This window comes from Agrobacterium sp. A3-95, from assembly GCF_053521785.1.
This window is the reverse complement of the sequence record NZ_JBNWDR010000007.1, coordinates 55,401-170,743: the sequence shown is the minus strand read 5'-3', so window position 1 is coordinate 170,743 and position 115,343 is coordinate 55,401. Positions and strand designations below refer to the sequence as shown.

Below are 115,343 nucleotides of genomic sequence, written 5' to 3'. Positions count from 1 at the left end.
CAGCCTCGCCATAAAGCTAGGTATTGGCGAACTGGTACACAACTAAAGATTTGGTAATTTAAGCCGCGCCGCGCGTGGAGGTTTCGGGTTGCAGGACCAACACGCTCAGCCACCAAGCCGCCGCTAGAGCGGGCGGCCGTTGTGGATCACACCGATATTGCCGATGAACCGGCTATTCCAAGTGGACATCAACCGCCCGACCAGCCCCTTGCATTGCCTATGGCGCGTGCAAAGCGAGCGTGATCCGCTTCTTCGACCGATCCGTCGGGTTTGAATATCTCGGCATCTTTTCGCATGGCGGTGACATCGATATCGCACAGTTCCGCGAGACCAAGCGCCGTCAACTCGCGCATGGCCGGAACGCAGATGGTCCGACCACTGGCAGCGGCCAGGAAACGGGCGAAATAGCGACTGTTCGACAGGCCGCCATCTATCGAAATCGTATCGCCGATGGGAACGAAAGTCTGCGCGGCTTCGATCAACCGAACCGTCAGCAAGGCAATGCCCTCAAGCAGGGCGCGCACCATTTCACTCCGCGCCGTTGCGTGGTCCATGCCGATGAAAAGCGGTACGGCCTGTCTATCCCAATATGGCGCGGCAAGGCCCGAAAATGCAGGCACGAACACCAGTCCACGACGAACGGCCGATGAACCCTCAAAACCGTCAAGCTCAGTATTGTCAACATAAAGGCCGATCTTTCGCGCCCATTCCAGCGCGGCACCGGCGTCATAAACCCCGCCTTCTATGGCGAAAATGGCCGCGCCGCCTTGCTTTTGCCAGCCAATGGTGGGCAGAAGCTCCCCCGACAACGGGCGTTCGTGACCAGCGATGGCCAACAGGAAGGCGCCCGTGCCGAAGGTTATCTTACAATCGCCCGGTTTGCGGCAACCGTGCCCATAAAGCGCCGCCTGCTGATCGACGATGGAAACGCGAATGGGCGTTCCCTCGATGGAACCGAAGCCGCCATTAACAGGACCGATTGCGGGCAGGCAATCCAGCGGCACCCCATGAAGAGCGCAGAGTTCCGGGCTCCAGGCACCGGTTGCCAGATCAAGCAGTCCCGTCCGCGAGGCCGTTGCAAGGTCGGTGCGGAAACAGCTTGCAAGCCGATCCAGAAAGAATGCGTCGGTGGTGCCCAGGCGCAACCGCCCTTCGGCTCTCGCCCGTGCCACCGCCGGATTGTGCCTTAACAACCACGACAGTTTGCTCGCCGAAAAATAGGGATCGAGGGGCAATCCGCAAATCTCTTTCGATCGTTCCGCAGCCGATTGGGGCAACGCGGCCAGGGCTTCGGCGGTGCGGGCATCCTGCCAGACGATGACCGGCGACAGCGCTTCCCCACTCTCGGCATCCCACGCCAGGCAACTCTCGCCCTGGTTGGCGATCGCGATCGCATCTACCGGCCCGGCATCGGCCAGTACCGCGCGGATGTTGCGCAACAGCTCTTCCGGATCATGCTCCACATGGCCGGGGTTTGGATAGAACTGTGCATGACGCAGGCTTGAGACGAGTTGCGCCGTGCCATCGTCGCTTATCACAAGGCATCGGGTCGACGTCGTTCCCTGATCGATCGCCGCTATGCGCATCAATTCGTCTCCTGAAAGTGAAAGGCAATCTGGGTCGCCTCAACTGCGGCGCGGGGAATGGGCACAAGCACACGGCGTTCCGGCAGCCACCGGCCGGACTTGCTCCACACTTCGGTTCCATCAAGATGAAGCGAAAGCCTGCCTTGAACACGTCTGATGAAGCGCAGCTGAAAATCGGGAAAAGCCGGCCGGTCAAGTCCCCCCGATCGCACCATAGTGGGTACCGCGAGTTTGAGCGGGTCGGCGAAAGCGATACGCACTGCCTTTGCGTTGCAGGGTTCGAAGGTGAGATCGTCGGCAACGGCAGCACCCACGCGGCGGCCTTCGCGAAACGACCAGCCACCCGTTTCCACGGCCCGCAATACGTTCCCCGTGGCGAAGAACATCGGGTTGGCCATCCGGCCGTCCTGATCGATCGTAGGGCCATCGCTGCCTGCCGCCACATCAACAGGGGATGCGTTCAGAAGCGTAGCCTCCGGCGTGAACCGCCCGGTGAGGAGAACACCATCGCACTTGACGGTGAGGATACGGCCATCTGCCAGCCGGATGTCGGCCTCCTCGACACGACCGCTCCCACGAATGTCCACAAGTGTTGCGCGGCAATGAAAAGGCACTCCGACCAATCGGGGAAACCACCGGAAAAGCGACCGCGCCAGCGGTTCCGGCTCAGGCTCGATCATCGCCACCGGCCGCGCGCCATGCGTCAGGCATGTGAGAAGCGCGGAAAAGGAAACCAGTTCCGAACCAAGGATAAGCGGCCGGCGAAAGGGCATGATGCCGTGAAAGGCGACATAGGATTGCAGCGTGCCGGTGGTGATCACTCCCACCGGCCGGTCGCCCGGCAGGAGCCGCGCTGAGCGTGGTTTTTCCCGCGCGCCGGTCGCCAGCACAATGCGCCGGGCCTTCAACGTCTCCACGCCGCGCGCAGACGTAACCAGCAGCGTACCGTCCTGTCCCAGTTCCACTACGGAATGACCGGTGCGGACATCAACGCCCGCATCCTGCGCATGCCGCTGCAGACGTCGCGCATAGGCCGGGCCGAAATAAACGCGTCCAAATTCGCGCATGCCGAAAGGCGAATGTGTGCAATGACGGGGTGCGCCGCCAAGGGCTGGCTCACGCTCGAGGATCGTCACACGCGCGACGCCGCGTGCTTTTAGCTCCAGCGCTGCCGCCACGCCCGCCGGGCCGCCGCCGACCACGATTACATCTGCATCCGGAACGTTTTCTTGCATCTGCTGAAAAGGCTTCCGGGAGCTCATTGATCGTCTCCCGGACGGACCGCAAGCGGTACAGCCAGACGGTCGCCCGTCATCGCGGCCAGCCGGGCGTTGCAGTAAAATCCCTGACAGCGCCCCATGCCGGCGCGGGTGCGCCGCCGCAGACCTCCGAAATCACCCGGCGGCACCGGGCTGGAAAATGTCGCCTCGATCTCACGGCGGGTGACAAGCTCGCAATGGCAGACGATTTCGCCATGATCAGCGCGCTGCCAGTCCCGCTCGCAGGTTTCGCTCAGGTTCGGCATCGTCACATGAGGCACTGCGGGCTGGGGCATGAAGCGCGTGCCGAAACTTTCGTGAAGCGCCAGAGCGTGCTGCGCCAGACCAAGTGCCGCACTGAGACCGGTGGATCGCACGCCGCCAAGCGTGATCGCGCGCCGGTCCGGCCGTGCGGAAATCCGGTAATGTTTCTTCTCGGAGGCCGGGCGCAAGCCGGCATAGATAGCGGTCACGGGAATGGAGGCGAGTGCCGGAACGATCTCCCTGCCACGCGTCAGCAACGCTTCCAGCGCCGCCGTGTCTACCGTCGCACGCTCGCGGTCATCCTGTTCTTCCGCCGTCGGGCCGATGAGAACGTTGCCGAAGGCGGTTGGACACACAACGATGCCCTTGGTGATTTCGGTGGGAACGGGCAGGACGATGCGCGGCACGTGCCGACGGGCGGCCTTGTCGAGAACGACGAATTGTCCCTTGCGAGGCTTGATGGTGAAGTCTGGGACAAGCCCCAGCCGCGCATCGACGATATCGCCGAACAGTCCGGCCGCATTGACAACGCTTGCCGCAAGGATCGGACCCGCCGTCGTCTCTATCCGCCACGCGCCATCAAACGCACCGGACAGGACTTCGACGTTGCGCACCAGCTGCGCGCCAAGCGCCACCGCTTGCGTAAGATAGCCCAGCGGCGCGGACCAGGGATCGATGACATGTTCACCCGGAACTTCGAGTGCTGCAACAAGACGGTCGGACAAGCCGGGCATGGATTCCCGGGCCTGCCGGGCCGTGAGCAGACCGAGCTCGGCAATGCCGTTGCGTCGCCCCTGCTCGGCGATCGCCTCCAGGCTTTGCGCCTCGTCGGGATTCCACGCACAGACCAACGCGCCGGTTTCAACGAGGCTAAGGCCCATCTGCCTGTAGATGGACAGATATTCTGCCCGACCCGCCTTCACCAATTCCAGCTCCAGACTGCCTTCGGGCGCATCGAAGCCGGTGTGGAGGATAGCGCTGTTGGCCTTCGATGCCCCGGAAAGAATATCGGACCCCTTCTCGACGATCACTACCTTCGCACCAGCCAGTGCGAAACGACGGGCAACCGCGCAACCGACCACCCCGGCACCGATGACGGCGACGTCGAATGCTGTGGAGAGGCTCTGGACCATGGGCTTGCCTTTATTTTCGTGGTTCGAAAGCGAAATAAACAGGCGCAACGGATCGAGCCGATGCACCTTGCCGGTTCGTGGCTATGAATGAGATCTGCTTTGTTTCTAGTCGAACAAAGCCGTCAGCGGCTTTTCGAATTCAACCAGCGTCACGCCACTTGTCTCCTGCTGGCACATGGCGCTGATCAGGGTCATGATCTTCCCCGCCGCTTCGACGGGCGGCACGCCACCATCACGAATATTGGAAATGCAGTTGCGTCGGGAATCCGGCAGCCCGGTCTCCGGCCTGAAGGTGACATAGGCGCCAAGACTGTCGGCTGCCGAAAGGCCCGGGCGCTCGCCAATCAGGATCACCGCCACCTTTGCGCCGAGGACGGCTCCCACATCATCCGCCAGCGCAACCCGTGCCTGCGTGGCAAGTGTGAGCGGCGCAACCGTCAATCCGTTGCTTGCAAGTAAATTAAGCAATGCCGTTGCCACCGGCACTGCATTCATCTCCACAGCCGTTGCGGAAAGCCCGTCGGCGATTACCAATGCGACATCGGCTCCCTTGGCCTGCCCGTCGAGCGCCAGACGGCCTTCGTCTGAAAGAGCACGGCCGAGATCGGGTCGGCGCAGGTAATCCGCACGGTCCTGCGCGCGGCTTGCGACATGCACGACATCCGCACCCGAAGCGCGCAAGTCACGCTCCATTTTTTCAATGTCCAGCGGACGCCACACTGCCTGGCGCGCCTGCGCATGATCCAACAGAAATGTCTGTACCGCGCGCGTGGGCGGGCTTGCACCCGTGCGGCCGAGCGCCACGCGTGCATCGGTTGCCACACGCAGGGCCTTGAGACGTTCCGGCGGGCTGGAGATGAGGGAGGGCCGGCGGTCACGCATCAGGCGGCGTCCCTTCCAAGAAAATCAAGTTCGCGAAGCCCGCGGTTCATCAGCGCAGGGTTCTCGATCATATGGCCGGCGGCATCCGTCACGCCCATATTCACAAGCCACTCCTCAAACTCCGGCGCAGGCCGACGCTTCAGCGTTTCGCGGGCATAGATTGAATCGTGATGGGAAAGCGTCTGGTAGTTCAGCATGACGTCGTCCGAGCCTGGCACGGTAATGACGAAGTTCACATCAGCGGCGCACAGCATGGTCAGCAGCACGTCCATGTCTTCCTGGTCGGCATCGGCGTGGTTGGTGTAGCAGACGTCGACACCCATTGGCAGGCCAAGCAGCTTTCCGCAGAAATGATCTTCAAGCCCGGCGCGAATGATCTGCTTGCCATTATAGAGATATTCCGGACCGATGAAGCCGACGACGGTATTCACCAGAAGCGGCGAGAATTCGCGCGCCACGGCATAGGCACGCGCCTCCATCGTTTGCTGATCGACACCAAAATGCGCATCGGCCGACAGGGCAGCCCCCTGCCCCGTCTCGAAATACATGAGGTCGCTGCCGATAGTTCCGCGCTTCAGCGACTGACCAGCCTCATGAGCCTCTCGCAGAACGGCAAGATCAATGCCGAAGCCCGCATTGGCCTTCTGGGAACCGGCAATCGACTGGAAAACCAGATCGACGGGTGCAGCGCGCTCCATCGCCTTGATAGCCGTCGTCACATGGCCAAGGCAGCAGGTCTGGGTTGGAATGTCCAGCCATTGCCGCAGATCGTCAAGCAACTGCACGACGCGGATATAGTCCGTCACAGCGCTGGTGGCCGGGTTAACACCGATCACCGCATCGCCGCTCCCCAGCAGCAACCCGTCAATGGCCGAGATGGCGATGCCACGGGAACTGTCAGTCGGATGATTGGGTTGGTTGCGGGTGGAAAGGCGGCCGGAAAGACCAATCGTGTTGCGAAAACGGGTCAAGACTTCCCGTTTGGCCGATACCGTCACGAGATCCTGCAGACGCATGATCTTGGAGACTGCCGCCACCATTTCCGGTGTCAGACCCCAACTTACCGCTTCAAGTTCCGCGTGCCCGACCTTGGAATTGAGCAGCCACTCGCGAAATTCACCAACCGTCAGAGAAGACACCGGCGCGAAGGCCAGTGCGTCGTGCTGGCGCGCGATCAGGGCCGAAATCTCGTCATCGTCCGAGGCGATCAATTCCTGTGCAACAAAGGTGGAAAGCGGCAGATCGGCCAGCGCCATCTGCGCCGCCAGTCTCTCCACCGGCCCTTCCGCCGCGATCCCGGCCAATTGGTCACCGGACCTTTCCGGCGTCGCCTTTGCCATCAGGGTTTTCAGATCGTCGAAACGATAGGTCGTGCCGGCTGCGATCTGTCGATAAGCCATTTTTCCGGCCCCTTACTTCACGAAAGTCTTCGTGAGGCCCACCGTGCGGTCCACGATCAGGACGACGGCAAGCGTGAGCACGATCAGAAGAACGGAGATGGCGGCAACAAGCGGATCAGCCTGGGTTTCGACATGCTGATACATGGCAACGGGAAGCGTCGTGATGCGCGGACCGGTGAGGAACAGCGAAATCACTGCTTCATCGAACGAGACGAGAAAGGAAAGCGCTGCCGTTGCAACGATGCCAGGCGCGATCATCGGCATGGTGACGCGGCGAAAGACGGTAAGAGGTGACGCCCCGAGCGTGGAGGCGGCCTCCTCGTAGATCAGCGGCAGGCCCGCAAGCGACGTGGTGAGTACACGCAGCGCATAGGGCAACACGATGATCAGATGCGCGATCACGAGACCCGTGAATGTGCCGAGCAGGCCCGCACCGGCAAAGACGATCAGGATCGCAAGGCCAAGAACGATAGTCGGCAGAAGAAGCGGCGCTGTGAAGAAGGCGAGCAATGTATCCGCGCCAATCACCCGCATCCGCACGATGGCATAGGAGGCGGGCAGCGCAATCAGCATGGACAGCACGGTAACGATGACCGCAAGGAGCGTGCTGGTGCCGAGGGCGCCGATCATCTTGGAATTGTGCATGAGATCCACATACCAGCGCAGGCTCCAGCCGGAGGGTGGGAAGGTCATGTAGCTGTCGGCCGAAAACGAGATCGGCACGACGAGCACCACGGGCGCAAGGAGGAAAAGGAACATGATGAAGGCGACAATTTTCAGCGCCAGCGGAGCGGGACGTTCTTCCATCTTCGATCTCCTTTACAGAATGGCCCGCAGAAGCCGGGAATAGAGCACCAGGGCGGCACCGAAAATCACGAGGATGATCATCGAAAGCGTAGCGGCGAGTGGCCAGTTGAGCGTCACGATGGCCTGATCATAGATTTCCGTTGCCAGAAGGAAGACGCGGCCACCGCCGAGTAGCTTGGGAGTGATAAACGAACTGACGGCCAGCACGAAGGAGAGCAGGCAACCCAGGGCCACGCCGGGCATGGTGAGCGGCACGATGATCCGCCAGAACACTTTCCAGGGCGATGCGCCGAGCGTTTCCGCAGCTTCCTCGACGCGAGGATCAAGCCTGCCGAAGCCAGCGAGGAGCGCCAGGATCATATAGGGCATCAGGATTTCGGTAAGCCCGATGACGACGCCGATCTTGTTGAACAGCAGACGCACCCCGCCTTGCGCACCCAGTGCGAAGAGGATGTTGTTGATGAGGCCGTCATCCGCCAGGATTGCGATCCAACCATAAGTGCGCACCACCGCCGAGGTGAGCAGCGGCGAAATGACCAGCACCAGCAAAAGCGTTTTCCAGCGACCCTGCGCCCGGTGAAGGTAGAGCGCGATGGGATAGGAGGCGAGCAGCGTGAGAACGGTGATCATAAGGCTGGTCAGGATGCTCTGACCAATCAGCTCGATATAAAAACCGTCGGTCAGTGTCGACGACCAGTTGTCGAGCGTATGGGCTTCCCCGAGACCGCCGCCGCCGAGGCTTTCGCGGAAGGAAAGCAGCAGCAGGTTGAAGACGGGCAACACGAAGGCCAGACCGTTGACCGCAATGATGGGTCCAAGAAGAAGGGTTGCGAGAAACACGATGGAAGAGGTACGGCCACCGGGAGCCGTGATCATGACCGCCGCCGTCATCGGTTTGCTCCGAAGACCAGAGTATCCTCCACGCGCCAGACGAGACTGACCGCGCTGCCTGCTGCGACCGGCGTTTCACCGCCGGACGTCGCGCGCTCCACGGACAGGGTCTGCCCGCCAGCGGCGATTTCGTAGTGGAGGATGTCGCCGGCATAATAGACATCGCGGACTTCGCCGGCGATGCGATTGACGGGCGCTCCGTCGAAATCGGGGACGGCGTCGCCAGCGACGGTCATGGCCATGCGATGCGGCCGTACCATCAGGTCGATCTTACCGCTGTGCGCACCGGGCGCTCGCAGCACCGCATCGCCAACCGTGATGCGGTCACCGGCGGCATTGCCGACCAGCCTATTGGTGCGACCGACGAAGGAGGCGACGAATGCAGTGGCCGGGCGCTCATAGAGATCGTGCGGCGTGCCAAGCTGTTCCAGGTGCCCGCCATTGAGCACAGCGACCTTGTCGCACATGCTGAGTGCCTCGACCTGATCATGCGTGACGAAGATGGAAGTGATGCCAAGCTGTTTCTGGATACGGCGAATCTCGGCGCGCATCTCGTCGCGCAGCTTTGCGTCGAGATTGGAAAGAGGTTCGTCAAACAAGAGAATGGACGGCTGGATGACGAGGGCGCGCGCCAGTGCGACGCGCTGCTGCTGGCCTCCGGAAAGCTGGGCGGGGCGACGGTCCTCGCGCCCTTCCAGACGCACCATGGCAATGGCCTCACGGGCACGGCGTTCCGCCTCGGCAGCAGGCACTTTGCGCATTTCAAGACCGAACATGACATTCTTGAGGACCGTCATGTGGGGGAAGAGCGCGTAGCTCTGAAAAACGAGGCCAATGTCACGCTTATAAGGCGCAAGTTTCGTCACGTCCTTGCCGTCGATCAGGATAGACCCCGAGGAGACAGGAGAGAGGCCTGCAATCATGCGCAGCGACGTCGACTTGCCGCAGCCGGAAGGACCGAGGAAGGCAACCAGTTCGCCCTTGGGAATCTCGAGATTGAGATTATCCACGGCGACGATTGTCTCGTAGCGCTTGGTCAGTGAACGAATCGAGAGGAATCCTGGCTGCATGGTATCTGAAGTTCCCATTCTGGCTTCTTGCCTTTCTCCAGAACATCTCCGACCCGCAGGGAATCGGAAATGCCTTGGCCCTTGATCTACGCAAGCGCGGCGAAAATTCGCTGCGCCGTTTCGCGGTGCCCCCCGATGCAGGCCTTGGGGGCCGCTCGGCATGCATGTCCGCGTCGGCTCCCACCTCTTCCGCCCCAGCGCCGACAGAGGAGATGATCCGAGGGTTTTGGTGTGCTGCTTCCGCGACTGCCATGGGAGCCGCGGAAGTCCTTTCTTTTTTTGCGCTCTGCGCAGAAGTCTCAACGGCTGAGGGGAATGACCTTGCGGCGCCAGTCCTGCGTAATCTGGTCACGGACCTTCGAGAGGCCAATCCAATCCACCGGGATGACCTTGTCCATCGCCTTGACGACCGTGCGCTCACTCACATCGGCAGAGACAGAGGACTTGGAATTGGTCGGCGCATAATACATGGCGGCGGTAAAGGCAGCCTGGGCTTCCGGGCTCAGCGCATAATCAACGAACTTGCGCGCAGCCTCGGATGACGGACCACCCTTGACGAGGTTGAGCGTGTTGATCTGGAGGATCGTGCCTTCCTTCGGAAGAACCACCTTCATCTTGCCTTTGGAACCGTCAGCATTCACCTGGCTGCGGGCGTTCCAGCCCACGCCTAGCGAAACCTGGCCGTTGACAACGTTCGGATAGACTTCCGGCTTCGGCTCCCAGGTCTGCACATTCGGAGCAACTTCAGCCATCGCATTGATGCCGGCATCGATGTTCTTGATGAAATCAGTGCCGCCATTCATATGGTCCATGATGATGGTGGTACCGATACCGACGATATCGGGGGCGCTCAGCATGGCGACTTTACCCTTGAGGGCGCTATCCTTCAGAGCGTTCCAGCTGTCGGGAGCCGTCTTGATGGCATCGGTATTGTAGATGAGCACGAGATTGTCGAACGTTACGCCAACCCCGGCCACGCCTTCGAAGCGGGCATTAGGATAGAGGTCGGCGACATTCTTGGTTACGCTTTCGTCGATCTTGTCAAACAGACCTTCGTCCGTACCTGTTTTGGCGACAGAGACATCCATCAGAGCGATATCGGACTGCGGCGCAGCCTTCTGGGCGCGCAGCGAGCCGAGCATTGCAGCAGAGCCCTGCTGCGGGAAATATTCGATCTTGATATCAGGGTTAGCCGCCATGAAAGGTTCGATGACCGCCTTGGTGTAACGCTCCTGGAAAAGGCCGCTATAGCCGAGGAACGTCACGGTCTGCTGGGCGTGCGCCGGCAGAGCGGCCGCGCCGAGCATGAGAATCCCACTCAGAAGTATTGTTTTCTTCATTGTCCTGTTCTCCTCTATTGTTATTTGGAGTGGCGGACTGATCCGCCACCCATAAGACGATGTCAGGCGCTCAGCTTGGCCTGAACGAGCTTGTTGGCGCCAGAAATGTCCGGCAATTTCTCACCGTTGCGCAGGCGCTCCAGAAGCACGAGTTCGGCTTCCTGCATGCCGATGGCGCGTTCAGCCATGGCTCGAGCCTGGCTTGGATGAAGAGCGACAACACCGCTTTCATCGCACAGGATCGCATCGCCCGGATTGATCACCTGGCCGCCGACGCTGATCGGAACGTTGATCGCGCCTTCGAGGCCGAGGATCTTGGTGGTGATGGGCGAAGGACCACGGCACCACATCGGCATGTCGACCTTGGCGAACTCCGAGAAGTCGGTCGCCGGGCCATCAACGACCCCGGCCTTAACGCCGGCCATCTTCATGGTGTTGGTGATGACACCGCCCCAGCAGGCGTGACGGGTATCGCCGCAACGGTCGATGAGGACGATATCCCCGGGACGCACGAACTGCGACAGATAGTGGAGCATGGTCGAATCCGCATTGGGGATGCGCAGCGTGACGGCAGTGCCTGCCACACGTTTGCCCGGAAGGACGGCGCGGATTTCAGGATCGACGAAGCCGGAGTGAAGCACGTGACCGATCGTTGCGACTTCGACCTTCTCAAGAAGCTCGATGATGTCGGCACCGATCTGTTCGGGCATGGGGTTGGCGATAAACATTGAGTCTTTCTCCGATCAGAGAACGTGGTGGTTCGCCACCGGTACGTTGGCGCGCACCTTGGCCGAATAGTCGAAGTCAAGGACGGCACCGGCCGTTCCAACGCTGTCGGAGCATTGGGCGACGATGTGGCCCCACGGATCGATGACCATGGAATGCCCCCAGCATGCCTTCTTGCCACCCGCATGGGTGCCGATCTGGCCGACGGCCAGAAAGTAGGTCTGGGTTTCGACGGCACGGGCGCGCGCCAGAACTTCCCAATGGTCCTTGCCTGTCATCAGGGTGAAGGCCGCTGGCAGAACGATGACGTCTGCACCCTTGTCCCGCAGGGCGCGAAACAGTTCAGGGAAGCGAATATCATAGCAGATGCCACAACCGACCGTCTTGTCGCCAACCTTGTAGATCACCACTTCTTCGCCACGGGCAACGGAGTCGGATTCGCGGTAGCTGATGCCGTTTGGCGTATCGACGTCGAACAGGTGCATCTTGCGGTAACGCGCGATCTGTTTGCCATCCGGCCCGAAAACGAGCGTCGAATTGTAAAAGCGATTGCCTTCCTTCTCGACGATGGAGCCGGCATGCAGCGTGATCGCGTGCTTCTTGGCCAGCCCCGAGAGCAGCGTGTAAATCTCGCCGTCAGGGAATTCCTCCCCGCTCTCATGCATCTCCTGGGGATTATCTCCAAGAAATGCGAAGTATTCCGGAAGAACAACAAGGTCAGGATTATCCGCCTTGACTGCCTTCTCAATAAGATCGGCAGCAACCTTAAGGTTTTCTGCCTTGTCATTCTGGGTATTCATTTGAACAAGTGAGACTTTCACGTTGCTCTCCTCTCATGTTGCGAGGAGAATTAAGAACGGGAACTGTTTTCATTACAAACGGAAAAACTCTATCGAAACCCATAAGGTAAGCTTATAGATTAATCATTTTGCGCTGCAGCGCAAAATTTAGGCGGCAGCCGTCATCCATTGCGTGGTGGTTTCACTGACGATTTCCGTCGCCATATCGGCAATGGCCCGGGCAATCGCGTTGTCGCCACGCTCCTGATAAACGGTGTGAAATGTGAGGGGCGGTACTGACGGACTAATGTCGAGAATACGCGCCTCACCGGATTTGATGATGCCGTCCACCAGCACACGCGGCAAAGCGCCCACCCCAACGGCCGCGGCCACAAGGCGGGTCATGATCGACAGCGAATTGGAATTATAGATGCGGCTGTCGGACAACCCGTGAGAATCGAGCAACGCGCGCAACGCCTGATGTGGCTGCGAGCCTGTCGAGAAGGTAAGTAACGGAAAATGCGCGATATCTTCGAGTGTGACGCCCGTTTCCGGCAGCGGCAATTCAACCGCGCCAACCCAACAGGACTCGAACGTACAGAGCGGTGAATTGTAGATATTTGCAGCCATGATCGGCCCCATGATGAAACCGACATCCACCTCACCGTTTTGAATGCGCTGGGATAGTTTCAGGCTGGTGTCGATGGTCAGATCCAGACTGACGCCGGGGTAACGTTCGTTCATGCGGCGGATGAGCAGCGGCAACCAAGCATAGACGATCGTGTCGGCAGCACCGATTCGCACTGTGCCTCTCAGCGCCTCCCGGCTACTCACGATCTGTCGGAACTCACCGGTCAGATTGACGATCTTTTCGGCATGCTGCAGCGCCAGACGACCAGCAGGTGTCAAGTTGACGCAGCGCACATCGCGCGTGAAAAGCACGACGCCAAGCTCCCTTTCGAGGGCGGCAATTCGGTTGGACACCGACGCCTGGGTGGTATTCAACCGTTCCGCGGCCGCCGAAAAGCTGTTCAGTCGTGCAGCCCAGAGGAAAGTTTCGAGAAATCGCGTATTCATGAGGTAAAATCTTCCCGCATGGCTCCGCGAGCCGGCACTAACGTCGCTGGCTCGTCTTGCCCTTGGTCCTTTGTGGTTCGAGTGCAAGTATGTCCGATGCACGCCCCCATAAGCAAGGGATCAACGCCCTGGCCCTGGCACCGCTTTTTCGCACCGGCTGGGGCTGGGAAAAGGGATGACGGTCACAAGGATGTTTCAAATGAGTGGCCTGTTTTGCACCAGCTGCTTCCCAAACCATTGAACGCAAACAGGGCTCTGCGTCTCCTCGGAGCCCTGTTTCTTTAAATCTTTGATTGTCGGGCCATCAGCGTTGCACCGGATCGCTGTGACGAACGACAGATCGGCGAGACCTAAATCCTCGTGCCGCGAATACAGGACACAGCCCGCCTTAAGTCTGCAGGCACCCCTCCCCCAAACCTCACGGCTTCGGGATGACAGTTGCGAGCTTGCGGAACGGCGACAGGATTTCGAGGCGGCTTGGCACGCCCTTGGCGATGCTGATAATCGATCCGGGACCGATCTTCACCGGGTCGGCTTCGGCCTGCGAATACATTGCCTCACCCTCAACGACGACAAAAGTTTCCTCGAGGTCACGACCCGGATAGTTGTAGATGCCGGGCTCGGCCTTCCAGACTGCGACGATCGTGCCATTTTCGATCTGGTCCTGCCATATCTGGCGACGATACGAACCACCTTCACGGCCTTCGGCGGGCATGGCCGGAACAAGATCCACGTCATCGGAAATGTTGAAAATCGGCATTGTCACGGGAATTCTCCTTGCTTTGTCAATGTTGGCGCGGACCTTGTGGCCGCGCCGGTTCAGGCATGGGGTGGCAGTTCCGCCCCAGCTAGTTTCGTGGATATGTTGTCGCGCAGCCGGTAGTAACGCAGCGCCATTGCGGGTGCGAAACCCATAAAGAAGGGAGCTGCCTTCAGTGGTTCCAGCTTCAGGGCAAGCTCGTTCTCCGGCTTGCCAAGCGCCCATTCCGAAAGAATGGAACCGAGCATCGAGCCGGTCGGCACACCACGGCCCGAAAGACCGGTCAAAGCCACAACGCCCGGCGCCAGACCATAAAACCGCGGTACGGTGCGATATTGCATATCGAGTTCGCCGAACCAGAAATACTCCCAGCGGATCTCTTCCCGGAGCTTTGGATGCAGCCATTTGAGCCGTTCGCTCATGACCTGTCTCGTATAGGCCATGTCGTGGCCGCGGCGTCCCATGGGAAACATCGATGCGACGATCCGGCCTTCGGCATTGTATTTGTAGACGTAGATATCGCCGCGACCATCATGAATGGTTGTGTTCTGCGGCAGGACGGTCCGGCGGGTCTCTTCGGACAAAATTTGCGTGGCGGCCACGAACACGCGTTGAATCTTGAACGTCCGATCCAGCTTGGGCCAACCACCCACCGTATAGGCGCCAGTGGTAAAGATCACTTTCGACGCGACCACTTCTCCGCGATCGGTCTTGACCTTCCAGCCTCCGGTTATGTCGCGTTCGCAACCCGTCACCGCCGAGCCGGTAAATATCTTTCCGCGCTCCTGGATGACAGCACGGCCGAGACCGCGGGCGTAACCGAGCGGATTGAGGTGACCTGCCTCTTCGTGCAGCCAGCCGCCGTCGAAACGCGGACTGCCGGTGACCGCTTCCACCTCGTCACGGTCGAGCAGCCGGGTTTTCGCGCCCACCGCATTATAGGTCTCGACCTTGCGCCTGATCTCATCCATGGCGCCCTTATGCGGTGCGCCCATCACATAACCGTTCTGTACCCATTCGCAGTCGATCTGATAGTCGCGGATCATGCTCGATACGCGGTCATTCGCCCGCGTCTGCCGTTCGATCAGCCGTTCCGCCCAGGGCTCACCCAGCATCCTGCGCAGCTCGGGCAGGCTATAATGGGTAAAGGTCGGGGTGCAATGTCCGGCATTGCGGCCCGAACCGCCGAAGCCGATTTCCTGCCGCTCCAGAAGCACGACATTGATGCCGGTTTTCGCCAACTCCAATGCGGTCGTCAGACCGGTATAACCCGCGCCGACGACGCAGACATCGGCCCGCACGCGACCCGAAAGAGGCTCCGTATGCGGTGCTGAAGCTGCGGTCGCATACCACAGTGTCACGTCAAAGGGTGAGAACGAAACCATCTACCGACACCCTCAGTTCAGGTCGCTGCGCGCATCGAGCGCATCACGAAGCCCATCACCGATGAAATTGAAGCTGGTGACGGCAAGCGTGATGGCGACGCCCGGCACGATGGCGAGCCAGGGCGCCTTGTCGAGATATTGCTGGGCTCCATTCAACATATTGCCCCAGCTCGGCAGCGGCGGCTGAATGCCATAACCGAGAAAGCTGATATAGGCTTCCAGAAGGATGGCACGCGCAACCGTCAGGGTCGCGGCAACGATGATGGGGCCGACAGCATTCGGCAGCAGTTCCCGGAACATGATCCAGCCATTGGGCAGGCCCAGCATACGGGCTGCCATGACGAAGTCGCGTTCGCGCAGAGACTGCACTTCCGCTTCAACCAGACGGGCAATTTCCATCCAGCTCGTGACGGCAATGATAACCGTGATCATGAACGGGCTCGGCTTGACGAAAGCAGCCAGAGCGAGAAGCAGGAAAATACTCGGGAAAGACAGAAAGGCATCGACGAAACGCATCAGTATCGCGCGGATGCGCCCGCCATAATAACCGGCAACGACACCGATGATGGTGCCGATCAGTGTCGACAGCACCATGGCGAAAAACCCGACCAGCAGTGAAATGCGGCCGGCATTGAAAAGGCGCGCGGCTATGTCGCGTCCGAGCGGATCGGTGCCGAAAATATGGTAACCGGTCATCGGCGGGGCAAAACGGGCGCGCAGATCGATGAACAATTCATCGTAAGGCAAGAGATAGGGCCCGACCACGCAGGCGAAAATCATGACGGTGATCATGATGAGGCCGAGCACAGCAAGCTTGTGGCGGGCGAAACGGCGCAGCGTGCGGTTCTGCCACCAGTGAAACCGCGGTGCGGCCTGCGAGGGATGGAGGGTTGCAGCGGACATGGTCTTTCCTTCGATTGAGTGCGGCGTTTCGTCGATCCGGCTCTATCCGAGCCGGATGCGGGGATCGACGAGAGCAACCATGAGGTCAGCGAGCAGGCTTCCGATGAGTACGAGGATTGCGGAAAACATCAGAAGCCCCATCACGACGGGGTAGTCGTGATAACCAAGGCTATCGAGGAACAGGCGGCCCATGCCGGGCCAGGTAAAGACCGTCTCCGTGACAAGCGCGCCGCCGAGAATCGTCGGGAGCTGGAGACCGGCAAGGGTAATCATTGGCAGAAGTGCATTGCCGACGACGTGTTTCATCAGAACCCGGCGCGGGGTCAGCCCCTTGGCGCGGGCGGTGCGGACAAAATCCTGATTGATGACGTCAAGCGTCGCAGTCCGCATGTAGCGGCTCCAGACGGCGATGTTGACGAGGGCAAGTACCAGGCTCGGCATGATCAGGTGAATTGCATAGTCATAAAAAGACTGATCGCCGATCGTATACATGTTGCCCGCCGGTAGCCATTTCAGCCTGAGCGCGAAAACATAGATGGCCACCAGCCCGAACCAGAAGGTGGGAATTGAAAGCGCCACCATGGCCCCGACCGTGGCGGTGTAATCGAACAGCGTGTAACGTTTGGTCGCCCCCTTGATACCGATCCAGGTGCCGACAAGGATGGATACGACGGTTGATGAGACCATCAACAGCAGGGTCGCAAACAAATGCCCGGAGATGATATCGAGAACCGGACGCTGGTCGCGATAGGATTTCCCCCAATCGCCTTGCAGCAGGCGCCAGGCCCATTCGAGATATTGCACCGGCAAGGGTCGATCAAGACCCATCTGGTGGGCGATGCGATCAAGCGCCTCCCGCGTCATGCCGGGCGTCAGGGCAAATTGCGACAATGGCCCGCCAGGCGCGAGGTTGAGGATGGCAAAACCGATGATCGAGACAAGCAGCAGAAGTACGAGGCTCTGCCATATCCGATGGAGAAGAAAGGTCAGCATGATGAGACTCCAGGTCGCATCGTGGAACTGGCTAGCAACCATCCACGAATAGCCGTCAGAGTGCCGGCTGCTTCAGAGCCGGCACTTCACATGGATCGGGCATAAAGCCCTGTCTGCGGCAGGCTTTACGCCAGACGCCAGGTCGCAACGTTCCAGGTATCGATGCGGTTATTGACGTTTGGCTTCACGTTTTCGACGCCCTGCTTGTGACCACGCACCGTTGCGTACTGGAACAGCGGCAACAGCGGCAGTTCCTTGCGCATGATCTCCTGGATCTTCAGGTAGACGGCCTTGCGCTCCTCCGGCACGAAGAGACTGCCGCCCTTGGCCAGAAGATCATCGACGTCCTTGTTGACGAACTGCCAGGTATTCTGGCCCGAGCCGCCTTTTGCAGCACTCGACGTCGAGCGGAAGAAGTCGGAGGTATCGGGATCCGGGCCGGTCAGGAAGTCGAGCCCGACGATAACCGAATCGAACTTCGACAGCATCCAGTAGTCACCCCACATGACAGCTGGCGGCAGGTTCGAAATGGTCATCTCCACGCCGATATCCTTGAAGGATTGCTGCATGTATTGCTGAACCTGTTCGCGGATGTGATTGCCCGCTGTCGTGGAGCAGGTGAAGGCGAGCTTCACGCCATCCTTGGCGCGAATGCCGTCCGCCCCGGGCGCCCAGCCCGCATCGTCGAGCAGCTTTTTAGCTTTCTCGATGGAATATTCATGCTTGGGAAGATCCGGATTGTAATAGAAAGACTGCTGCGGAACGTAGCTTTCGGTGGGTGTGGGCAAACCGTAATAAAGTGCCTCGATGATCGACTGTTTGTCGATCGCCGCATAAAGCGCCTCTCTTACCGCCGGCTCCTTGAACTGTGGACGTTCCATGTTGAACGAGAGGGATTCAATCGTCGAGCCCGGCACGACGTTGACCACCTTGCCGGCGAGTTCCTTGGCCTCGTCATAATGGTCGGGTGTGATCCATTGCAGGCCCACCACGTCTATGTCGCCGGTCTTGAACTGGGTGTACATCACATTCAGGTCGGGTACGTATTTGTAGACCAGACGCTCTATATGCGGGCCATCACCAAAATACTCGGTATTGGCGTCGAGCAGAATGTAGTCACCCGCAACCCGCTCCTTCCATTTGAATGCGCCCGTTCCGACCGGCGCGTTGTTATAGGCGGCGGTATTGCGGTCAGCTTCCGCACCTAGGAGGTGCTTCGGCGTAATAAATGTGGAAGCAAGGATCGAGGGATAGGGCGCGAATGGCTTTTCCATCTTCCAGGTAATTTCCGTCGGCGAAACCACGGTCAAATCCCTTACGAATTCGTGCCCGGTCTTGCGCCATGAACGGAAGTTGGGATCGACCAGAAGTTCAAGCGTGAACTTCACGTCTTCAGCGGTGAACGGCTTGCCGTCGTGCCATTTGACGTCGTCACGCAGCTTGACCTTCCAGTTGAGACCATCGGCGGAAATGCCGCCGTTTTCGACCGTCGGCACTTCGGCGGCGAGAGCTGCCACGAAGGCACCTTTCTCGTCGACATAAAACAGCGGGTCGAAGATGCTGAAATGGATGCCTTCGTCTACTTCAATATGCGGCATATGTGGATTGAACACGGTAGGCTCCTGCGAGAAGCCGACCGTGAGCTGGCCTTTGGCGGCCTTGTCCTGCGCCATGGCGCGGGAAAAACCCGGAAGACCGGAAAGGACGACGCCGGATGCGCCGAGCGCCAAAAGGCCGAGTGCCTGGCGGCGGGTGGTATTGATAAGCGGCTTGTTCTGGTCGGACATTTTTTAGTTCCCCTTGATCCGATGGTTGAACACGACGATTATTTTTGCTTCCGCCTCTTTGGGCGGTACTACTCCCATCAGCAGTTGCCTGCCTCATGCGTCAAAAGGATCGGCGGCACCTGACCGCCGGGCTTCTCATTTCAAAAGCCGCTGACCAGCTCGATCTTCGAGCCGTCGCTGAAGCGGCTGAAACGGAAATCGCGACGATCGACAATCGGATTGCGGCCTGTGACGATATCAGCCATGAGTTTTCCAGCCGCCGGGCCGATGCCGAAGCCATGGCCGGAAAAGCCGGTTGCAACATGAAAGCCCGGAATGGCGTCGATATTGTCGATGACCGGAATAGCGTCGGGCGTCACATCGATCATGCCCGCCCAGCGCTGCGAAATTTCGGCCTTTTCGAAAACGGGGAAGGCCTTCTTCAGCTTGGCAAAGGCGCCGTCCGTCATGTCCATCGCCGGAACGGGATCGAGCACGCGATTATATTCGAAGGGCGAAGCCTCATCGAGCGCCCAGCGGCGCGGAATGCGCCATTCATCGTAAAAGCGGCCAGTCAGGCGCAGGTCGAGCGAGCGCCACTCATGCCGCAGAGCCGGCAGGAATTTCAGTGCATAACGGAAAGATGCGGGCACGATGTCGACGATGTTTTGGAAGCCGTTCGCGATCGTATATCCGCCGTCGAGGCGCTTGCGGATCGCAAAACCGTTCGACCAGATTGCCTCTTCCGGGCCGCCTTCCAGCGGCTTTGTGCGCAGCACGGAATTCATGACCTTGAGCTGCGGCAGATCGAGACCGTTGTTGCCGAGAAACAGGCTGGACCACGCGCCACCCGCCATGACCGCCGCCTTGCAGGCAATTTCACCGCGCTCTGTCACGACACCAGACACCTTGCCGCCGGAAAGCTGCAGACCGCGCACGGCGCATTCGGTCAGGATGAAGACGCCGCGGTCGCGGGCAGCTTCCGCAATGGCAGGCGCGGCGCGCTGCGGCTCGGCCCGGCAATCACCGGCAGTATAGAGCGCACCGGCGACATCCATGTTGGAATGAGGATATTTCGCCTTGAATTCCTTTGCACTCAGCATGCGGCTTTCAATCTGGTAGCCTTCCAGATTGCGGTTCCAGCGTTCGTGCTCGGAAAATTCCTTTTCGTTTGCGCATGTAAAGACGATGCCGGAACGCTTGAAACCAGTCTCCCGCCCTGTACGACGATTGAGATCCGCCCAGATGCGCAGCGATTCTGCCATCAAGGGCACCTCGCGTGGGTCGCGGCGGGAAATGCGCACCCAGCCCCAGTTGCGGCTCGACTGCTCGTGGCCGATACCGCCCTTTTCGCAAAGCGCAACACGCAGCCCCTGATCGACGAGTTCAAGCGCGGTGGAGGTGCCGATAATGCCGCCGCCAATGACGACGACATCGACTTCTTTCGGCAATTCCGCATCGCCATGGACGGGAACGACATAAGGACCGGGCATGTCAAAAAAACTCCTCAAGCTGGCAATTGATGGCGAATTCGGCGACGGAAGCCTCATTCGGTAAGGACAGCAGCATGGCAATGATGCGGGCAAGATCGGCGGGCTGGGTCATTTGATCCGCCGGCCGTTCGGATAAGGCGGTCGCCATATCGGTCGCAACGAAACCGGGGCATACGGCTGTCGCGCGCACGCCGCTTTCGAAGCCCGCCTGTCGGATGGCATGCGCAAGCGCGACCGCCGCGAATTTGGAGAGAGAATAGCTACCGGCAGATGCGGACTTCACCCGCTTGCCAGAGAGGGAAGCGAGGATGATGACCCGGCCACGACCGCTCTCGCTCAACGCCTCCCAGGCGGCTTTAACCAGCCTTCTCGGTGCCTTGACGTTGACCGCAAGCATGGCGTCGATGTCTTCGTCATCTGCTTCGATCACTGTCTTCGGTATCATGATGCCGGCATTGGCCACGACAGCATCGATACGACCGAAATGCTGATGCGCTTCATCGGCCCAGCGCTTCTCCGCACTCGCATCATTTGCGTCATAATGGGCAAGATGGACCTGTCCCTCGTGACCCACAGCCCATTGCGGCAGCGACGGGCTGCGCATACCAAGCGATACCGACCAGCCTTCGCCAAGAAGAGTAGCAGCGATATGGTCGCCTATACCCCGACTTGCACCGGATATGAGAGCAACGCGTTTTGTCGTTCGTTCCATCATGCTAGCCCCACAATATGGCGGTAGGCGCGACGCAAAATGTCGATAACCTGCTTCTGCTCGTGTTCCGGGATGAAGCTGAAGAAATCGCGCGATTGCTGCGGAACGATCTCCCGGATTTTCGTTGCAAGCGCCGCTCCGGCTTCGGTGATGTAAAGCTCCTGGGCGCGGCTGTCCTCCTGCGACACTTCCCGGCGTATCAGATCGTGCGACACCATCTGGTCGATGATCCTGCCCATTGCAGACCGGTCCCGCATCGTCAGATGAGCTATCACTGAAGGACGGATACCCGGGTAGTCATCGACGAGCAGCAGGGTCGTGATCTTTCCAGTTCCCTTCGCCACATCCAGCCCGTCCAGCCGGGCATCGAGATCGCGCGATACGGCAAGGTTGATCGTGCGGATGTAAAAGCTCAGCGTGTCTTCAAGCACGTCGAGATTGATATCAGTTGGCGATGTCGGCGGGTTTTCAGTTGGTTTGGACATGGAGTTTCCGTTCGAATGGTCAAAGATCGACATTGGCGCACACGCTTTCCCGGCGTGCCGCAGTGCAGGTTTTCGGCCATGTCGTATGTCAGTTTCGTGACTGAATGAAAGGATAATTAGTAGACAAACGCAACTACTTTTTATTCCTGAAATCATATTTTTATTATTTAAATCATATATTTAAAAGGAAAACCTCTCGCGCCGCCGGATCCACGATAATCCGGCGGTGCAATCGGTCTTTGATGTCGCGCGATGCAAAGTCTGACGAGATGTCCGGCTCGTCAGACTTCGATGTTATGTGCCGACGGCAGTTGGCGCAGGTTCCCAGTCCGCACCGGGGATCGCAGCAACGAGTTTGCGGGTATAGGGATGGGCCGGCGACCGGAAGATTTTTGTCGGCGGCCCCTGTTCGACAACCGTTCCCTTGTGCATGACAAGCACATCGTCGCAAATCTGGCTTGCGACTCTCAAGTCGTGGGTGATGAAGATCATCGCAACCTTCATTTCAGCCTGCACCCGCGCCAGAAGCTCCAGAACCTGCGCCTGTATGGAAACGTCGAGAGCAGACACGGCTTCGTCGGCCACAAGGACGACCGGATCAAACATCAGTGCACGGGCAATGCCGATGCGCTGGCGTTGGCCGCCGGAGAATTCGTGCGGGTAACGGTCATAGGCCTGTTCATCCAGCCCCACGAGCTTCAGAATTCCCAGAGCCTTTATTCTCGCCTCATGCACAGCCATTCCGTGGGCAACGGGGCCGACCGTCAAGATCCTGCCGATCGTATGGCGGGGATTAAGCGACGCGAAAGGATCCTGAAAAATCATCTGGATATAGGGTCGCAACGATCGAAACGTCGTTTCGTCCATCGCTGCTATGTCACGGCCATCGAAGCATATTGAACCGCCATCCGCCTCCAGCAATTTCAGCAGGACACGCCCGAGCGAGGACTTGCCCGACCCGCTTTCACCAACGATACCAAGGGTCTGGCCCTTGTGAAGCTTGAAGCTGACACCATTGACTGCCTTGACGATACGGGCCTTGCGGAAAAACGAGCCGGAGCTGCGATATTCCTTCTCAAGATTTTCGACCTTGAGAACGACGGGGGCTTCTTCGCTGACTGAACGCTCAGTGCTCCGCATCCGCGGAACCGCAGCGACAAGTCGCTGGGTATAAGGGTGGACAGGATTGACCAGAACCTGGTCCGCCCTTCCCTGCTCCACAAGATATCCCTTCTCCATCACCACGACGCGATCGGCAATTTCGGCAACGACGCCGAAATCGTGGGTGATGAACATGACGCTCATGTTCTTGCGCTTCTGTATCTTGCGGATGAGCTCAAGGATCTGCGCCTGGGTGGTAACGTCGAGAGCGGTTGTTGGCTCATCGGCAATCAGGACATCCGGGTCGAGTGCCAGTGCCATGGCGATCATGACCCGCTGGCGTTGTCCGCCAGACAGACGGAATGGATATTGCAGCCGCATCAGAGGCGGGTCGGGAAGACCGACTTCTTCAAGTAGATCCAGAACCTTGGTCTTGCGGGTTTCAGGCGTTCCATAGCCATGCGCTTCAAGCACTTCGGCGATCTGATCCCCGATTGTCATCAGCGGATTGAGCGCGGAGAGCGGATCCTGGAAAATGATTGAGACCGCCTGACCACGCAGCGGCCGGATTTTATCTTCCCTGGCCGCAAGTATGTCCATTCCCTTGAAATGGATTTCGCCGGAGCTGACTTTTATCACGGGCGACAACAGCCCCATGATCGTGCTGGCAGTGACGGATTTGCCGGACCCGGATTCACCGATAATGCACAGGATTTCACCTGCGTGGAGGTCGAAAGAGATATTCTTGACCGCGTGGGTGCGCTCCATTCCCGGCGGAAGATCCACCGTGAGATTGCGAACGGACAGCACCACGTCGGCTGACGTGGTTGGATGCGACATAAGTTCCCCTTGTTTTTTTGTAACTTTGTTCGCTTTGGCCGACGCTTCATACGTCGGAAACAATATGGTGGACTATGTCTACTATATTGTCCAGTGAGTGGCGGCAGCTGAGACGGTCGAACCGGCACCGCGTTGGCGCTGCCCAGCATTCTTGACCTTTATGATCTGCAAAATGCCAGGCTGTCCCGTTTGATGTTTGGTCAGGAGCGGACCCGGCGTTTTGCGTTTTGGGACAAGTTCTCCAACTGTCCCGCTAGCGCCCACTTGCGGAGCAACTTTCGCGTGCTTAAAAGGCGTGCAGTTTCAAATCGCGTCGGAGAGGACCAATTTCGTGGAACAGGTAAATACCCAAACCGGTAAGGGCCGGACCAAAGCTTTATGGGCGGCGGTTGCGATTATTGCTGTTGCTGCTGCAGGCGTCATCGGGGGTAAGGCCTTCTACGAAGCAAAGGTCAGCGAACTCGTTGCTCGCACTGGCGCAACTGCCCGTTCCGTTGAGGTTGATTTCCTCGGGCAGATTCATATTCGCGAACTGGCCTTGCCGCTTGCCGATGGCAAGAACATCCGGATTGCAGCTATCGATGGACGTCCAAAATTTCCTTTCCTGGATGGCGCACTGGAGCTGAACGACATTAATGTTGACGTGCCAACCGGCAAGATCTCGATGGCGCATGCGCGTGTCGAGAATGCCGCGTTCAACAAACCGGATGCGGCTGAAGTATCCGGAGACGGAAATGCCAACTCTCTGCCTAAGCGCATAGAGCGCTTTGCAGCAGAGCGTATTTCCACGCCTGAGATGACATTCACGCAGTCCATCGCCACCACCGAGCAGAAGACTGTTTACAAGAACGTAGCCTTCTCGGACATCGCCAAAGGCCGGGTCGCCCGATATTCCATCGACAATGCCAGCTACGACATCCAGATGGATCTACCGGACAGCACTGGCGCGATGAAAAAGAAGCACTTGGTCGTATCGACCGGCGCCATAGCCGGGCAGGACTTCGATGCCGCTTACCTCGCAAGGCTCTATACGGAAAAAGCGGGTCCCGAAGATAAGGACGCAAAGCTTCTCTATGGTCCGCTCTCCGTCAGCAAAATCTCGTTCTCAGACGGAGACGGTCATTTCACCTACGATGAAATACGCAGCGACGGCTTCAGCGCCCGCATGCCGGCCGAGCCGCTTCTGGAAACGATGAACGCGCTTTCGGCGGCCAAAAATACCGACGAGCTTTCACCTCAGGAACGCCAGGCAATTTTCGCCAAGGCCCTGTCCATTCTCGATATGATTGGCAAGAGCAACATGCAGTTGCTCGGGTTCAAGGCCGACGCGCCTGATGAAAGCGAAGGGGCTGCCGGCAAAAGGGTCAAGGTCGGCATTGATCGTATCGATATGCAGATGGACAGCCGTAAGCTCGACTTCGGCCTGAATGGCATGTCGATCGGAAATGGCGTCGACACGATCGAAGTCGCCGAGGCAAGCCTCAAGGGCTTTGACTGGAGTTCCACAATCGAGAGTCTCTCCAAAATCGTCGGGCTTGACGACAAGCAGATCGAGACTTTCCCGTTTAATCACCTGATACCGGAACTGGGCACCGTCCGCGTCGGAGGCATCAATGTTGACGTCGCCGCCCCGGAACAGACAGACGACGAGACTGGTGAAAAGACGGAGGGCGTGCCTGAGCGCATCAAGTTCACGCTCAGGAATTTCGAGATGGGTCTGACAAAGCCCTTCAACGGCATACCCACAGATATCGTGATCAGGCAGGATGACCTTTCTCTTCCGATCCCGGAAGATTCGACCGAGGAAGTTTTTGTCGAAGCCCGCAAACTGGGTTTCGAGGCGCTCGCCCTGTCTTATGCCCTTGCCGCCGGCTGGGATGAACCGAACAAGAACCTGGTGATCCGGGAAATCTCCATGCGCGGCAAGGATATTGGCAGCGTCAATTTTTCCGGTCTGGCGAGCGGGTTCACGGAGGAGTTCTTCTCCTTCGACACCAATCGTACCCAGGCCGCCCTCCTGGGGCTCGCGGGTCGCGAGGTAAAGCTGACGATCAAGGACGAAGGCATGATGGCCAAGGCTATCAAGCTGTATGCTCTGCAAAACGACATGACCGAGGATCAAGTGCGCGGTGTTCTGACACTCGTGGCAAGCGCGGGGTTGCAGCAGATCGCAGCTGAACAGCCCAAACTCAAGAGTGCGGTGGACGCGTTGCTTCGCTTCATCAACAACCCAGGTACTCTTACGGTTACCGCCCGCTCCACTGGACCAAACGGTCTTGGTCTTTTTGATCTGGTTGCAGCGTCTGAAAACCCGATGCTTCTTCTCGACAAGGTCGATATCCAGGCGACGGCCGAGTAAGTCGTCCGACCGCACCCCCAAACGGTTCAAGCTCCGGTTCTCGGAGCTTGAACACACCGGGCGCGGAGCTTCTAGCAAAGCTTAGATGCGCCGCGCCTTGATCGTGTTCATGACAAAGCTGGTCTCGATGGTGTCGACGCATTTCAGCTTCGCGATCTTCTCTTTGATGAAGCGCTCGTAGTCCTCGAGCCCACCGCACATGACCTTGAGCATGTAGTCCCTCGAACCCGTGACGAGGTGACATTCCAGAACCTCGTCCCAGTCCAGAACGGCCGCCTCGAACATCTGGATTTCGTCATCGTGCTGGCGACTGAGGCGGATGGATGCAAGCGCGGTCATCGTCCATCCCTCGATTGCCGGATCAACGATCGCGGAATAACCTTTGATCAACCCCGTCTCTTCCAGCCGTCGCAGCCTCCGCAGACATGCAGATGCCGACAAGCCGACTCGCTCAGCAAGTTCGTTGTTGGTGATCCTTGCGTCGGCAGACAGCTCCTTGACTATCCGCCGGTCGATTGGATCTGCAATTTTTTGCGACATAGAGCACAATTCTCCGCAATATATTGCTTCATCAGACATATCCACGCTTCAGAATGCAAGGTATTTTGGCTTGATTGGATGTAAGCTGCGGACAGTTCAACGTCTGTTGAGGAGGACCTTCCGCAAATGACCGCACCGCATCCGTCTAAAACCCATATCGGCAACCACGCTCTCCATCCTGAAACCCAGATGCTCAATTACGGCTACGATCCGGAATTGTCGGAAGGAGCGGTGAAGCCGCCTGTGTTTCTGACCTCGACCTTCGTCTTCAAGTCGGCGGAGGACGGTCGCGACTTCTTCGACTATGTCTCCGGCCGCAAGGAGCCGCCCGCAGGCAGAGGTGCAGGCCTCGTCTATTCGCGTTTCAACCATCCCAATAGCGAGATCGTCGAGGACCGCCTTGCCGTTTACGAACGCACCGAGAGTTGTGCGCTCTTCTCGTCCGGCATGTCCGCCATTTCGACGACGCTTTTCGCTTTTGTCCGGCCCGGCGACACCGTACTCCATTCCCAGCCTTTGTACGGCGGCACTGAGACGCTGCTGGCAAAGACCTTCCACAATTTCGGCGTTTCGGCGGTGGGTTTCGCCGACGGTGTCAGCGAGGCCTCGGTGATATCCGCCGCAGAGGCTGCGATGGCGAAAGGCAGGGTGTCCGTCATCCTCATCGAGACCCCCGCCAACCCGACCAACAGTATTGTCGATATCGCTATGATCAGCCGCGTTGCCGACGTGATCGGCCAGAAGCAGGGGCACAGGCCAATCATCGCGTGCGACAACACACTCCTCGGTCCGGTGTTCCAGCGGCCAATCGAGCACGGTGCCGATATCTCGCTCTATTCACTGACAAAATACGTTGGCGGGCACTCCGACCTCATTGCCGGAGCAGCGCTCGGTCGCAAGGATGTCATGAAGCAGGTAAAGGCATTACGCGGAGCGATAGGCACCCAGCTCGACCCGCATTCGTGCTGGATGCTCGGGCGCTCGCTTGAGACGCTACAAATCCGCATGGAGCGGGCAAATAGCAATGCCGAGGTGGTGGCCGAATTCCTGAAGGCGCATCCCAAGGTCGAGAAAATCCATTATCTGCCGTTTCACGATCCGGCGTCCCCGGTTGGCAAGGTGTTTGCACATCAATGCACCGGTGCGGGATCGACCTTCTCGTTTGACATTGCGGGCGGGCAGGCAGCGTCTTTCAAATTCCTCAACGCTCTCACGATATTCAAACTCGCGGTCAGCCTTGGCGGTACGGAATCTCTCGCCTCCCATCCTGCAACGATGACGCATTCGGGTGTTCCGGCCGATATCCGCCAGCGCATTGGTGTGCTTGATTCCACGATCCGGCTGTCAATCGGCATCGAACATCCCGACGATCTGGTCGCCGACCTGACCCTCTCTCTGGATGCTGCCTGATGAAGAGGCAAATGCCGCTCCTCACCGACTGCAATACGTATGGGTTTTCCAGTACATACGAAACGCGGAAACCAACGTAGTGCAGGAAGGCGATAAGGGGAGCGGCGTTACCTTCCGCTACGAGTGGAGACGGTCCCGAACCGGCAATATGATACAGAAGCGGCGAATGACGGGTTGAGATGGCGTCGGGCAAAGGGTATCAGGTGCCTCAATTCCAGGCGGACCTCCCGCAAGCAACAAGGCTTATCCTGACATGATCCCGGATTTTCTCGTCACCCATTCCGGTGGCTTCCATGCCGACGAACTGCTGTCCAGCGTCATCCTGACCCGACTTTTCCCGCAGGCCCGCATCGTCCGCAGCCGGGCGCCGGAATGGATCACCCCCGGCGTGGACCGCATCATCTACGATGTCGGCGGCGCCTATGACGCGACAAGCAGGATATTCGATCACCATCAGCGCGGCGCGCCGCTGAGGGATGACGGTCAGCCATATAGTTCATTCGGACTGATCTGGAAGCATTTCGGCCGGGACTATCTTGCCGCCTTCGGCATCCCCGATGAACATGTCGAAACCGTCCATACCTCTTTCGATGGCAGCTTTGTGCTGCCGGTCGATCTGGTCGACAATGGTGCGGTCAGCCCGTCCGTCGCCGGGCCGCTGGTTGCGCTGACGCTGCCTGTCCTGCTGGAAACTCTGAAACCTGTTTTTGACGAGACCGACCCCGAAGCCGATGATCGCAGTTTCCACGCGGCGCTCGTCATTGCCCGCAGCTTCGTCGAGGCGAAAATAGCCAAAAGCGCTGCGAAACTGCGCGCCGAGGCGCTTGTAATGCAGGCTATCGTCGATGCCGGTAAAGGTCATATTCTGGAATTGCCGATGGGTATGCCGTTTCGGCCCGCCATTGTGAAGGCGGGCGCCGACAATCTGCTGTTTGTCGTTCACCCGCGTGACAAGGACTGGTGTCTGACCGGTATCCGTCGCGCAGATGAAGGCTTTGAACTGCGGGCAGACCTGCCTGCGGCATGGGCTGGCCTTACAAATGGCGATCTGGAAGCCGTTTGCGGCATTGAAGGCGCGAGTTTCTGCCACAACGGCCGGTTTATTGCTGCCGCCAAAACCCGTGATGCCGCCCTCGCCATGGCAGAACTGGCTGTGAAAGAGGCGATCTTGCCTGCTCCCGTAGCCTAGTTCATTGAACAATGGCACATGAGTAGGAGATTGCCCGGAAGGCGGGCCGGCGAAGCATATCAAAGGATATGCCCGCTAATGTCCTTCGGCCCGCATCCCTGGACTCTCCTCCTCCACGCCCAACCGGGAACACCGTGTTCGTTCCCGATAATCTACGGAGCCGTCACTTTGTCGGCGACCGCAGTACTATTTGGCAGCAGGAGAAGGACTGCGATGGCGCATAGCGTCGTTACCGCGGCAAGCCACCAGCAAAGTGTCGAAAACGCAGTCTGATAGGCATCCCGCAACAGGTCGTCCCCGATGTGGGACGATATTGCCGCTGCACCCGCCAGGTCGCCCACTGCCAGACGCTGACCTGTCTGATTCAAGAGGGGCGTAGACATAGGCGTCAGCCGTCCCAGGGATGCCGAGGTCAATGCCGACAGGGCGGCGCTGACGACTGCAAGCGCGATGCCCTCACCGGCGACCCGCACGGTACTGAATATGCCGGTCGCCATTCCCGCACGCTCCACCGGCACGACGCCAACGGACAAGCCATCCATCAGGCCCCATGGCAGGCCGGCGCCCACCCCGATGACGAGCATGGGCAGAACGATCATGGCTCCATCCTCTGCAGTGAAGCCGGCAAGCCAGACGAGGCCAGAGGCGGCGATCAGCAGGCCGATGCCGCAGAGCATGCCCGGCGAAACATGACGCGCCAACATCGTCGCGACTATAGGCACCACCAGCATCGGAGCCGACAGTCCCAACATGATGAACCCCGCCCCGATTGCTCCTTGTTGCTCGATACCGATGAGGCGCAACGGGATGATAACAAGAAGAACAACGAAACAGGCGCAGGTGGCGATTGGCAATAGCTGCACCCCCACGAACCGCGGATAACGGAATAGCGATAAGTCCAGCATCGGTCGCGCTGCCCGCATTTCGATCAAGACGAAGGCTGCAAGCGAAAACGCAAATCCTGTGCTGAAAGCGATGATACCGTTAGACCTGAGAACAGGCAGCTCGATCATCGCAACGGTGAAGAGGGTGAGCGTGAGGGTAAAGCTTGCAGCGCCCAGCCAGTCGAGTTCCGCCGCATTGGGATCCCTCGTTTCACGCATCCGTGGCGGGCCGAGGATCAGGGCAAGGAGGCCGATCAGGCCGCCGGCAAGGAATATTGCCCGCCATCCGACCGTTTCGATCATCAATCCCGTCAGCAGCGGACCAGATGCAAGACCGACGCCGAAGGTCGTTCCAAGCAACCCAAAGGCGCGCGTCCTAGCGTGGCCGTCGAATTCCTGCGCAAGTGCGGCCGTCCCTCCGGCCAGGGCAGCGGCGGCGCCCACGCCTTGACCGGCACGTAGCAGATCGATGATCCACACCGAAGGCGCAAATCCAAGCGCAAAGGAGAAGCCGGTAAACAGCGCAAGGCCGATCAAGAACACCCGCCTTCTGCCATATCGATCGGCCAGCGCGCCTGCCGCCATCAGAAGACTTCCGAAAGCCAGCATGAAGGCATTGGTGATCCAGGTGAGGGATGCAGGCGATCCCCCGAGGTCCTGCCCGATCGCCGGCGTGGCAACCGCACCGGCGGAGAAGTTCAAAGGAAGGGTCAAGGCGGCAAGACACACCGCCACCAATACCGAATTCCGGCTGGCTGAGGCTCTATGAGGGGCGTCGTTCATGCGAACTCCAATCGTGAAATGGCATCGCGACACCAAGGTCGCGTATCGGCATCCATTCTCATCAGACGACATGAATTCGACAATCGGCCTCACGGGCCTTTCATTGCGGATTGAAATTCTCTAATCAGTGACAATGGATAAGTTGAGCGAGATCGATGCCTTCGTCCGGGTTGCCGAAAGGCTGAATTTTGCCAAGGCCGGGCAGAGCCTGGGACTTTCACCTTCTGCTGTCGGAAAGAGCGTTGCCCGACTGGAGGCATCTCTGGGCGTACGGCTGTTCAATCGCACCACCCGGCAGGTCTCCCTGACCAATGAAGGGGCAATGCTGTTTGAGCGGTATCGGTCCATCCTCACCGATCTGCGCGACGCACATGAAGCAGTCACGGACAATCTGGCCCTGCCCCGCGGCAGTCTGCGCGTGACGCTTCCGACAATCGGATACCGCTTTCTGCTGCCGATCGTGCCTGAATTTCGCCGGCGTTATCCCGATATCGATCTGGAACTCGACTTTAACGACAGGCGCGTCGATCTGATCGAGGGCGGCTTTGATGCTGCAATCCGCAGTGGCGAGCTTGATGATTCCAGCCTGATAGCGCGGCGTCTTGGTCCATTCCGCTTCATTTTATGCGCGTCGCCGGACTATTTTCAACGAATGGGCACGCCCCGGCACCCCAGCCATTTGCCAGAGCATGATGCATTGCGCTTCCGCTTTCCGACCTCCGGCAGGTTTCAGGAATGGCTGCTGGAAAACGGCGACAACCCCCTTTCGAGCATGCGTATCGCCCTCACCTGCGGTAATATGGAGGCGATACGGGCGGCGGCGATTGACGGGATGGGGCTCGCTTACATGCCTGAATTCCTGGCGACGGACGCCATCAGGGATGGCCTGCTCGAGACGGTCCTGAACGAGCATCTCGCCGCACCAGGCCAGTTTTCAATTGTCTGGCCATCAGCCCGCTTCATGGCGCCGCGGCTGCGCGCCTTCATCGATTTTGCGATCGAAAAGCTCTTTGTCGAAACCTGACTGGAGTATCTGCGCATGACAGATGCTGGCGGGCTTATGCGCGCCGGTGGAGTTCGTCCATTGAAGCCATCGGCGGAATAGTACGGTGCATTTCTTGACCAATAAGACAGTGGTGGGTAAATAAAGGATGCTGATGAGGAGTTTATGACCATGGACAAAGATCGCCGATAATCCGGACTTACGTCGATCACAGCGCAGTCTTTTCAAAACGACGCGTTGGCTAGCTCAGCATTTGCATCAAAGGAACATTCATGCCCAGACTTTCTGGAAAGACCGCACTCGTGACCGGCGCGGCGCGCGGAATCGGTGCGGCTATCGCCCAAGCGTTTGCTGACGAGGGGGCACAGGTCATCGTTACCGATATAGACGTGGATGGCGGCTTGTTGACCGCAGGCTCAATCGGCGGGAGGTTTGTCCGTCTCGACGTCGCATGCGAGGCAGACTGGGCGAAAATTGCCAGTCAATTTCCCAAGATCGACGTCGTCGTCAACAATGCGGGAATAACAGGCTTTGAAGGACCATTCGAAGGAGCCCCGCCAGCCCATGATCCAGAAAATGCCCAACTTGCTGATTGGCACAAGGTCCATGCGGTCAACCTGGATGGCACCTTTCTGGGCTGCCGTTATGCAATCCGCGCCATGCGAGCAAATGGTGCGGGGTCGATTATCAACATTTCCTCACGCTCAGGGCTTGTCGGAATTCCAATGGCAGCGGCCTACGCCTCATCCAAGGCCGCCATCCGCAACCACACCAAGAGCGTGGCCCTTTATTGCGCCGGTCAGGGCCTGAACATCCGGTGCAATTCAATTCACCCTGCGGCCGTGATGACACCGATGTGGGAGCCGATGTTGGGAAATGGCCCAGATCGCAAAGATCGTGAAGCCGCGCTGGTCAAAGAAACGCCCATGCAACGCTTTGGCAGAGCCGAGGAGGTAGCCGCACTCGCAGTCCTGCTCGCATCTGACGAGGCAACTTATATGACTGGGGCCGAACTGAACATCGATGGCGGCATTCTTGCAGGATCAGCCGCAGCACCGGGAAGCTAGAATAACGGGCTATGGGATGACCGAACCTTTTTGGTTCATTGCACCCATTATGATGGAAGATAGTAAAGGTCGAACTTCCACCGACCAGTTCTGTGGCACCCCCGGCAAACGCGTCAAAACCTTGGATCATTTGGGAAGAGTTCGGCCCAAATGACTGATGACGGCAATTGGCGCAAACCGATCAATCTATGCGTTGAAGATCGTCGCTAAAAACTCAAGACGCACCCAGACGGAAAAGGCCCTCCCGGTTCGGAGAGGGCCTGTTTTCATTACCATCGATAGTCGCGACGGTCTCGCCATTCGCGATGTTCGCGCCAATCTCTGCGCTCGCGCCATTCTCTGCGGGCCTGACGTTCACGCCACTCCCTGCGGGCTTCCCAGCGATCACGTCTGTCCCAGCCGCGCTCATATCTCGGCGGTCCATTGGGCCGGCAATATCCGCGCGGCGATAGATGAAAGCCGCGTCCGCAAGCATAGTCCACACTTTGAACGTTGGATGCCAGGGGTGCGGCCGGTTGACCGACAGGCATCGCGTTCGCGCCACTGCCGAACAGGGCACCGAGAATTATTCCAGCGCTTAAAATCATCTTACGCATTTCATCTCCCTCCTTCCGGGATGGAGGGATTTAGCGCCCTTGCCGGTGAACTGTGGCTGAATGAATCTTGATGTTTTCGTGGCAAAAACTCCACAATTGTGGCAGATACCGGCTTCGCGTTCCGACCGCTGCGAAAGGGTGAAGAGGTGTCAAGGCGGCGCGGCTCACTACCCCGCCCCAGTCAATGCAGACCTGTTATTCTTTTATGTGCCAGTGGTTTGAAGGGGCGCGATGTATCCCCTCCGGTTGCAGTCCCGCGGTTTTCGTCATAGTCCTCAAGCGAATGAGGAGACGGTGATTGAACCCCAATCTGGACACAAAGCCCGAACCAAAGCCAAAGAGCAAACGCCTCATCTGGCCTTGGGTGCTGTTGGCCGTTCTAACGCTTGCAACCTTTCTCGCGCTTGCGGGCATCTATATTTACAGGGAGCTGACATCGACAGCCGAGGATCTGGCTCGAACCTGGCGCGACCTCGTGCAATTGTTCTGGCTGATAATGCCGGACCGTCAGCCCTAGTCTTGGGTAACAGAAAGGCGCTAGTGGCAAAGCCTGAGCGCGGCATGGAATCCCAAAAAAATTGAAGAGTTTGCGGCGGCGGTGTATCGGATCGCAAACTCTGTTTTTGGGAACCTGAATGCAACCGTCTTTTAGATTGCCGCCGCTGGAGGCGCTTGTTGTTTTTGAGGCAGCGTCCCGTTTGGGCAGCTTCTCCCGCGCGGGAAACGAGCTGGGCCTGACGCAGAGCGCCGTCAGCCGGCAGATCGGCAAGCTGGAAGCGTTCATTGGCTCCAAGCTTTTCGAGCGCGTGCCGACCGGCGTGCGACTGACGACTATCGGCGAAAACTACTCGATCGATATATCGCGGCTGATCCTCGATATCGCAAGTGTCACGGACGGAGTCCGCTCGTGGACCGGCGCCAGCCAGATCACCATCGCCTGCTCTCGCGGGATTGCGGATCAATGGTTCATGCCTCGCCTGCAGAAACTGAAACGCGATATTCCCGGCATCGAATTGCGGGTGCGGGTAACTGACGATGTGGCACATCTGCGTCTGGATGAATTCGACCTGGCTATTTTCTATCGCAAGGAAAGACCGATTGGCGTCTGGCTATCGGAACTCGGCCAGGAGGAGGTCGTCCCCGTTTCTGCCCGAGGCATGACCAATCTTATGGAGCAGAGGGCACCGGTTTTGATCTCCATCGAAGATTCGATGCGGGAATGGCAGGATTGGAGCGACTGGTGGCGCTCGTCACACCTGTTGCCGCCACAGGATGCAATCCAGTGGAAACTCGGAGACTATGGCCTCTGCGTCGCGGCGGCATCGCAGGGGCTTGGTGCAACGCTTGGGTGGACCTGGCTCATCCGCGACCAACTGGACAGCGGAGCGCTCGTTCCTGTGCATTCCCATGCCATGCGCTCGGAAGGCAAATTTTACCTGATGCGACCGGCAGATCGCCACCAGCGTAAAATTGTGCGCGAGGTTTCCGATTGGCTGATTGCAGACAACCATAAAACCGCGCGCTGAAACCCGTCATGCCTGCGCAGGAGGTGTCTTGCGGCGCCGGTCCAGGAGGAACCGCGCGTAGCCGATGATGGTGAACAGCAGCCAGGCGACCTGTGAAATCAGCGAGCCGAGGTTGAAATTCCATATCAGCGAGTAGATCAGAAACACGCCACCCAGAACGTTTAAGAGAGTGTAGCGCCAGTCTTCTATCGTCAGAAGTCGTAGCTGCAACAGGGCATAGGCGAAGAGATAAAAAAACGCTCCTGCAAGGCCGACAAGATCCGCTAGCCCCATTTGTATCCACTCCATAAACACGCCCGCCCGGCGAGCGCCTGCTACACCGGACCCGCTCCGGCGCATCCCTTTACTCCGCTTCGCAGATAACCGGATGCGCTCAGATTTCATGACCCCATGCGCAAAAATCATACCCCCCTGCGCGCATCGGTATCTAGTGCCGAACCGTCGAGTACGATACGCCACTGCCAGCCGCGCCTCGTCCGGCCCCGATAAAAAACAGGGAACCCAAACATGACATCCTCCCCCTTTTCCTTCTCGCTCGACCGGCGGCATTTTCTTGCCGGCGCGGCCAGCCTCGCGGCGCTTTCTGCCGGTTTCATCACAGACGCCAGTGCGCAAGGCGCGGACACACCGAAGAAGGGTGGCGTTTTGAAATTGGGTATCGGCGGCGGCAGCACCACGGATAACCTCGATCCCCGCATCCTGAAAGACTGGGTGCCGGTCAATCAGGCCTTCATGATCATGAACGGCCTTGTCGAGATCGATGCCAGCAATCACGCTGTGCCTGAATTGTTCGAAAGCTGGGAAGCGCAGCCCGGCGCCGTGGAGTGGGTCTTCAAGCTGCGTCAGGGTGTCACCTTCCACAACGGCAAGACCCTGACGGTGGAAGACGTCATCTACTCCATCAACCTGCACCGTGGCGAAACCACCTCTGCGGCACGCTCGGTCGCGTCTGCGCTCAAGAGCGTCGACAAGCTTTCCGACACCGAGGTCAAGATCGTCCTCGAAAGCGGCAATGCCGACCTTCCTTACATCCTGTCCGACTACCATTTCCTCGTTGTGCCCGAAGGCTGGACGGATTTCAGCAAACCTGTCGGCACCGGGCCGTTCGTGTTCGAAAGCTACGATCCGGGCGTTCGTTCGCGCTTTACCCGTAATCCGAATTACTGGAAGCCGAATGCCGCTCACGTTGACGCCGTGGAAGTCATCGTCATCAACGATATCGCCGCACGCACCAATGCCATGATGTCGGGTCAGGTCCATGCGATCAACCAACTCGACTTCAAGACAGTAGACCTGCTGCGCCGTAACCCCAACCTCAACATCGTCCAATCGGCTGGCGGCCAGCACTTCACATTCCTGATGGATTGCACGCAGGCGCCATACAAGGACAACAATATCCGCCTTGCCATCAAGCACGCCATCGACCGCGAGCAGCTTTTGAAAACCGCGCTGCGTGGCTACGGCCGCATCGGGAACGATCATCCGATCCCGAGTTCTGACCGCTTTTATGCCGCGGATCTGGCGCAGCGTCCCTACGACCCCGAGAAGGCGAAGTTTTATCTGAAGCAGGCTGGCCTCGATACGCTCAAGGTAGAGATTTCCGCTTCCGACGCCGCCTTCTCCGGCGCTGTGGATGCAGCGGCGATTTTCCGCACGAGTGCGGCCAAGGGCGGCATCGATGTTTCTATCAAGCGCGAACCCGCCGATGGCTACTGGGACAACGTCTGGATGAAAGCTCCATTCTGCATGTCATACTGGGGCGGACGCCCGACAGCAGACCAGATGCTGACCATCGCTTACCAGTCCACCTCGGCGCAAAATGATACGCACTGGAAGAACGAAAACTTCGACAGGAAACTCATTGAGGCGCGTGCACTTCTCGATGATGCGAAGCGCAAGGAAATCTATGCCGAGCTTCAGGCGCTCATCTCCAATGAGGGCGGCGCCATGATCCCGATGTTCGGAGATTATCTGGATGCGACATCCAAGAAACTGAAGGGCGTGACCACGCATCCGATGTTCAACTTCATGGGTGCCCGTCTCGCTGAAAAGGTCTGGTTGGACGCATAATGACTAAGCTTATCCTGAAGCGCATTGCTTTGGGTATTTTGACGCTTCTGCTGGTGTCGGCGCTTATTTTCGCCGGCACTCAGCTTCTTCCCGGAGATGTGGCGTCAGCAATACTCGGACAGAATGCGACGCCTGAATCTCTCGCAGTGCTGCGCGCCGATCTCGGTCTGGAGCAGCCCCTTCTGCAACGTTATCTTTCCTGGCTCGGCGGTTTCGTAACCGGCGACCTTGGAAATTCGCTGGCAAACCACCAGCCTGTCGCAGCTCTCTTATGGCCGCGGTTCTGGAACACCATGGCGCTGGCGCTGTATGCCGCCGTCGTGTCCGTTCCGGTTGCCGTACTTCTGGGTCTGTTCAGTGCCATCTGGCGCGGCAGCCTGTTCGATCGGGCTGTCAACATCGTTGCGCTGGGCTTTGTTTCCCTTCCGGAATATTTTCTGGGCCTGTTGCTGATCCTTTTCGTGTCCGTGCAGTACAATCTTTTGCCGAGCCTAGCCGACACTTATCCGGGCATGGGCTTTGCGGATTGGCTGAAAGCCACCACGCTTCCTGCTCTGACGCTGGTTCTGGTTACTGTGGCGCAGATGCTGCGCATGACCCGTACCGCCGTTCTTGCGGTGATGGATCAGGCCTATGTCGAAACAGCCTATCTCAAGGGATTGCGGACCAAACGCGTGGTTCTTCGCCACGCGCTTCCCAACGCCGCGGCCCCGATCGTCAACGTCGTATCGTTCAACATCGCCTATCTCATCACCGGTGTGGTTCTGGTAGAGGCCGTGTTCAACTATAACGGCCTTGGCCGTTTCATGGTCGATGCCGTTTCGAAGCGGGACCTTCCGCTGCTACAGGCAGCAGCCCTCGTTTTCGGCGCAACCTACGTCATTCTAAACATCATTGCCGATGTGTCGGCAATTGCGCTTAACCCGCGCCTGAGGCATCCGCGATGAAAATGCTCCGCACCATCACTCCAACCGCATGGGTCGGTCTTTTCATCATTTCGGTCAACATCGTCCTGTTCGCAGCCGGTCCGCATATCGCGCCTTTCGGGCAGGAGGAGATCGTCGGTTCGCCTTTCGATCCGCCTTCGGCAATGCACTGGTTTGGCCTTGATCAGAACGGACGCGATATGCTGTCGCGCCTTTTGGCCGGTGCGCAAATCTCCATCGGCGTTTCGCTGGCGGCGTCCCTGCTCTCCTTCACAATCGGCATCACGCTTGGTTTCATCGCGGCCATCTTTGGCGGCTGGCTCGATATGGTTCTTTCGCGCATCGTCGACACTGTCATGTGTATTCCAGTGCTGATCTCGGCTCTTGTCGTGCTGCAGGCGCTAGGCTCGTCCATCCCCGTGCTGATAGTGACCATTGCGCTTCTGGATTCCACCCGCGTCTTCCGTCTGGCGCGCATTGTCGCCCAGGGCGTGAATGTGCTGGAATATGCCGAGACCGCGCGCCTGCGCGGAGAAGGCCTGATCTGGCTGGTGTTCAGGGAGATACTGCCCAATGCCCTGCCGCCGCTCATTGCGGAATTCGGCTTGCGTTTCTGCTTCACCTTTCTGTTCGTGGCCGGTCTGTCCTTTCTCGGGCTTGGCGTTCAGCCGCCTTTCGCAGACTGGGGCGGCATGGTGAAGGACAACCAGCAGGCCATTCTTTACGGTCTCTACGCACCGCTATATCCGGCCGCTGCCATCGCCGTTCTCACCATCGGCGTCAATCTCGTCGTGGACTGGCTGCTGGCTGGCCGCAGCGCAATTCAGGGAGCAGACCGATGAGTAACAATGAGGTCCTGCAAATTCGCGGCCTGAAAGTTGCTGCACCGAATGGAGCAATTCTGGTTGATGGTATCGATCTGGATCTCAAGCGCGGTGAGGTCAAAGGGCTGATCGGTGAATCCGGCGCCGGTAAATCCACCATCGGGCTTGCCGCCATGGGATATGGCCGAAACGGTTGCCGAATCGTTGGTGGAGAAATCGTCGTGAATGGCGTTTCGCTGATGACGGTGGATCGCGCCGGTCGTGAGGCGGCGCGCGGTGCGCGCATCGCTTATGTGGCGCAAAGTGCAGCTGCGGCGTTCAACCCTGCCATGAAGATTGGCGAACAGATTATCGAGGGGCCGCTTTACCACGGCGTCATGAACCGGCGGGAAGCCGAAGCCTGGATGCTGGAACTGCTGCAAGCGCTGCAACTTCCCGATTATCAGAATTTCGGCGACCGTTACCCGCATCAGGTCTCCGGTGGGCAGTTACAGCGCGCGATGGTGGCCATGGCGATGTCATGCCGCCCTGACATACTCGTGCTGGACGAACCCACAACGGCACTCGATGTCACCACGCAGATAGAGGTTCTGGCCCTGCTCCGCAGCCTCATCCAGCGCTACAATACCGCCGCCCTCTACATCACGCATGACCTTGCCGTCGTCGCGCAGATTGCTGACAGCATCATGGTCTTGCGCCATGGCAAAAAGGTAGAAGCCGGTTCTGCCGAGGATATCCTCGAGCACCCGCAGGAAGACTACACGCGCCGTCTTGTTTCCGAACGCCAAGCCAGCATGTCCGGCGAATCCGTCCAGAACAGGGGTGGTGAAATCCTGCTGGAAGCGCGTGGCGTCACCGCCTACTACGGTCGCAAGAAGGTGCTGGACAACGTTCACTGCGAAATCCGAAAGGGCGAAACACTGGCAGTCGTGGGTGAATCCGGTTCGGGAAAATCCACTTTGGCCAGGGTTATTGCCGGGTTGCCGCCGCAATCCTCCGGAGTCATTTCGCTGGCTGGACACCGGCTTGCGGACAAGTACTCCAGGCGTTCGCGCGAAGATCTGCGCCGTATCCAGCTCGTCTACCAGCTTCCGGATGTGGCGCTCAATCCACGCCACACCGTTGGCGAGATCATCGGCCGTCCCATGTCGTTCTATTTCGGAATGAATGAAGATGAGCGCGCCTCCGAGGTGAACCGGTTGCTGGACCTGATCGGTCTGCCCCGGGAGTTTGCAGAGCGCCTGCCAAAAGCGCTTTCCGGGGGGCAGAAGCAGCGCGTGTGTATCGCACGCGCACTTGCCGCAAGACCCGATCTTATCATCTGCGACGAGGTGACATCGGCACTTGATCCTCTCGTGGCGGAAGAAATTCTCAGACTGTTGCGCTCGTTGCAGGATGAACTGGGCGTCTCCTATCTGTTCATCACCCATGACCTCGGCGTCGTTCGCCGGCTCGCCGACAGGACGATGGTGATGCAGCATGGCCGCATTGTCGAAACCGGCACGACCAAGGAGGTTTTTGCACCTCCTTACCAACCCTATACCGAACAGCTCATCACCTGGGTCCCCGAACTGCGGCGCGACTGGCTGGATGGCGTGCTGGCAAAACGTGGCCTCCCCGCCGCATGATCTGCGGGGCGGTTCACTCTTTGATGGGTGTCGCCTCGCATTCTTTCATTGTTGTCTCCCGGCAAAGCGATGCCCGCTTCAAATGACCCGACTGGAATACCCCAAATGACAATACGTGTTGAAGAACATATCTGGATTCCCATGAGCGATGGCGTACGCCTTGGTGCTCGCCTTTGGCTGCCGGAGGGCGCGGAACAATCGCCGGTTCCCGCCATTCTCGAGTATATTCCCTATCGCAAGCGAGACGGAACCCGCGGGCGCGACGAGCCGATGCACGGCTATTTTGCCAGCCAGGGATATGCCGCAATTCGCGTGGACATGCGCGGCACCGGCGAATCCGATGGCCACATGGCAGACGAATATCTGAAGCAGGAACAGGACGACGCACTCGAGGTGATCGACTGGATTTCCCGGCAGCCGTGGTGCAGCGGCAATGTCGGCATGATGGGTAAGAGCTGGGGCGGCTTCAACGGCCTGCAGGTCGCCGCCCGCCGTCCGCCGGCACTGAAAGCCGTTATCACCGCCTATTCGACCGACAACCGTTATACCGACGACATTCACTACATGGGCGGCCTGCTGCTGAACGACAATCTGTGGTGGGGCACCATCATGCTTGCTTATCAGAGCCGTCCGCTCGATCCGGAGATCGTCGGTGACACGTGGCGCGACAGCTGGATCGAGCGCCTGGAGAAGCTTCCCTTCTTTCCCGCACTCTGGCTGGAACACCAACGTTACGACGATTACTGGAAACACGGCTCGGTCTGCGAAGACTGGAGCGCAATTGAATGCCCGGTCCTTGCCATCGGCGCATGGGCGGACAGCTATACCAATGCCGTCCCGCGGCTTCTGGAGAACCTTCAGGTCCCGCGTCGCGGCATCATCGGTCCGTGGGGCCATATCTACCCCCAAGATGGTGTTCCCGGTCCCGCAATTGGCTTCCTGCAGGAAGCAACGCGCTGGTGGGACCATTGGCTGAAAGGCAAGGAAACCGGCGTCATGGACGAGCCGATGCTGCGCGCCTTCGTCAGCGACACGATCGAACCGACCGGTACGCGCACGACGACGCAAGGCCGCTGGGTTGGTGAAGCAACATGGCCTTCGCCTGAAATTGCAACCCGCTCGCTTTACCTCGGTGCAGCGAAGAAACTGCGCGATACGGCAAGCGAACCGGCAATTCTCAGCATTCGTTCGCCGCAAAGCCACGGCAAGGCGGGCGGGGAATGGATGGCGACCGGATGCCCCGGTGAACATCCAACCGATCAGCGGCTCGACAACGGTGGCGCGCTCGTTTTCGAAACCGCCTTGATGGAAGAGGATTTCGATATTCTCGGTGCGCCGGTAGCGCGTCTGCGCATTGCCGCAGATTGCCCTGTCGCGCAGATTTCACTGCGCCTCAACGACGTCTTGCCGGATGGTCGTGTCACACGTGTCAGTTATCAGGTTTTCAACCTGACCCACCGCGATAGCCACGAAAATCCGGAAGCGTTGGAACCCGGCAAATTTTACGATGTCGCAATCAAGCTCAATGATTGCGGTTATCGTTTTGCCAAAGGGCACCGGCTGCAACTCGCCATCGCCACGGCCTACTGGCCGATGGTATGGACATCGCCTTACGATGCGACGATCAGCGTTTCCGTTGCAGAAAGCGCGCTTGACCTGCCCGTGCGTGCCACCGGTGACGACAAGCCTGTGCGTTTCGAGTCCCCTGCCCACGGCCCATCGACACCCATGACGCAGGTCGATCCCGGCACGGTCCGCCGCTGGACCGAACAGGACCATGAGACGGGTATCAACACCTATGTCACGGAAGGCGTGGGCGGCTTGTTCGGCGAGGGCGTGTTGCGGTTTGACGACATCGACACCGAACTCAGCCATAGCCTGCGGCGTGAATTGACCATTCGCGACGGAGATCCCCTCTCCGCGAAATACGTCCTCACCCAGACATATGAAATTGGCCGGGATGGGTGGCGCATCAAGATCGAGAGCCGCACCGAGATGCGCTCCGACAGGGAAAATTTCTACCTGACCGGAGAACTTTCGGCACTCGAAAATGGCAACCTCGTCAAAACGCGGAAGTGGGATGAGCGCTACAAGCGCGACCTCATCTGATGTCGCATGGCCCTTGCAGCTATTTGCGGGGGCCTACAACATACCATTGTCTCGGTACCGTATCTGTCAGCTTTCCTGCTCAGGAGCGATCAATGTCACGGTTGGGAAACAGGATCGATATCGGCCTAGGTCTCGTGTCAGAAGCGGGAGACCTTGAACTGCGGCATGAGCCCCAACAAAAGAGACTGGCAAAACGTCTGTGCGGGATCCGCCTGCACGGCGATACTGCGTGAAGACCTTCCCGCTAAAAACAATGCGGAGCGAGTAAAAGGGATGGCCAAGCACAACTTTTTGTCGAGACGCAAAAATTAGAAAAACTAATAGTTGACGCAACCGTGCAAGCACGCTATAACGAACCATCGAATTTGCTTGCTTAGCTTTGCTTGTTGCGCGATTGGCACCGCGTTCTGAACGAACCTTTCCTTTCAAAATCGCTATCAATGTTCGCAGCGCTTTTTAGTGCTGTGGCTCCTCTATCGCTATGAAAGGGTTCATCATGACCACTGGCACAGTTAAATGGTTTAATTCCACTAAAGGCTTCGGCTTCATTCAGCCTGACAACGGCGGCACAGATGCCTTCGTTCATATATCCGCCGTTGAGCGGGCTGGTATGCGCGAACTCGTCGAAGGCCAGAAGATCGGCTTCGACCTGGAACGCGACAACAAGTCCGGCAAAATGTCGGCCTGCAATCTGCAGGCTGCCTAACGGGTTTTGCTTCCCTTTGACCACGGATGTACTGGCACTGCCGGAAGCACCCCGAACCAATCAAGGCCAGGCAAATTGCCTGGCCTTTTGTTTTCCGCTCGCATGCCGAGCCTTACCACCGGAACACCCATGACAGAAAAATACAGTATCTCGCGCCAGAAGGCCGAGGTTGCCTTCAGCAACATCCAGACGCCGTTCTTCGCAAAAGACAAAGCGCTCGACGAGCTTGATTCGATCACGCAATCCCGCGACGCCAAGACCTTGCGCCTTCGGGAAGCACGTCTTGCAAAGGAACAGTCTGATCGCATTTCTGCGACATCCGCTCTTCTTGCCAAGCGTGCCCGTGCACGATGATGGTTTTGACGGCATCGTCAGAACAGGTGCCTGAAGCCAATTCGCATCAGACGGCGTCCTGACCATCCCGGTATATACAGACGCCGGGCCTTGAGCTGTTGCATGCCTGTCAACTCCCAGGCAAGCTTACGTTCCAGCTGCCCAAGCGCGGCGCCAGTTATATTAAATCACTAAATTAGAATTATATTTAAAAACCGAAGCTATCGGCGTTTACATCTCGCTCCAGGTCATCGTGTAACGCGTTCCCTTGGCCTGTTCCGGGTGCGTATGCGTTTGCTCGACGCGAGCACCAATGTTCTGAGCCATTGCCATAATCAGCTTTGTTCCGAGGCCAGTACCACGCGGAGATGCGTCGGGCTTTGAACCGACACCATCGTCTTCGACAACGAGAACAAATTGCCGATTTTCTTCCGAAAGTCCGACGCGAACCGTACCGGATTGATCTGGATAAGCGTATTTCAGCGCGTTGGTCAGCAGCTCGGTGATGATGACACCCAGAGCTACGGCATGGTCTGCCTTGAGGCTGATGTCACAAAGCGATGTTTCGACGGTAATGGACGAAGATCCGGGAACCGCCTGAAACAACCCATCGATGATCGACGTCAGGTACGAATTGAGCGATACCAGACCTATATTGTCGGTATTGTAAAGGCTGCGGTGAACGCCGGCGATCGCCGAAATCCTGCTTTGGGTTTCCAGCAAGGCGACTTCGGCTTCCTCAGACTTAATGGTGTTTATCTGCAGGCGAATCATGGCGGATACCAGCGAGAGGCTGTTGGCCACCCGATGGTTCATCTCCTTCACCATCATTTCCGCATGTTCCTTGGCCTTCACCAGCAACCGGTCGGATTCCTCCTTCGTCTGACGCAGACGATGGTTTTCCAGCGACTGATCGATAGCCGTAAGCAACAGCGGGAAAAAGTCGTCACCGACATTCTTTATGACGTAGTCGGCGGCACCCGCCTTGAGGGCGTCGATCGCGATCTGGGCTTCGTTCGATCCCGTTACATAAAGAACGGGAACCCGCCCCGGCAAGGACTGAATCGCGGCAAGGAACTCCATTCCCGTCGATGTCTGGAAGTAATGGTCCAGAACGACGATATCGAACTGCTCGTCTTGAAACATCTTGAGCCCGGACGCCACGGATGCGGCATGGACCACCTCCATTCCGTGACGACCGAGGATCCGGCTGGAAAGCCGCGCCAGAGCCGGATCATCATCAACATACAAAACGCGCAATGCCATCATGCCTTCAAGGTACTTGAATTACGGAGAAGAACAGGCCGAGGTTCTTTATCGCACTCGCAAAGCCTTCGTAGTCGACCGGCTTGGTTATATAGACATTTGCACCAAGGTCATAACATTTCTGAATCTCGGTTTCGTCATCCGTCGTCGTCAAAACGACCACCGGCAAACGGCGCGTATATTCGTTACTCTTGATCTCCTCGAGAATTCGGATACCCGACATATCAGGGAGGTTAAGATCGAGCAAAACGAGAAGATATCGATCTTTGCTGACAACGCCATCGCGGTTTTCACCGAGGATGTAGTCGAGTGCCTTTGCACCGAGCGTAAAGGGCATGATCTCGTTATTCACACCTGCGCGACGTACGTTCTTCTCGATCAGCCGAGCATGACCTTCGTCATCCTCGATCATAATGATCGTTACCTCTTGACCGGTTGCCTTCATTTTTCGCCTTCTTTCGTCACTTTTCTGAGATCGCTCGGCAACAGCAATGTAAATGTACTGCCTTTGCCAAGTTCGGAACTCACCTTAATGTCTCCTCCTAAACTTCTTATTAGCGACCGAACATGGGCAAGGCCGATGCCTTCCCCCGGCTGATCCTGATCACCGGCGCGGCGAAAGAGTTCGAACACCCGTTCCAGATCATGCTCGCCAATGCCACGCCCGTTGTCGCTGACTTCGATGCTGATGGCACCCCGCCCGGACGGATAAGCACGGGCAGTCAATCGCAGCGGTCGTCCCGGCATCTGGTATTTCACCGCATTGTCGAAAAGATTGCCAAGGATTTGGTCGAGAGAGATACGATCCGTCACGACTGTCAGCTTTGATGTCTCGACACTGATCTCGCCGCCATTGGCATTGATCTGGTGACGAACCGTCTCGGAGAGCGATGACAGCAATGTCTCTATGTCGACTTTTTCCGGTTGCAGCTTTCGCTGACCATCGCGCGATATCTTCAAGATCGCATTGATCAGCTGGTCCATCTTGCGTGTCGAAGAGCGGATGAAACTGATCGCCTCGGGAAGATCTTCCTCGACAGCCAGTCTGGCATCCCGAACCACGTCGTCGGAAGGCATTTTGCCGTCTGCGAGCACATAGGCGGTGACCGGCTTCAGGGACGTATCGAATTCGGAGAGGAACCCCATGATATTGACGAGCGGCGCACGCAAATCATGCGTGACGATATAGGCGAAGCGCTGAATTTCCTGATTGGCGCTGCGAAGATCACGGGTTCTTTCCTCAACCCGCTCCTCCAGATGGCGATTTAGCTCGTCAACATCTTCCCGAGACCGGTTCAACGCACGGATATATGTGAAGACCAGAAAGATTGAACCGCCGACAACAAGCAGGATCGCCAGCGTGCCGCCGAGCGTTACCCATTGCAATGTATTGGCGGCGCCAAGTTGGTCTCCGACGATGATTCGGAGCCGATCGTCGGTCTGCGATTGCAGCTTCGACAAGATCGCCCTGATTTCGTTCATGAACCGTTTGCCGTCATTCTCACGGACGACTTCGACTGCCTCGGTGATGCGTCCTGCCTTTTGCAGATCGATGGTTTCCTGGGTTTCAGCCAGCTTGTTGGCGACGGCATTACCGAGATCCGTCAGATCCTGCTCGTATTGCTTCTGGTCCTTCAGCACTTCGAGAAGTCTGGACTGCCTCTGCGGCAACAGGCTCAAGGCCTCCTGATAAGGGCCCAGATACTCGATGTTGTTGGTCAGCAGATAACCCCTCTGCCCCGTTTCAATGTCCTGCATCGACGTCAGGATATCGAGAATGGCTGCCCGCACACGGCGTAACTCGGCTGTTTCTTGCGAGTACCGGTTGTTCACCTGCACCAGCCACAGCGAAGTGGCGACCATTCCGGTCAATATTGCAACACCCACAGCGAGCATAAACAGGCTTCGCTGAGCAAAAGGCGAGAAACTAATCACAGTTGTAAATTCCCGGCATGCACCTCATTCGCGCGCAAACTAGAATATGCGGCGCATTGAATCGAACGTTTTATTTTCGATTCATATGGGAACCACTTTTGACGACGCGCGTTAAGCAAGGCTGTAAAAAATATTCCGCTCATAAAAGCGGATAGAGGTGCGAAACTTCACGGTTTTTCAATCCGCAATGCTAGAATTACCTTAAACAACCTGAACCAGATGGCCCGGGGAAACGGTTTTATAGTTTCGCGTCGGCGTTTGAAATCCCATCGGCCGTATCGGGCTTTTCAGTTCATCGTTGGATATGCCGCGCTTTATTCCGCGTCGCGCCGGATCGGGTACCGGCACTGCCGCCATGAGTTTCTTCGTGTAGGCATGTTGCGGATTGTCGAAAACAGCAGCGCGCGGACCGATCTCCACAATCTCACCGAGATACATCACCGCGACGCGATGGCTGACACGCTCCACCACCGCCATATCGTGGGAGATGAAGAGGAAAGCGAGATTGAGGCTCTGTTGCAGGTCGAGGAGCAGGTTGCAGACCTGCGCCTTGATCGAAACATCGAGAGCCGACACGCTTTCGTCGGCAACAATGACCTTCGGATCGAGGGCAAGCGCACGGGCAATCGCGATGCGCTGGCGCTGGCCGCCGGAAAATTCGTGAGGATAGCGGCTCGCCATGTCGGCGGTTAGACCAACCTTTTCGAGGAGATCGGCAGTCTTTTCTTTCGCCTGCTTCGTGGTGCCCAGTTTGTGCTTGATGAAGGGTTCGGAAATCGCCGTACCCACCGTCATGCGCGGATTGAGCGACGAGAACGGATCCTGAAAGATCATCTGTACGGACTTACGCATATTGCGCAGGCCGACGGTATCGAGCCGCATCACATCGTAACCATCGAGCGAAACCTCGCCGGCCGTCGGTTCGACAAGACGCATGATCGAGCGGCCGGTCGTCGACTTTCCGCAACCGGACTCGCCGACCAGTGCAAGCGTCTCCCCCTGAAACAGATCGAAGGAGACGTTTTCGACCGCGTGAACCGCACCCGTCTGCCGGGCCAAAAGGCCGGAGCGGATGGGAAACCGCGTCACGAGGTTCTTGACCGACAGGACAGGTGTCTGTCCGCTCGCAACCGTTTCGGCTATTTCTACCGGATCGGTCGACAGGCCGGTTTTCATGTCGAGGACCCGAAAGCGCGTCGGCCACTGCCGGTCGCGCATCGAGCCGAGCTTCGGCACCGCCGAAAGCAGCGCCCGCGTATAGGGATGCTTGCCGCGCTGGAATATATCCCCGGTTGGTCCGGTCTCGACCTCATCGCCCCGGAACATGACAATGGTGCGGTCGGCGATCTCCGCCACGACGCCCATATCATGAGTAATGAAGAGGACCGACATGCCCTCCTCTTCCTGAAGCAGTTTGATCAGATCGAGAATCTGGCCCTGAATGGTGACGTCGAGCGCGGTCGTCGGTTCATCGGCGATCAGCAGTTTCGGCCGGGAAGCGAGCGCCATTGCGATCATCACGCGCTGGCGCATGCCACCGGAAAACTGATGCGGATACTCGTCAAAGCGACCGGCCGCGTTGGGAATACGAACCTTTTCGAGAAGCCGGACCGTCTCCGCCCTTGCCTGCTGCTTCGAAAAGCCCCTGTGCCGGATGAGGACCTCGGAAATCTGGCGGCCGATCGTGAAGATCGGATTGAGCGACGTCATAGGCTCCTGAAATATCATCGAGACGTCGTTGCCCCGCACGCCCCGCATTTCCTTCTCGGAAAGCGCCAGAAGATTGCGCCCGTTCAAGAGAACTTCACCCCCAATCCGGCTGAAAGCGGGGCTAAGCAGACGCATGATGGACAGCGAGGTGACGGACTTTCCCGAACCGGACTCGCCGACAATCGCGACGGTTTCGCCCGGAGCAACATCGAAGGAGACGTTACGGACGACGCTCTTCCAAGCATCATCGACGAGAAAAGAAGTGGTCAGGTTTCTAACGGAGAGAACAGGTGTCGTATTCATGATGTCATCGTCCCACAGCATAGGCCTGCATCAGTCGCGGGGTTGCGGCGGCCCGCAGCAGGCCATCGGCATCCCGCTTTGCGGCAGTCAGGCGGCCCACCGACCACGCATCGGCAACGGTGACCTTGTGTCCGCGGCGGCGAAGCTCCTGCAGCGTGATATCACCCACGGTGCTTTCCACCATGATCTCGCCCGGCGAACTGGTGCGCGGATAAAACGAGCCCGGAAAATGCGAGGTATGGAACAGCGGCATGTCTATGGCCGCCTGCAGGTTCTTGCCGTGATGCGCATAACGCAGGAAGAAGGGCAGCTGCCACTGATCCTGCTGATCGCCGCCCGGAGTACCGAACACCATGGAAGGGCGTCCCTGATGCAGCGCAAGCGAGGGTGTCAACGTGGTGCGCGGGCGTTTTCCCGGTGCAAGCGAGGTCGGCAGGCCTTCCTTCAACCAGAACATCTGGGCGCGGGAATTAAGCGCAAAGCCCAATCCCGGAACGATTGGCGATGATTGCAGCCAGCCGCCGGACGGCGTGGTTGAGACCATGTTGCCCCAGCGGTCTATGACATCGATATGCACGGTATCGCCGCGTTTTTCGGTAAGATGCGACATGGTGGGCTCGTAGACGGTGCCCTTGCCGCTCATTTCGGCGAGCATGGCCATGGTGGCGTCCACCTGCTTCTCGTAACCCGGCACGATGCCGGGACGCAGATCGAGCGATGCCTCGCTGCCGATCAGTTTACGACGCCCGGCATTGTAGCTTTCAGAGAGAAGATATTCCGTCGGAATCTGGCCGAAATCAGGATCGCCGTAATAGACCTCACGGTCGGCAAAGGCGAGCTTCATGGCCTCAACGATGGTGTGGATGAAATCGGGGCCGGACGGGTCCATGGCCGCAAGATCGAAGCCTTTCAAAAGGGCGAGCGACTGCAACAGAACCGGTCCCTGCCCCCAGGCAGGCGTCTTTGCAATCGTCCAGTCATGATAATCAAGCGTCTGCGGCGCTTCGATGGTCGCGCTCCAGTCCGCCATATCCTGCGCCGTCAGCACGCCCTTGTGCTTGGTGCCGCTTGCATCCATGACTTCAGCGGTCTTGACGTAAGTGTCGATGGCTTCCGCTACGAAACCCCGATAGAAAGCGTCGCGTGCGGCTTCAATCTGGTTTTCGCGACCCGAACGCGCTTCGGATTCAGTGACGATCCGCTTGTAGGTTTCCGCAAGTACAGGATTCCTGAAAAGGGCGTGCGGCTCGGGTGCGGCACCACCCGGCAGCCAGGTCTCGTAGGATGTCGGCCATTCCTTCTCGAAGAATTCCGCCAGCCCCTTGATGGTGGCGGAAACGCGCGGCAGAGTCGGATGTCCGTATTCCGCATAATAGATGGCTGGTTCCAGCACCTCGCGCACGCTCATCGTGCCGTAGTCGCGCAGCATCAGCATCCAGCCATCGAAGGCTCCGGGAATGACGGTTGCAAGCAGACCATCGCCGGGGATCAGCTTGAGCCCCTCCGAGGTATAGTGCTCGATGGTGGCGCCACTCGGAGCAGGCCCCTGCGCGCAGATGACTTCGACCTTGTCCTTCTTCTTTGAATAAAAGACGGCAGGCATGTCGCCGCCGGGACCACAGAGATGCGGTTCGACGATCTGCAGCACGAAGCCGGTGGCAACCGCTGCGTCGAAGGCGTTACCTCCCTTTTCGAGGATTGCCATGCCCACGGCCGATGCGATCCAGTGCGTCGAGGTGACGACGCCGAATGTGCCAAGGATCTCGGGGCGTGTGGTAAATTCGGTCATTCAGTCAGTTCCTTATGAGAAATCATGCTTCGCGCGGATCGAGCGCATCACGCAGGCCATCGCCCAGGAGATTGAAGCCTATGACGACGAGGAAAATTGCAATGCCGGGCCACATCGTCATCCACGGTGCCTGGCTCAGAAAGTTCTTCGCGGTGTTCAGCATGGAACCCCACGACGGCGCCGGTGCCTGCTGGCCAAGGCCGAGGAAGGACAGGCTCGCTTCCGCAATGATGGCCGTCGCAACCGTCAAGGTCGCCTGCACGATGATGGGAGCAAAGACATTTGGCAGGATGTATCGTGTCATGATGTCGAAGTGGTTGAGGCCAATCGACCTTGCCCCCTCGACATAATCTTCCATCTTGACCGCCAGCACCTGACCACGGGTCAACCGAACGAAAATCGGCATGGCGGAAAGCCCGATGGCGATCATCGCGTTGGTAAGGCTCGGGCCGAGGAAGGCCGCAAGGGCAATAGCCATGATGAGGAACGGCATAGCCAGCAGCGCTTCGGTGATGCGCGATATGACCATATCCACCCAGCCACCGAAATAACCGGCGATCAACCCGAAGGGCACGCCGATGACCACCGCAATCATGACGGAGACAACACCCGCCATCAGCGAAGCGCGCGCGCCATAAATCATGCGCGAAAGGATATCACGGCCAAGATCGTCGGTGCCGAGCCAGTGGGCGGCGGACGGCGCCTTGCGGATGGCCGACCAGCTGGTCGCAATAGGGTCAGCAATCGGCAGGATCGGTGCTGCGACGGCAAGTACCGTGAAGAAAAGCACGATAATCAGACCGGCGAGCGCCGATTTGTTGCGCTTCATTTTCTTCCAGGCGCGGCTTTCCTGCCGCGGCACCGGTACGGACATGTTTTGATCGAGAGCGGTCATGATATCAGGCCTCAGATCGTCGCCCTGAGGCGAGGGTTAAGCAGGACATAGGCAATGTCCGCCAGCAGGTTCATGAGGATGAAGCCGACCGCGGTGCAGAGCACGATGCCCTGGACGACGGCGTAATCGCGGGTGAAGACCGCATCGACGGTCATCTTGCCGAAGCCGGGAATGGTAAATATCTGCTCCGTCAGAACCGCACCGGCCAGCAACTCACCGAAAAGCAGTGCCAACAGCGTGATGACGGGCAGAAGCGCGTTGCGAAAACTGTGCGACAGGATGATCTCGCGCGGCGAAAGCCCCTTGGCGCGGGCGGTGCGGATATAGTCTGAACTCAAAACCGCGACCATTGCCGAACGCGTGTGGCGCATCAACGTTGCCGCAAGCGCATTGCCGAGCACGAAGGCGGGCATGATCATCGTCTCGATGGAGCGAACGGGGTCGACGAATATCGATTCATATCCGGATGCCGGCAGCCAGCCGAGCTTCACTGAAACCAGCAGGATCAGCATGATACCGAGCCAGAAATTCGGGATCGACAGGCCGGAAAGCGCCACGATATTGGCGGTGTAGTCGATCCATGTGTTTTTCTTGACGGCGGCCAGAATGCCGATCGGGATACCGATGACCATCGCAAAGAACATCGCCATCACAGCCAGCTGGATGGTGACCGGCAGCTTCTGGCCGATCAGTTCCAGCACTGGCTGGTTGGTCCTCAGCGAAATACCGAAATCGCCGGTCACCACGCCGCCCAGCCAGTTGATGTACTGGAGCGGCACCGGGTCGTTCAGGCGATACTTCTCCCGCAGGAATTCAATCGTCGCCGGATCACGCTCCTCACCCGCCATGGCGAGAACAGGATCACCCGGCAACAGTTTCTGCAGCGAGAAGACGAAGATGGAGATGATCAAAAGCGTCGGGATCGCGACCAGCAGTCGCTTGCCGATATAGACAGGCATGGCATTGCCCCCGTTCGTGCACGTTCTGGAGGGCCGGACGGCAAGCCGTGCGGCGGATTTGAAGCGCTTAGTCCTTGCTGACGCCGAGAAGGCGGATCATGCCATCAGGCGAAGGCTCCCAGCCCTTGACCTTCTTGGAAATGGCATAGGCATAGGGTTGGTGGCCGAGATAGATGATCGGCATGTCGTCGTTTAGGATGACGCTTGCCGCATCGTATTTCTCCTTGCGGACCGCATCTTCAGTCGAGGCGCGTGCTTCGTTCAGCAGCTTGTCGACTTCAGGATTACAATATTTCACATCGTTGATGCCGCCCTTGCAGGTGACGAACTGGTGAAGATTGCCATCGGGATCGATACGACCAGACCAGTCAGAACGGCTGAGCTGATAGTTGCCGGCGGTCTGTTCGGAAAGAAGCGTCGCAAATTCGGTGGCCTTCAGCGTCACGTTGAAGCCAGCCTCCGCCACCATGGACTGGATCACCTGCATCATCTGCGTCTGCGTGGTGTTGTTGGCGTGCTGAAGTTCGATATCGAGCTTCTCGTAGCCAGCCTCCTTCATCAGCTGCTTGGCTTTGTCGATGTCGCGGGGCGGCACCGGCAGGTTCTGGTTGAACCATGGGCTTGTCGGCGGGAATGACTGATTGCCGGCCTTGGACGTACCCTCAAACACGATCTGGCCGATCGCTTCGCGGTCAATCGCATAAGAGAAGGCCTGACGCAGGCGCTTGTCCTTGCCGAGCGGATTGTCAGCGCGCGCGCCGTTGTTGATGTTGACATACATGGCCATGTAGCCCGGACCGATCACATCCGCATAGGTCAATTTGGGGTCATTCTTGACGGATTCCGCATCGGACGCCGAGATACGTTCGGCAATGTCGAGATCGCCAGAGCGGAGGTTTGCAAGCTTCACAGTGGTATCGGGAATTGGCAGGTAGACGATCTTGTCGACCTTGATCTTGTCCTTGTCCCAATAATCCGCGAATTTTTCGAGGACGATACGGTCCTGCTGGATGCGCTCGACGAATTTGAACGGTCCGGCGCAAACCGGCTTGGAGCCGAAATTCGCGCCCAGCTCCTTGGCGGCCTTCGGCGCGACGATCATGCCCGCGCGATCTGAAAGCTGGGCAAGCAGCGTGACATCGGGCGTCTTCAGCGTGAACTTGACTTCCAGCGGCCCGGTGGCCTCAACCTTTTCAACCGAGGACAACTCGCTCTTACGGCGGGATTCCGGAAGGGTCATGTTGCGCTCGATGGTGGCGACGACGGCGGCCGCATCCAGCGTCTCGCCGTCGTGGAACTTCACGCCGTCGCGAATTTTCATCGTCAGCACCTTGCCACCCTCGGACCAGGCCCATTCGGTGGCAAGCTGGGGAACGATCTTCATGTCCTGCGAGATATCCACCAGCTTGTCGCACATGGAGGTGTAGACGATACGGCCGACGAAGGTGCGCGATTGCGCGGGATCAAGCACGTCCGCGTCATCGTTGAGGCCGATGCGCAATTCGGAAGACATGGCTGGTGCGGTCAGAAACGCGCTTGCCAACAGCGCCGCAGTCAGTGTGTAGATTTTCTTCATGTTCGATCCTCTGGTCTGGTTTTCTTTGACTTTTATCATTGGCTGGCCCCGAAGGACCGGCGGGTTTACGTCCGCGGCCTAAGAGGCCGGGGTAAGCGGATTGTCGGCTTCGTTGATGCTCTTCGCCGCACGGTCTTCCGCAGCGCTCTCCTCCTGAAACCCGAGCGAAGTGGCGCGGATCAATCGTTCCTGATGCATGAGAAGGTGCTGGCGCATCGCCTCTCCGGCACGCGCCGGATCGCGATTGGCAATGGCATCGACGATGGCGACATGCTGTTCGAAAGACGCCTTGCCATTCGTGCCACTGCGCCGGGCGAGTTCGCGTATCGACTGCCAGGCATCGTCCTGGCGAATACGGTTCACGACATCGAAGATCGACAGGAACAGTTTGTTGCCAGCACTCTGGGCTATCTGGCGGTGGAGCGAGCCGTCCCACAATTCCTTGGCATCGGCATCCGTGCTTTCGCCGGTCTTCTTGACGAGCGCGCGCATGCGCTCTACCTCGGCGGGCTTGGCGCGCATGGCTGCAAGCTGCGCCAGTTGCGGTTCGATGCGCAGGCGGACTTCCATGATTTCCATGATATCGGTGCTGGCGACCATTTCGGTAACCTGGGTGGACCAATCGTCCGGCTTTTCACCCACAAAGGTTCCGGCCCCCTGGCGACGCCAGATAAGACCCTCGGCCTCCAGAACCTCCAGAGCACGGCGGATTGACCGGCGGCCGACATTGAAGGTCTCGGCAAATGCCCGCTCCGTCGGCAGACGGCCGTCATTCGAGAGATTCTTCGTCTGAATATACTCGCGAAGCTTCGCCAGCGCGTAGTTTGAATTGTCGTTAGGGTTTGTCGCCAAGCCGCACCACTTGTGTGAACCAATCGAACATTGGTTCATTTGGTGAGAAATTTCGGCAGACGTCAAGCCCATTTTTGAGCCTTGATTACAAGCGCTCAAAATATGGGCATACGCCGATTTTCAGGGTCGGGAATGCATGTTTTCAAGGCAAGGATGACAATGCAGGCGAGCAAATGAATTACGACCGAAATGCCACCCTTGTCCTGTACGCGTTTACGCCAGCATTGACATCATTCGGAGCTTTTGAGTCCGTTCAAAATCTCGTAAGCCACGGCAACACGATCCTCATTGGGATAGTTTTTATTGGCCAGAATGACGATACCGAGTTTCTGCTCCGGTATGAACGCCACATAGGCTCCGAAACCGTTGGTGGAGCCGGTCTTGTTGATGAAGACATCGCCACGCGGCTTCATCGGCGGCGAAATTTCCGATACCGGCACCGTCTTGAGCAAGGCGCCGGAGTTCGTTTCGATCAGTGTTTTCAGCGCGGCTGGGTAGGCATATTGCTCCCAGATCATATCCTGCGTCATCGCGCCAACGCTGAAATATCCCGCATGAGTGTTGGCGATCGCCTGCTGGAGTTTTCCGTCCAGCTTTTCCAGCCCCATATTCGCATTGACGAAACGGATCATGTCGGTCGCCGTCGATCTGACCCCGTAAGCCTCCGATGAGAGAATGGCTGGCGTCATGCGGGCCGGTTCGCCGGTTCTCTTATAACCCTGCGCATAATCGGCCATCTTTGCCTTGGGCACCATGGTGAAGGTGCTCTTCAATCCAAGCGCCGGAAACAGTACGTCCTGCATAGCGCTGTCATAGCTTTGGCCCATGGCCTTTGCGGTGACGTATCCGAGCATTCCGATGCTGGGATTGGCGTAGGTTCTGTGCGTTCCCGCCTTGTATGCAGGCTTCCAGGCCTTGAGATAGGCCAAAAGCTGCGGCTCCGTCTTGACATTGTCCGGCACCTGCAACGGAAAGCCGCCGGCGGTGTGGGTGCCAAGATGCATCAGCGTGACATCGCCAAACGGTTTGCCCTTCATGGAGGGAAGATAGTCTTCGACCTTGCCAGATAGTGACAGTTTGCCCTGCGTCTCCGCATAGGTACTGAGCGTGACCGTGAATGTCTTGCTGATGGAACCCAGCTCGAAAAGCGTCTGCGGGGTAACCGGCTGGCCCGTAGTTTTGGACATGACACCGTAGGTGAAGACGTGGTTTTCGCCATCGACACTGATGCCAACGGCCAGACCCGGAATACCGTTCTTCTCCATCACCGGCTTGATCGCTGCATCCGTTATCGCTTTCAGCCTGGCATCATCAGCGGCAAAAGCCTGCGTGAACAGGCTCGTCGAGATCAATGTGGCCAATGCAATATGTCTGCGATTAAGTTTCATCTTTCGCGTTCTCCAAAACCTCAAGTGGATTTTCGGCGCCTGCGCCGTCCCCAGCGAAAGACGTTTAACCGCCCTACATTGCACGAACAAATCATGATATCTCGGACGAGGCATAACAAAATCTAGGTCTTGAATGGTTCGGCAATTTCTTCCACTGAACGGCTTGAGGGCATTTGAGGCATCAGCGCGGCACCTCAGTTTCACCCGCGCGGCCATAGAACTCTGCGTGACGCAGGCGGCTGTGAGCCAACAGGTGAAGGGCCTCGAAAAACGACTGGGGGTTTCCCTTTTTCAACGGCTTCCAAGAGGCCTGAAAATCACCGCGGAAGGCGAAGCCCTGCTACCGACGGTCACCAGCTCTTTCGACCAGATGGCGATCACGCTCGACAGGATCGAAGCCGGTCAGGTGCGCGAACTGCTGTTTCTGGGCGTCGTGGGAACCTTTGCCGTGGGCTGGCTGCTGCCGCGGCTGAGGGAATTTCAAAAGCGGCACCCGTTCATCGACGTGCGCGTTTCCACCAACAACAACCGCGTGGACATGGCCGCCGAAGGCCTGGATTTCGCCATTCGATTCGGCCAGGGCTCTTGGCATGGCACGGATGCATTCCGGCTTTTCGAGGCGCCCCTTTCGCCTCTCTGTACGCCGAAACTGGCGGAGACACTGAAATCCCCCGCTGATCTCGCGGACGCCACGCTGTTGCGCAGCTACAGGTCTGACGAATGGGCCACGTGGTTTGCCGCGGCTGGCGTGACGCCGGTTGCGCAGGTGAATGCCGGCATCGTTTTCGATACCTCGCTCGGCATGATGGAGGCCGCATTGCAAGGGCTCGGCGTGGCGCTCGCCCCGCCATCGATGTTCTCGCGGCATCTTGCATCCGGGACTATCGTGCAGCCCTTCCCCGTCACCATATCGCTTGGCAGCTACTGGCTGACGAGGCTGCAATCAAAGCCGCCGACACCAGCCATGCAGGCCTTCTCGGACTGGATGTTTACCAATATCGGTCCTGCGCAAGACGGTCTATGACAGGGCGAGCAGAACGCCACCAATCGCGCAGATGACCACCACGATCCATGGCGGCGTCTTCCACACCGTCAACAGGATGAAACCCGTCAGCGCAAGTGCAAAATCCTTCGGCATGAATATGGCGCTTGTCCACACCGGATCATAAAGCGCGGCCCCGAGAATGCCAACGACGGCGGCATTTGCGCCGCGCATGGCAGCCTGCGCCAGAAGGTGCTTGCGAAACCCCTCCCAGAAGGGCAGCGCACCGACGAGCAGTAGCATGCCCGGCAGAAAGATCGCGACAAGCGCAATGGCTGCTCCCGCAATACCGTTCGGCTGCGGCCCCACCACAGCGCCGAGGTAGGCCGCGAAGGTGAACAGCGGGCCGGGAACGGCCTGGGTTGCACCGTAACCGGCGATAAACGCATCTTCCGTCACCCAGCCCGTGGAAACCACTGCCGATTGGAGCAACGGCAGCACCACATGGCCGCCACCAAAGACAAGGGCGCCGGCACGATAGAACGCATCGAACAATGAGAGGCCTTGCGAGCCGGCCATCGCCGCGAAGACCGGCAGGAAGGCCAGCAGGAGCGCGAAAGTGGCAAGCGCAATGTATCCGACACTTTTCGGCACCCGGAATGCGAGATGGGATGCCTGACGCGCGGCCTCGCTGCGGCAGAAGCAAAGCCCCGCAATGGCACCCAAGGCAAGCGCCAGAATCTGGCCAAAAGCCCCCGCGACAAACACGACGCAGATGATGCCGACGAGCGCGATGCTGGCACGCTGTCTATCTGGGGCAAGGCTCTTTGCCATGCCCCAGACGGCCTGCGCCACCACGGCGACCGCAACGATCTTGAGGCCATGCAACAGGCCGGTACCGACCGGCCCTTCTATCGACGCGGCGACCATGGCGAAGAGAAGCAGGAGGATAGCGGATGGCAGGGTGAAGGCCGTCCAGGCCGCCAGCGCACCGAGCGGCCCTGCCCGCAGCAACCCAAGGGCAAAACCGACCTGGCTGGAGGCCGGCCCCGGTAAGAACTGGCAGAGCGCCACGAGATCGGCATAACCCGCCTCATCGATCCATTTACGCCGCAAGACCAGCTCATCGCGAAAATAACCGAGATGGGCGATGGGACCGCCGAAGGAGGTGACCCCGAGCTTCAGGAACGCCGTAAAAACTTCGCCGGGCGTGCCGCTTCGAGGGGTGGCCGCTTCAGTGCGGATGGTTTGCGTTGACGACTTCACGAAAAAGCTCCCTGAGCGTGCAACGGCTGTTCGTCTAAACAATGTCCGTATCAAAAACGATATCGATATCAGACACTATTATGACAGGGATATGAAGAGGCGGGAGCGCATCCTCGATGAACAGGATCGTTCGACGCGCTCCATATCTTCGTTTTTACGTCTTTTCGAGCCTCAGACGATCAGTCCCTTCATGGGCCGGATGGCCTCCGAACCGGGAAAGACCGCCTTGTCGAGCATGGCAGCGCTTGCGCCGAGATGATCGACCGCGAGACCCTTGATGATCGCGCGAATATCCGTCGTGGGCGCAAGGTCCCGCCCATCCCGCAACTGCGCGAGCTTGAGGCCGGGCCAATCGGCGATGACACGCCCGCCACGGATGCTGCCGCCGGCGAGAAAGGCCGTTGTTGCCGTTCCGTGGTCAGTTCCTTCCGTACCGTTGATACGGGCGGTGCGGCCAAATTCCGTCGCGACCAATATGGCCGTATCCTTCCAGACCGGTCCCAGCTCCTGCTCGAAGGCGGCAAGCGCATTGTCCAGCCCGCTCAACAATTTTGAAAGACGGTCGACCTCATGGGCATGGGTGTCCCAACCCTCGAAAGCCAGCGCCGCAACGCGCGGCCCTTCCGGGTGCGCAATCAGCCGTGCTGCACCCCGCGCCATCTGTTCCATGCCAACGGGATCACCCGGACCACCGCGGGCCTTAATATCGACGCCGGAGGCGATCCTGCCGGTTTCGATACCCTCGGCGAGCAGTGCCGCCAGCATCGGGTCCGTCTGGCCGTAGAGATCGGCAAGGCGCGGAGCGAGATCGCCATCGGCGGGCTTGAGAACGGATGGCGCCCATCCCAATATCGGTGCCTTGCCGCGAATGACAAGCGGAGCGCTGGCGCCAATGGCAAGGCCGCTCACCCGCTGCCCGGCCGCAGCTGGATTGATGGTTTCACCCGCCGGCAACTGTTCGAGCAGACGGTTCAGCCAACCCGTCTCGACATGGCCGGGGGTCGGAAAACCCGATTCCAGCACATCCTGGCCATCAAAATGCGAACGGTCACGATAACCGGTGGCGCTGGCGTGGACCACCGCTGCCTCGCCCTTCCGGTACAGCCGCTGGAAATTGCGAAGGGATGGATGGAGCGCAAAGAAACCATCCAGCGCGAGGGCTGGATTGTCGCCTTCAGTGCGCATGGCGATCTGTTGCCTTAGCGCCTCATAGTCGGGGTCGCCGACGGGCGGCACGGCGGTCAGCCCGTCGAGCGCGCCGCGCAGGATGATGGTGACGAAACGTGGGTCGCGCCCGCCGGCAGCAAAAGCAAAACGCGGCATGAAGGCCCAGGCAAAAAGCGCGCCGCCTGTGCCAAGAAGAGCGCGGCGGGTTGGGGAAAGATGTTCACACAGCATGGTCAACGCCTCTGGAATTCGGGGGAAAGGAAAGCAATCGTCAGTCCCTGCGGTTTGCTCTCAGCCCGCTGCACGGCCTTTTTCGTCTCCTCGGACAAAAGCGGCCCCAGCCGGTCTGCGACGAAGTCGCGCGGATCGATTGAACCCGCAACCTGATGGGCGAACAGACTGGCGGCATCGATACGCGTCGCCAGGCCCTCGGAAGAACCCCAGCTATCGGTGACATCGGCAAAGCCGTTCGGGCCGGAGGGGTTCCACAGCGGCTGACCCAATGCGTTGAGCACTGAAATTACCTGCTCGGGTTTTGGCACTATTCCACTCGCCCTGATGACGGTCGTCACGAAATCTAACGGGGGTCTGAGCTTGGTCAGCGCCGGGCTCCAAGACTGTTCAGCCTCGATCAGCGCCATATAGGTGGCAGAAAGATCGCCGTGGCTCTTGGTGTAGGCGGCGGCAAGTTTCGCCACCAGCTCCGGCGGTGGCTGGTCGCTGATGAAGTGACGTACGAGCTTGTAGGCGAGATGGCGCGCGGTGGACGGATGGTGCGCAAGATCGCGCAGCACCCACCGCCCCTGCTCTACCCCCGCTTCACCATAGCTGATGCCCATCACGGCATGGTCGCCCGGTTCATGGTTGTAGGCGTTGAAGGAAAAGCGGCCAAGCGGACCGGGGCGCTTCTCTTCGCGATAAACGCTCCAGCCGGTGATGATGCGGGCAAGTGCTGTAACATCAGCCTGACTATAGCCGCCATCCACCCCGAGCGTGTGCAGTTCCATGATTTCGCGCGCGAGGTTTTCGTTGAGCCCGCGCTTGCCATTCCTGTTGGCCTGCGAATTCGGTCCGATCGATTGCTGATTGTCGAGAAAATACAGCATGGCGGGATGGGTCTCGACTGCGACCAGCATATCCTCGAAATTGCCGAAGACATGCGGACGGATCGCCTCACGCTCGAAAGCGCCGGCGAGAATGTGCACATCACCGCCCTTGCCGGTGGCAACCGCGAAGTGATTGGCCCAGAACATTGCCAACCGCTCGCCAAAACCGATCAGCGGCTGGCGTATCGTGCCGTTGAAGCGGGCGTCCGCCTCCGCAAGCAGTATCTGCTGGGGAAAATAGGGGCGCTTGGTGGCCGGCACGTCCGGCTTCTTGTCCTGTGAAGCACTGGCAGGCGGCACCATGCCCGCATTGTCCATAGCGTTTGCGGCAGTTGCCATAGCCGGCGATGATGGGCTCATGGCCCCTGCGGTCGCACCCGCGGCGCCGGTGGTGGCCGCGACGGCAAGGACAGCAGGTTTTTCACGCTCGGCCTTGATCTCCTTGTTATACGCCATCAGCGATATCAGAAGATCGGCGCTGGAATGAAGCTGTGCGCCGACAGGAATTGGTGTGGCGCGTTCGGTAATTTCCAGCCGCAACAGATCGCGCGGGTCGTCTTTGATCGCCTGGATATCGCCTTCACGCGCGCCGAGGCCGAAACGCCACAGACAGAGTGCTGCATCCAATTCCCTGGAATTTGACATGGCCGATACGAACTCCGTTTCGTTATCGACCATTCAACGGGCGCCAGGGCCAAAATCCGTCGCTGTTGAAATGTGATTATTTCGTGGCCGGTTTCGGCGCCTCACGGGCGAGCAAGCCTTCCGCGAGCCGGCGCCGCGCCTCTAGCGACAATGTGCGGGCGAACTCCACGGCCTGCATCTCGGTTGCGGCGCGGACCTCATATTCCGCCTTGCGGGCACGCTCAAGCGCTGCGGACAATGCCTCCGGGTCAAGCGTTTCTGCCCCCATCAGGGACGCCGCCTCGATACGCGCCTGGCGCGCCTCGGCGGAGGTTTCCCGCATGGTCCTGCGTGCATCGCTGAGGCTGCGCCGGAAGGCCTCCCTTTCGGTCTTTGGCAATTGTTCGCCCGCAAGCGGCATGCGGGCAGCGGCAGCGGCCGGGTCGTTCCGCAGATAAACGAACCCTGCACCGGCAAGCGCGCAGACAAGAAATGTATTCGCGACGAGAAGGACAACGACTATCCAGCGGAAATTCTGATCGCTCATTTCGTCTCCTCGGTCATTTCGTTTTCGGTTTGCAGGTTTCCGAACGCGGTCAACGTATCGCCCAATGTCAGGGCGGGCGGTGGCGTGAGGTTGATGACGGCAACCGCTCCCGTCAGCGCGCCCGCAAGGCTGATGCCGATCATGCCCGCACCCAGCCCGTACCGGACGATCCATCTGCGTCTGGTGGTCTGCGCCTTTGCCTGCGCCATGATCTTCGCGTTGAGCATGGCCGAAGGGTCGCGAAGACGATATGCCGACAGCGTAAAATCGAGAGGTGCCGCCTGCGCAATCAGGCGCCTGCCGTCTGCCGTCTCCGCATAAGCCATGGCCTCCAGCCGCCGGTCTTCCGGCCAGCGTTGTGGATCGGCACCATAGGCCGCCACAAGATCGGAAAAAACCTTGTTATCCATGAGCGTCTTCTTCGCCCCGTTCATTGGTCGCCCTCATTCAAAATCGCATGGAGTGCCCGGCGGCCACGCGCCAGAAGGCTTTCCAGTGCGTCCACACTGACATGCATGACATCAGCCGCCTCGCGGTTCGACATCTCCTGATAATAGACCAGAACGATCGCCTCCCTTTGTCGCGCGGGTATGGCCTGCAAGGCGCGCGCCACGGCACCGCTCTCGTCACCATCATATGGCAGGGCGGCATCGGGCAGCACACTGCCGTCAATCTGTTCGGGCGGCTCAGCAACCGATATTTCCCGGCGCTTTCGCAAGCGGTCGTAACAGAGGTTCAGCGCCACCCGGTGGATCCATGTGTCGAATTTCGCACGCCCCTGCCGCCACGTGCCTGCATGTTTCCATATGCGCAGGAAGGTCTCCTGCGCGATGTCTTCCGCCTCTGACGGATCACCCAGCATACGCGTGGCAAGCGCCATGATCCTCGGCAGTTTGGCCGTCACCAGAGCCTGCATCGCGCGGACATCTCCCGCAGCGACATCCGCCACCAAATCTGCATCCGGATCGCTTACCATGTATCGGGCTTTGTCTCCGTACTGTCCTGTCGGACACGGGCGAAATCCATGCGGAATGACGGCGGCTTCAGTGAGGATGTCCCGCACCTTGCCACTTTAACGCAGACCCGCGCAAAATCCGTCGCCGATTTCTGGGAAATATTCGCGTGCATTTTACGGCAGACCGCGGCACCGTCCGAACACATTGGAACGGCTGTTTCAACCGTCCACAGATACCCCGGCAAGCCTGTCCGGCCCGAACGCTTCAAGCAATCCGCGATAGGGCTTGGCGAGTGGCGTGGCATAGGCGCCGCGCTTGGCGGTCGAAAGCCCCATCGATACCAGCGATTCCGCCTGTTTCACCGCCGCAGCGACGCCATCGATAACAGGCACGCCGAATTCGCTGCGCAACTCGGCGGTGAGATCCGCCATACCGGCGCAGCCAAGCACAATCGCTTCGGCGCGATCTTGACGCAGGGCCAGTGAAATCTCTTCCCGCAGCCTCTCCCTGGCATTTGATGCCGGATCTTCCAGCGACAGGACGGGAATATCGGCGGCACGCACATTGCAGCGGGCAGACATGCCATAACGGTGAACGAGATGTTCGAGCGGCAGCCGCGAACGCTCCATCGTCGTAACGATCGTAAACCTCTGCGCGATGAATGCCGTGGCTGAAACCGCCGCTTCGCAAATCCCAATTACGGGTATGTCGGCGAGCGCGCGGGCCGCATCGAGTCCGGTGTCGTCGAAACAGGCGATGACGGCTGCCCTGGCACCAAGCGTCGGCGCCTTGGCAAGCTCGAGCAGCAGGCCGGGTACCGCGAAAACCTCATCGTAATATCCTTCGATGGAGACAGGCCCCATGGAAGAGGTCACTGCGAAGATTTCCGTATCGCAACTGGCCGCCCGCGTCGCCGCGTCGGCGATCGTCGCTGTCATGGATTGCGTCGTATTCGGATTAATGACGAGGATGCGCATGTTCTGTTTTTTCATCAACGCGAATGGCGACGGTTCAGAGTGACGATCAGGCCAAGCGTGGCCGCAATAACCAGGAAGGAGAAAAGGGTCGTGACGGCTCCGAGCGCGTAAAGCACTGGCGTCGTGACGTTGGTGGTCATGCCGTAGATTTCCAGCGGCAGGGTGTTGTAGGTGCCTGACGTCATCAGCGTACGGGCAAATTCGTCATAGGAAAGCGTAAAGCCGAACAGGCCGACGCCTATCAGGCTCGGTGCAATCATCGGCAGCACCACATGGGCAAAGGTCTGCCAGGCGGATGCCCCGAGATCGCGGGCGGCTTCTTCATAGGATGGAGAAAAGCGGTTGAAAACCGCCAGCATGATGAGCACGCCGAATGGCAGCGTCCAGGTCAGGTGCGCGCCAAATGCTGATGTATACCATGAAGGTTCCAGCCCAAGTTGTTGGAAAAGAACGCCGATACCGAGTGATATGATGATCGATGGCACCACGAGGCTTGCGACGGAAAGATAGAATAGCGGCGTCGCGCCGATGAATTTGCGCCGGAAAGCGAGACCCGCCAAAAGCGAGACGAGCACCGTGACGACCATGACCATAACGCCAAGCCCGAAGGAACGGCGGAACGAGCCGCCAAAATCGCCGACCGCCTGCTGTTCAAAAAGATTGCCGAACCAGTGCAGCGAAACGCCGTTGAGTGGAAAGGTCAGTCCGCCATTCGGCCCCTGAAAGGCAAGGATGAGGATTGCCGACAGCGGGCCGTAGAGGAACAGCACGAAGAGCAGAAAAAAGAAGGCGAGGACATAGAATTCACGGCCGCGTTTTTCCGAATGCATGGGTCACAGCTCCTTGCGGATATCGACGATGCGCAGGATGCCCGCGACCATCAGAAGAACGAGGATGAGCAGGATAACGGCATTTGCGGCCGCCGCGGGATATTGCAGCAGCGACATCTGGTTCTTCATCATCAGTGCCACCGACGCGCTCTGCCCGCCGGACATCACCTGAACCGTGGAAAAATCGGCCATGACAAGCGTCACGACAAAGATGCTGCCGATCGCCATACCGGGTTTGGCAAGCGGAATGATAACGTTCCAGAGGGTCTGCCAGCCAGTCGCCCCGGCATCGCGCGCCGCTTCGATCAGCGATTTGTCGATGCGCATCAGCGTGTTGAAGATGGGTGTGACCATGAACAGCGTATAAAGATGCACCATGGCCAGCACCACGGCAAAATCCGAATAGAGCAGCCATTCGATTGGCGCAGGTACGATGCCGGCGCTGACCAGCGCGCTGTTGACCAGCCCGTTGCGCCCGAGAACGGGAATCCAGGAAATCATGCGGATGATGTTCGACGTCAGGAAAGGCACAGTGCAGACGAGGAACAGAACCATCTGCATGGTGGTGGTGCGGATATGAAAAGCGAGGAAATAAGCGACCCAAAAACCGCAGAACAGCGTGATCGCCCAGACGATGGCGGCGAATTTCAGCGTGTTGATATAGGTTTGCCACGTGACCCAGGAACCAAGCGTCTCGGTATAGTTGAAGGTCACGAAACCCGGATACATCTGGGCAAAATCATAATCCCAGAAACTGACGACGGCGATCATGACGATCGGTAAAAGCAGGAAAAAGCCGAGGATCAGGAAAAGCGGTGTGGCCTGAATATAGGACACAAGCTTCTGTGGCAGGGCGAAGCTGCGGGACGGCTTGTCCTTTTTTTCGCTCACGCCGATGAATCTGACTGTCACCAAGGCTTTTCTCCTGCTGGCTGCCTGTGAAAGAGAGGCCGCGTCGGCGCGGCCTCATGTCTGCGAAAGGCGAGAAGATCAGGCCGCGATGAACTCGTTCCAGCGACGAACCATGTAGCGGTCCTCGTCCATGACGGAGTTCCAGCAGGCGACCTTGCCCATGCGCTCCTGGAACGAACCGCCGTCGCGCACTGCACCGGCCTTTTCCATGACCTTGCCATCAGGCGCGATGATATCGCCCTGCGCGGGCTTGCCTTCGACCCAGTAACCCCACTCGTCGGCCGACATATGTTCCTTCGCCGTATCCATGGCGGCGGAGTAATAGCCCTGACGGTTGAGGTAGGCGCCGACCCAGCCGGACGTGTACCAGTTGATATACTCGTAAGCCGCATCCAGCTTGGCGCCGGAGAGGTGCTTGGCAAGGCCAAGGCCGCCGCCCCACGAGCGATAGCCTTCCTTGAGCGGCTGGTATTTGCAGGCGATGCCCTTCGAGCGAACGGCGGCGACGGCGGGCGACCACATGGACTGGATCACGACTTCACCCGACGCCATGAGGTTGACGCTTTCATCGAAGCTCTTCCAGAAAGCGCGGAACTGCCCGTCCTTCTTGGCCTTGATGAGGAAGTCGATGGTCTTGTCGATCTCCTCCTTCGTCATGTTGCCCTTGTCGGCATATTTGATGTTGCCCATGGCTTCCATGATCATCGCCGCATCCATGATGCCGATGGAGGGGATGTTGAGGATAGAGGCCTTGCCCTTGAACTTGGGGTCCATGATATCGGCCCAGCTGGTGATATCGCGGCCGACGAGATCGGGGCGAATGCCGAGCGTATCGGCATTGTAGATGGTCGGAACCATGGTGAAATAATCGGTTTCGCTTTTCGCAAACTTCTTGTCGCCGGGCTTTTCGACGAAACCGACCGTGTGCGGGGCGGTACCCTGGGCCACGACGCTATCGGGCGTCAGCTTGCCGTTTTTGAACAGCGGAACGATCTTGTCGTAATATTTCAGCTTCTTGATTTCCATCGGCTGAATGACACCCGCCGGGTAGACCTTCTTCAGGATCCAGTATTCGATATCGGCGATATCGTAGGAGTTCGGCTGGGTCACGGCGCGCTGCGCGGCCGCATCCGAATCCGTCGCCGTCATCTCCAGCGTGATACCGAGATCAGCCTTGCACTTTTCGGCAATCGCATTGAGGTTCGAAACACCCGTGCCGAACTGGCGGATCGTGATCGGGTTCTGCGCCCATATGGTCGGGAAACCGGTGACAAGGCCGGAGCCGATGGCCGCGCCTGTTGCGGCAGCACCTGCCTTTAGAAGGCCGCGGCGGGACAGGCCCTTGTTGCTGTTGGAGTTGTCGGTCATTTCAAAGTTCTCCTCTGGTTATTTTTGGGGTCACTTCTCTACCCGGCCGAGCACGATGGCATCGGCCGCATTCCATGAAAGCGGTATGGCGTCGCCGGTCTTTACCGGCTTTTCGAAGAAGGCGACGTCGCTGAGGATGGCGTTGAAATCCTCAATGCCCGCGCCGGTCACGGCGATCTTCACGCTTGCACCGCGATATTCGACATTCGAGACGATGCCGGTAAAACCGAAACCGGGTTGATCTGCCTCGCCGACGCGCACACGGTCGGTACGAACGGCGATATCGACCGCGCCGTCATCCGGGGCAACGCCGCCTGCCGTGAAGGTGCCGCCGCCTGCAACCTCCAGCGTGACGAGATCGCCGTTCTTTTCCTTGAACCGGCCGGAAATGACATTGTGATCGCCCATGAAGCGGGCGACGAAAGCGGTGGCCGGGCGCTCAAACAGCTCGCGCGGCGTCGCTGCCTGCTCGATGCGGCCATCATTCATGACGACGATAACGTCGGCCAGCGCCATTGCCTCTTCCTGACTGTGTGTGACGTGAACAAAGGTGATGCCGAGCGAGGTTTGCAGCTTCTTCAGCTCGGCCCGCATACGGATCTTGAGGAAAGGATCGAGTGCCGAAAGCGGCTCATCCAACAGCAACGCCTCGGGGTCGGTGATAAGCGCGCGAGCCAACGCCACACGCTGCTGCTGCCCGCCGGAAAGCTGGGCCGGGCGCCGGGTGGCATAGGGTTCGAGCTGCATCAGCCGCAGCATCTCCAGCGCCTTGGCGCGGCGCGCTTCCTTGTCCACCCCCTTCATCTTGAGGCTGAAGGCAACGTTGTCGACGAGATCGAGATGCGGAAACAGCGCATAGGACTGGAACATCATTGCCGTGCCGCGTTTGGCGGGCGGCAGATCGGTGACGACCACATTACCAAGCCTGACATCGCCGCTTGAAATGCTTTCGTGGCCGGCGATCATTCGCAGTGTCGAGGTCTTGCCGCAGCCCGAAGGACCGAGCAGGCAGCAGTAACTTCCTGCCGGTATCTTGAGGCTTATGGCATGCACCGCGGTGGTGTTGCCATAAATCTTGGAAACGGAAGCGATGTCGATTGCTGCGGCTTTGCTCATGAACACTCTCCTGCGACGTCTTTGTCATGCAGGAGCCGTGCCAATCGGCTTTGCCATTGATATAAAAAGGGAATTTCGATGTGTCCACCGGTCCCGTCACCGGCCTGCTCAAATTTACATCGATTGTTTTCGATTTGGTGCGGAAATTGTATGCGATCTGAGCGACCGACAGCGAAACATGAAATCGGGAAAAGAGTGCCATCGAAACGAACTGGCTGACACCACTGGAATAGCGGACATTTTCTTGGCAAACACAACACAAAGGCTACTGCCGACGCACGCACCGCTCCGGTCGCGTGCGTCGGTACTGTGCTTAGATCATGCCAAGGAACTGCTTGAGTTCCGGCGTCTGGGGATTGGCAAAAACATCTTCCGGCGGCCCGATCTCGTGCACACGGCCCTGATGCATGAAGACGACGCGCGAGCAGACGTCGCGAGCAAACTTCATTTCATGCGTCACCATCAACAGGGTCATGCCTTCCTTTGCCAGTTCGCGCACGACGGCCAGCACCTCAGACACGAGTTCGGGGTCGAGCGCCGAGGTAATCTCGTCACAGAGAAGGGCGATAGGCTGCATGGCAAGGGCGCGGGCAATCGCCACGCGCTGCTGCTGGCCGCCGGACAGTTCATCCGGATAGGCATCGAACTTGTGCGCCAGCCCGACACGCTCCAGCATCCTGCGCGCCGTCACCTCGGCCTCCGGCTTGGTGACCTTTTTCACCACCATCTGCGAAAGCATGACATTGCCGCCGGCCGTCAGATGCGGAAAGAGGTTGAATTGCTGGAAGATCATGCCGACCTTCAGCCGCAATGCCTTCAGATGCAGCTCATCGTCCAGCAACTGCGCACCTGCCACCTGGATCGAGCCGGCGCTGATCGTCTCCAGTCCGTTGATGCAGCGAAGCAGCGTCGATTTTCCAGAGCCGCTTTTGCCGATGATGGCGATCACCTCGCCGGGTTCGACATCCAGATTTATGCCCTTCAGCACCTCATTGTCGCCAAAGCTCTTGTGGACTTCAGTGATTTCGATGAGCGACATTGAGCTTCCTTTCTAGGAACTGGCTGGATTTCGACAGCGGCCAGCAGAGGGCGAAATAGATGAGAGCAACCAGCCCATAGACGGTGAAGGGCTGGAAGGTGGCATTGGTGACGATCGTGCCGGCCTTGGACAGTTCAACGAAACCGATGATGGAGGTGAGTGCTGTGCCCTTGACGACCTGCACGGAAAAACCGACCGTTGGCGGAATGGCGATTTTCAGCGCCTGCGGCAGGATGACGTAACGCATCTGTTGCAGGCGGCCCATGGCAAGGCTGGCGGACGCCTCCCACTGGCCCTTCGCAATCGCCTCGACGCAGCCGCGCCAGATTTCCGCAAGGAAGGCAGCGGTCCAGAGGATAAGCGCCACGCCAGCCGCAAGCCAGGCCGGAACATCAACCCCGAGGAGACCGAGGCCGAAAAAAGCGATGAAAAGCTGCATCAGCAGCGGGGTGCCCTGAAAGACTTCGATATAGATGCGGGCAGCACGGTTCAAAGCCCGGCGCGGGCTGATGCGCAACCACAGAAGCACGATGCCCACCATACCGCCGCCGATGAAGGAAACTAGCGATAGCAACAGCGTCCAGCGGGTGGAGAGCAGCAGGTTGCGCAGAATGTCCCAAAAGGTGAATTCAGTCATCGTGCCGCCCTCCTCGGGAAAAGAAAGCTGCCGAGCGCCAGCATGCCCTGCCGCAACAGGATGGCGAGCAGCAGGTAGATGACAGTTGACAGGATGTAGGCTTCGAAGGCGCGGAACGTGCGCGACTGGATGAAGTTCGCCGCAAAGGTCAGGTCTTCCACCGCAATCTGCGAAACGACGGCCGAGCCGAGCATGACGATCACAACTTGCGAGGAAAGCGCCGGCCAGATGCGTTGCAGCGAAGGTGCAAGCACCACATGGCGAAACGTTTCGAAGCGCGTCATGGCAAGGCTCGCGCCCGCCTCGAACTGGCCCTTCGGCGTCGCCTGGATACCGGCGCGGATGATCTCGCAACTATAGGCGCCCAGATTGACGATCATCGCCAGATTGGCCGCGGTCAGCTCTGTAAGCTTGAAACCAAGCGATGGCAGGCCAAAGAAGATGAAAAACAACTGGATCAGAAAAGGCGTATTGCGGATGAGCTCCACATAGGTGCCGACGATGGGCTTCAACCATGAAGGTCCGAGCGCCCGGGCCCAGGCGCAGGCGATGCCAAGTGAAACGCCGACCACGCCGCCGACCACCGTGAGTTGGCTTGTAATGGCGATGCCTTTGGCAATTTGTGGCCAATATTCGCCAAGCCACAGGAAATCAAATTGATAGCTCAAGAAACGGTCCCCTTGCGCCGGTGGAGAAAGGCGTCATCCCGGCGGATCCGGGATGACCATGGCAGACGATGATCAAAGGTCTTTCGGCAGATCCTGGCCAAGCCACTTGGTGGCGATCGCATTCAGCGAGCCGTCGGCCTTGGCCGCAGCTACGGTGGCGTTGACCTTTTCCAGTAAGGCCGGCTCGTTCTTGTTGAGGCCGATGTAGCAGGGAGAGTTCTTGATAAGGAACTTCAATTCCGGACGCTTCGGCGGGTTCTTGGCGAGGATGGCGGCTGCAACCACGTTGCCGGTCGCGACAACTTCCACCTGGCCCGAAAGGAAGGCCGAGATGGTGCCGTTATTGTCCTCGTAACGCTTGATGGTGGCGTCCGAAGGCGCGACCACCGCGCGTGACGGCGATGGTCTTGCCCTTAAGGTCTTCGGCCTTGGAGATCGCGACGTCGGCCGGGCCGAAAACGCCGTTGAAGAAAGGCGCGTAAGCATCAGAGAAATCAATAACTTTTTCACGGTCTGGATTCTTGCCAAGGCTGGAGATAACGAGATCGACCTTGTTGGTCTGGAGATAGGGAACACGGTTGGCACTGGTGACCGGGACGAGTTCCACCTTCACGCCCAGCTTGTCGGCGATCATCTTGGCCATGTCGATGTCATAACCCTGCGGGGTCATATCAGCAGCAACGCTGCCGAAGGGCGGGAAATCCTGCGGTACGGCCACACGCAGCGTGCCGCGTGCGGTGATGTCGGCAAGGGCATCCGCCTTGGCGGGCGCGGAAAGACCAAAGGCGGCAGCCATGGCGGCGGCAGCGATGAGGGTCCGTCTGAAGATCATATGTCATTCTCCTTGTGTTGATTGTGTTGCATGTGAATTTTATCCGGATCGCCGCCATTCATTTCCGGTAGGGCGAGCGACCGGCGAAGGCCGGCGAGAGGATCGGGGCGTCGTGTGAGGTCGAGGCCGGTTTCCACCTCGTCCAGATGCTCGATGGAAAGCTCCGCCGCCCTCACGAAATCGCCCGCAGCCATCGCGTCGAAGATACGGCAATGCCCCTCATGGGACTGGAGGGCATGAAACTCCGACTGGTAGAGCATGGAGATCAGAATTGTCCGGGCGGTCAGATCGCGTAGCAGCTCGATGAGCACGGCATTGCCGCAAAGCTCGGCGATGCGGATATGAAAATCGCCCATGAGGCAGGTAAGGCGCTGGCGGTCACCTGCGGCTATCGCGACTTTCTCTTCCTCAAGATGCGCGACGAGGACCTTGCGCCCCTCCTCCGACAGCATCCGCATGCTGCGAAGCAATCCGGATTCGATAATCCGCCGCGCCTCATAGATGGTCATCGCCTCCTCGGCGGAAGGCTCGACGACGAACCACCCTCGCCGCGCGCTGACATGGACGATGCCACGTGTTTCCAGCCGCATCATCGCCTCCCGTACCCGCGTACGTGAAACGGAGAAGAGTCCAGCCAGCTGATTTTCGCTGAGCCGCGTGCCCGGCCGGATGCGCGCCGAAAGAATGCCGGAAACGATGGCTTCTTCGATGTTTATCTGACGGTCCTGCTTGGTATGTAAATCTTGCATACAAGACTGAAAGCAAGGCCCGTGCCAGAACAGATATTGTTTTAAAATCAAAATGCAGCGAAAAAGCTCGCGCCTACCCGCTCAAATTTTGAGCAAGAAAATCGACAAACATCAAAAAAAACGCAGAGCTGTGCAAACTTGACGGTATGGCCGTCGCGGTTTCTTTCTAGCCGGCTTTGAACCGGTCGAATGCCGTCAGATACTTGACCGTGGGATCGGCGTCCCAGCGGTAAATTTCGGTTCGGAGGAAATGCAGCTCTTCCTCGAGCTTTTCCTCCGCCAGTTCCACCCACCAGGATTTGGGCCGGCCATCGGAACCATCAGACCAGCGATAGCCCCGCTTTTTCAGATGATCCTTCATGTCGAACGGGCTGTTCTCCGCGTAAATGCGAACCCGGGAGTGCTGGCTGGCTTCATGGAGTTCCATGAAGGGCGTCCCGCTTTGGCCGGCGCGTACCTGTTCCAGCACCTCCAGCAGAGCGAAACAATCGTCGACTGCTCGGTGGCCGTCATGGAAATAGCCGGATTGCCCGATGAGGTAGGCGAGCTTGCTGCCCTCAAAACCCCGACCACTCCAGTCAATCTCAGAAACGGAGCAGGCCCAGGCCTTATTGCGGAAGATCGGCGAGAAGGCCTCGCAAAACGGACGATCGAAGCCGGCATTGTGGGCAATGATCAGATCAGCACCTTCAACCAGGGAGGTCAGCCGGTCGATGTCTATCGTCTGTCCGGCAACCATTTCATCGGTGATACCCGTCAGGCGCGTGATTTCTTCCGGAATGGAAGTGCCCGGCTGTCGCAGACCGCCATAGACCCCGGTGACATCGCCGATCGTGCCCTGATCGTCGAATGTGAAGGTAATGACGCCGATTTCGATGATCTCGTCAGTTCGGTGGTTGAGGCCCGTGGTCTCGGTGTCGAGGATCACGCCCTGACGTGGAAACCCCGGTCGCGGCTGCTCGCATATCGCGCGCGGCTGCAACTTGCGCAGGACGCGGTAATTGCCTGTGGATTCGAGATATCCGACCAAGGCCTCATCATCAGGAACCGATTTCTGCATCGTTTCACGACCACCCGCTTTTCGCCCGCGCTCAGCCTGAGGAAGCCGCACCGTCGCGGAAGCAAAAAAATCCAACTGGGAGGTCATTGTTCTTCTGTCCGCTTTGGCCGGAAATCGATATTGAGTTTTCCAACATATGCGCAGAGGCTCACACTAACAACAGCGGTTGCCGTGATCCACAGAAACCGGGCGGCGTCCGTTTGGCATTGCCCGCATTGGATTCAGAAAAGGGGCGGAATGTTCCGCCCCCTTTCTGCATTACCTTTATCGATCGAAATACCCGTGGTCAGCGTGTGTGGTGAACCGGTTGCAATGCATAGACAGGTGTAGGGAGCCCCTCCATGCGCGCCTTCAACTGCAAGGCGAGATATTGCGAATAATGCCGCGACTGGTGCAGGTTGCCGCCGTGGAACCACAGCGCCTCCTGCTGCGTCGGCTTCCACATGTTGCGCTGCTCGCCTTCCCACGGCCCCGGGTCTTTCGGCGTATCCGAACCGAGACCCCAGACCTTGCCGACCCTGTCTGCCGTTTCCTGATCGATGAGATCGGCGACCCAGCCATTCATCGAACCATATCCCGTCGCATAGACAATGACGTCAGCAGGGATCTCCTTGCCGTCAGCGAGCTTGATCGAATTTTCGGTGATCTCGTCCACCTGACCGGCGGCAAGCTTCACCTTGCCATCGATGATCAGCTGCGAGGCGCCGATATCAATATAATAACCGGAGCCGCGCCGCAGGTACTTCATGAAGAGGCCCGAGCCATCCGCACCCCAGTCTAGCTGGAACCCGGCTTTTTCCAGTGCGGCGTAAAAATCAGCGTCGCGCTCCCTCATCTTGTCGTAAAGCGGGATCTGGAACTCATGCATGATCCGGTAGGGCAGCGACGCGAAGATGAGATCGGCCTTCGCCGTCGTCACCCCATTCGCCAGGGCCTGTTCGGAATAGAGCGCACCGAGCCCTATATCCATCAGCGTATCGGATTTGACGATATGGGTCGTCGAGCGCTGGATCATGGTCACATCGACACCCGCTTCGTGGAGTGCGGCGCAGATATCATGGGCCGAATTGTTGGAACCGATCACGGCGACCTTCTTTCCCTTGTACCCATCCGGCCCCGGATGCTGCGAGGAATGGTGCTGATCGCCGTTGAAGCGCTCGCGCCCCTTGAAATCCGGAATATTAGCCTTGCCGGACATGCCGGTGGCAAAGACCAGTTGCTTTGGCCGGAGCACGACTTCCTCGCCATCGCGATCGACGACGATCGACCATTCCTTCGCCGCCTCGTCCCACTTGGCGGATTTGGCAGTGGAGCGGGTCCAGTAGTTCAGTTCCATCACCTTGGTGTAGAATTCGAGCCAGTCACCGATCTTGTCCTTGGGGGCAAAGACCGGCCAGTTCTTCGGAAAATCGATGTAAGGCAGATGGTCGTACCAGACCGGGTCATGCAGGCAGAGCGACTTGTAGCGCTTGCGCCAGCTGTCACCCGGCCGCTCGTTCTTTTCGAGTATGATCGTCGGCACGCCGAGCTGGCGCAACCGGGCGCCGAGCGCGATGCCGCCCTGTCCACCGCCGATGATGACGGTATAGGGCTGCTTGTCATAACCGAGCGTGCGCGCTTCCTCCTCGCGCTCCTCCATCCAGGTTTTGGCACCAAGGTTCTGGCCGTGCCTTGCGCCGAGCGGGCGGGTGAAGCCCGATTTTTCCTCATGGCCCTTCAGTTCGGAAAGCGCCGTCAGCAGCGTCCATATCTGCCCGTTCCTGAAGCGCACGAGGCCGTAGCCGCGCCCTGTCGCCGTCTCGAAGGTGATCCAGCTTTCAAGCACACCATCCGCCTCCGTCGCCTCCTCGCCGGTAGCGATGCGCCAGTTTGTGGGTCTGGCAGTCGAAAGCTGCGCCTGCAGCATGTCGCGCACCTGATCGCGACCTTCAACGGTCTTGATGTTCCAGGTAAAGGCAACGAGGTCGCGCCAGTAGCAATCCTCGGCAAACAGATTAACGGCATCATCGATGCGGCCAGCTTCGAGTGCTGCCCCGAACGTATCGAGAAGCGCCTGAAGGCGCGTGGTGGGGGTCTTGTCGAGCATGTATTCCTCCTCCTGCTCAATGTGGAAACGGGACGGCTCCTCAACCGCCCCGCACTTCAAATCGGCCTATCGCGACAGGTCGATCAGGATCTTCAGATGCTTGCCGGCCGGGTCGAGCAGCTGGTCGAACCCTTCCGTGACCGCCTCGCTGAGTGAGACGTTTTTGGTAACGATCCGGCTCGCCGGGATCTGGCCGCTGGCGATCAGCCGGGCAACACGCGGCCAGTAGTGAGTCGGATAGGCCCAGGAGCCGCGGATATCGATGTCCTTGAAGGTCACGTCGAACCAGTTCAGCGGGTTTTCGCCGGGGTGGAGGCCGGTCTGCACCACAACGCCCTGCTTGCGCACGGCATCGGCGCAGTTCTTCAGCGCATGTTCATTGCCGACGCATTCGATGGCGACATCGCAGCCAACATTGCCTTCGGTCTCGGCACGGATGACATCGCCCACCTTTTCCGTCTTGGGATTGATCGTGCGCACCTCGCCAAGCGCCGCCCGCGCCAGCGCCAGACGCGTGTCGTTGAGATCGGAAAGAAATATCTGCGAGGCACCGGCCGCCCTGGCCGCCATGGCGACGAGAATGCCGATCGGCCCGGCACCGGTCACAAGCACGCTGCTGCCGGCCGTGACACCGCCACGGTCGCAGGCATAAACCGCGACTGCCGTCGGCTCGATGAGGGCCGCTTCCTGATCGGAAAGCGCATCGGGTATCGGCTGGACGTTATAGTCGTTGAGAAGAGCGGCCTGCGCCATGCCGCCGGAATGCCAGGACAGACCGGCGAGAGCGAGATTTGTGCTCAGGTGATAAAGACCGCGATCAGCATAATAGTCGCCATGACGCGGCATGATGAGCGGCTGGATCGATACCCGGTCGCCGGGCTTTACATGGCTAACGCCCTCGCCTACGGCCTTGACGACACCGCCGAATTCATGACCGAGAATTTGCGGCCCGTGCGCGCCGGTGAAAGGATGCGGCTCCTTCGGCACGAAGATCGGGCCATAGGCATATTCGTGCAGGTCCGTACCGCAGATGCCGCAGAACTTGTTTTCGACGAGCACCTCACCCGGACCGGGCTCGGGTGGCGTATCCACATCCTCGATGCGTAGGTCCTTGGCGGCGTGAAAGCGCAGTGCCTTCATTGCATTTCCTCCTGTAGTTCTTGCACAGAAGGATCAGCAAGCGGCATGCCAGAATGGCTTGCGCCATATCTTGACGTATTTTCAATTGGTTACAAATTCAGCTCTTAGGCTCGCCGGCAGAATGCAACAGGTTCCGTGCAACAGGTGTTGCAATGGTCGCACCGGTTCGGACGCAGTCAATTCAGGCGTTTGAGACGGCGGTGAATGGTGGAGCGGTTGACGCCGAGGCTTCGCGCCAGCGCCGAGACGTTGTTGCCGCAGTCCTTCAGCGCCCGGCGCAGATCGTCGTCATCGCGCAAAGCATCATCGGTGGCGACTTCGGCAAAGAGGTGTTCAGGCAGGCTACCCGGATCGATCTTGCCGCCATCGGAAAGCGCGGCTGCAACCCGCAGTGCATTGAAGAGTTCGCGCAGATTGCCCGGCCAGTCATGGTCAAGCAGAATTGCCCGTGCCGCCTTATCGATCCTGTAGGTCTCGCCGTTTTCCTTCTCGATGCGGCGGAGAAACTGATCGATCAGCCAGCCGAGATCCTCGCGCTCCCGCAGCGCCGGCAGCGTCACCGTTGCGGCGTTCAGGCGATAATAGAGGTCCTGCCGGAAACGGCCTTCCTTCACCAGCTCGGCAAGATCGCGGTGCGATGCGGACAGTACTCTCAGACGCACCGGCTTGGCTTTCAATGCGCCAACCGGCTGCACCTCGTTTTCCGAAAGCACGCGCAACAGGCGGCTTTGAAGAGAGAGCGGCATGTCGCCAATCTCATCCAGGAACAAAGTGCCGCCACTTGCCTCCTCGATGAGACCGCGCTTGCCCTTCTGGCTGGCGCCGGTGAAGGCACCGGGTGTGTAACCGAACAATTCGGATTCGATCAGATGCTCCGGGATTGCCGCACAATTGACGGCAACGAAATTACCGTCGCTGTTGCAGCTGTCATGGATCGCCCGTGCCAGATATTCCTTGCCGCTGCCCGTCTCACCCTGAATGAGGATGGGAATATCGCGGGCGGCAAGCTTTGCTGCCCGTGCCTGCACCTTTTCCATCGCCGGATCGCCGTTGCTCATGTCCCTCAGCGCTCGCGGCAAGCGTGGCTCAGGCGTGACAGGAGCGCGAATGCTGACGGCGGGCGCGATCGCGCTGGCAAAAAGCACCAGACCGTTGCGGGCGCGCAAAAGCCGCTCGCCATTCGGCCGCCCGCGCATAAAGCGCGGCAGGTCGTCCACATCGATATCGAAGACCGAGGAAATCGGCTGGCCGAGAAAATCGCGGGTGGCAAGGCCGTGCATGTTCATGGAGCGCGCCAGCGCCCCGAAGCCACCATGGGTCATGCCGGTGATACGTCCGCTGCCATCAAGGGCGATCGCCGCATCCGGATCGACGTCAAGAAACTCAGGTGAACGGGCAAGACGCAACACCCAGTCATTGCGGGTGCGGGTCATGAGATTGGCAAGCTCGATGCGCCGCGCGGTGGAGGCAACGAGATGCAGCGCCAGTTGCTGGCTGGCCTTGGCCGTCGGCGAGCGCAGCTGGGAAATGTCGAGCACGGCGGTGAGATCGCCGAGCGTATCGAAGACGGGCGCCGCAGTGCAGGTCAGCCCGATATGGCTGGTATCGAAATGGTCATCCTGATGGATGATCACCGGCTCGCCGGAAACGAGGCAGGCGCCAACAGCGCAGGTGCCGGCCCGGTTTTCCGACCATTCCGAGCCAAGGTAAAGCCCCGCCCTCCGCAACTGGTTGTCGAAGGTCGGGTCGCCCATGAAATCGACGGTAACGCCGCGGGCATCCGACAGCAACAGGACGTAATTCTGCTCGGCAATCTGGTTGAACAGGGCTTCGAGACCGGAGCGGCCGATACGGATGAGCTCCTCGGCCTGCTCGCGATGCTCCCGAAGCTTCAGCTCGGGCACGATATAGGCTTCCTGCGCGATCGTTGGGTCGAGCTTGTAGTCATTGAGGCAGCGCAGCCAGGACTGGATGACCGGCGTATCACGGGGGCTGACCGCGCCCATGCCGACACGTTCGATCTCTCGTATATGCGACAGCGTCGATACCATGCACGCATCCTCCGGCACGAATGGTCGCATATTAGGAGATCGCCCACAATCCACCTCTTACGGTGGTTCGGTCGTTCGAAGCGATGTAACAGTCTCGAATGCGACCGCCTCAGGTGTTTGGGCGATTGATAATGTTCTCGCAATTGGCCGGATTGCCGATGATTTCGCTGGTCTTGATGGTGGAAGCGGGATCCGCGGTGATCTTGATGATGCAGTCGCGGCGATGCTCCTTGATCTTCATGCCTTCCGTTTCCGATATCCGCACCTGCCCGTTCAAGGTGCGGATTTCCCGCTTGTTGGAGAGGCCGGCATAGGTCTCAACATCCACCTTCAGCCAATAGGATTCCGTCGCGCCCTTGTCGATGATCACCTTGTTAGGACGGCCGAGTCTGGCGATAGCCGCATCCAGGGGCTGGCCCACGAGGCTCGCCACCGTTTGCGATGCGTCCGTCTGCCCGGTCGTGGCGCACCCAGAAATGGCGGCCAGCACGCCGACCAGACATCCCGTTTCAAGCCATCTCATTTTCAGTTTTCTTCCCTCACAGAATACCATCAGCCGACACGTTCCGTCGTCAGCGTTGCAATCTAGGCTCGATAATTTTGCTCTGAAAGGAGGTGCGACCCAGATGCTGATCAACTTGTTATGATCGACAGGGTCATACAGGTGTTCTCATCTGTTGCGGAACACGGTGCAGGGAATGCCGGCCTGGCGGATTTCGCCGCAAAGCTCGTTGGCCTGGGCGCGTGTATTGCGGCCGATGCGGGCGGCATAACGCGGGCGCGAACCGAAATTGCCGCCTCGCTGCCGCACGATCAAAGCCCGCTCGGCATTAAGCGGCCCGGATAGTTGGCCAATGGCGCGGGTAAAAAGCCGGTTCGCCACCGCCGGATTATAATGCGCGGCAAGCTGCACGCCCCAGGGCGCCCAGTCGGCCGACGAGATGAGGACAGGATCGTTCATCGTTCGCGTATCGGCCAGACGCAGACAGGCATCGATGAAGGAGCGGGTCTCATCCAATGCCGGGGCCGCCTTTTCCGGCGGATTGTCCTTCCATTTCTCAACCGGATATCCCGTTATCGCAAACACATAATCCCGGGTTTCCGTCGGCAGCCGACCGGTCGCGATAAAATTCCGCAATCCCGCCTCGCCCGCATTATAAGCTGCGGCGGCGAGACCGAAATTGCCAAACTGCGTATTCAGCTCGGACAGATACCGGGAAGAGGCCTCGAGTGCGGCGATTATGTTGAAGCTGTCTTTGAGACCGCGCAGCTTTGCGGTTCCAGGCATGAACTGTGCTATGCCTTCCGCGCCCTTCGGGCTGACCGCATTGGCCCGGAACAGGCTTTCCCGCCAGATGAGCCGGGCGAAATAATCCGGCGGAACGGCGTGGCGCCCGGCCAGAACCTCGATGGCGTGACACAGGTCGTTATTGTAGCTTTCGACACGGATGCACAATTCCGGCGCGACATCATGGGTGTAGGTGCAGGAGACTTTGCCATCGGCCTTCTCCTCGGCCCCGGTCGTGCCACTGGCAAGCGCCAGCAACCACAGAGCAAGACTCACGCAGCGTGTCGATATCCCCGCCAAGCAAAACTCCCCGCAAATCCCACGCCCGATACGCCGATTATCAGGCATTCTGCAAGATATGCCCAGACCTACGGCTCTTCTTCAATGGAAGCTTCGGTTTGGGCCTTGCCGAGGCTTCCATGCGTCCAGAATAAAGGTCGCATTTCCGCGTCGGCAAGGCCATCTTGTGTGCTTAGAAGTCCTGCCAATCCTCATGTTCGACGGCGACTGCAGCGGAACCGCGCACCGCAAGCGGGCGGGATGCCGGGCGACGCGGAGTGGCAAAGGTAGCCTGCTGCTCGAAGCCGCTCCGCGACGACGATGTCGAGTGCGATGCGTCATCGAACCGGAATTGCCCTAAAAGCTCAAACAACGCTGCCGCTTCCCGTGCAAGGCTGTGGCTGGCAGCCGTCTGCTCCTCAACCATCGCGGCATTCTGCTGCGTTCCCTGGTCAACGGTGTTGACCGCCTGATTTATCTCGGCGAGCGCGGTCGACTGTTCGCGCGCGGCATCGACGATCGCTACGACATTGGTGTTGATGTCGCGCACCTGTTCCGCGATTTCCTGCAAGGCAGAGCCCGCTTTGGTAACAAGGCCAACGCCGTTTTCAACCTGCGTGCCAGACGCGTTGATCAGGCTCTTGATTTCCTTTGCGGCAGTCGCCGAGCGTTGCGCAAGTTCGCGAACTTCCTGCGCAACCACGGCAAAACCCTTGCCTGCTTCGCCTGCGCGGGCAGCTTCCACGCCTGCATTCAGCGCAAGCAGATTGGTCTGAAAGGCAATCTCGTCGATAACGCCGATAATATTCGAAATCTCACGCGACGATTTTTCGATCTGGTCCATGGCACTGATCGCATCGCGCACAACCTGACCTGAATGTTCGGCGTGGTCGCGGGCACGGCCGACGATTTTTCCAGCCTCTTCCGCCCGGCGGCTTGAATCATTGACGGTGGTGGTGATCTCCTCGAGGGCCGCAGCCGTCTCCTCGATAGAGGCGGCCTGCTGTTCCGTACGTCTGGCGAGATCGTCGGCCGCGGATCTTATTTCATTTGACCCCGAAGAAATGGCGCCGGCATTTTCAGAGACCAGCGTCATGGCCTTCTTGAGCTTTTTCGAGGCTGCGTTGAAGTCGGACCGCAATCTTTCAAGCGAGGGGATAAAGGGTTTGTCGATGCTCTGCGAAAGATCACCGTCAGCCAGATTGGTCAGGGACTGCGCGAGCTTTTCGACATTTTCAACACGTCCAGTCACGTCGGTGGCAAATTTGACGACCTTGAACACCTTGCCGGACAAATCGAAGATCGGATTATAGGAGGCCTGAATGAAAACCTTGCGACCGCCCTTGCCAAGCCGCATGAATTCATCCGCCACCAGATCGCCGCCGGCAAGCCTTTTCCAGAATTGCGCATATTGCGGGGACTGTGTGTAGGCGGGTTCGCAGAACATCGAATGATGCCTTCCCTGCACCTCGGCGAGCGAATAGCCGAGCGCCGCCAGAAAATTCTCGTTGGCCGTCAGGACCTCGCCGTTAGGAGAGAACTCGATGATGGCCTGCGCCCGCGACAGGGCGTCGATCTTGCCCGCATCTTCCGCCGCCTTCAGCTTGCGCTCGGTAATATCCGTGGCGATCTTGACCACTTTCACCGGCTTGCCGCGACGATACACCGGATTATAGGAGGCCTCGATCCAGACTTCCCTGCCACCCTTGCCAATGCGCTTGTACTGCCGCTGATCGAACTGGCCGGCCGAAAGCTTTGACCAGAAGGCCTTGTAGTCCTGCGATGACACGACTTCAGGTTCAACGAACATGCTGTGATGTCTGCCGACTATTTCCGCCAGCTCGTAACCGAGCGCACGACAGAAATTCTCGTTGGCGGCGAGAATCTTTCCGGCCATATCAAATTCGATGATGGCTTGAGATTTGGAGAGCGCGGCAAGAACCGCGAAAGCATTGGCACCACGATCAAGAAAACTCACGCGCGATCCTCCGATGGCAGCTGGACAGTTTCTACTGAAAATCGTTCACCAACAATATGATTACATTATTAAATAATATTTAAGGATAATCTTGACGTTGATCACGCGAGTTGATGGTAAGGGCGAAATTTGGGCAATACGCGTCTTCCTGCCGCAAAAATCTGCATATTGGGTCAAGCACGCGCTTCACGTTACAAAGAGACATTGTTTCATATTTATTCTTCAGAACGGGCGCGGCTGGGCCCGGCATGATGCCTATCGCCGAAGGGTGAGGCGCTGGATTTAAATATCCATGCGCGTCGTGTTTGATCATCGCGCCGGCACCGTCATGACGCACAACCTTTATTCCTTTGCAAAATTGCACCTTCCCGCCTCCTTTCGGAACGATCGGCGCATGGCGACATTGTTTACCGAATGGGGCTTTCTTTTGGGAGGAACACGCCGTGAAGAAGAACATGATCTGCATCTGGTACGATAGGGATGCCGAGGCCGCAGCCAGATTTTATGCCGAGACCTTTCCCGACAGCACCGTCAATTCCGTCTATCGGGCGCCGGGCGATTTCCCCTCCGGCAAGGAGGGGGACGTGCTGATGGTGGAATTCACGGTGGCAGGCGTCTCCTGTATCGGCCTCAACGGTGGGCCGACATTCAAGCACACCGAGGCTTTCTCGTTCCAGATTTCGACTGAGGATCAGGAAGAGACGGACCGATACTGGAATGCCATCGTCGGCAACGGCGGAGAAGAAAGTGCCTGCGGCTGGTGCAAGGACCGATGGGGCATCTCCTGGCAGATCACCCCGCGGGTGCTGATGGAAGCAATGTCCGCCGGCGGCGCCGAGGCCAAACGTGCCTTCGCGGCAATGATGGATATGAAGAAAATCGACGTCGCCACCATCGAAGCGGCACGTCGAGGTTGATGCTAACAAGTCATTCAGCGAAAAGTAGCGAAGAAAGACATTTTAAGTAAAGAACTGAAAAACAACGGAAAATCAGATAAAACCCGTTTATCTGATTTTCCCTGGACGCCTATGCGTGCCTGTACCTTCACTCATCACAAAACGTTCAACAAAGTGTAAGCGATCCGTCAAAGACGGCTGCTAGCAGAGCCCGTGGCTTCGTGTTGGGGACGTGACGTCCTCGCCGGTCATGCCATTACTCCATCAACGGGGCTCAACTTATGAAATCTTCCGCTCTGACCTCTTTCGTGGCAGGCGTTGCCATTGCCGCCGCCTTCGGCGCCACGGCTGCCCACGCAGAAAAGACCAAATTCGAATTTTGGCACGGCCTTTCCGGCGATCTCGGCGACCGCGTTCAGGAAACCTGCAAGAAGTTCAACGACTCCCAGGCTGAATTCGAAATCGTCTGCACGTCGCAGAACGACTACGACGCCACGCTGCAGAACACCATTGCCGCCTACCGCGCCAAGAAGCAGCCCGCCATTACCCAGATCTACGATGCCGGCACGCTGGACATGATGTTGTCCAAGGCTTTCGTTCCCGCCAAGAAGCTGATGGCCGACAACGGCTACAAGATCGACTGGAACAACTATTTCCCCGGCATTGCCAATTATTATGCAACGGCTGACGGCGAGCTGAACTCCTTCCCCTATAATTCCTCCACCGCGGTCTTCTATTACAATGTCACCGCTTTCGAAAAAGCCGGCATCACCTTCAAGCCCGACACATGGGAACAGGTTGAAGAAGCCGCCCGGAAGCTCAAGACGGCCGGTTTCGAATGCCCGCTGGCCTTTAATTTCGACACCTGGATGCTGATGGAACAGTTCTCTGCCATCCACAACCAGCCAATCGCCACCAAGGGCAACGGTTATCAGGGCCTCGACGCCGAACTGACGATCAACAAGACGAAGTTCGTTGATCAGGTCAAATTCTTCAAGAAGATGCAGGACGAGAAGCTGTTCGTCGTCAAGACCAAGCAGCTCGGCATGGACATCCTGCCCGCTTTCACCTCGCAGACCTGCCAGATGTTCATGTCCTCGATTGCCGGCCATGGCACCGTCGGCAAGACCATGCCTGAGGGCGTGAAGTGGGACGTCGCCATGCTGCCGATCTGGAAGGGCACCGAGCGCCACAACTCGCTGGTTGGCGGCGCTTCGCTCTGGGTCATGGCTGGTCGTCCGGAAGCTGAATACAAGGGTGCGGCCGCATTCCTGAACTTCATCGCGCAGCCTAATATGGTTGAGTGGTGGTCGACCGTTACCGGCTACATCCCGGTCACCAAGACCGGCTTCGACGCCATGAAGGCCAACGGCTTCTACGACAAGGCGCCCTACAAGGGCCGTGAAAAGGCAATCGAAAGCCTCACGTTTACGCCGCCGTCCGAATATACCCGCGGCATCCGCCTCGGCGGCTTCACGCAGATCCGCAAGGAAGTCTCGACCTCGCTCGAAGCCATCTTCATGCAGAACGCCGATATTCAGACCGAACTCGACAAGGCTGTCGAGCGCTCGAATGCCGGCCTGCGCCGCTTCGAAAAGACCTATGCCGGCGCCAAGCTGAACTAAGCGGTCCTTTTCGCCTGGGTTTGCCCGTCTCCGCGCGGGCAAACCCTTAATGCCATTTTCTGTTTCGGATATTTCATGGAAAAGCGCGCCGTTTTCAAAAGCACATGGTTGCCGCTGCTGTTCGCATTGCCGCAGCTGGCACTGATCCTCCTGTTCTTCTACTGGCCCGTGGCGGCGGTGATCAACTGGGCCTTCACCCTCCAGCCGCCCTTCGGCGGCGCGGCAGAATTCGTTGGTTTCGCCAATTTCCAGGAAGTCTTTTCTGATCCATTCTACTGGCATTCCGTTACCGTCAGCCTGATCTTCGCGACCGTCGGCCCCTTCGTCGCCATCCTCATCGGCCTCACCCTGGCGCTCTCCGTCGACCGCCAGCTTCCCGGCTCCGGATTTTTCCGGGTTCTGTATATCCTGCCCTTCGCCATCGCAGGTCCCGCCGCAGGCATGGCCTTCCGCTTCATCCTGTCGCCGGAACGCGGGTTGGCCGCTTCACTCAACGCCGCCTGGCCAGATATCTGGAACCCGGCGAAATACGGCGAACATGCACTGGCGCTCGTCATCGCCATCTTTATCTGGAAATGGGCGGGCTACACCTTCATCTTCCTGTTTGCCGGCCTGCAATCCGTGCCCCGTTCGCTGACGGAAGCTGCGGCGATGGATGGCTCCGGCCCGATCCGCCGCGCCATAGACATTCAGGTGCCGTTGCTCGCACCCACGCTGTTCTTCCTGATGGTGACGATGATGACCGAGGGTTTCGTCGGCCAGGACACGTTCGGCATCGTGCATTCGCTGACAGCGGGCGGCCCCAACCGCGCCACCGATGTGATGGTTTACCGCATCGTCACCGAGGCCTTCGAAGGGCTGAACTATTCCGGCGCCTCGGCACAAACCATCGTCCTCATCGGCCTCATCATGGTCTTCACCTTCATCCAGTTCCGCTTCATCGAGCGGCGCGTCCATTACAAGTGAGGCCTGAGAGATGATACAGCGCACGCCCTATGCCGACGCCTTTACCTATGTGGTCATGGTCGCGGGACTTCTGCTTCTTATCGGCCCCTTCATCGTGGTATTGGCAGGCGCCAGCCAGACGGTGCAGCAGGTGAACCACACGCCCTTCAGCTTCATGCCGCAGGGCGAGCTTTTCAAAAATCTCAGCACCGCCTGGAACCGCGCCAATCTGGGCAACGCCATGTTCAACAGCCTGGTGATGGCCTCGCTCGTCACAGCGGGCAAGGTAGCCCTTTCCGCTCTGACCGCCTTCGCCATCGTGTTTTTCCGCTCGCCGCTGAAACACCTGTTTTTCTGGTCCGTCTTCATCACGCTGATGCTGCCGCTCGAAATTCGCGCCGTTCCGACCTATGCCGTGGCAGCGGATGTGTTCCAGCCGTTCCGTTACCTTATAGCGCTGGTGAGCGGTGTCGAAGTCAACATCGAATGGAACCTGCTGAATTCCTATGCGGGCCTGTCGCTGCCGCTTGTCGCCACGGCCACCGGCACCTTTCTCTACCGGCAGTTTTTCATGACCCTGCCTGATGAACTTGCGGAGGCGGCGCGCATGGATGGCTCCGGCCCCGTGCGTTTCTTTTTCGACGTGCTGCTGCCGCTCTCGCGCACCAACATGCTGGCCCTCACCACCATTCTCTTCGTCTCCTCGTGGAACCAGTATCTGTGGCCGCTGCTGATGGTCACCGATCCCTCCTACAAGACGGTGATGATGTCGTTGCGTGCCCTTTTGCCTTCGGAGGACGGCACGCCGGACTGGAACGTCACGCTTGCCGGTTCCCTAATCATCATCATGCCGCCGCTTCTCGTCGTGGCGTTCCTGCAACGCTGGTTCGTGCGCGGTCTCGTGTCATCCGACAAGTGACGACGCGACGCGTGGCTCTCAACAACAAGGTTATTAATATCATGGCTCAGATCGATATTCGGCAGGTCCGCAAATCCTATGGCAAGACCCCGACCCTGCACGGCGTGGATCTCACTTTCGAAACCGGCGAATTCGTCGTCATCCTCGGCCCCTCGGGCTGCGGCAAGTCCACACTTCTGCGAATGATCGCCGGGCTGGAGGATATCACGTCGGGTGAAATCGCCATTGGCGGGCGCGTCGTCAACACGCTGGAGCCGCGCGAGCGCGGTTGCGCCATGGTGTTCCAGAACTACGCGCTTTATCCGCATATGACGGTATCAGGCAATATCGGTTATGCGCTGAAGGTCGCAGGCGTTCCGAAGGCTGAGCGCCTGCGCCGCATCGAGGAAACGGCCAAGATCGTTGGCCTTTCCGACTATCTCGAACGCAAGCCTGCCGCCCTTTCCGGTGGCCAGCGCCAGCGCGTGGCCATGGCCCGCGCAATCATCCGCGAACCGCAGGTATTCCTGTTCGATGAACCGCTGTCCAACCTCGATGCAAAGCTGCGTGTGACGATGCGCGCCGAAATCCGCAAACTGCACCAGCGCCTGTCGGCCACCTCCGTCTTCGTCACCCATGATCAGGTGGAAGCCATGACGCTGGCCGACCGGCTGGTGGTGATGAACAAGGGCAATGTGGAGCAGGTCGGTCATCCGCTCGATATCTATCACCGCCCCGCCAGCACCTTCGTAGCCTCCTTCATCGGCTCACCGGCGATGAACCTGTTCAACACGCGGGTGGAGGTCGAATCTCCATCCGTCATGCTGGGCGGCCAGCCGGTGAAACTCTTCCCCGAGACCGCGCTGGAGCTGCGCGGGCGCGACGTGACAGTCGGCATTCGCCCTGAACAATGCCTGGTCAGCATCGAGGGTGCGGGCGTGCCCGCAACCGTGGACTTTGTAGAAGAGCTGGGTTCCGGCCGCATCGTACATGCGGAAATCGCCGGCGAAACTTTCGCCGCAGCCATCGGCGAAGATCTGTTGGTCAAACCCGGCCAGCGCATCCACTTCGAACTGCCCCCGGCCCATCTCCACTTTTTCGATCCGGCCACCGGCAAGCGCATCGAAACGGAGGGTGCCATTGAGACAACCCGCATCGGCAACGAAAAGCTGCTGGCAGTTTGATGGCGGACGTTTGAGCACGGATCAGTCCGGCGCGGTTTGGGGGTGTCCCAACCACGCCGGATTTCCAAACGACGTTTTCGATCTCGAACTACGATTTCGAAATCATCCAATACATTAGCTATATCGACCAATATTCTGAATTTGCGCCATTTTCTCACTAGAATAATTGCGCGAAATACGTCGAAATTTGCTTGGCGATCACCACGGGAAGCACATCGCCTGCCGGATATTACGTCAACACGATGAGGCAAACCCGTTGCAGGCAAAGCGATCTTGCGAAATGAATGATTTCAGGAAAAATCTTTCTGTTTGGAAATCATAATCGCAATAGTCTTTGCCGCACAGAGCCGCCAGCAAGGCTATCGTCGCGATGAGGACCGAGCCGGTCTTCGATCCTTGGCGGCCGACAGACAAAACGCTCGGGTCAAAACTTCAACGAAAGAGTGAAGCCCAATGGCAAACGATCGCAAACTGCACCTCGGCGCCTTCATGCGGCCCGTCAGTCTTCACACGGGTGCGTGGCGTTATCCCGGATCCTTCCCGGACGCGAACTTCAATTTCGGCCATCTGGCGCGATTTGCGCAACAGCTTGAAGCCGCGAAATTCGATGCATTTTTCATGGCCGATCATCTGGCGGTGCTGAACATGCCGACGGAAGCACTGCGCCGCAGCCATACCGTCACGTCTTTCGAACCCTTCACCCTGCTTTCGGCGCTCGCCGCCGTCACCTCCCGCATCGGGCTGGTTGCCACCGCCTCCACAACATTCGATGAGCCCTACCACGTAGCGCGGCGTTTCGCCTCACTCGATCACCTCAGCAATGGTCGCGCCGGCTGGAACATCGTCACCACAGCGAATCCGGATGCGGCGCTTAATTTCGGCCGGGACGAACAGCCTGACCACACGGAGCGTTATGGAAGAGCGCGGGAATTTTACGACGTCGTTACCGGGCTGTGGGATTCCTTTTCCGATGATGCCTTTCTCCGGGATGTCGATAGCGGGTTGTTCTTTGACCCTGAAAAAATGCATGTGCTTAATCACAAGGGACCGGAATTTTCCGTGCGCGGTCCGCTCAATATAGCGCGTCCGGTGCAGGGCTGGCCCGTCATCGTTCAGGCCGGGGCTTCAGAGCCGGGGCGCCAGCTCGCAGCCGAAACTGCCGAGGTCGTTTTTGCGGCAACACCCACGCTTGCGGCGGGAAAAGCGTTCTACAGGGACGTCAAGGACAGAACCGTTGCGGCAGGCCGTTCCCGCGACGGCATTGTCATCCTGCCGGGCGCTTTCGTTCTGGTCGGCGATAGCGTGGAAGAAGCCAAGGCCAAACGCGCCAGGCTCGACAGCCTCGTCCATTATGAAAGCGCGATAGCCTCGCTTTCGATTGCGCTCGGCCACGATGCTTCGAGTTTCGATCCCGATTGCCCCTTGCCTGACATTCCCGAAACAAATGCAAGCAAATCCAGCCGCGAGAGGGTGATCGAACTTGCAAGGAGCGAGGGGCTGACGGTGCGCCAGCTGGCGCAGCGGCTGGGTGGCTATGGGGGTCTCGCATTTGTCGGCACGGCAAAAACCATCGCCGACGAGATGGAACAATGGCTATACGAAGAGGGGTCGGATGGCTTCAACGTCACCTTCCCGTTCCTGCCTGCCGGACTTGACGATTTCACGAGCCTGCTTGTGCCCGAACTGCAAAGGCGCGGCCTGTTTAGAAAGGACTATGAGGGAACGACATTGCGCGATCATCTCGGTTTGCAACGCCCGGCCAATCGTTTTTTCCCTGAATAACGCGCCGTCGCGCCGATCCGGCCAGCGGTAGGGAGATTTTCCACGCCCGACCTGAAGTTTGGCATGAGGTTCCAGAAGGCTGGATTGACCTCATAAACGCCGGCCCATACCCTTTAAATACACAAATTACATAAATTAGGTACACTATTATGAAGGCTAAACATTCTCGTCGCCAGATCCTGAAACTCAGCATTGCCGGGGCTCTCGCAGCACCCTTTGCCACGGGCAGCGCGCTGGCCCAGAGCTCACAGGAGTTTCCTGCTGAGCTGAAGCTGGATTGGGGATTTTACTCCTCACACACGCTGCTGATAAAGAACAAGGGCTGGCTTGAGGAAGCGTTCAAGGATGTCGGCACCAAGATCACCTGGGTACAATCCCGCGGAAGCAACAATTCGCTCGAATTCCTGAAGGTCGGCTCGACGGATTTTGCCGGTTCGGCAGCACTTTCCGCGTTTCTGGCCCGCGCCAATGGTGTGCCGCTGAAGGTGATCTATGTGGCAAGCTGGGGCGGTTCTTCCATCATACAGGTTCGCCCGGATTCGCCGGTCAAGACCGTCGCCGATCTCAAGGGCAAAACCATTGCGGTCACCAAGGGTACCGCGCCCTATTTCACCCTCCTGCGCGCCCTTGCCCAAAACAAGCTTTCGATCGATGACCTCAAGGTCGTGAACCTGCAGCATCCGGAAGGATTCAACGCGCTTCAGCAGGGACAGGTTGATGCATGGGTCGGCATCGATCCACACACATCCCAGGCAGAACTTGCCGGTGACAGGGCGATTTTCGATGAGCGTAGCTGGCGCGACGGCAGCGTCTTCAGCGTTTCCGAGGAGTTTCTGGCGAAACACCCGAAAGCGGTCGAACGCCTCCTCGGTGTCTGGGTCGAGACACAAAGATGGATCCGTGAAAACAACGGCGAATTCATCGATTTCGTCACGAAGGTCACCGGCAACGATCCCCAGATCACCAAGCTGACGATCGAAAAGCGCGACTGGAAGGATCCTGTTCCAGGCGAGGAACTGCTGAACTCGATTCGTATTGTGACCCCGTTGCTTGGCGACGATGTGCTGCGTCCTGGCGTCAATGTCGACAGCGTCCTTTCGTCGCTGATCGATCCGGCACCGGCGAAAAAGGCGCTGGGAGCATGAATTCTCATCCGCGCGAATTTCAGCGCGTGAAGCAGACTACGAAACAACTCCCCTCCCGACTGCCGTTCGTGCAAAGAGTGGGAAATTTCTTTGGGCGGTTCGACCTGCGCGGCGCGATCGTGCCGGTCGGCTCATTGTTGCTGCTGGAATTCTTTGTGCGCGTGGGCTGGGTAAGCCCCTACGTGCTGCCGCCGCCCTCCGAGCTTTATGACACGTTTCTAAGGCTCGCCGAGGGTCGTTTGTGGACGAATATCGCAGCCAGTACCGCCCGTGTCTTTGTCGGCTTCGTCATTGGCTCCCTTCTTGCAATCCTCGTCGGTTCGCTGGTCGGGCTGGTCGTTGCCGCCGAGCGTTACCTTGAACCGACGTTTCAGGCGCTACGCGCGGTTCCGAGCCTCGCCTGGGTGCCGCTGCTGATGATCTGGTTCGGCATTGGCGAAACCTCGAAAATCGTACTGATCGCCAAAAGCGCGTTTTTCCCTGTTTATCTCAACCTCTTCTCCGGCATCAGGAATGTCGACCGCAAGTTGGTGGAAGTGGGCGAGATGTATCGCCAGCCGCTGCCAGTGCTGGTTTGGCGGATTTTCATTCCCGCTTCTTTGCCACATCTGTTCACGGGCTTGCGTTACGGCCTGTCGCTGGCCTGGCTGAGCGTTGTCGCCGCGGAACTTCTGGCGGCTTCCGAGGGCATCGGCTACATGCTATCCGATGGGCGGGAACTCTCCCGACCCGATCTGGTGATGATAGCGATTATCTGCCTTGCCGTCCTCGGCAAGATTTCCGACAGCCTCTTCAAGATAGTCGAGGAACGTTGCCTCAGATGGCGCGACACTTACCCCCTTCAGCAAGGAGGGCGCCTGCGATGAGTTTGCTCAATGTCGATGTTCGCGAAAAAGCCTTCGGAGACACGGTTGTCCTTCAGGATATTCACCTGACGCTCGGCGATGGTGAAGCGGCGGTTCTTCTCGGACCAAGTGGGTGCGGGAAAAGCACCTTGCTGCGCATCGCCGCCGGCCTCGACCGGCATTTCTCAGGCGCTGTGAAGGTTCAGCAGGCAAAGGAAGTTCAGGCATCGGACTCACCGCCCATCGCCTTTGTCTTTCAGGAACCCCGCCTGATGCCGTGGCTGACAGTTGCCGAAAACATCGGTTATGCGGCCGGCAAGAAATATGATGTCGAGCGGGTAGAAGGACTGATCAACGATGTGGGCTTGAGCGGCCATGGCGACGCGCTACCGAAAGCCCTTTCAGGCGGCATGGCGCAGCGTGTCGCCATAGCAAGAGCGCTCTATACCCGGCCGCGCATCTTGCTGCTCGACGAACCCTTCAGCGCGGTCGATGCTTTCACGCGGATGAAATTGCAGGACCTTGTCCTGAAACTCGTCGAACAGCGCGGCATTTCCTTCCTGCTCGTCACCCACGATATTGACGAGGCGCTTTATCTCGGTGACCGCATTTACATGATGGGTGCCCATGACGGCCGTATCCAGCAGCGGATAGAAGTGGACGAGCCGCGCCCGCGCGACAGAAGGTCGCCGCAACTCGCCACCCTCAAGAACGAGGTGCTGACTGCCCTGCACAACGCCCACGTCATCTGACTGGCACCGGCATCTTTCTCCGCCCTCACCCTTTCACGCCGGACGAAATCATGATGGCTTCCGTCACGCGCCGCTGGAAGATGACGTAGGCGACGATGACCGGCAGAGCCGCCAGCATGGCAATCGCCATCAGGCGTGCATAAACGATGCCGAAGGTGTCGTTGACCTGCGTGATGCCGACGGGGATCGTCATCATGTTTTCGGACGTGATGACGAGGAAAGGCCAGAAGAAGGCGTTCCACACCGTAATGAAGGTCACGATCGCCATGGCGGTCGTAATGCCCCAGTTCAGCGGCAGAAACACCTTGAACAGGATCGTGTATTCGCCGCCACCATCCAGAACCACCGCCTCCCGCATCTCCTTGGGCACGCTGTCGAAGAACTGCTTGTAGACGATGATGACGATTGGCGTGATCAGCTGCGGCAGGATGATGCCCGCCCAGGTATTGATGAGGTTGAGGTTCTTCATCAGGATGAACTGTGTCACGACAAGCGTCTGCGCGGGCACCATGAAACTCGCGAGCACGATGCCATAGAGCAGTCGCCGTCCCGGAAAGCGGATCTGCGACAGCGCATAGGCGCATAACATCGAAATGATGAGCACAGAGACCGTGACGATCGCGGCGGTGCCAATGGAATTCACGTACCAGGTCAACAGCCGCGTATTGAAGATGGCATTCACATAGGCACCAAGCTGGAACTCATCAGGCAGTAGCGACGTGTTGCCCGCAACATTCTCGTCCGAGCGCAACGACGTCACGAACCCCCAGTAAAGCGGGAAAATCCATACCAGTGCTGCCGAAAATGTCAGCAGGGTCAGGATGACGTTCTCAAGTCTTTTGGTCAGGCTCATGAATTCCTCCGGATGCGTAGCAACTGGAACTGGAGAACGGATACGATGACGATCAACAGGAAAAGTACGGTCGCCACGGCCGATGCATAACCGCCATTGTTCATCTGGAAGGCTTCCCGGTAGACCTTAAGGAGAAGCACGAAACTGGAATTGAAGGGTCCGCCGCCGCTCAAGAGGTAGATCTGGTCGAATATCTTCAGTTGCAGGATCAATTGCAGCGTCAGGATCAGCGCGGTCACCGGCCACAGAAGCGGCCATGTGACGCGCCGGAACTTTTGCCATGTCGTTGCGCCATCAAGAGCTGCGGCCTCATAAAGCTCGGTCGGAATGTTTCGCAAGCCGGCAATGAAGAGCAGAACGTTAAAACCGTTCGTCCACCAGATGGTGACGACAGCGACCATCGGCATGACCCAATTGGGGTTCTTGAAAACCGCGACCGGTTTGCCCGCCAGCAACGAAATGACCGGTTGGAGAATGCCGAACTGTAGGTCGAGCATCCAGGCCCAGATTTCGGTGACGACCGAAACCGGCAGGACATAAGGCAGGAAAAACAGGCTCATGGCGATTGTCTGCTTGATGCCGGACAATCGGCTGACCGCAAGCGCAATCAACAGGGCGATGACCGTTGTTGGCACCACCGTCAGCAGCACGAAATAGCCGTTATTCTTGAGCGAGGTGACGAACAGGCGGTCGCTCAGCAATTTTATGTAGTTCTGCAGGCCGACCCAGTTGCCATCGCCGATCAGCGGCGCATCCGTGAAGCTGATGCGTATCATCTCGATCAGGGGGTAAAGAAAGAACGTGGCGAAGACCACGATGAATGGCGTCACCATCGACAGTGCGATCAGCGACTTCTTGCGCCGGTTTTCAATCATAGCCATGGAATGCCTCCGGGACCTCCCGCATTGCACGCTGCCCTCCGGCTGACAGCCAGAGGGCAGTCTCGGATTACTTGAGCTTGCCCTGAAGCTCGGACTTGATCTGCTCGACCGCATCCGCGCCGCTCATGTAGCCCTGGATGGCCGGAGCGATGATATTAAGCGCCGCATCGTAAGCGGGTGAGGCAACTCCGGTAATCGTGGTCTTCGGATCGAACACTGCCGCCTCCGCCAGCGAGGCATATGTGGCATTCGGCTGCATCGCCTTGTATTCACTGCTTTCGGTGATCGATTTATAGGCCGGAATATGCCCCGCATCGGCCCAGCTGATGGCGTGTTTTTCCATCCAGCCAATAACCGTCATGACAGCGGCGCGTTTCTCGCCGGAAACGGTCTTGTCACCCTGGTTGGGGATCGCAAAGGCGTGCGAATCCGCCCAGGTGGCGCGCTTGCCCATGAAAGGCGGAACTTCCACAGCGCTCCATTTGAAGCCGAGCTTGCCGTTCTTTTCCAGATCCTTGTAGGTCGGAACTTCCCAGACGCCATTAAGCTGGAAGGCGGATTTGCCAGCGGAGAAGAGTGCAACGGACGCCGGATATTCCGCCTGCTCGGGCGCCCATCCGTTTTCCCGCCATTTCGACATGGTATCGATCGCTTTGGCAGCCTTTTCGGCATTGTCGCCGGCAAGCACCTCGTTATTGGTGACCAGCTCGCCGCCCTGTTGTGAGAACAGTGTATAAAAGACACGCCAGACACCGGCTTCGCCACCCGACTGATAGGTAACCGGCGTCTGAACGCCCTTGTCCTTCGCCCAGGCCAGCGCCTTTTCGAAATCCTCCATCGTCTTGATACCGGTCAACTTCCCCTCGGCATCGAGATAGGGAGACCCTTTCAGAAGATCGGCGTTGTAATAGAGAATAAGGGCATGGATATCGAACGGCACCGCATAAAGCTTGCCGTCGTGGGTTGCCGCTTCGACGGGTGCGCTGAAAAAGTCGCTGGTCTTCAACCCGCCATCATCAAGGTCTTTTGTGGTAATTTCGCTCAATACTTTTTCATCAAGGCCGAGCGGCGCGCGCGACAGGTGATAGGTCATGACATCAGGCCCCTCACCCACGGCGGACGCCGTGCGTACCTTGGTATAGAACGGAACGCCCCACTCTAGCGTCGTTCCCTTGATCTGAATGTCAGGGTGCTCCTTGTTGAAGGCAGCAATCAGGGCTTTCATGCGCACGCCGTCGCCGCCCGACAGAAAGTCCCACCAGACGATATCCTGCTTCGCCAGTGCCGGCAGGGCGCTCAGGCCCAGAACCGTACCAACAAGCAATGTCTTGATCAGTCGCATCGTTCACTCCTCCCGTTTGTTGGAAACACCCCGTTCAAGGGGCGGTCTGCTACTGCATCGAAAGGCGCCTCCTCGCGCCTATCGCAACCTTTTGCCGTCGCTGCCGAAAACCATGATGTGATCGGGCGAAGCACTCAGTGAGACGGACCGGCCATCCAGCCGCTCGCGCGAGCCCTGCCGCTGCACGACAAGTTCTTTCCCGGCACGCGTTCGGGTATAGAGATAGGAAAGGTCTCCAAGCTCCTCCGCCACCTCGACATTGACAGGCAAAGCACCCTCTTGCGTGATCGCCAGATGCTCGGGCCTTATGCCGATTTCGACCCGCTGACCGGGGGAAACCGGATGCGAAAGCCGGGCTTCGAGGTGCTTTTCACCACCTTCAGGCGCAAGCATAACGATGCCGTCCCGCTGCCCGACGATGTCGGCAGCAAGGAAATTCATCGCGGGCGATCCGATGAAGCCAGCGACGAAACGATTGTCCGGATCGTCGTAAAGGGTGAGCGGCGCACCGGCCTGTTGCACGATGCCGCCCTTCAGCACGAAAATCTTGTCCGCAAGCGTCATGGCCTCTACCTGGTCATGCGTGACGTAGATCATCGTGGCGCCGAGCTTGCGGTGAAGCCGGGTCAGTTCCAGCCGCATCTGCACGCGCAGTTCCGCATCCAGGTTCGACAGGGGTTCATCGAAGAGAAACACCTTCGGCTGTCGCACGATCGCGCGGCCTATGGCCACGCGCTGCCTCTGGCCGCCGGAAAGCTGTGATGGCTTCTTGTGCAGATTGTCCTCGAGCTGGAGGATGCGGGCAGCTTCCCCCACTCTCTCATTCACCTCCGCTTTCGGCCGGCGGGCGAGACGCAGGCTGAAAGCCATGTTCTCGAACACCGTCAGATGCGGGTAAAGCGCATAATTCTGGAAGACCATGGCAACGCCGCGATCCGCCGGCTCGACAGCGGTGACGTCGCGCTCGTCGATGGCGATGTGACCGCCGCTGGTTTCCTCAAGACCGGCGATCATGCGCAACAGGGTGGATTTTCCGCAACCGGATGGCCCCACGAAAACCGCGAAGCTGCCCGTCGGAATCTCCATCGAAACGTCCCGGATGGCTGCAAAGGAGCCGAAGGACTTGGCGATATTGCTGAGACGGACACCCATCACCGCCTCACTGAACCTTCACGCGCAGAACATGATAGGACAGCGCCGGCACGGAGCCTTTGAGCGCCCCATCCTCGACACCAATGCCGCTGCCCGGCACCGGCACGACGCGGTCAGGTTGATCCGGACCGTTGCCGATCCTCAGATCATATCCCGCCATGGAAAGATGCAGGCTGAGTGACACAGGCGAAAAGCCGGTGAGACCGACATTGAGCTCTGCTGCTTCGGTCAGATGACGATTGAGGACAAACAGCGTCACCACGCCCTCGTCCTCATCAAACACGCCGGCGACATCGAGATATTTGACGTCATCGGCCGCGTTGCAGTCGTAGGTCGGGCAATCGACGGCAATGTTCAGTGCAACGCCGCGACCATAAAGCGAGGCGAACTGATAGGGATAATAGATGGTCTGGCGCCATGCCGGTCCGTTCTTTTCAGCGCGGATGGGGGCGATGACATTGACGAGCTGGGCAATGCAGGCGATGCGCACCCTGTCCGAGCGACGGATGAACTCGTTGAGCAACCCGGCCACGAAGAGAGCATCCTCGAAATTGTAGGTCTCCTCCAGAAGTGCAGGCGCTTCCGGCCAGTCCCAGCTCTTGATGCGTTTACCGTCGTCTTCGCGGATATGGTACCAAACATTCCACTCGTCGAAGCAGATGGAGACATCGTTCTTGGCGCGCTTCTTGGCTTTCACGTAATCGATGACACCGGCGATAGTCTGAATGTAGCGCCCTGTTTCTTCGATCTTGCCGAAGTAATTCAGCGTGTCGCGGCTGTTATTGCCGAAATATTTATGCAGTGAGATGTGGTCCACATTCTCGTAGCATTCTTCCAGCACCTCGCGCTCCCATTCGGGATAGGTCGGCATGCCGTCGTTGGAACTTCCGCAAACGATTGCCTCGATGGTGGGGTCGAAACCCTTGAAGGCTTTCGCGGTTTCGTTTGCCAGCCGGCCATACTCCACCGCCGTCTTGTGGCCAATCTGCCAGGGGCCGTCCATCTCGTTGCCGAGGCACCACATCTTCACGCCATGCGGCTTTTCGGCGCCGTGGCTGCGGCGAAGGTCGCTAAGCTCGGTGCCGCCGGGAAAATTCACGTATTCGAGAAAGTTGCGGGCATCATCCAGACCACGGGAACCGAGGTTGACGGCGAGCATCATCTCGATGCCTGCCATCGACGCCCAGTCTGCGAACTCATTGACGCCGATCTGGTTGGTTTCCTTGGAGCGCCATGCAAGATCAAGCCGCACGGGCCGTTTGTCACGGGGGCCGATGCCGTCTTCCCAGCGATAGGCCGAAACGAAGTTGCCGCCGGGATAACGGATCGCCGGAATCTTTAGATCCTGGACGAATTTCAGCACATCCTTGCGAAAACCGTTTTCATCCGCCTGCGGATGGCCGGGCTCGTAAATCCCGCCATAGATCGCCCGCCCCATATGTTCGATGAAGGCGGAATATAGGCGATCGTCGATACGCCCAATCCGGAAGTCCCGGTGGACTGAAACCCGCGCTTTCATAGGCTCTCCTCCCATGCGCATTTATATCTTAAAATATGATATAAACCATATTTCATAATATAGTTGCCAATGGAAGCCGCGCCTGTCAACCGCGAAAATCATACTTTATGAAATTGGCCCGATCAGTCTGCGGTGCGCAGACGCAATACGATGTCCTGATCGTAATTCCCAAAGCCCCGGCCGAAGATGTTGAGCCCGCCCGGATGCTTTGCATCCGCCTTTACCTCGATCCGCAGACGGATTGAGCGGTGGCTGGACAGATCTATATCCGCAAGCGTCACATCGGAAATGCGCGTACCATCGACATAGGTTCCCTGGGCAGTAATGCGCCAGGTTTTAAGCATTCCATACTGCGAGCCGGACAGTTTCCACCAGTCGGGCGTAAACGTACCGCGCTTGTCGCCGAAATCCCCGGGCGAGGTCCAGACCCCGATCTCCTTGCCGTTGACGGAGAGGGTAATGTCTGACGGCCAGTTGCTGTGCGTTCCTGGCACCTCGGAACTGACCTCCATCGAAAACTCGACTTCCTCGACGTTTCGCCCCTGTATCTTGGCATTATTGGGGAATTGGTACTCAACATGACCCGATGTGAACCACAAAAGTGCAGTCTTCATGCGGTCGGGATCCATGAAGGTATCAGGGACATCCAGAAGTCCGATAATGCCCTCCGGCGAACAGATGCCGCAAGGCGCGGTCACCGAACTCTGCGTATAGAGGCCGAGCGGCATGGCGACGGCAATGTAGTTGGATACAGCCGGCGTCTCGGGGCTTCGAAACGAAACGATAAGCTCGTCGCAGGTCGCAAAACAGATTTTCTGGCTGCCCTTGCGCGCCTTGCGCGTTTCGGTTCGCAGCAGCCCCGCCTCTTCAAGAACGGTCACACCGGCCGACACGGTGGACTGGGGAAGGTCCAGCCTCTGCGCGATCTCGTTGACATTGAGACCGTTGGCCTCGTGCAGCAGCTTCAATATCTGCACACGGATCAGCGACGCCGCCGCCTTCAAAACATCGAATTCTTTTTCAGCGTCAATAAGTAGGAAATTGGGAGCCATTGTCTAATCTTCAGATTTAGCGATCTAGATCAGAATTTCTGGCTTAAATATTTTATGCTGTCCAGCATTGTTTGTCGTGTCGATATATTCAAAGTCAGACACGCAAGGAAGGATTGCGAATGGAGGCAGCGCAGGCGGTTTCGATACCGCATGCGCTGCCTCTTTTTCCTTACCCGCGCTTGCGCAACGTGCGGGTGCCGGTATCGACAAGATTCTGCGCTGCCTCATCCACAGTGGCGCGGCCAAAGGCGAGTGAGTCGGCAATGGGACGCATTACCCCACGGTCGAACTCATTGGCGCCGATGGGGGCAGGCTCCGGATAGGTGTCGAGCTTGCCGGACAGGCTCTCGATGTAATCCACCGTCTTGCGTTCGGTCTCGTTGAGGCTTGGCAACACAGCTTCGCGCACCTTCTTCGCCGGCGGCACGCCGCGTTCGACGCCAAGAACCTTGCCCGCTTCCAGATCGTTGACAAAGAAGTTGATGAACTTCGCCGCAGCTTCCGGAGTGGTGGAGGTGGACGAAATGCACCAGATAAGCCCCGGCCGGTAATAATGCCCGGTCGGTTTTCCCGGTCCCTCACCCGGCAGCATGCCAATGGACAGCGTCTTCTTGTTGAGCGCCTGGTAACCGACAAGCTGGTTGGAATAGGCAAAGCCGATTGCGGAATTGCCAAGGGTCAGCGCGTTGGATTCGATGGTATTGTCATCGCGCGTCTGGATATCGGCAGAGACGCAAAGCTTGTTCTCGCGCAGATCCTCCCAATAGGCGAACCATTCCTTGGCATCTTCCTTGTTGAAACCGATGGTGCCGTCCTGGAACAGGAGCTTGCCGCGCTGGCGCAGCCAGACATCGAAGACGTAGTGATAACGGGCACCATAGGGCACCGCCCAATAATTGCGCCGCGCCGGAGCGTTCTTCTTGAAATCGCGCGCCAGTTCCGCCAGCCCCTTCCAGGTGATCTGCTCCTTCGGCACGGAGACGCCGGCCTCCTTCAGCGTCTCTGCATCATACATCATGCAGAACGAATTCAGCCCGAGACCGACGCCGTAAAGCTTGCCGTCGATGCGGCAAAGATCCACTTCGCTTTTGCCGAAATTGGAAAGATCAAGCGACGAGCCGACAAACTGGTCAAGTTCCATGCAGGCCCCACGGCCGGAATAATCGGCAATGGTGGAAGGCTCGAGCTGAAAGATATCGGCGACGTTACGTCCCGCCATGGACGTCGCAAGCTTGGTCCAATAGTCGGAACCGGCGATCATCTCGCCGCTGATGACCGTTTGTGGATCTGCCTTCTGGTAGAGGGCAATCACATCATTGGTGCGCTTGTTGCGGTCAGCCGAACCCCACCATACGCAACGAAGCCGGGTTTCGGCCGCCATCGCGCGGAAACCGCCCGCCGCCGCGCCAAGACCTGCCAGTGCCGCCGTCACCAAAAATCCACGTCTATCGATAGTTTGCATCTGCTCCTCCCGCGTTTTGCAAATTTCTCACTTATCACTTAAATTCTTGCAAATTTTCATTATTTGCAATATTTGCATCATAATAGAATTTTTTGCAAGCGCAGGAGACGACATGAACGATACGCCCGACATAAGCCGCCCGCGCCAGTCGGATATCGCCCAGCGTGCAGGGGTTTCCATCAGCACGGTCTCACGGGTTCTCGCCGGGGAAAAAGGCATCAGCGCATCGATCCAGACCAAGGTTCTGGGTGTGGCGGCGGAACTTGGTTATCCGCTGCGGCCAGTCACCAGCCAGACCGGCGGCATCTCGCTGGAGGGCAAGAAAATCCTCGCCCTCATGTCCGCCGAACGAGCGACCGGCGATATCGGCGCCTTTTATCACGATATTTTCGACATGCTGCGCAGCCTTGCCCAGACAGAGGGTTTCGAACTCGATATCCGGCTGCTGCACCAGAGGCAGATCGACGAAGCCCTTACACAGCGGGTCTGCGAGGTCGATGGCCTTCTCGCCATTGGCCTTGACCCCGAAGAGGAGATCATCCACCGCATCACGCAGGGTGTGCTGCAACCGGTTCTCGTCAATAGCGCCGATCCCTCGATGATGCTGGATTGCGTCTCGCCCTCCAATTTTTACGGCGGGGCGATGGCGGCGCGGCGGCTGCTGGAACTGGGGCACCGCAAGGTCGCCTATATCGGTCCGCAACACCGTCACACCATAAGAGAGCGCATGCGGGGCTTTCGGCAGGTTATCATCGAGGAAGAGGGTGCCACCTATGAGGAGTTTCTGCTTTCCACGGCGGATAGCGGCTTCGGGCAGGCCGGTGATGCGGTTCGTCAGCTGCTGGCCAAAAACCCCGATCTGACTGGCATTTTCTGCATGAACGATGCGATCGCGCTCGGCGCGCTGGGAGCAGCACAAGAGCTTGGCCTCGGGGTACCGGACGATCTTTCCATCATCGGCTTCGACGACCTGCCCTTCGCCGAACTTTCCACTCCCCGGCTCAGCACAATCCGGGTAGACCGCCGCGAGATTGCCCGCGAGGCGGTGGAGCTGATGCGCCGCCGGCTGGCGGAGCCATCGGCCAATGCCCGGCAGGTTCAGCTGGGTGTACAGCTTGTGGAAGGACAGACCGCGGGTCGAGCAAAAAAGACGGGAAAGGCGGCGCGCGATGCATAAGCCAGCAAACCATGATCCAATGACCCGCTTCAATCCGCTTTACGGCAATCCACTCAAGACCCGCGCCGACGTCAGACGGGCATTAGACGACAGTTTCGCACCGCTGCTTCCCTATTTCTCAGAGAGCGGAGCAAGAGTGACGCTAAGCGGCACGGCCGCGCATTTCGACCGGGCAGCGGCCGATCTGGAAGGATTTGCGCGACCACTCTGGGGCATCGCGCCGCTTGCGCTCAGCGGCGATGCCTTCGCCCATTGGCCGCTTCTGGCCAGAGGCATCGCCAATGGCACCGATCCCGCCCATGCCGATTACTGGGGCGATGTGCGGCAGAAGGATCAGCGGCTGGTGGAACTGGCCGCCCTCGGATTTGCGCTTCGGCTTGCGCCGCAACATCTGTGGGAACCCTTGTCCGAAGCGCAAAAGGCGAATGTGCGCCATTATCTCCTGGCGGCGCGGGAGCGCATCTATGCCGACAATAACTGGAAGTTTTTCCGGGTGATGGTCGATGCGGCGCTCGATCATCTCGGTATCGAATTCGACCGGAGCCTCACCGAAACATATCTGAAAGAGCTGGACGGATTTTACATCGCCGACGGCTGGTATCGCGACGGCAACTATCGCCGCATCGACCACTACATCGCCTTCGCCATGCATTTTTACGGGCTGATCTACGCGAAAATCAGCAAACCGGATGATGCATACGCCGAACGTTACCGGGAACGTGCCCGCCTGTTTGCCGGGGATTTCGCAAGCTGGTTCGATGAGGATGGTGGCGCGCTGGCCTTTGGCCGCTCCATGACCTACCGTTTCGCCTGCGGCGGCTTCTGGGGTGCCCTCGCCTTCGCGGATGAGGAAGCGATGCCCTGGGGGGAGATCAAGGGGCTTTATCTGAAACATCTGCGCTGGTGGGCGGGAAAGCCGATTGCCGACCGCGACGGCGTGCTTTCCATTGGTTACGCCTATCCGCAACTGACCATGTCGGAAAGCTATAATTCGGCGGGTTCGCCCTATTGGGCCTTCAAGGCTTTCCTGCCGCTCGCCTTGCCGGAAAGCCACCCCTTCTGGCAGGCGGAGGAAAAGCTGCCAGACACATCCACAAAACCACGGCCGCTCGTTCATCCCGGCATGGTGATGATGCGCAGTAAGAGCAACGTCACGGCGCTGACGAGTGGGCAGGAAAACCTGTCCATGCGCGGCGGGCCGGAGAAATACGCCAAATTCGCCTATTCCTCGCGTTACGCTTTCGGCGTGGAAGTGGACGAGCGCGGTTTCAAGACCAATGGTTTCGACAATATGCTGGCCTTTTCCGAAGATGGCCGCCACTACCGGGTGCGCGAAACCAACCGCACTGTGCTCTTGGCTGGCACCAATCTTCGAGCGACTTGGAACCCATTCCCCGATGTCGAGGTCGAAACGACGCTGGTTGCCGCGGGAGAGTGGCATATCCGGTTGCACCGGATTACTTCCGCGCGGCCACTTTTGGTCACCGAAGGCGGCTTTGCGATAAACCGCAACGATGGCGACCGCGATGCGGTGACCGAAGACAGCGGCCGGGCAACGGCCGATTGCGGCACCGACATATCCGCCATCATCGATCTCGGCTCCAGCGCATCCCGCCAGGGCGTGGCGCTGAAGGCGCTGCCCAATACCAATCTCATCAATGCCAAAACCACGGTGCCGCAATTGCGGGGCAACATTCCAGCGGGCAAAACCCTGCTCGCCTGCGCCGTCTTTGTGGGACTGGCGGGACCTGAAAGCGAAACAGCTTTGGCGACAGTTCCCGCACTTCCGGACATGGAAGCGCTTGACCGCCTGTTTGTTGAGCGCGGTGTTCCCGTAAGCAGTATGGCGGCGGCGGGAGAACCGCAATGATGAGCCCGCGTCCGCGTCTCAGCCTTGCCATGGACCCGGAGCGGACGCAGCATGTGCTGACGCCACAGGCGCTTGAAAAGCTGTCGCAGAGCGTCGACATCCTCGACACCCGGCCGGTCTGCGATTTTCACGACCCAGCTGTGACTGCCCAGTTGGAGAGAACAGATATTCTTCTGACTGGCTGGGGTTGTCCCGAGATCGACATGCGGGAACTGGCAATGATGCCGAACCTTCGGTTGATTTCACATGCCGCCGGGACGGTGAAATACTTCCTGTCCCAGGCAGTTTTCGAACGAAACGTTACGGTGTGCAGCGCGGCCGAGGCGAATGCGCAGCCGGTCGCGGAGTTTACGCTGGCAATGATCCTGCTGTCCGGCAAGCGTACCTTCGGTTTCCGGCGCATCTACGGAGAGGATCGCGCACGGCGAAACGTCGACCGCCTGCAGTCGCAGGTCATCGGCAATCTCGGCCTGACCGTCGGCATTGTCGGGGCGTCACGCATCGGACGTCGGGTCATCAATCTGCTGCAGCCCTTCGATCTCGATCTCATCCTTTTCGACCCGTTTTTAAGCGCGGTGGAGGCACAAAAGCTCGGTGTGCGTCTCGTATCGCTCCGCGAGCTTATGGCGGTAAGCGACGTCATTTCCCTGCACGCGCCATCCCTGCCGCAAACCCGGCATATGATCGGCGCCGATGCGCTTGCCCTGATGAAGGACGGAGCGACCTTGATCAACACGGCCCGCGGCGCGCTAGTGGACGAAGACGCCCTGCTGGCGGAACTGAAAACCGGACGCATAGAGGCCGTCATCGACGTGACCGATCCGGAAGTGCCGTCACCAGAGTCACCTTTCTACAGCCTTCCGAACGTGTTCCTGACGCCGCATATCGCCGGCGCCGTCGGCCTTGAACGCGCCCGGCTCGGCGACATGGCGATTGCCGAGATCGAACGCTTCTGCCGCGCAGAACCATTGCAACAGCAGGTACGTCCGGAACATCTGGAACTGATCGCATGAGAATTTTCGAGCCGGGCCTCTGCTCTGTCACCTTCAGGTCCATGACGCCGCAGGCCGTGATTAACCTTGCCGTTGCAAATGGCATCAAGGCGATAGAATGGGGTGCCGATATCCATGTGCCACCTGGCGACTTAGAAAATGCAAGGGATGTGGCGGCGCGTACGGTGAAAGCCGGTCTTACCGTCTCTTCCTACGGATCCTACATTTTCGCACCGGATTTTGCGCCGGAGGATGTGACCGCAGTTCTGGAAACCGCGAAAGCGCTCGGCACCGGCCATATCCGCATCTGGCCCGGCAGCCGCAAACGCCCATCCGCGGATTATTCACCAGAGGAACGCCGTGCGGCAACCGACGCGTTGGCGGCACTTGCCCGGCGGGCAGACGACTACGGAATGACAATCGGCCTCGAATATCACCCCAATTCGCTGACCGACACGCTGCCCTCGGCCTTGCAGCTCATGCAGGATTTGCCGATGCCTAACCTGTTCTTTTACTGGCAGCCAGCCCCAGGTCTACCGCTGGATGACGCCCTTGCGGAAATATCCGCGCTCGGCTCGCGCATCTGCCACCTGCACGTCTTCGCTTGGCTCGCCGATGCCAGCCGCCTGCCGCTCGGCGAGCGCGCGGACTATTGGCGGGCTTGCGTTGATGCCTTGCCAGCAAGCGACTGGATAGAACCGGCTTATGCGATGCTGGAGTTCGTCAAAGGTGACAACGTCGCCCAGTTCTCGGAAGATGCGGCGGTGCTGAGCGAGATTCTCGCCCGCTCTTAGAACCGCTTGTTTTTTATCGAAAACCGACGCGGCGGACTAAAATTCGCTATCCATCACAACCGCCCACTGCCCTCATCCCTGTACCCCCTATAGGGAACCAGCCAGCCCAAGTCTTTGGGCTGATTGATTTCATCGCCGCGCAGACGCGTCAGCTGGACTCCTGTGACAAGCACAGGAATAAGGGAAGGTCTGTTCCTCCCCCCGGTTTTTCCTCTTATATTCGCCGCCCATCCGCCCCGAACAGATGCGTCTTCGCCAGATCAAACGCAAAGGGAATGGTCTCGCCGATGCGGATATGGCGCTGGCCGTCCAGCAGCAGGGTAGCGGGCTGGCCATCTGGGGTGCTGGTATAAACCACCGTCGAGCCGCCGAGATGTTCAACGAGCTGGATGGACGCATCGCCAAGCGAGGCCGATTGCGCCTGTGGGTTTACGTGTTCGGGACGAATGCCGAAAGTGAGTGGCTCGCCTTCCTCAGCCGCGACCGGCTTTTCGAGCAGAATGCGCTGGCCGGCGACCTCGATGGTACGGTTGGAGCTGTCGCCTGAAGCCACTTTCGCGGAAAGGAAGTTCATCTTTGGCGAACCGATGAAACCCGCCACAAACTGGTTGGCCGGATTGTTGTAGAGATCAAGCGGGCGGCCGACCTGCATGATGCGGCCGTCACGCAGGACCACGATCTTGTCGGCCATCGTCATGGCCTCCACCTGGTCATGCGTCACATAGATCATGGTGCTGCCGAGCGTCTGGTGCAGCTTGGCAATTTCGACACGCATCTGCACGCGCAGTTCCGCATCAAGGTTGGACAGGGGTTCATCGAACAAAAAGATTTTCGGCTCGCGGACGATAGCCCGACCGATGGCGACACGCTGGCGCTGGCCGCCAGAAAGCGCCTTCGGCTTGCGCTGTAACAACGGACCGATCTGCAGGATATCGGCAGCTTTCTGCACCCGCGCCTCGACTTCCGGTTTCTTGTAACCCGCCGTCTCCAGCCCAAAAGCGAGGTTCTTGTAAACGCTCATATGCGGATAAAGCGCATAGGACTGGAACACCATGGCGATACCGCGCTTGGAAGCGGCTGTTTCGTTGACCCTTTCGCCATCGATGCGAAGATCACCCTCGGAGATTTCCTCCAGACCGGCGATCATGCGCAGAAGCGTAGATTTGCCGCAGCCCGAGGGGCCGACGAAAACGGTGAACTCGCCCGGCTCGATCTTGAGATCGATGCCGTGGACGACCGGAAAGGCGCCGAACCGCTTGACGATTTTTTCCAGAGTAATGCTGCTTGCCATGCTGTTTCTCCCGACCGTCGCGCTGCAGACAAGGCAGCCGCGACGGTGTTGATGTTCTGCAATTCGTTTTCGGTCCCGTTTCGTCCGTTCAGCGTTTCATTCCGGTGGTAGCGATGCCTTCAATCAGCAGCCGCTGGAAGAACAGGAAGAACAGGAAGACCGGTACCAGCGACAGGTTGGACATGGCGAAAAGCGACGTCCAATCCGAGCTGCCGGTGGAATCCACGAAGGATCTGAGGCCGAGCTGCACGGTGTAGGTGTTGATGTCGTTCAGATAGATCAACGGACCGAAGAAATCGTCCCAGGTCCAGATAAAGGAAAAGATCGCGGCCGTTGCCAGAACCGGCAGAGAGAGGGGCAGCATGATCTTCCAGTAGATGCGGAAGGGCGAGCAACCGTCCATCACCGCTGCCTCATCCAGCTCACGCGGAATACCCCGGAAGAACTGCACCATCAGGAAGATGAAGAAGGCGTCGGTTGCCAGATATTTCGGCACAATCAGCGGCAGCGACGTATTCACCCAACCCATTTCCAGAAACAGGATATATTGCGGGATGAGCACAACGTGATAGGGCAGCATCAAAGTGCCGAGCATCAGCGCGAACCAGAAATTACGCCCACCGAACCGCAGGCGGGCGAAAGCGAAGGCGGCAAGCGAGCAGCCAACGACGTTGCCGATGGTGGCGAGCACCGAGATGAAGAACGAGTTCCAGAAGAATTGCCCGAAACTGACCTGAAGCCCGGTCCAGCCGCGAATATAGCCGCCGAAATCAACCGACGAAGGAATGAGCGAGGAGGAACCGAACAGCTCGTCCTGCGGGCGGAACGAACCCGAAATCATCCACAGGATCGGATAAAGCATCGCAAAGGAGGCAAGGATCAGCGCCGCATGCAGCAAAACCGACATTAGCGGCGAGCGTTGCGGGCCTTGTCCCGGCCGGGGAGCGGTAACAGCGTCAGTCATCGTAATGCACCCAGTATTTCGCGCTGAGGAACGAGAAGGCCGTGAACAGCGCGATGATGATCACAAGAATCCAAGCAAGCGCCGAGGCATATCCCATGCGGAAGAAACCGAAGGCTTCCTGATAGAGATAGAGCGTATAGAACAGCGTCGAGTTGATCGGCCCGCCCGTGCCTTCGGAAATGATGAAGGCGGGCGTGAAGGCCTTGAAGGCATCGATCGTCTGGATCACGGCGTTGAAGAAGATCACCGGCGTCAACAGCGGCAGCGTAATACGGAAGAACTGCCGCATCTTGCTCGCGCCGTCGATATCGGCGGCCTCGTACATATCCTGCGGGATTTGCCGGAGCCCTGCGAGGAAGATGATCATTGGCGAGCCAAACTGCCAGACGGACAGGATCACCAGCGTGTAGAGCGAGTAGTCCGGATTGGAAATCCAGCTCGGCCCCTCATAACCGAAAACCTGCCACAGGACCATGTTGACGAGGCCATCTGACGCGAAAAGCTGCCGCCAGAGAACAGCGATCGCCACGCTGGAACCGAGCAGCGACGGCAGATAGAAGATCGCCCGGTAAAGCGTGAGCCCCTTTATGCCGCGATTGAAGGCGAGCGCCACCAGCAGTGCAAAAATCAGCTTCAACGGCACCGAAAGCAGCACATAGGTAAAGGTGACCTGCATGGCGGCTGCGAATTTAGGGTCGGCAGTGGCGATGCGCACATAATTGGCCGCCCCCACCCAGTCCGGGGATTGAAGCAGGTCATAATTGGTGAAGGACAGATAAAGCGACACCAGCGCAGGCCCGAGGGTAAGACCGAAGAAACCGATCAGCCACGGCAGGAGAAACAGGTATGCGTGAACGTTGCGGTCCAAAAGCCGCTTCACGCCTGCCCGCTTCGGGAGAGCCGCGCCACGGCTCTCCTCCACGAGAGTTTCAGATCGAAAGGCCATCTGCCATCACTTCCGTTTAATGACGGTTTCGGATTCCTTGACGAGCCGGTCACCACCCTCAGCCGCCGAAATCTTGCCGAAGCCGATCTCTTCCGCTGTACGTTTCAGGACGAAGGCGAATTCGCCTGCACCCGGAGGGGGTGCCGGCGGCAGATCGCCAACGCCGGGGGTAATCTCGGCAATATATTCCACCATGCTCTTGCTGACGGCATCGAGCTTGGCGGTCAGCGCGTTACGCATCGCTTCCGATGCCGGAACGCCGCGCTCAACACCCAGAACATCGACGCCCTGTGGTTCGGCAACGAGAAAGTTGATGAAACCGACCGCCTGCTCGATGCCGGCACTGCCATTGGCGACGCTGATGAGCATGGATGGTTTCAGGTAGTGACCGGAAGGACCATCCTTCTTGCTTTTCGGATAGGAGGTCATAGCCAGCTTGGCTTTGTTGAGCGCCTGATAACCGACAAACTGGTTGGAATGGGCAAATGCCGTTGCCGCCTTGCCCGTCGTCAGCGCGTTGGTTTCAATATTCAACTGGTCGAGCGCCTGAATATCGGCCGGCACGCATGCACCGCTCTTGCGCAAATCCGCCCACATGGTGAACCATTTGGTCGCGTCGGTCGGATCAAAACCGATACCGCCATCCTGTGTGTAGAGTGATTTGCCGTTCTGACGCAGCCAGTTCTCGAAGCTCGGCTCGACGCCGCTGGCATCGGCCGTGGCGTAATAGCCGGGCTTGGGCTTGTTCTTGCTGAGCTTGGCGGCGTTTTCGGCAAACTCTTCCCAGGTCTGCCCGATCGCTGGCGGGGTCGCGCCGGATTTTTCCCAAGCCGCCTTGTCGAAGAAGACAGCGCTGGAATTCACGCCAAGATTAACCCCGTAAAGCTTGCCGTCGACCCGACCGGAGTCGATGTTCATCTTGCCGAAATCTTCTATCTTCAGGCCCTTGCCAATATAGTCATCAAGGGGAGCAAGGGCGCCGCGCCGGCCATATTCGAAGATGTAGCGATAATCCATCTGGATCAGATCAGGCGCGTTGCGGCCTGCCACCTGCGTGGCAAGGCGCGGCCAGTAGTCGCTCCAGCCGGCAAATTCCCCGGCAATATCGAGATCCGGCTTGATTTGCTTATATGCGGCGATCGCCTTGTTGGTGCGATCCGCACGCTCCTGCGATCCCCACCACAACATACGCAGCCGCGCGGCCTGAGCCTGCGCCGAACCACCTCCCAATGTTGCGAGTGAAAGGGCCGCAAGCCCTGCTGAAAGCACACTTCTCCTGTGAAGCATCACGGGCATTGGCAACTCCTCCCTAATTGACTGCCAAATTGATGATGGGGGTAAACGACTATTGCCGTTTTATAACTAATTGGTTACATGGGAACACTGATCGCCAACATTGTCAAGCGGGTGCTAAGATGGACGAAACGACGAAAAACCAGCTGCCCGATCCGGCCGTCGAAGAAACGCCTGCCCCCAAGCGCAAACGCGGGGCGGCACAGGTGCGAAACCCGGAGAGAACACGCGCCGCCATTCTTGAAGCCGCCCGCCGCGAGGTGGCCGCGAAGGGCCTGGCGGGCGCGAGAATCGATGTCGTGGCGCGGCGTGCCGGCACCAACAAGCGGATGATCTACCATTATTTTGGCGACAAGGACGCGCTTTATCTCGCCGTTCTGGAGGACGCCTATCGCCACATCCGCCACACCGAACGGCGGCTGGACCTGACCCGCAAGGCGCCTTCGGAAGGCTTGCGGGAACTTGCGCTTTTCACCTGGCATTATTTTCTGGATCACCCGGAATTTCTGAGCATTCTCGCAACAGAAAACCTCAATAAAGCCCGATATCTCAGGCAATCCGCTACGATTGCGGCAATGCATTCGAACTTCATTTCCGAGCTTGAGGACGTGCTGCGGCGCGGCCGCGATACTGGCGAATTCCGTGACGGTCTCGATCCGATCGACGTCTATCTGACGATCGCCTCGCTCGGCGCCTTTTATCTTTCGAACCGATTCACGCTGTCGACGATCTTCCAGCGCGACCTGACCGACCCCGCCGAACTTGAACGCTGGGGCCAGCATATCGTCGATACCCTGCTTGCTGCGGTGCGGCCGGTCTGAGCCGTAAAAACCGAATTTCCCTTTAACAACAGCGACGACGCGCCATTCGCATCCGCGAAGCGCGTCGTTTCCTTTTGCGGCGCGGCACAAACCAGTGATTTCTGCCGCCGCAAGTGCATGTGAATTTCCTGCCAAAAACACCTTGACAGATCGCATCCTTCACGACCACAAATAACCAAATGGTTACAAATTGCCATGTTTGACGGAAGCGGCTTTCGGGAAAAGGCCGCCTTGGGAGGAAATTCATGAAACGTATCGGCGTCATCATGCACGGCATCACCGGCCGCATGGGTTACAACCAGCACCTCGTGCGCTCCGTTCTCGCCATTCGCGATCAGGGCGGCGTGGTTTTGAAGAGCGGCGAAAAGGTCATGCTCGACCCCATTCTGGTCGGCCGAAACGGTGCGAAAATCGAGGAAATCGCTAAAAAGCACAATGTCGCGCGCTGGACGACCGACATCGACGCCGCCCTTGCGAACCCGGATGACACGCTTTTCTTCGACGCCGGCACGACGCAGATGCGTGGCAGCCTGCTCGAAAAAGCTATCAAGGCGGGCAAGAACGTCTATTGCGAAAAGCCGATTTCCGACAGCGTGGCAGAGGCGCTGGCAATTGCCAGACTGGCCGAAAGCGCCGGTATCAAACACGGCGTGGTGCAGGACAAGCTGTTCCTGCCCGGCCTTCGCAAGCTGGCAATGCTGCGTGACAGCGGCTTTTTCGGCAAGATCCTCTCGGTGCGCGGCGAGTTCGGCTATTGGGTTTTCGAAGGCGATTGGCAGCCGGCGCAGCGTCCTTCGTGGAATTACCGCCTGAAGGATGGCGGCGGTATCATCCTCGATATGCTGTGCCACTGGCGTTATGTGCTCGATAATCTATTCGGACCGGTGAAATCCGTAAGTTGCCTCGGCGCCACCCATATCCCCGAGCGTTTCGATGAACAGGGCCACGCCTATGCGGCGGATGCCGACGATGCCGCCTACGCCACCTTCGAGTTGGAAGGCGGCGCCATCGCCCATATCAACTCTTCCTGGGCGGTGCGTGTGCGCCGCGACGATCTCGTCACGTTTCAGGTTGATGGCACGCATGGTTCGGCCGTAGCGGGTCTCACCAAATGCTGGACCCAGCACCGCACCAATACGCCGAAACCGGTGTGGAACCCTGACCAGCCCCAGACCATCGATTTCTACAAGACTTGGCAGGAAGTGCCTGACAACGTCACTTATGACAACGGTTTCAAGGCGCAGTGGGAAATGTTCGTGCGTCACCTCGTCGACAACGACCCATGGCCCTATGGGCTGATGGAGGGCGTGAAGGGCGTGCAATTGGCCGAACTGGGGCTGAGATCATGGAAGGAACGCCGCTGGCTCGACGTTCCCGCACTTTCCTGAGGAGGCGACAGTGAGCGAACTCAAGCTTCCAAAGGACGACCGCAGCATCGAGGTCTACAGGCTATCAGGCGCGCCGGTCGCCATTGAGAAACGAAGTGCGGCGGATTTCAATCGTGTCGCCTTCGCCGCCGCCCATGTGGTGGCCGATCCCCTCGCCGACAACGATCCATGGTTGACGCCCGCCATCGACTGGGACGCTACCCTGCGCTTCCGCCACCGCCTTTGGGACCTCGGCCTGGGTGTTGCGGAGGCCATGGATACGGCCCAGCGCGGCATGGGACTGGCGTGGCCGCAGGCGCAGGAACTGATCTCCCGTTCGCTGAAGGAAGCGGCCACCCGCAAGGATGCGCTGATCGCCTGCGGCGTCGGCACGGATCATCTTGAGGGCGGCGGATATGACCTGAACCAGATTATCGACTCCTACCTGGAACAGCTTGATTTTGTTCAGGGAGAAGGCGGGCGCGTGATCCTGATGGCAAGCCGGGCGCTCACCGCTGCCGCCCGCTCCCCGGACGATTATCTCAAGGCCTATGCCAGGGTCCTTTCCCGTGCCGAGAACAAGGTGGTTATCCACTGGCTGGGAGAAATGTTCGATCCTGCGCTTGAGGGCTACTGGGGTGCCCGCGACCATATGGCGGCGATGGACACCTGCCTTGCCATGATCGAGGAGAATGCAGACAAGATCGACGGCATCAAGATTTCGCTTCTATCCAAGGAAAAGGAAATCGTCATGCGCCGTCGCCTGCCCGCTGGTGTTCGCATGTATACCGGCGACGACTTCAATTATGCCGAGCTGATCGCCGGTGACGAAAAAGGTCATTCGGACGCGTTGCTCGGCATTTTCGATGCCATTGCTCCGGCGGCATCCAAGGCGCTCGCCAGCCTGAAGCGCGGTGCGGATAATGAATTCTTCGACATTCTGGAGCCAACGGTGGCGCTTTCACGCCATATCTTCAAGGCGCCGACCCGCTTTTACAAAACCGGCGTGGTGTTTCTCGCCTATCTCAACGGCTTGCAGGACCATTTCACCATGGTTGGCGGGCAGGAAAGCGCCCGCTCCACGCGGCATTTCGCCGAGCTTTTCCGGCTGGCGGACAAGGCCAATGTGCTTGCCGAACCGGATGTGGCGACGCATCGCATGAAGCAGTTTCTGGCTGTCAGAGGCATTGGTTAAGCGCGAGAGCGAAGGTGGCTGGAGGCCTTCGCAAAAGGGAGGAGTACCGTTATGGGCGTTGAGGGCCTTTCAATAAATTTTGCCACCGTGCGGCAGGGACGTTCCTTCGGGGCAATCGTGGATGCATGCCTTGCGCATGGCATCACCACCATCTCGCCCTGGCGCGAGCAGGTTCACGCTGCAGGCCTTGCTGAAGCAGCACGCATTGTCGAGCAGAACGGCCTTCGTCTCAGCGGCCATTGCCGGGGCGGCTTTTTCCCCGCCCCCGATGCAGAAGGCCGCAGCCGCGCCATTGAGGACAATAAACGCGCCGTGGACGAAGCCGCCGCCATGAAGGCAGATTGCCTGGTGCTTGTCGTGGGCGGCCTGCCCGCGGGTTCTCGAGACTTGAAAGGTGCACGGCAGATGGTGGAGGACGGCATGGCCGAACTTCTTCCCTATGCGAGGGCAGCCGGCGTGCCGCTCGCCATTGAACCGTTGCATCCCTTTTATGCCGCCGACCGCGCCTGCTTCAACACTTTGAAACAGTCGCTCGACCTCTGCGACCGGCTGGGTGCCGGAACCGGTGTGGCCATCGACGTCTATCACGTCTGGTGGGACCCGGAGCTGGAGGAACAGGTGGCGCGCGCCGGGCGAAACGGGCAGATACTGGCACACCATATCTGCGACTGGCTGGTGCCGACCACCGATCCGCTCAACGATCGCGGCATGATGGGCGATGGCGTGATTGACCTGAAGGCATTTCGCGCCATGATCGAGGCCGCCGGCTTTTCCGGTCCGCAGGAAGTCGAGATTTTTTCGCATCGTTGGCAGGCACGCCCGGTGGACGAGGTTCTGTCCACCGTCGTCGAGCGTTTTAAAACCGTTTGTTGATTGGGTTCGGGAGTAAGGAAATGCCTGAAAGGGTGAAACGCAAACGTTATGCACTGGTCGGCACCGGCAATCGTGGCACCACCATGTGGGGGCGCGAACTTCTGGCCGGGTGGAGCGACTATGTCGAACTGGTCGGTATTTGCGACCTGAACCTGATGCGCGCAGAACGGGCCCGCGCCATGATGGGGTCGGCCGCTCCGCTTTACGACGACTTCGACCGGATGATGGCCGAGCAACGCCCGGAACTGGTAATCGTCTGCACGCCCGACGATACTCATGACGACATCATTATCCGCGCGCTCGAGGGCGGTGCCGATGTCATCAGCGAAAAACCCATGACCACCACCCCGGAAAAGATTGACCGCATCCGCGCGGCGGAGGCCGAAAGCGGCCGCCGCGTCGACGTTTCCTTCAATTATCGCTTTTCACCGACGGCGGCGCGCATCAAGGAGCTGATCGACGACGGCGCGATCGGCACCGTTACCTCGGTAGATTTCCACTGGTATCTCGATAACCAGCACGGTGCGGATTATTTCCGCCGCTGGCACGCTTTCACCGAACATTCAGGCAGCCTGTTCGTCCACAAGGCCACACACCACTTCGATCTTCTGAATTGGTATCTCGATTCCGACCCGGTGGAAGTGAAGGGCTTTGGGCAATTGCTGCATTATGGCAAGAACGGACCGTTCCGGGGAACGCGCTGTCGTACCTGTCCGCACAAGGACGAGTGCGACTATTTCATGGATCTCGGGGCCGACCCGTTCCTGGACGCGCTTTACGAGGACCCGTCGACTGTGGATGGCTATATGCGTGACGCCTGCGTCTTTCGCGAGGAGATCGACATCCCCGACACGATGAGTGCCTCGATTCGCTATGCGAACGGCGTGCAGGTCTCCTATTCGCTCAATACCTATATGCCGATCGAGGGACACCACATCGCGTTTAACGGCCATAAAGGACGCATCGAGATGCGCCAATATGAAAAGCAGCCGTGGACTGAGCCCCCAGCCGACGAAATACTGCTGGTAAAAAGTTTCGGTGGCGGTGTCGAGCGTATCTGGGTGCCGCATGAGCCGGGCGGCCATTATGGCGGCGACAATCGCATGCGCGACATGATCTTCAAGCCCGGTTCGAACGACCGGCTGCGGCAGCGGGCGGGTTCGCGCGCCGGCGCCATGTCCGTGCTCTGCGGCGTAGCCGCATTGAAAAGCGCCCGCGAGGGTGGTGCAGCGGCGGTGAAATCCCTGCCCATCTAGATATTTTCGGCCTGCGGTGCTTTCAACGTCGGTCCGCAGGCCGCAATTGCCAAAAAAGAACGGATAACATTCTGCAGATTACGCGCTTCCTCCATACCGGTAAAACGACGATCGGGGGAAGAAAGAGTTAATCATGTCCAGTTTCGAATCCTTCATTCCGCTCATCATCATCGGCACCAGCCTGATCCTTTTTTTCAAATGGGTGGGGCGTGATATGAACAGGGAAGAGAAAAAA

General features: G+C 58.7%; 102 protein-coding genes and 2 pseudogenes. 34 read left to right on the top strand and 70 right to left on the bottom strand.

Going from position 1 to position 115,343, the window contains the following annotated elements; translation table 11 throughout:
* Positions 1 to 188: 188 nt before the first annotated feature.
* The 21 genes from ACQZ5Y_RS18875 to ACQZ5Y_RS18775 form a co-directional block, all read right to left on the bottom strand.
* Positions 189 to 1,586 (bottom strand): FGGY family carbohydrate kinase, encoded by a 1,398-nt coding sequence (locus ACQZ5Y_RS18875; RefSeq protein WP_174059948.1) that lies wholly within the window; start codon positions 1,584 to 1,586, stop codon positions 189 to 191.
* The gene (locus ACQZ5Y_RS18870) at positions 1,586 to 2,848 is read right to left on the bottom strand and encodes an NAD(P)/FAD-dependent oxidoreductase (protein WP_174059949.1); all 1,263 of its coding nucleotides are present in this window, start codon (positions 2,846 to 2,848) and stop codon (positions 1,586 to 1,588) included. Before ACQZ5Y_RS18870 ends, ACQZ5Y_RS18875 begins: the two co-directional genes overlap by 1 nt.
* Positions 2,845 to 4,242, bottom strand: a complete 1,398-nt coding sequence (locus ACQZ5Y_RS18865; protein WP_174059950.1) for an NAD(P)/FAD-dependent oxidoreductase — start codon at positions 4,240 to 4,242, stop codon at positions 2,845 to 2,847. Before ACQZ5Y_RS18865 ends, ACQZ5Y_RS18870 begins: the two co-directional genes overlap by 4 nt.
* 105 nt (positions 4,243 to 4,347) lie before the next feature.
* Positions 4,348 to 5,124, bottom strand: a complete 777-nt coding sequence (gene eutC / locus ACQZ5Y_RS18860) for an ethanolamine ammonia-lyase subunit EutC (RefSeq protein ID WP_174059951.1) — start codon at positions 5,122 to 5,124, stop codon at positions 4,348 to 4,350.
* Positions 5,124 to 6,524, bottom strand: a complete 1,401-nt coding sequence (locus ACQZ5Y_RS18855) for an ethanolamine ammonia-lyase subunit EutB (protein WP_174059952.1) — start codon at positions 6,522 to 6,524, stop codon at positions 5,124 to 5,126. Before ACQZ5Y_RS18855 ends, eutC begins: the two co-directional genes overlap by 1 nt.
* 12 nt (positions 6,525 to 6,536) lie before the next feature.
* A complete protein-coding gene (locus ACQZ5Y_RS18850; protein WP_013761321.1) occupies positions 6,537 to 7,331 on the bottom strand; it encodes an ABC transporter permease in 795 nt (264 codons plus the stop codon).
* Positions 7,332 to 7,343: 12 nt separating this feature from the next.
* Positions 7,344 to 8,222 (bottom strand): ABC transporter permease, encoded by an 879-nt coding sequence (locus ACQZ5Y_RS18845; RefSeq protein WP_003517681.1) that lies wholly within the window; start codon positions 8,220 to 8,222, stop codon positions 7,344 to 7,346.
* On the bottom strand, positions 8,219 to 9,292 hold the full coding sequence (locus ACQZ5Y_RS18840) for an ABC transporter ATP-binding protein (RefSeq protein ID WP_019566397.1): 1,074 nt from the start codon (positions 9,290 to 9,292) through the stop codon (positions 8,219 to 8,221). The genes ACQZ5Y_RS18845 and ACQZ5Y_RS18840 overlap by 4 nt, the downstream gene beginning before the upstream one ends.
* A 299-nt stretch (positions 9,293 to 9,591) precedes the next feature.
* Complete coding sequence (locus ACQZ5Y_RS18835; RefSeq protein WP_003517684.1) at positions 9,592 to 10,632, bottom strand: ABC transporter substrate-binding protein; 1,041 nt, start codon at positions 10,630 to 10,632, stop codon at positions 9,592 to 9,594.
* A 62-nt stretch (positions 10,633 to 10,694) separates the two neighbouring features.
* Positions 10,695 to 11,360, bottom strand: a complete 666-nt coding sequence (locus tag ACQZ5Y_RS18830; RefSeq protein WP_038493653.1) for an RraA family protein — start codon at positions 11,358 to 11,360, stop codon at positions 10,695 to 10,697.
* 15 nt (positions 11,361 to 11,375) lie between these two features.
* Entirely contained in the window at positions 11,376 to 12,158 is a 783-nt protein-coding gene (locus ACQZ5Y_RS18825; RefSeq protein ID WP_236762986.1) for a carbon-nitrogen hydrolase family protein, read from the bottom strand.
* 147 nt (positions 12,159 to 12,305) lie between these two features.
* On the bottom strand, positions 12,306 to 13,214 hold the full coding sequence (locus ACQZ5Y_RS18820) for a LysR family transcriptional regulator (protein WP_003517687.1): 909 nt from the start codon (positions 13,212 to 13,214) through the stop codon (positions 12,306 to 12,308).
* A gap of 418 nt (positions 13,215 to 13,632) precedes the next feature.
* Positions 13,633 to 13,974, bottom strand: a complete 342-nt coding sequence (locus ACQZ5Y_RS18815; RefSeq protein WP_212509374.1) for a cupin domain-containing protein — start codon at positions 13,972 to 13,974, stop codon at positions 13,633 to 13,635.
* Positions 13,975 to 14,033: 59 nt separating this feature from the next.
* A complete protein-coding gene (locus ACQZ5Y_RS18810; RefSeq protein WP_111800422.1) occupies positions 14,034 to 15,359 on the bottom strand; it encodes an NAD(P)/FAD-dependent oxidoreductase in 1,326 nt (441 codons plus the stop codon).
* 12 nt (positions 15,360 to 15,371) lie between these two features.
* A complete protein-coding gene (locus tag ACQZ5Y_RS18805; RefSeq protein ID WP_174059953.1) occupies positions 15,372 to 16,262 on the bottom strand; it encodes an ABC transporter permease in 891 nt (296 codons plus the stop codon).
* A gap of 42 nt (positions 16,263 to 16,304) precedes the next feature.
* Positions 16,305 to 17,255, bottom strand: coding sequence for an ABC transporter permease (locus ACQZ5Y_RS18800; RefSeq protein ID WP_013761327.1), 951 nt, complete (start codon positions 17,253 to 17,255; stop codon positions 16,305 to 16,307).
* 125 nt (positions 17,256 to 17,380) lie between these two features.
* Entirely contained in the window at positions 17,381 to 19,042 is a 1,662-nt protein-coding gene (locus tag ACQZ5Y_RS18795; protein ID WP_174059954.1) for a peptide ABC transporter substrate-binding protein, read from the bottom strand.
* 140 nt (positions 19,043 to 19,182) lie between these two features.
* Positions 19,183 to 20,514: an NAD(P)/FAD-dependent oxidoreductase gene (locus tag ACQZ5Y_RS18790; protein ID WP_174059955.1), complete on the bottom strand. Its 1,332-nt coding sequence runs from the start codon at positions 20,512 to 20,514 to the stop codon at positions 19,183 to 19,185.
* A gap of 1 nt (position 20,515) precedes the next feature.
* Positions 20,516 to 21,226: an SDR family NAD(P)-dependent oxidoreductase gene (locus tag ACQZ5Y_RS18785; protein ID WP_019566403.1), complete on the bottom strand. Its 711-nt coding sequence runs from the start codon at positions 21,224 to 21,226 to the stop codon at positions 20,516 to 20,518.
* Entirely contained in the window at positions 21,226 to 21,711 is a 486-nt protein-coding gene (locus ACQZ5Y_RS18780; protein WP_035200544.1) for a MarR family winged helix-turn-helix transcriptional regulator, read from the bottom strand. Before ACQZ5Y_RS18780 ends, ACQZ5Y_RS18785 begins: the two co-directional genes overlap by 1 nt.
* A gap of 294 nt (positions 21,712 to 22,005) precedes the next feature.
* Positions 22,006 to 23,652: an ABC transporter ATP-binding protein gene (locus tag ACQZ5Y_RS18775; protein WP_174059956.1), complete on the bottom strand. Its 1,647-nt coding sequence runs from the start codon at positions 23,650 to 23,652 to the stop codon at positions 22,006 to 22,008.
* 331 nt (positions 23,653 to 23,983) lie between these two features.
* Between ACQZ5Y_RS18775 and ACQZ5Y_RS18770 the strand changes: the two genes are divergently transcribed.
* Complete coding sequence (locus ACQZ5Y_RS18770; RefSeq protein ID WP_174059957.1) at positions 23,984 to 26,011, top strand: hypothetical protein; 2,028 nt, start codon at positions 23,984 to 23,986, stop codon at positions 26,009 to 26,011.
* Positions 26,012 to 26,092: 81 nt separating this feature from the next.
* On the opposite strand, the gene ACQZ5Y_RS18765 is transcribed toward ACQZ5Y_RS18770, so the two are convergent.
* A complete protein-coding gene (locus tag ACQZ5Y_RS18765) occupies positions 26,093 to 26,551 on the bottom strand; it encodes an Lrp/AsnC family transcriptional regulator (protein WP_003517703.1) in 459 nt (152 codons plus the stop codon).
* A 126-nt stretch (positions 26,552 to 26,677) separates the two neighbouring features.
* Between ACQZ5Y_RS18765 and ACQZ5Y_RS18760 the strand changes: the two genes are divergently transcribed.
* On the top strand, positions 26,678 to 27,961 hold the full coding sequence (locus tag ACQZ5Y_RS18760; protein ID WP_003517704.1) for a cystathionine gamma-synthase family protein: 1,284 nt from the start codon (positions 26,678 to 26,680) through the stop codon (positions 27,959 to 27,961).
* A gap of 253 nt (positions 27,962 to 28,214) precedes the next feature.
* Positions 28,215 to 29,150, top strand: coding sequence for an MYG1 family protein (locus ACQZ5Y_RS18755; RefSeq protein WP_003517707.1), 936 nt, complete (start codon positions 28,215 to 28,217; stop codon positions 29,148 to 29,150).
* A 152-nt stretch (positions 29,151 to 29,302) separates the two neighbouring features.
* Here ACQZ5Y_RS18755 and ACQZ5Y_RS18750 read toward each other — a convergent pair whose 3' ends face one another.
* Entirely contained in the window at positions 29,303 to 30,817 is a 1,515-nt protein-coding gene (locus ACQZ5Y_RS18750; protein WP_236762978.1) for an MFS transporter, read from the bottom strand.
* A 133-nt stretch (positions 30,818 to 30,950) separates the two neighbouring features.
* On the opposite strand from ACQZ5Y_RS18750, the gene ACQZ5Y_RS18745 reads away from it, so the two are divergent.
* Complete coding sequence (locus tag ACQZ5Y_RS18745) at positions 30,951 to 31,841, top strand: LysR family transcriptional regulator (protein WP_174059958.1); 891 nt, start codon at positions 30,951 to 30,953, stop codon at positions 31,839 to 31,841.
* Between the two features lie 251 nt (positions 31,842 to 32,092).
* A complete protein-coding gene (locus ACQZ5Y_RS18740) occupies positions 32,093 to 32,887 on the top strand; it encodes an SDR family oxidoreductase (RefSeq protein ID WP_174037519.1) in 795 nt (264 codons plus the stop codon).
* 269 nt (positions 32,888 to 33,156) lie between these two features.
* On the opposite strand, the gene ACQZ5Y_RS18735 is transcribed toward ACQZ5Y_RS18740, so the two are convergent.
* Positions 33,157 to 33,483: a GCG_CRPN prefix-to-repeats domain-containing protein gene (locus ACQZ5Y_RS18735; protein ID WP_013761339.1), complete on the bottom strand. Its 327-nt coding sequence runs from the start codon at positions 33,481 to 33,483 to the stop codon at positions 33,157 to 33,159.
* A 298-nt stretch (positions 33,484 to 33,781) separates the two neighbouring features.
* On the opposite strand from ACQZ5Y_RS18735, the gene ACQZ5Y_RS18730 reads away from it, so the two are divergent.
* Positions 33,782 to 34,000 (top strand): hypothetical protein, encoded by a 219-nt coding sequence (locus tag ACQZ5Y_RS18730; RefSeq protein ID WP_025596007.1) that lies wholly within the window; start codon positions 33,782 to 33,784, stop codon positions 33,998 to 34,000.
* A gap of 118 nt (positions 34,001 to 34,118) precedes the next feature.
* Positions 34,119 to 35,009 (top strand): LysR substrate-binding domain-containing protein, encoded by an 891-nt coding sequence (locus tag ACQZ5Y_RS18725; protein WP_013761341.1) that lies wholly within the window; start codon positions 34,119 to 34,121, stop codon positions 35,007 to 35,009.
* 6 nt (positions 35,010 to 35,015) lie between these two features.
* Here ACQZ5Y_RS18725 and ACQZ5Y_RS18720 read toward each other — a convergent pair whose 3' ends face one another.
* Entirely contained in the window at positions 35,016 to 35,282 is a 267-nt protein-coding gene (locus tag ACQZ5Y_RS18720) for a CBU_0592 family membrane protein (protein ID WP_003517727.1), read from the bottom strand.
* Between the two features lie 234 nt (positions 35,283 to 35,516).
* Between ACQZ5Y_RS18720 and ACQZ5Y_RS18715 the strand changes: the two genes are divergently transcribed.
* The 5 genes from ACQZ5Y_RS18715 to ACQZ5Y_RS18695 all read left to right on the top strand — a co-directional run bounded on the left by ACQZ5Y_RS18715 (position 35,517) and on the right by ACQZ5Y_RS18695 (position 42,566).
* Positions 35,517 to 37,079: an ABC transporter substrate-binding protein gene (locus tag ACQZ5Y_RS18715; RefSeq protein ID WP_013761343.1), complete on the top strand. Its 1,563-nt coding sequence runs from the start codon at positions 35,517 to 35,519 to the stop codon at positions 37,077 to 37,079.
* Positions 37,079 to 38,026, top strand: coding sequence for an ABC transporter permease (locus ACQZ5Y_RS18710; protein ID WP_174059959.1), 948 nt, complete (start codon positions 37,079 to 37,081; stop codon positions 38,024 to 38,026). Before ACQZ5Y_RS18715 ends, ACQZ5Y_RS18710 begins: the two co-directional genes overlap by 1 nt.
* A complete protein-coding gene (locus ACQZ5Y_RS18705; protein WP_019566413.1) occupies positions 38,023 to 38,847 on the top strand; it encodes an ABC transporter permease in 825 nt (274 codons plus the stop codon). Before ACQZ5Y_RS18710 ends, ACQZ5Y_RS18705 begins: the two co-directional genes overlap by 4 nt.
* A complete protein-coding gene (locus ACQZ5Y_RS18700) occupies positions 38,844 to 40,457 on the top strand; it encodes an ABC transporter ATP-binding protein (protein WP_174059960.1) in 1,614 nt (537 codons plus the stop codon). The genes ACQZ5Y_RS18705 and ACQZ5Y_RS18700 overlap by 4 nt, the downstream gene beginning before the upstream one ends.
* Positions 40,458 to 40,562: 105 nt before the next feature.
* Positions 40,563 to 42,566, top strand: a complete 2,004-nt coding sequence (locus tag ACQZ5Y_RS18695) for a CocE/NonD family hydrolase (RefSeq protein WP_019566414.1) — start codon at positions 40,563 to 40,565, stop codon at positions 42,564 to 42,566.
* Positions 42,567 to 42,632: 66 nt separating this feature from the next.
* Here ACQZ5Y_RS18695 and ACQZ5Y_RS18690 read toward each other — a convergent pair.
* Positions 42,633 to 42,838: pseudogene (locus ACQZ5Y_RS18690) on the bottom strand (type II toxin-antitoxin system VapC family toxin); the annotation flags it as partial.
* Between the two features lie 224 nt (positions 42,839 to 43,062).
* Here ACQZ5Y_RS18690 and ACQZ5Y_RS18685 point away from each other — a divergent pair.
* On the top strand, positions 43,063 to 43,272 hold the full coding sequence (locus ACQZ5Y_RS18685) for a cold-shock protein (RefSeq protein WP_003517737.1): 210 nt from the start codon (positions 43,063 to 43,065) through the stop codon (positions 43,270 to 43,272).
* A gap of 129 nt (positions 43,273 to 43,401) precedes the next feature.
* Positions 43,402 to 43,626 (top strand): hypothetical protein, encoded by a 225-nt coding sequence (locus ACQZ5Y_RS18680; RefSeq protein WP_003517740.1) that lies wholly within the window; start codon positions 43,402 to 43,404, stop codon positions 43,624 to 43,626.
* A gap of 210 nt (positions 43,627 to 43,836) precedes the next feature.
* Here the strand turns inward: ACQZ5Y_RS18680 and ACQZ5Y_RS18675 are convergent, their stop codons facing one another.
* From ACQZ5Y_RS18675 to ampC, 10 genes are all read right to left on the bottom strand, one after another.
* On the bottom strand, positions 43,837 to 44,874 hold the full coding sequence (locus ACQZ5Y_RS18675; protein WP_026330965.1) for a sensor histidine kinase: 1,038 nt from the start codon (positions 44,872 to 44,874) through the stop codon (positions 43,837 to 43,839).
* A 4-nt stretch (positions 44,875 to 44,878) separates the two neighbouring features.
* Entirely contained in the window at positions 44,879 to 45,316 is a 438-nt protein-coding gene (locus ACQZ5Y_RS18670; protein WP_003517744.1) for a response regulator, read from the bottom strand.
* A complete protein-coding gene (locus ACQZ5Y_RS18665) occupies positions 45,313 to 46,767 on the bottom strand; it encodes a sensor histidine kinase (RefSeq protein WP_003517745.1) in 1,455 nt (484 codons plus the stop codon). Before ACQZ5Y_RS18665 ends, ACQZ5Y_RS18670 begins: the two co-directional genes overlap by 4 nt.
* Before the next feature lie 240 nt (positions 46,768 to 47,007).
* Entirely contained in the window at positions 47,008 to 48,819 is a 1,812-nt protein-coding gene (locus ACQZ5Y_RS18660) for an ABC transporter ATP-binding protein (protein ID WP_174059961.1), read from the bottom strand.
* Positions 48,820 to 48,823: 4 nt separating this feature from the next.
* Positions 48,824 to 50,608, bottom strand: coding sequence for a gamma-glutamyltransferase family protein (locus ACQZ5Y_RS18655; protein ID WP_019566417.1), 1,785 nt, complete (start codon positions 50,606 to 50,608; stop codon positions 48,824 to 48,826).
* 22 nt (positions 50,609 to 50,630) lie between these two features.
* Positions 50,631 to 51,503 carry an ABC transporter permease gene (locus tag ACQZ5Y_RS18650; RefSeq protein WP_019566418.1) on the bottom strand — a complete coding sequence of 291 codons (873 nt, stop codon included), beginning with the start codon at positions 51,501 to 51,503 and terminating at the stop codon, positions 50,631 to 50,633.
* A gap of 11 nt (positions 51,504 to 51,514) precedes the next feature.
* The gene (locus tag ACQZ5Y_RS18645; RefSeq protein WP_003499573.1) at positions 51,515 to 52,462 is read right to left on the bottom strand and encodes an ABC transporter permease; all 948 of its coding nucleotides are present in this window, start codon (positions 52,460 to 52,462) and stop codon (positions 51,515 to 51,517) included.
* A gap of 67 nt (positions 52,463 to 52,529) precedes the next feature.
* The gene (locus ACQZ5Y_RS18640; protein WP_019566419.1) at positions 52,530 to 54,038 is read right to left on the bottom strand and encodes an ABC transporter substrate-binding protein; all 1,509 of its coding nucleotides are present in this window, start codon (positions 54,036 to 54,038) and stop codon (positions 52,530 to 52,532) included.
* Positions 54,039 to 54,116: 78 nt separating this feature from the next.
* Positions 54,117 to 54,929, bottom strand: coding sequence for a FadR/GntR family transcriptional regulator (locus ACQZ5Y_RS18635; protein ID WP_019566420.1), 813 nt, complete (start codon positions 54,927 to 54,929; stop codon positions 54,117 to 54,119).
* Between the two features lie 191 nt (positions 54,930 to 55,120).
* On the bottom strand, positions 55,121 to 56,278 hold the full coding sequence (gene ampC / locus ACQZ5Y_RS18630) for a class C beta-lactamase (RefSeq protein WP_112154427.1): 1,158 nt from the start codon (positions 56,276 to 56,278) through the stop codon (positions 55,121 to 55,123).
* Between the two features lie 133 nt (positions 56,279 to 56,411).
* On the opposite strand from ampC, the gene ACQZ5Y_RS18625 reads away from it, so the two are divergent.
* Entirely contained in the window at positions 56,412 to 57,302 is an 891-nt protein-coding gene (locus ACQZ5Y_RS18625) for a LysR substrate-binding domain-containing protein (RefSeq protein WP_019566422.1), read from the top strand.
* Here the strand turns inward: ACQZ5Y_RS18625 and chrA are convergent.
* From chrA to ACQZ5Y_RS18510, 23 genes and pseudogenes are all read right to left on the bottom strand, one after another.
* A complete protein-coding gene (gene chrA / locus ACQZ5Y_RS18620) occupies positions 57,297 to 58,526 on the bottom strand; it encodes a chromate efflux transporter (RefSeq protein WP_019566423.1) in 1,230 nt (409 codons plus the stop codon). The two genes, ACQZ5Y_RS18625 and chrA, sit on opposite strands and share 6 nt — an antisense overlap.
* Positions 58,527 to 58,697: 171 nt before the next feature.
* On the bottom strand, positions 58,698 to 59,924 hold the full coding sequence (locus tag ACQZ5Y_RS18615) for a DUF1501 domain-containing protein (protein WP_025595996.1): 1,227 nt from the start codon (positions 59,922 to 59,924) through the stop codon (positions 58,698 to 58,700).
* Positions 59,925 to 59,926: 2 nt separating this feature from the next.
* Positions 59,927 to 61,477, bottom strand: coding sequence for a DUF1800 domain-containing protein (locus tag ACQZ5Y_RS18610; RefSeq protein ID WP_174059962.1), 1,551 nt, complete (start codon positions 61,475 to 61,477; stop codon positions 59,927 to 59,929).
* A 43-nt stretch (positions 61,478 to 61,520) separates the two neighbouring features.
* Positions 61,521 to 61,970: a periplasmic heavy metal sensor gene (locus tag ACQZ5Y_RS18605; protein WP_003517770.1), complete on the bottom strand. Its 450-nt coding sequence runs from the start codon at positions 61,968 to 61,970 to the stop codon at positions 61,521 to 61,523.
* The gene (locus ACQZ5Y_RS18600; RefSeq protein ID WP_236762655.1) at positions 61,967 to 62,380 is read right to left on the bottom strand and encodes a hypothetical protein; all 414 of its coding nucleotides are present in this window, start codon (positions 62,378 to 62,380) and stop codon (positions 61,967 to 61,969) included. Before ACQZ5Y_RS18600 ends, ACQZ5Y_RS18605 begins: the two co-directional genes overlap by 4 nt.
* 20 nt (positions 62,381 to 62,400) lie before the next feature.
* Positions 62,401 to 62,946 carry an RNA polymerase sigma factor gene (locus ACQZ5Y_RS18595; protein WP_174059963.1) on the bottom strand — a complete coding sequence of 182 codons (546 nt, stop codon included), beginning with the start codon at positions 62,944 to 62,946 and terminating at the stop codon, positions 62,401 to 62,403.
* 198 nt (positions 62,947 to 63,144) lie between these two features.
* Positions 63,145 to 63,903 carry an aspartate/glutamate racemase family protein gene (locus tag ACQZ5Y_RS18590; protein WP_019566428.1) on the bottom strand — a complete coding sequence of 253 codons (759 nt, stop codon included), beginning with the start codon at positions 63,901 to 63,903 and terminating at the stop codon, positions 63,145 to 63,147.
* 14 nt (positions 63,904 to 63,917) lie between these two features.
* Entirely contained in the window at positions 63,918 to 64,733 is an 816-nt protein-coding gene (locus ACQZ5Y_RS18585; protein ID WP_003517782.1) for an ABC transporter permease, read from the bottom strand.
* 3 nt (positions 64,734 to 64,736) lie between these two features.
* Positions 64,737 to 65,648 carry an ABC transporter permease gene (locus ACQZ5Y_RS18580; RefSeq protein ID WP_019566429.1) on the bottom strand — a complete coding sequence of 304 codons (912 nt, stop codon included), beginning with the start codon at positions 65,646 to 65,648 and terminating at the stop codon, positions 64,737 to 64,739.
* A gap of 75 nt (positions 65,649 to 65,723) precedes the next feature.
* Positions 65,724 to 67,013, bottom strand: a complete 1,290-nt coding sequence (locus ACQZ5Y_RS18575) for an ABC transporter substrate-binding protein (protein ID WP_003517786.1) — start codon at positions 67,011 to 67,013, stop codon at positions 65,724 to 65,726.
* A 30-nt stretch (positions 67,014 to 67,043) separates the two neighbouring features.
* Positions 67,044 to 68,129, bottom strand: a complete 1,086-nt coding sequence (locus ACQZ5Y_RS18570) for an ABC transporter ATP-binding protein (protein ID WP_019566430.1) — start codon at positions 68,127 to 68,129, stop codon at positions 67,044 to 67,046.
* Positions 68,130 to 68,442: 313 nt separating this feature from the next.
* Positions 68,443 to 69,168, bottom strand: coding sequence for an amino acid ABC transporter ATP-binding protein (locus ACQZ5Y_RS18565; RefSeq protein ID WP_019566431.1), 726 nt, complete (start codon positions 69,166 to 69,168; stop codon positions 68,443 to 68,445).
* Positions 69,146 to 69,805, bottom strand: a complete 660-nt coding sequence (locus tag ACQZ5Y_RS18560) for an amino acid ABC transporter permease (RefSeq protein ID WP_019566432.1) — start codon at positions 69,803 to 69,805, stop codon at positions 69,146 to 69,148. Before ACQZ5Y_RS18560 ends, ACQZ5Y_RS18565 begins: the two co-directional genes overlap by 23 nt.
* On the bottom strand, positions 69,802 to 70,473 hold the full coding sequence (locus ACQZ5Y_RS18555; protein ID WP_174059964.1) for an amino acid ABC transporter permease: 672 nt from the start codon (positions 70,471 to 70,473) through the stop codon (positions 69,802 to 69,804). The genes ACQZ5Y_RS18560 and ACQZ5Y_RS18555 overlap by 4 nt, the downstream gene beginning before the upstream one ends.
* A 72-nt stretch (positions 70,474 to 70,545) precedes the next feature.
* Positions 70,546 to 71,305: pseudogene (locus ACQZ5Y_RS18550) on the bottom strand (transporter substrate-binding domain-containing protein).
* Positions 71,302 to 72,054 carry a GntR family transcriptional regulator gene (locus ACQZ5Y_RS18545; protein WP_003517798.1) on the bottom strand — a complete coding sequence of 251 codons (753 nt, stop codon included), beginning with the start codon at positions 72,052 to 72,054 and terminating at the stop codon, positions 71,302 to 71,304. Before ACQZ5Y_RS18545 ends, ACQZ5Y_RS18550 begins: the two are co-directional and overlap by 4 nt.
* 166 nt (positions 72,055 to 72,220) lie before the next feature.
* Complete coding sequence (locus tag ACQZ5Y_RS18540; protein ID WP_112650535.1) at positions 72,221 to 73,201, bottom strand: 3'-5' exonuclease; 981 nt, start codon at positions 73,199 to 73,201, stop codon at positions 72,221 to 72,223.
* A 199-nt stretch (positions 73,202 to 73,400) separates the two neighbouring features.
* Positions 73,401 to 75,200, bottom strand: coding sequence for an NAD(P)/FAD-dependent oxidoreductase (locus ACQZ5Y_RS18535; protein WP_003517801.1), 1,800 nt, complete (start codon positions 75,198 to 75,200; stop codon positions 73,401 to 73,403).
* Positions 75,201 to 75,266: 66 nt separating this feature from the next.
* Entirely contained in the window at positions 75,267 to 76,340 is a 1,074-nt protein-coding gene (locus ACQZ5Y_RS18530; RefSeq protein WP_019566435.1) for a 2,3-butanediol dehydrogenase, read from the bottom strand.
* 176 nt (positions 76,341 to 76,516) lie between these two features.
* Entirely contained in the window at positions 76,517 to 78,391 is a 1,875-nt protein-coding gene (locus ACQZ5Y_RS18525) for a sigma-54-dependent Fis family transcriptional regulator (protein WP_019566436.1), read from the bottom strand.
* Between the two features lie 109 nt (positions 78,392 to 78,500).
* Positions 78,501 to 78,914, bottom strand: coding sequence for a hypothetical protein (locus ACQZ5Y_RS18520; protein WP_019566437.1), 414 nt, complete (start codon positions 78,912 to 78,914; stop codon positions 78,501 to 78,503).
* 147 nt (positions 78,915 to 79,061) lie between these two features.
* Positions 79,062 to 79,955, bottom strand: a complete 894-nt coding sequence (locus tag ACQZ5Y_RS18515) for a lytic transglycosylase domain-containing protein (RefSeq protein WP_026330969.1) — start codon at positions 79,953 to 79,955, stop codon at positions 79,062 to 79,064.
* 196 nt (positions 79,956 to 80,151) lie between these two features.
* The gene (locus ACQZ5Y_RS18510; protein WP_003517811.1) at positions 80,152 to 81,936 is read right to left on the bottom strand and encodes a methyl-accepting chemotaxis protein; all 1,785 of its coding nucleotides are present in this window, start codon (positions 81,934 to 81,936) and stop codon (positions 80,152 to 80,154) included.
* Between the two features lie 292 nt (positions 81,937 to 82,228).
* Here ACQZ5Y_RS18510 and ACQZ5Y_RS18505 point away from each other — a divergent pair, with 292 nt between their 5' ends.
* The 10 genes from ACQZ5Y_RS18505 (at position 82,229) to ACQZ5Y_RS18460 (ending at position 92,008) form a co-directional block, all read left to right on the top strand.
* Entirely contained in the window at positions 82,229 to 82,414 is a 186-nt protein-coding gene (locus ACQZ5Y_RS18505) for a hypothetical protein (protein WP_019566439.1), read from the top strand.
* The gene (locus ACQZ5Y_RS18500) at positions 82,380 to 82,853 is read left to right on the top strand and encodes a VOC family protein (RefSeq protein ID WP_026330970.1); all 474 of its coding nucleotides are present in this window, start codon (positions 82,380 to 82,382) and stop codon (positions 82,851 to 82,853) included. Before ACQZ5Y_RS18505 ends, ACQZ5Y_RS18500 begins: the two co-directional genes overlap by 35 nt.
* A 260-nt stretch (positions 82,854 to 83,113) precedes the next feature.
* Entirely contained in the window at positions 83,114 to 84,457 is a 1,344-nt protein-coding gene (locus tag ACQZ5Y_RS18495; protein ID WP_174059965.1) for an extracellular solute-binding protein, read from the top strand.
* Between the two features lie 75 nt (positions 84,458 to 84,532).
* On the top strand, positions 84,533 to 85,423 hold the full coding sequence (locus ACQZ5Y_RS18490; RefSeq protein WP_003517818.1) for a carbohydrate ABC transporter permease: 891 nt from the start codon (positions 84,533 to 84,535) through the stop codon (positions 85,421 to 85,423).
* Between the two features lie 10 nt (positions 85,424 to 85,433).
* Positions 85,434 to 86,321: an ABC transporter permease subunit gene (locus tag ACQZ5Y_RS18485; protein WP_003517820.1), complete on the top strand. Its 888-nt coding sequence runs from the start codon at positions 85,434 to 85,436 to the stop codon at positions 86,319 to 86,321.
* 41 nt (positions 86,322 to 86,362) lie between these two features.
* Positions 86,363 to 87,484, top strand: a complete 1,122-nt coding sequence (locus ACQZ5Y_RS18480) for a sn-glycerol-3-phosphate import ATP-binding protein UgpC (RefSeq protein WP_174059966.1) — start codon at positions 86,363 to 86,365, stop codon at positions 87,482 to 87,484.
* Positions 87,485 to 87,937: 453 nt separating this feature from the next.
* Positions 87,938 to 89,266, top strand: a complete 1,329-nt coding sequence (locus ACQZ5Y_RS18475; RefSeq protein ID WP_019566443.1) for an LLM class flavin-dependent oxidoreductase — start codon at positions 87,938 to 87,940, stop codon at positions 89,264 to 89,266.
* A 149-nt stretch (positions 89,267 to 89,415) separates the two neighbouring features.
* A complete protein-coding gene (locus tag ACQZ5Y_RS18470; RefSeq protein WP_019566444.1) occupies positions 89,416 to 90,411 on the top strand; it encodes an aliphatic sulfonate ABC transporter substrate-binding protein in 996 nt (331 codons plus the stop codon).
* Positions 90,408 to 91,277 carry an ABC transporter permease gene (locus tag ACQZ5Y_RS18465; RefSeq protein WP_174059967.1) on the top strand — a complete coding sequence of 290 codons (870 nt, stop codon included), beginning with the start codon at positions 90,408 to 90,410 and terminating at the stop codon, positions 91,275 to 91,277. Before ACQZ5Y_RS18470 ends, ACQZ5Y_RS18465 begins: the two co-directional genes overlap by 4 nt.
* The gene (locus ACQZ5Y_RS18460) at positions 91,274 to 92,008 is read left to right on the top strand and encodes an ABC transporter ATP-binding protein (protein WP_019566446.1); all 735 of its coding nucleotides are present in this window, start codon (positions 91,274 to 91,276) and stop codon (positions 92,006 to 92,008) included. Before ACQZ5Y_RS18465 ends, ACQZ5Y_RS18460 begins: the two co-directional genes overlap by 4 nt.
* A gap of 25 nt (positions 92,009 to 92,033) precedes the next feature.
* Here the strand turns inward: ACQZ5Y_RS18460 and ACQZ5Y_RS18455 are convergent, their stop codons facing one another.
* From ACQZ5Y_RS18455 to ACQZ5Y_RS18425, 7 genes are all read right to left on the bottom strand, one after another.
* The gene (locus tag ACQZ5Y_RS18455; protein WP_019566447.1) at positions 92,034 to 92,861 is read right to left on the bottom strand and encodes a carbohydrate ABC transporter permease; all 828 of its coding nucleotides are present in this window, start codon (positions 92,859 to 92,861) and stop codon (positions 92,034 to 92,036) included.
* The gene (locus ACQZ5Y_RS18450) at positions 92,858 to 93,742 is read right to left on the bottom strand and encodes a carbohydrate ABC transporter permease (RefSeq protein ID WP_003517835.1); all 885 of its coding nucleotides are present in this window, start codon (positions 93,740 to 93,742) and stop codon (positions 92,858 to 92,860) included. The genes ACQZ5Y_RS18455 and ACQZ5Y_RS18450 overlap by 4 nt, the downstream gene beginning before the upstream one ends.
* Before the next feature lie 67 nt (positions 93,743 to 93,809).
* Entirely contained in the window at positions 93,810 to 95,084 is a 1,275-nt protein-coding gene (locus ACQZ5Y_RS18445) for an extracellular solute-binding protein (protein ID WP_019566448.1), read from the bottom strand.
* 78 nt (positions 95,085 to 95,162) lie between these two features.
* Positions 95,163 to 96,236 carry an ABC transporter ATP-binding protein gene (locus ACQZ5Y_RS18440; RefSeq protein ID WP_019566449.1) on the bottom strand — a complete coding sequence of 358 codons (1,074 nt, stop codon included), beginning with the start codon at positions 96,234 to 96,236 and terminating at the stop codon, positions 95,163 to 95,165.
* Positions 96,237 to 96,243: 7 nt separating this feature from the next.
* Positions 96,244 to 97,755, bottom strand: a complete 1,512-nt coding sequence (gene arfA / locus ACQZ5Y_RS18435; protein WP_013761387.1) for an arabinosylfuranosidase ArfA — start codon at positions 97,753 to 97,755, stop codon at positions 96,244 to 96,246.
* A gap of 122 nt (positions 97,756 to 97,877) precedes the next feature.
* Complete coding sequence (locus ACQZ5Y_RS18430) at positions 97,878 to 98,807, bottom strand: ArsR/SmtB family transcription factor (protein WP_019566450.1); 930 nt, start codon at positions 98,805 to 98,807, stop codon at positions 97,878 to 97,880.
* A 169-nt stretch (positions 98,808 to 98,976) separates the two neighbouring features.
* Positions 98,977 to 100,269, bottom strand: a complete 1,293-nt coding sequence (locus tag ACQZ5Y_RS18425; RefSeq protein WP_019566451.1) for an ABC transporter substrate-binding protein — start codon at positions 100,267 to 100,269, stop codon at positions 98,977 to 98,979.
* A gap of 112 nt (positions 100,270 to 100,381) precedes the next feature.
* Between ACQZ5Y_RS18425 and ACQZ5Y_RS18420 the strand changes: the two genes are divergently transcribed.
* Genes ACQZ5Y_RS18420 through ACQZ5Y_RS18405 form a run of 4 tightly spaced genes read left to right on the top strand, consistent with a single transcriptional unit; the run spans position 100,382 to position 105,102 of the window.
* A complete protein-coding gene (locus ACQZ5Y_RS18420; RefSeq protein WP_025595969.1) occupies positions 100,382 to 101,446 on the top strand; it encodes a LacI family DNA-binding transcriptional regulator in 1,065 nt (354 codons plus the stop codon).
* A complete protein-coding gene (locus ACQZ5Y_RS18415) occupies positions 101,439 to 103,316 on the top strand; it encodes a DUF2264 domain-containing protein (protein ID WP_174059968.1) in 1,878 nt (625 codons plus the stop codon). Before ACQZ5Y_RS18420 ends, ACQZ5Y_RS18415 begins: the two co-directional genes overlap by 8 nt.
* A complete protein-coding gene (locus ACQZ5Y_RS18410) occupies positions 103,313 to 104,329 on the top strand; it encodes a hydroxyacid dehydrogenase (protein ID WP_038493786.1) in 1,017 nt (338 codons plus the stop codon). The genes ACQZ5Y_RS18415 and ACQZ5Y_RS18410 overlap by 4 nt, the downstream gene beginning before the upstream one ends.
* Positions 104,326 to 105,102, top strand: a complete 777-nt coding sequence (locus tag ACQZ5Y_RS18405; protein ID WP_038493790.1) for a sugar phosphate isomerase/epimerase family protein — start codon at positions 104,326 to 104,328, stop codon at positions 105,100 to 105,102. Before ACQZ5Y_RS18410 ends, ACQZ5Y_RS18405 begins: the two co-directional genes overlap by 4 nt.
* Before the next feature lie 214 nt (positions 105,103 to 105,316).
* Here the strand turns inward: ACQZ5Y_RS18405 and ACQZ5Y_RS18400 are convergent, their stop codons facing one another.
* The 4 genes from ACQZ5Y_RS18400 to ACQZ5Y_RS18385 all read right to left on the bottom strand — a co-directional run bounded on the left by ACQZ5Y_RS18400 (position 105,317) and on the right by ACQZ5Y_RS18385 (position 109,599).
* Positions 105,317 to 106,393, bottom strand: a complete 1,077-nt coding sequence (locus ACQZ5Y_RS18400) for an ABC transporter ATP-binding protein (protein WP_003517850.1) — start codon at positions 106,391 to 106,393, stop codon at positions 105,317 to 105,319.
* Positions 106,394 to 106,481: 88 nt separating this feature from the next.
* Positions 106,482 to 107,357 carry a carbohydrate ABC transporter permease gene (locus tag ACQZ5Y_RS18395; RefSeq protein WP_013761392.1) on the bottom strand — a complete coding sequence of 292 codons (876 nt, stop codon included), beginning with the start codon at positions 107,355 to 107,357 and terminating at the stop codon, positions 106,482 to 106,484.
* Positions 107,350 to 108,303, bottom strand: a complete 954-nt coding sequence (locus ACQZ5Y_RS18390) for a carbohydrate ABC transporter permease (RefSeq protein WP_003517854.1) — start codon at positions 108,301 to 108,303, stop codon at positions 107,350 to 107,352. Before ACQZ5Y_RS18390 ends, ACQZ5Y_RS18395 begins: the two co-directional genes overlap by 8 nt.
* 6 nt (positions 108,304 to 108,309) lie before the next feature.
* Complete coding sequence (locus tag ACQZ5Y_RS18385) at positions 108,310 to 109,599, bottom strand: ABC transporter substrate-binding protein (protein ID WP_038493795.1); 1,290 nt, start codon at positions 109,597 to 109,599, stop codon at positions 108,310 to 108,312.
* 119 nt (positions 109,600 to 109,718) lie between these two features.
* On the opposite strand from ACQZ5Y_RS18385, the gene ACQZ5Y_RS18380 reads away from it, so the two are divergent.
* From ACQZ5Y_RS18380 to ACQZ5Y_RS18360, 5 genes are all read left to right on the top strand, one after another.
* Positions 109,719 to 110,417: a TetR/AcrR family transcriptional regulator gene (locus ACQZ5Y_RS18380; RefSeq protein WP_003517856.1), complete on the top strand. Its 699-nt coding sequence runs from the start codon at positions 109,719 to 109,721 to the stop codon at positions 110,415 to 110,417.
* A 245-nt stretch (positions 110,418 to 110,662) separates the two neighbouring features.
* A complete protein-coding gene (locus tag ACQZ5Y_RS18375) occupies positions 110,663 to 111,805 on the top strand; it encodes a Gfo/Idh/MocA family protein (protein ID WP_003517858.1) in 1,143 nt (380 codons plus the stop codon).
* 10 nt (positions 111,806 to 111,815) lie between these two features.
* A complete protein-coding gene (locus ACQZ5Y_RS18370; protein ID WP_019566457.1) occupies positions 111,816 to 112,979 on the top strand; it encodes a dihydrodipicolinate synthase family protein in 1,164 nt (387 codons plus the stop codon).
* Between the two features lie 51 nt (positions 112,980 to 113,030).
* The gene (locus ACQZ5Y_RS18365) at positions 113,031 to 113,852 is read left to right on the top strand and encodes a sugar phosphate isomerase/epimerase family protein (protein ID WP_013761396.1); all 822 of its coding nucleotides are present in this window, start codon (positions 113,031 to 113,033) and stop codon (positions 113,850 to 113,852) included.
* A 20-nt stretch (positions 113,853 to 113,872) separates the two neighbouring features.
* Positions 113,873 to 115,108, top strand: a complete 1,236-nt coding sequence (locus ACQZ5Y_RS18360; protein WP_019566458.1) for a Gfo/Idh/MocA family protein — start codon at positions 113,873 to 113,875, stop codon at positions 115,106 to 115,108.
* The last annotated feature ends 235 nt before the right edge of the window (positions 115,109 to 115,343 follow it).

Coding starts and splice junctions, on each gene's coding strand:
- ACQZ5Y_RS18875 (WP_174059948.1), bottom strand. CDS start 1,586: ATGCGCATAGCGGCGATCGATCAGGGAACGACGTCGACCCGATGCCTT.
- ACQZ5Y_RS18870 (WP_174059949.1), bottom strand. CDS start 2,848: ATGAGCTCCCGGAAGCCTTTTCAGCAGATGCAAGAAAACGTTCCGGAT.
- ACQZ5Y_RS18865 (WP_174059950.1), bottom strand. CDS start 4,242: ATGGTCCAGAGCCTCTCCACAGCATTCGACGTCGCCGTCATCGGTGCC.
- eutC (WP_174059951.1), bottom strand. CDS start 5,124: ATGCGTGACCGCCGGCCCTCCCTCATCTCCAGCCCGCCGGAACGTCTC.
- ACQZ5Y_RS18855 (WP_174059952.1), bottom strand. CDS start 6,524: ATGGCTTATCGACAGATCGCAGCCGGCACGACCTATCGTTTCGACGAT.
- ACQZ5Y_RS18850 (WP_013761321.1), bottom strand. CDS start 7,331: ATGGAAGAACGTCCCGCTCCGCTGGCGCTGAAAATTGTCGCCTTCATC.
- ACQZ5Y_RS18845 (WP_003517681.1), bottom strand. CDS start 8,222: ATGACGGCGGCGGTCATGATCACGGCTCCCGGTGGCCGTACCTCTTCC.
- ACQZ5Y_RS18840 (WP_019566397.1), bottom strand. CDS start 9,292: ATGCAGCCAGGATTCCTCTCGATTCGTTCACTGACCAAGCGCTACGAG.
- ACQZ5Y_RS18835 (WP_003517684.1), bottom strand. CDS start 10,632: ATGAAGAAAACAATACTTCTGAGTGGGATTCTCATGCTCGGCGCGGCC.
- ACQZ5Y_RS18830 (WP_038493653.1), bottom strand. CDS start 11,360: ATGTTTATCGCCAACCCCATGCCCGAACAGATCGGTGCCGACATCATC.
- ACQZ5Y_RS18825 (WP_236762986.1), bottom strand. CDS start 12,158: ATGAATACCCAGAATGACAAGGCAGAAAACCTTAAGGTTGCTGCCGAT.
- ACQZ5Y_RS18820 (WP_003517687.1), bottom strand. CDS start 13,214: ATGAATACGCGATTTCTCGAAACTTTCCTCTGGGCTGCACGACTGAAC.
- ACQZ5Y_RS18815 (WP_212509374.1), bottom strand. CDS start 13,974: ATGCCGATTTTCAACATTTCCGATGACGTGGATCTTGTTCCGGCCATG.
- ACQZ5Y_RS18810 (WP_111800422.1), bottom strand. CDS start 15,359: ATGGTTTCGTTCTCACCCTTTGACGTGACACTGTGGTATGCGACCGCA.
- ACQZ5Y_RS18805 (WP_174059953.1), bottom strand. CDS start 16,262: ATGTCCGCTGCAACCCTCCATCCCTCGCAGGCCGCACCGCGGTTTCAC.
- ACQZ5Y_RS18800 (WP_013761327.1), bottom strand. CDS start 17,255: ATGCTGACCTTTCTTCTCCATCGGATATGGCAGAGCCTCGTACTTCTG.
- ACQZ5Y_RS18795 (WP_174059954.1), bottom strand. CDS start 19,042: ATGTCCGACCAGAACAAGCCGCTTATCAATACCACCCGCCGCCAGGCA.
- ACQZ5Y_RS18790 (WP_174059955.1), bottom strand. CDS start 20,514: ATGCCCGGTCCTTATGTCGTTCCCGTCCATGGCGATGCGGAATTGCCG.
- ACQZ5Y_RS18785 (WP_019566403.1), bottom strand. CDS start 21,226: ATGGAACGAACGACAAAACGCGTTGCTCTCATATCCGGTGCAAGTCGG.
- ACQZ5Y_RS18780 (WP_035200544.1), bottom strand. CDS start 21,711: ATGTCCAAACCAACTGAAAACCCGCCGACATCGCCAACTGATATCAAT.
- ACQZ5Y_RS18775 (WP_174059956.1), bottom strand. CDS start 23,652: ATGTCGCATCCAACCACGTCAGCCGACGTGGTGCTGTCCGTTCGCAAT.
- ACQZ5Y_RS18765 (WP_003517703.1), bottom strand. CDS start 26,551: ATGTCGCAAAAAATTGCAGATCCAATCGACCGGCGGATAGTCAAGGAG.
- ACQZ5Y_RS18760 (WP_003517704.1), top strand. CDS start 26,678: ATGACCGCACCGCATCCGTCTAAAACCCATATCGGCAACCACGCTCTC.
- ACQZ5Y_RS18755 (WP_003517707.1), top strand. CDS start 28,215: ATGATCCCGGATTTTCTCGTCACCCATTCCGGTGGCTTCCATGCCGAC.
- ACQZ5Y_RS18750 (WP_236762978.1), bottom strand. CDS start 30,817: ATGAACGACGCCCCTCATAGAGCCTCAGCCAGCCGGAATTCGGTATTG.
- ACQZ5Y_RS18745 (WP_174059958.1), top strand. CDS start 30,951: ATGGATAAGTTGAGCGAGATCGATGCCTTCGTCCGGGTTGCCGAAAGG.
- ACQZ5Y_RS18740 (WP_174037519.1), top strand. CDS start 32,093: ATGCCCAGACTTTCTGGAAAGACCGCACTCGTGACCGGCGCGGCGCGC.
- ACQZ5Y_RS18735 (WP_013761339.1), bottom strand. CDS start 33,483: ATGCGTAAGATGATTTTAAGCGCTGGAATAATTCTCGGTGCCCTGTTC.
- ACQZ5Y_RS18725 (WP_013761341.1), top strand. CDS start 34,119: ATGCAACCGTCTTTTAGATTGCCGCCGCTGGAGGCGCTTGTTGTTTTT.
- ACQZ5Y_RS18720 (WP_003517727.1), bottom strand. CDS start 35,282: ATGGGGCTAGCGGATCTTGTCGGCCTTGCAGGAGCGTTTTTTTATCTC.
- ACQZ5Y_RS18715 (WP_013761343.1), top strand. CDS start 35,517: ATGACATCCTCCCCCTTTTCCTTCTCGCTCGACCGGCGGCATTTTCTT.
- ACQZ5Y_RS18710 (WP_174059959.1), top strand. CDS start 37,079: ATGACTAAGCTTATCCTGAAGCGCATTGCTTTGGGTATTTTGACGCTT.
- ACQZ5Y_RS18705 (WP_019566413.1), top strand. CDS start 38,023: ATGAAAATGCTCCGCACCATCACTCCAACCGCATGGGTCGGTCTTTTC.
- ACQZ5Y_RS18700 (WP_174059960.1), top strand. CDS start 38,844: ATGAGTAACAATGAGGTCCTGCAAATTCGCGGCCTGAAAGTTGCTGCA.
- ACQZ5Y_RS18695 (WP_019566414.1), top strand. CDS start 40,563: ATGACAATACGTGTTGAAGAACATATCTGGATTCCCATGAGCGATGGC.
- ACQZ5Y_RS18685 (WP_003517737.1), top strand. CDS start 43,063: ATGACCACTGGCACAGTTAAATGGTTTAATTCCACTAAAGGCTTCGGC.
- ACQZ5Y_RS18680 (WP_003517740.1), top strand. CDS start 43,402: ATGACAGAAAAATACAGTATCTCGCGCCAGAAGGCCGAGGTTGCCTTC.
- ACQZ5Y_RS18675 (WP_026330965.1), bottom strand. CDS start 44,874: ATGATGGCATTGCGCGTTTTGTATGTTGATGATGATCCGGCTCTGGCG.
- ACQZ5Y_RS18670 (WP_003517744.1), bottom strand. CDS start 45,316: ATGAAGGCAACCGGTCAAGAGGTAACGATCATTATGATCGAGGATGAC.
- ACQZ5Y_RS18665 (WP_003517745.1), bottom strand. CDS start 46,767: ATGCTCGCTGTGGGTGTTGCAATATTGACCGGAATGGTCGCCACTTCG.
- ACQZ5Y_RS18660 (WP_174059961.1), bottom strand. CDS start 48,819: ATGAATACGACACCTGTTCTCTCCGTTAGAAACCTGACCACTTCTTTT.
- ACQZ5Y_RS18655 (WP_019566417.1), bottom strand. CDS start 50,608: ATGACCGAATTTACCACACGCCCCGAGATCCTTGGCACATTCGGCGTC.
- ACQZ5Y_RS18650 (WP_019566418.1), bottom strand. CDS start 51,503: ATGACCGCTCTCGATCAAAACATGTCCGTACCGGTGCCGCGGCAGGAA.
- ACQZ5Y_RS18645 (WP_003499573.1), bottom strand. CDS start 52,462: ATGCCTGTCTATATCGGCAAGCGACTGCTGGTCGCGATCCCGACGCTT.
- ACQZ5Y_RS18640 (WP_019566419.1), bottom strand. CDS start 54,038: ATGAAGAAAATCTACACACTGACTGCGGCGCTGTTGGCAAGCGCGTTT.
- ACQZ5Y_RS18635 (WP_019566420.1), bottom strand. CDS start 54,929: ATGAACCAATGTTCGATTGGTTCACACAAGTGGTGCGGCTTGGCGACA.
- ampC (WP_112154427.1), bottom strand. CDS start 56,278: ATGAAACTTAATCGCAGACATATTGCATTGGCCACATTGATCTCGACG.
- ACQZ5Y_RS18625 (WP_019566422.1), top strand. CDS start 56,412: ATGGTTCGGCAATTTCTTCCACTGAACGGCTTGAGGGCATTTGAGGCA.
- ACQZ5Y_RS18615 (WP_025595996.1), bottom strand. CDS start 59,924: ATGCTGTGTGAACATCTTTCCCCAACCCGCCGCGCTCTTCTTGGCACA.
- ACQZ5Y_RS18610 (WP_174059962.1), bottom strand. CDS start 61,477: ATGGTCGATAACGAAACGGAGTTCGTATCGGCCATGTCAAATTCCAGG.
- ACQZ5Y_RS18605 (WP_003517770.1), bottom strand. CDS start 61,970: ATGAGCGATCAGAATTTCCGCTGGATAGTCGTTGTCCTTCTCGTCGCG.
- ACQZ5Y_RS18600 (WP_236762655.1), bottom strand. CDS start 62,380: ATGGATAACAAGGTTTTTTCCGATCTTGTGGCGGCCTATGGTGCCGAT.
- ACQZ5Y_RS18595 (WP_174059963.1), bottom strand. CDS start 62,946: ATGGTAAGCGATCCGGATGCAGATTTGGTGGCGGATGTCGCTGCGGGA.
- ACQZ5Y_RS18590 (WP_019566428.1), bottom strand. CDS start 63,903: ATGCGCATCCTCGTCATTAATCCGAATACGACGCAATCCATGACAGCG.
- ACQZ5Y_RS18585 (WP_003517782.1), bottom strand. CDS start 64,733: ATGCATTCGGAAAAACGCGGCCGTGAATTCTATGTCCTCGCCTTCTTT.
- ACQZ5Y_RS18575 (WP_003517786.1), bottom strand. CDS start 67,013: ATGACCGACAACTCCAACAGCAACAAGGGCCTGTCCCGCCGCGGCCTT.
- ACQZ5Y_RS18570 (WP_019566430.1), bottom strand. CDS start 68,129: ATGAGCAAAGCCGCAGCAATCGACATCGCTTCCGTTTCCAAGATTTAT.
- ACQZ5Y_RS18565 (WP_019566431.1), bottom strand. CDS start 69,168: ATGTCGCTCATCGAAATCACTGAAGTCCACAAGAGCTTTGGCGACAAT.
- ACQZ5Y_RS18560 (WP_019566432.1), bottom strand. CDS start 69,805: ATGACTGAATTCACCTTTTGGGACATTCTGCGCAACCTGCTGCTCTCC.
- ACQZ5Y_RS18545 (WP_003517798.1), bottom strand. CDS start 72,054: ATGCAAGATTTACATACCAAGCAGGACCGTCAGATAAACATCGAAGAA.
- ACQZ5Y_RS18540 (WP_112650535.1), bottom strand. CDS start 73,201: ATGACCTCCCAGTTGGATTTTTTTGCTTCCGCGACGGTGCGGCTTCCT.
- ACQZ5Y_RS18535 (WP_003517801.1), bottom strand. CDS start 75,200: ATGCTCGACAAGACCCCCACCACGCGCCTTCAGGCGCTTCTCGATACG.
- ACQZ5Y_RS18530 (WP_019566435.1), bottom strand. CDS start 76,340: ATGAAGGCACTGCGCTTTCACGCCGCCAAGGACCTACGCATCGAGGAT.
- ACQZ5Y_RS18525 (WP_019566436.1), bottom strand. CDS start 78,391: ATGGTATCGACGCTGTCGCATATACGAGAGATCGAACGTGTCGGCATG.
- ACQZ5Y_RS18520 (WP_019566437.1), bottom strand. CDS start 78,914: ATGAGATGGCTTGAAACGGGATGTCTGGTCGGCGTGCTGGCCGCCATT.
- ACQZ5Y_RS18505 (WP_019566439.1), top strand. CDS start 82,229: ATGCGCGTCGTGTTTGATCATCGCGCCGGCACCGTCATGACGCACAAC.
- ACQZ5Y_RS18495 (WP_174059965.1), top strand. CDS start 83,114: ATGAAATCTTCCGCTCTGACCTCTTTCGTGGCAGGCGTTGCCATTGCC.
- ACQZ5Y_RS18490 (WP_003517818.1), top strand. CDS start 84,533: ATGGAAAAGCGCGCCGTTTTCAAAAGCACATGGTTGCCGCTGCTGTTC.
- ACQZ5Y_RS18485 (WP_003517820.1), top strand. CDS start 85,434: ATGATACAGCGCACGCCCTATGCCGACGCCTTTACCTATGTGGTCATG.
- ACQZ5Y_RS18480 (WP_174059966.1), top strand. CDS start 86,363: ATGGCTCAGATCGATATTCGGCAGGTCCGCAAATCCTATGGCAAGACC.
- ACQZ5Y_RS18475 (WP_019566443.1), top strand. CDS start 87,938: ATGGCAAACGATCGCAAACTGCACCTCGGCGCCTTCATGCGGCCCGTC.
- ACQZ5Y_RS18470 (WP_019566444.1), top strand. CDS start 89,416: ATGAAGGCTAAACATTCTCGTCGCCAGATCCTGAAACTCAGCATTGCC.
- ACQZ5Y_RS18465 (WP_174059967.1), top strand. CDS start 90,408: ATGAATTCTCATCCGCGCGAATTTCAGCGCGTGAAGCAGACTACGAAA.
- ACQZ5Y_RS18460 (WP_019566446.1), top strand. CDS start 91,274: ATGAGTTTGCTCAATGTCGATGTTCGCGAAAAAGCCTTCGGAGACACG.
- ACQZ5Y_RS18455 (WP_019566447.1), bottom strand. CDS start 92,861: ATGAGCCTGACCAAAAGACTTGAGAACGTCATCCTGACCCTGCTGACA.
- ACQZ5Y_RS18450 (WP_003517835.1), bottom strand. CDS start 93,742: ATGGCTATGATTGAAAACCGGCGCAAGAAGTCGCTGATCGCACTGTCG.
- ACQZ5Y_RS18445 (WP_019566448.1), bottom strand. CDS start 95,084: ATGCGACTGATCAAGACATTGCTTGTTGGTACGGTTCTGGGCCTGAGC.
- ACQZ5Y_RS18440 (WP_019566449.1), bottom strand. CDS start 96,236: ATGGGTGTCCGTCTCAGCAATATCGCCAAGTCCTTCGGCTCCTTTGCA.
- arfA (WP_013761387.1), bottom strand. CDS start 97,755: ATGAAAGCGCGGGTTTCAGTCCACCGGGACTTCCGGATTGGGCGTATC.
- ACQZ5Y_RS18430 (WP_019566450.1), bottom strand. CDS start 98,807: ATGGCTCCCAATTTCCTACTTATTGACGCTGAAAAAGAATTCGATGTT.
- ACQZ5Y_RS18425 (WP_019566451.1), bottom strand. CDS start 100,269: ATGCAAACTATCGATAGACGTGGATTTTTGGTGACGGCGGCACTGGCA.
- ACQZ5Y_RS18420 (WP_025595969.1), top strand. CDS start 100,382: ATGAACGATACGCCCGACATAAGCCGCCCGCGCCAGTCGGATATCGCC.
- ACQZ5Y_RS18415 (WP_174059968.1), top strand. CDS start 101,439: ATGCATAAGCCAGCAAACCATGATCCAATGACCCGCTTCAATCCGCTT.
- ACQZ5Y_RS18410 (WP_038493786.1), top strand. CDS start 103,313: ATGATGAGCCCGCGTCCGCGTCTCAGCCTTGCCATGGACCCGGAGCGG.
- ACQZ5Y_RS18405 (WP_038493790.1), top strand. CDS start 104,326: ATGAGAATTTTCGAGCCGGGCCTCTGCTCTGTCACCTTCAGGTCCATG.
- ACQZ5Y_RS18400 (WP_003517850.1), bottom strand. CDS start 106,393: ATGGCAAGCAGCATTACTCTGGAAAAAATCGTCAAGCGGTTCGGCGCC.
- ACQZ5Y_RS18395 (WP_013761392.1), bottom strand. CDS start 107,357: ATGACTGACGCTGTTACCGCTCCCCGGCCGGGACAAGGCCCGCAACGC.
- ACQZ5Y_RS18390 (WP_003517854.1), bottom strand. CDS start 108,303: ATGGCCTTTCGATCTGAAACTCTCGTGGAGGAGAGCCGTGGCGCGGCT.
- ACQZ5Y_RS18385 (WP_038493795.1), bottom strand. CDS start 109,599: ATGCCCGTGATGCTTCACAGGAGAAGTGTGCTTTCAGCAGGGCTTGCG.
- ACQZ5Y_RS18380 (WP_003517856.1), top strand. CDS start 109,719: ATGGACGAAACGACGAAAAACCAGCTGCCCGATCCGGCCGTCGAAGAA.
- ACQZ5Y_RS18375 (WP_003517858.1), top strand. CDS start 110,663: ATGAAACGTATCGGCGTCATCATGCACGGCATCACCGGCCGCATGGGT.
- ACQZ5Y_RS18365 (WP_013761396.1), top strand. CDS start 113,031: ATGGGCGTTGAGGGCCTTTCAATAAATTTTGCCACCGTGCGGCAGGGA.
- ACQZ5Y_RS18360 (WP_019566458.1), top strand. CDS start 113,873: ATGCCTGAAAGGGTGAAACGCAAACGTTATGCACTGGTCGGCACCGGC.